This window comes from Fructilactobacillus sp. X2R1C1 (genome assembly GCF_059901435.1).
On record NZ_JBWXUV010000004.1, the window covers coordinates 1 to 115,343 of the forward strand.

General features: G+C 38.6%; 114 protein-coding genes, 3 tRNA genes, 2 other RNA genes, 2 pseudogenes and 2 other annotated features (1 of these 123 running past the window's edge). Of the genes and pseudogenes, 21 read left to right on the forward strand and 100 right to left on the reverse strand.

Going from position 1 to position 115,343, the window contains the following annotated elements; all coding sequences use genetic code 11:
* Positions 1-66 precede the first annotated feature (66 nt).
* Positions 67-140, reverse strand: a tRNA-Glu gene (locus AC6UDG_RS05690).
* 117 nt (positions 141-257) lie between these two features.
* Between AC6UDG_RS05690 and AC6UDG_RS05695 the strand changes: the two genes are divergently transcribed.
* Positions 258-330, forward strand: a tRNA-Gln gene (locus AC6UDG_RS05695).
* Positions 331-442: 112 nt separating this feature from the next.
* The gene (locus tag AC6UDG_RS05700; protein ID WP_500696050.1) at positions 443-1,114 is read left to right on the forward strand and encodes a hypothetical protein; all 672 of its coding nucleotides are present in this window, start codon (positions 443-445) and stop codon (positions 1,112-1,114) included.
* A 59-nt stretch (positions 1,115-1,173) separates the two neighbouring features.
* On the opposite strand, the gene AC6UDG_RS05705 is transcribed toward AC6UDG_RS05700, so the two are convergent.
* The 4 genes from AC6UDG_RS05705 to AC6UDG_RS05720 all read right to left on the reverse strand — a co-directional run bounded on the left by AC6UDG_RS05705 (position 1,174) and on the right by AC6UDG_RS05720 (position 2,902).
* Positions 1,174-1,641 (reverse strand): DUF2798 domain-containing protein, encoded by a 468-nt coding sequence (locus AC6UDG_RS05705; protein ID WP_500696049.1) that lies wholly within the window; start codon positions 1,639-1,641, stop codon positions 1,174-1,176.
* 133 nt (positions 1,642-1,774) lie between these two features.
* Positions 1,775-2,269 carry a DnaJ domain-containing protein gene (locus tag AC6UDG_RS05710; RefSeq protein ID WP_500696048.1) on the reverse strand — a complete coding sequence of 165 codons (495 nt, stop codon included), beginning with the start codon at positions 2,267-2,269 and terminating at the stop codon, positions 1,775-1,777.
* A 96-nt stretch (positions 2,270-2,365) separates the two neighbouring features.
* A complete protein-coding gene (locus AC6UDG_RS05715; protein ID WP_500706824.1) occupies positions 2,366-2,578 on the reverse strand; it encodes a TipAS antibiotic-recognition domain-containing protein in 213 nt (70 codons plus the stop codon).
* A gap of 114 nt (positions 2,579-2,692) precedes the next feature.
* Positions 2,693-2,902, reverse strand: coding sequence for a MerR family transcriptional regulator (locus tag AC6UDG_RS05720; protein ID WP_500696047.1), 210 nt, complete (start codon positions 2,900-2,902; stop codon positions 2,693-2,695).
* A 318-nt stretch (positions 2,903-3,220) separates the two neighbouring features.
* Here AC6UDG_RS05720 and AC6UDG_RS05725 point away from each other — a divergent pair, with 318 nt between their 5' ends.
* On the forward strand, positions 3,221-5,281 hold the full coding sequence (locus AC6UDG_RS05725; protein WP_500706775.1) for an NlpC/P60 family protein: 2,061 nt from the start codon (positions 3,221-3,223) through the stop codon (positions 5,279-5,281).
* Positions 5,282-5,396: 115 nt separating this feature from the next.
* Positions 5,397-5,711 (forward strand): hypothetical protein, encoded by a 315-nt coding sequence (locus AC6UDG_RS05730; RefSeq protein WP_500706776.1) that lies wholly within the window; start codon positions 5,397-5,399, stop codon positions 5,709-5,711.
* Between the two features lie 72 nt (positions 5,712-5,783).
* On the opposite strand, the gene AC6UDG_RS05735 is transcribed toward AC6UDG_RS05730, so the two are convergent.
* Both AC6UDG_RS05735 and AC6UDG_RS05740 read right to left on the reverse strand, forming a co-directional pair.
* A complete protein-coding gene (locus AC6UDG_RS05735; RefSeq protein WP_500694335.1) occupies positions 5,784-7,148 on the reverse strand; it encodes a glucose-6-phosphate isomerase in 1,365 nt (454 codons plus the stop codon).
* Between the two features lie 97 nt (positions 7,149-7,245).
* Positions 7,246-8,415 carry a class I SAM-dependent methyltransferase gene (locus tag AC6UDG_RS05740; protein ID WP_500706777.1) on the reverse strand — a complete coding sequence of 390 codons (1,170 nt, stop codon included), beginning with the start codon at positions 8,413-8,415 and terminating at the stop codon, positions 7,246-7,248.
* 117 nt (positions 8,416-8,532) lie between these two features.
* On the opposite strand from AC6UDG_RS05740, the gene AC6UDG_RS05745 reads away from it, so the two are divergent.
* Together AC6UDG_RS05745 and ssrA are read left to right on the forward strand one after the other, a co-directional pair.
* Positions 8,533-9,306, forward strand: coding sequence for a Cof-type HAD-IIB family hydrolase (locus AC6UDG_RS05745; protein ID WP_500706778.1), 774 nt, complete (start codon positions 8,533-8,535; stop codon positions 9,304-9,306).
* Positions 9,307-9,355: 49 nt separating this feature from the next.
* Positions 9,356-9,722: a transfer-messenger RNA gene (gene ssrA / locus AC6UDG_RS05750) on the forward strand.
* Between the two features lie 467 nt (positions 9,723-10,189).
* Here ssrA and AC6UDG_RS05755 read toward each other — a convergent pair.
* From AC6UDG_RS05755 to AC6UDG_RS05800, 10 genes are all read right to left on the reverse strand, one after another.
* Entirely contained in the window at positions 10,190-10,810 is a 621-nt protein-coding gene (locus AC6UDG_RS05755; RefSeq protein ID WP_500706779.1) for a hypothetical protein, read from the reverse strand.
* Positions 10,811-10,814: 4 nt separating this feature from the next.
* The gene (locus AC6UDG_RS05760) at positions 10,815-10,976 is read right to left on the reverse strand and encodes a hypothetical protein (RefSeq protein WP_500706780.1); all 162 of its coding nucleotides are present in this window, start codon (positions 10,974-10,976) and stop codon (positions 10,815-10,817) included.
* A 113-nt stretch (positions 10,977-11,089) separates the two neighbouring features.
* On the reverse strand, positions 11,090-11,674 hold the full coding sequence (locus AC6UDG_RS05765; protein ID WP_500694330.1) for a YdeI/OmpD-associated family protein: 585 nt from the start codon (positions 11,672-11,674) through the stop codon (positions 11,090-11,092).
* Between the two features lie 95 nt (positions 11,675-11,769).
* Positions 11,770-12,255, reverse strand: a complete 486-nt coding sequence (locus tag AC6UDG_RS05770) for a C40 family peptidase (RefSeq protein WP_500696040.1) — start codon at positions 12,253-12,255, stop codon at positions 11,770-11,772.
* A gap of 207 nt (positions 12,256-12,462) precedes the next feature.
* Positions 12,463-13,863: a DHA2 family efflux MFS transporter permease subunit gene (locus AC6UDG_RS05775; protein ID WP_500694328.1), complete on the reverse strand. Its 1,401-nt coding sequence runs from the start codon at positions 13,861-13,863 to the stop codon at positions 12,463-12,465.
* Between the two features lie 120 nt (positions 13,864-13,983).
* Positions 13,984-15,381: an asparagine--tRNA ligase gene (gene asnS, locus AC6UDG_RS05780; RefSeq protein ID WP_500706781.1), complete on the reverse strand. Its 1,398-nt coding sequence runs from the start codon at positions 15,379-15,381 to the stop codon at positions 13,984-13,986.
* A 43-nt stretch (positions 15,382-15,424) separates the two neighbouring features.
* Positions 15,425-15,634, reverse strand: a binding site (T-box leader).
* Between the two features lie 46 nt (positions 15,635-15,680).
* The gene (locus AC6UDG_RS05785) at positions 15,681-16,430 is read right to left on the reverse strand and encodes a sulfite exporter TauE/SafE family protein (RefSeq protein ID WP_500706782.1); all 750 of its coding nucleotides are present in this window, start codon (positions 16,428-16,430) and stop codon (positions 15,681-15,683) included.
* A gap of 23 nt (positions 16,431-16,453) precedes the next feature.
* A complete protein-coding gene (locus tag AC6UDG_RS05790; RefSeq protein ID WP_500696847.1) occupies positions 16,454-17,200 on the reverse strand; it encodes a sulfite exporter TauE/SafE family protein in 747 nt (248 codons plus the stop codon).
* A gap of 25 nt (positions 17,201-17,225) precedes the next feature.
* Positions 17,226-17,981 (reverse strand): sulfite exporter TauE/SafE family protein, encoded by a 756-nt coding sequence (locus AC6UDG_RS05795; protein ID WP_500699786.1) that lies wholly within the window; start codon positions 17,979-17,981, stop codon positions 17,226-17,228.
* Positions 17,982-18,016: 35 nt separating this feature from the next.
* Positions 18,017-18,544 (reverse strand): GNAT family N-acetyltransferase, encoded by a 528-nt coding sequence (locus AC6UDG_RS05800; RefSeq protein ID WP_500706825.1) that lies wholly within the window; start codon positions 18,542-18,544, stop codon positions 18,017-18,019.
* A gap of 157 nt (positions 18,545-18,701) precedes the next feature.
* Between AC6UDG_RS05800 and AC6UDG_RS05805 the strand changes: the two genes are divergently transcribed.
* Positions 18,702-19,583 carry a 3-hydroxyacyl-CoA dehydrogenase gene (locus AC6UDG_RS05805; RefSeq protein WP_500706783.1) on the forward strand — a complete coding sequence of 294 codons (882 nt, stop codon included), beginning with the start codon at positions 18,702-18,704 and terminating at the stop codon, positions 19,581-19,583.
* 59 nt (positions 19,584-19,642) lie between these two features.
* On the opposite strand, the gene AC6UDG_RS05810 is transcribed toward AC6UDG_RS05805, so the two are convergent.
* The 12 genes from AC6UDG_RS05810 to cdaA form a co-directional block, all read right to left on the reverse strand.
* Positions 19,643-20,983, reverse strand: coding sequence for a dihydrolipoyl dehydrogenase family protein (locus AC6UDG_RS05810; RefSeq protein WP_500706784.1), 1,341 nt, complete (start codon positions 20,981-20,983; stop codon positions 19,643-19,645).
* Positions 20,984-21,064: 81 nt separating this feature from the next.
* Positions 21,065-21,667 (reverse strand): cation efflux transmembrane domain-containing protein, encoded by a 603-nt coding sequence (locus tag AC6UDG_RS05815; RefSeq protein ID WP_500706785.1) that lies wholly within the window; start codon positions 21,665-21,667, stop codon positions 21,065-21,067.
* A complete protein-coding gene (locus AC6UDG_RS05820) occupies positions 21,657-21,977 on the reverse strand; it encodes an ArsR/SmtB family transcription factor (protein WP_500694320.1) in 321 nt (106 codons plus the stop codon). The genes AC6UDG_RS05815 and AC6UDG_RS05820 overlap by 11 nt, the downstream gene beginning before the upstream one ends.
* Positions 21,978-22,064: 87 nt before the next feature.
* The gene (locus AC6UDG_RS05825) at positions 22,065-22,313 is read right to left on the reverse strand and encodes a hypothetical protein (RefSeq protein WP_500706786.1); all 249 of its coding nucleotides are present in this window, start codon (positions 22,311-22,313) and stop codon (positions 22,065-22,067) included.
* 50 nt (positions 22,314-22,363) lie between these two features.
* On the reverse strand, positions 22,364-23,191 hold the full coding sequence (locus AC6UDG_RS05830; RefSeq protein ID WP_500706787.1) for an HAD-IIB family hydrolase: 828 nt from the start codon (positions 23,189-23,191) through the stop codon (positions 22,364-22,366).
* Positions 23,192-23,286: 95 nt separating this feature from the next.
* Complete coding sequence (locus AC6UDG_RS05835; RefSeq protein ID WP_500706788.1) at positions 23,287-24,330, reverse strand: lactonase family protein; 1,044 nt, start codon at positions 24,328-24,330, stop codon at positions 23,287-23,289.
* 102 nt (positions 24,331-24,432) lie between these two features.
* On the reverse strand, positions 24,433-24,747 hold the full coding sequence (locus tag AC6UDG_RS05840; protein ID WP_500696028.1) for a hypothetical protein: 315 nt from the start codon (positions 24,745-24,747) through the stop codon (positions 24,433-24,435).
* 57 nt (positions 24,748-24,804) lie between these two features.
* Positions 24,805-25,950 (reverse strand): ABC transporter ATP-binding protein, encoded by a 1,146-nt coding sequence (locus AC6UDG_RS05845; protein WP_500696841.1) that lies wholly within the window; start codon positions 25,948-25,950, stop codon positions 24,805-24,807.
* 145 nt (positions 25,951-26,095) lie between these two features.
* The gene (gene glmS, locus AC6UDG_RS05850) at positions 26,096-27,913 is read right to left on the reverse strand and encodes a glutamine--fructose-6-phosphate transaminase (isomerizing) (RefSeq protein ID WP_500694314.1); all 1,818 of its coding nucleotides are present in this window, start codon (positions 27,911-27,913) and stop codon (positions 26,096-26,098) included.
* Between the two features lie 201 nt (positions 27,914-28,114).
* On the reverse strand, positions 28,115-29,467 hold the full coding sequence (glmM, locus tag AC6UDG_RS05855; protein WP_500694313.1) for a phosphoglucosamine mutase: 1,353 nt from the start codon (positions 29,465-29,467) through the stop codon (positions 28,115-28,117).
* 17 nt (positions 29,468-29,484) lie between these two features.
* The gene (locus tag AC6UDG_RS05860) at positions 29,485-30,456 is read right to left on the reverse strand and encodes a CdaR family protein (RefSeq protein WP_500694312.1); all 972 of its coding nucleotides are present in this window, start codon (positions 30,454-30,456) and stop codon (positions 29,485-29,487) included.
* A gap of 2 nt (positions 30,457-30,458) precedes the next feature.
* Complete coding sequence (gene cdaA, locus AC6UDG_RS05865; RefSeq protein WP_500694311.1) at positions 30,459-31,307, reverse strand: diadenylate cyclase CdaA; 849 nt, start codon at positions 31,305-31,307, stop codon at positions 30,459-30,461.
* Between the two features lie 167 nt (positions 31,308-31,474).
* Between cdaA and AC6UDG_RS05870 the strand changes: the two genes are divergently transcribed.
* A complete protein-coding gene (locus AC6UDG_RS05870; RefSeq protein WP_500694310.1) occupies positions 31,475-32,125 on the forward strand; it encodes a DUF1361 domain-containing protein in 651 nt (216 codons plus the stop codon).
* A 37-nt stretch (positions 32,126-32,162) separates the two neighbouring features.
* On the opposite strand, the gene AC6UDG_RS05875 is transcribed toward AC6UDG_RS05870, so the two are convergent.
* Together AC6UDG_RS05875 and murB are read right to left on the reverse strand one after the other, a co-directional pair.
* The gene (locus AC6UDG_RS05875; protein WP_500706789.1) at positions 32,163-34,274 is read right to left on the reverse strand and encodes a cation:proton antiporter; all 2,112 of its coding nucleotides are present in this window, start codon (positions 34,272-34,274) and stop codon (positions 32,163-32,165) included.
* A gap of 15 nt (positions 34,275-34,289) precedes the next feature.
* Positions 34,290-35,189 (reverse strand): UDP-N-acetylmuramate dehydrogenase, encoded by a 900-nt coding sequence (murB, locus tag AC6UDG_RS05880; RefSeq protein WP_500706790.1) that lies wholly within the window; start codon positions 35,187-35,189, stop codon positions 34,290-34,292.
* A 100-nt stretch (positions 35,190-35,289) separates the two neighbouring features.
* On the opposite strand from murB, the gene AC6UDG_RS05885 reads away from it, so the two are divergent.
* Positions 35,290-36,060, forward strand: coding sequence for an exodeoxyribonuclease III (locus AC6UDG_RS05885; protein WP_500694307.1), 771 nt, complete (start codon positions 35,290-35,292; stop codon positions 36,058-36,060).
* A gap of 14 nt (positions 36,061-36,074) precedes the next feature.
* On the forward strand, positions 36,075-36,608 hold the full coding sequence (locus tag AC6UDG_RS05890) for a 3'-5' exonuclease (protein WP_500694306.1): 534 nt from the start codon (positions 36,075-36,077) through the stop codon (positions 36,606-36,608).
* 18 nt (positions 36,609-36,626) lie between these two features.
* On the opposite strand, the gene AC6UDG_RS05895 is transcribed toward AC6UDG_RS05890, so the two are convergent.
* From AC6UDG_RS05895 to gap, 12 genes are all read right to left on the reverse strand, one after another.
* Positions 36,627-37,115 carry a GNAT family N-acetyltransferase gene (locus tag AC6UDG_RS05895; protein ID WP_500706791.1) on the reverse strand — a complete coding sequence of 163 codons (489 nt, stop codon included), beginning with the start codon at positions 37,113-37,115 and terminating at the stop codon, positions 36,627-36,629.
* A complete protein-coding gene (tsaE, locus tag AC6UDG_RS05900; protein WP_500706792.1) occupies positions 37,105-37,581 on the reverse strand; it encodes a tRNA (adenosine(37)-N6)-threonylcarbamoyltransferase complex ATPase subunit type 1 TsaE in 477 nt (158 codons plus the stop codon). The genes AC6UDG_RS05895 and tsaE overlap by 11 nt, the downstream gene beginning before the upstream one ends.
* Before the next feature lie 15 nt (positions 37,582-37,596).
* Positions 37,597-38,571: a phosphate acetyltransferase gene (gene pta, locus AC6UDG_RS05905; protein WP_500706793.1), complete on the reverse strand. Its 975-nt coding sequence runs from the start codon at positions 38,569-38,571 to the stop codon at positions 37,597-37,599.
* A 2-nt stretch (positions 38,572-38,573) separates the two neighbouring features.
* Positions 38,574-39,275, reverse strand: a complete 702-nt coding sequence (locus tag AC6UDG_RS05910; RefSeq protein ID WP_500694302.1) for a uracil-DNA glycosylase — start codon at positions 39,273-39,275, stop codon at positions 38,574-38,576.
* A gap of 82 nt (positions 39,276-39,357) precedes the next feature.
* Positions 39,358-39,831: an SsrA-binding protein SmpB gene (smpB, locus tag AC6UDG_RS05915; protein ID WP_500694301.1), complete on the reverse strand. Its 474-nt coding sequence runs from the start codon at positions 39,829-39,831 to the stop codon at positions 39,358-39,360.
* Between the two features lie 11 nt (positions 39,832-39,842).
* Positions 39,843-42,182: a ribonuclease R gene (gene rnr, locus AC6UDG_RS05920; RefSeq protein WP_500694300.1), complete on the reverse strand. Its 2,340-nt coding sequence runs from the start codon at positions 42,180-42,182 to the stop codon at positions 39,843-39,845.
* Between the two features lie 116 nt (positions 42,183-42,298).
* Positions 42,299-42,535: a preprotein translocase subunit SecG gene (gene secG, locus AC6UDG_RS05925; protein ID WP_500694299.1), complete on the reverse strand. Its 237-nt coding sequence runs from the start codon at positions 42,533-42,535 to the stop codon at positions 42,299-42,301.
* Between the two features lie 86 nt (positions 42,536-42,621).
* A complete protein-coding gene (locus tag AC6UDG_RS05930) occupies positions 42,622-43,575 on the reverse strand; it encodes an LPXTG cell wall anchor domain-containing protein (protein WP_500696830.1) in 954 nt (317 codons plus the stop codon).
* 101 nt (positions 43,576-43,676) lie between these two features.
* Positions 43,677-44,996, reverse strand: coding sequence for a phosphopyruvate hydratase (gene eno / locus AC6UDG_RS05935; RefSeq protein WP_500694297.1), 1,320 nt, complete (start codon positions 44,994-44,996; stop codon positions 43,677-43,679).
* Positions 44,997-45,082: 86 nt separating this feature from the next.
* On the reverse strand, positions 45,083-45,850 hold the full coding sequence (gene tpiA / locus AC6UDG_RS05940; RefSeq protein WP_500694419.1) for a triose-phosphate isomerase: 768 nt from the start codon (positions 45,848-45,850) through the stop codon (positions 45,083-45,085).
* Between the two features lie 113 nt (positions 45,851-45,963).
* Positions 45,964-47,181, reverse strand: a complete 1,218-nt coding sequence (locus AC6UDG_RS05945; RefSeq protein WP_500694296.1) for a phosphoglycerate kinase — start codon at positions 47,179-47,181, stop codon at positions 45,964-45,966.
* An 89-nt stretch (positions 47,182-47,270) separates the two neighbouring features.
* Entirely contained in the window at positions 47,271-48,275 is a 1,005-nt protein-coding gene (gene gap, locus AC6UDG_RS05950; protein ID WP_500696018.1) for a type I glyceraldehyde-3-phosphate dehydrogenase, read from the reverse strand.
* A gap of 236 nt (positions 48,276-48,511) precedes the next feature.
* Here gap and AC6UDG_RS05955 point away from each other — a divergent pair.
* The 4 genes from AC6UDG_RS05955 (at position 48,512) to clpP (ending at position 52,146) form a co-directional block, all read left to right on the forward strand.
* Positions 48,512-48,583 (forward strand) — tRNA-Arg (locus AC6UDG_RS05955).
* 96 nt (positions 48,584-48,679) lie between these two features.
* Positions 48,680-49,336 carry a helix-turn-helix domain-containing protein gene (locus AC6UDG_RS05960; RefSeq protein ID WP_500706794.1) on the forward strand — a complete coding sequence of 219 codons (657 nt, stop codon included), beginning with the start codon at positions 48,680-48,682 and terminating at the stop codon, positions 49,334-49,336.
* Between the two features lie 201 nt (positions 49,337-49,537).
* Complete coding sequence (gene asnB, locus AC6UDG_RS05965; RefSeq protein ID WP_500706795.1) at positions 49,538-51,454, forward strand: asparagine synthase (glutamine-hydrolyzing); 1,917 nt, start codon at positions 49,538-49,540, stop codon at positions 51,452-51,454.
* A gap of 98 nt (positions 51,455-51,552) precedes the next feature.
* A complete protein-coding gene (clpP, locus tag AC6UDG_RS05970) occupies positions 51,553-52,146 on the forward strand; it encodes an ATP-dependent Clp endopeptidase proteolytic subunit ClpP (protein ID WP_500694292.1) in 594 nt (197 codons plus the stop codon).
* A 67-nt stretch (positions 52,147-52,213) separates the two neighbouring features.
* On the opposite strand, the gene whiA is transcribed toward clpP, so the two are convergent.
* The 4 genes from whiA to AC6UDG_RS05990 form a co-directional block, all read right to left on the reverse strand.
* Positions 52,214-53,149 (reverse strand): DNA-binding protein WhiA, encoded by a 936-nt coding sequence (whiA, locus tag AC6UDG_RS05975; RefSeq protein ID WP_500694291.1) that lies wholly within the window; start codon positions 53,147-53,149, stop codon positions 52,214-52,216.
* 11 nt (positions 53,150-53,160) lie between these two features.
* On the reverse strand, positions 53,161-54,168 hold the full coding sequence (mgfK, locus tag AC6UDG_RS05980) for a gluconeogenesis morphogenetic factor MgfK (protein WP_500706796.1): 1,008 nt from the start codon (positions 54,166-54,168) through the stop codon (positions 53,161-53,163).
* A complete protein-coding gene (gene rapZ, locus AC6UDG_RS05985; protein WP_500706797.1) occupies positions 54,169-55,050 on the reverse strand; it encodes an RNase adapter RapZ in 882 nt (293 codons plus the stop codon).
* A 94-nt stretch (positions 55,051-55,144) separates the two neighbouring features.
* A complete protein-coding gene (locus AC6UDG_RS05990; RefSeq protein WP_500706798.1) occupies positions 55,145-56,488 on the reverse strand; it encodes a glutamate--cysteine ligase in 1,344 nt (447 codons plus the stop codon).
* A 240-nt stretch (positions 56,489-56,728) separates the two neighbouring features.
* On the opposite strand from AC6UDG_RS05990, the gene AC6UDG_RS05995 reads away from it, so the two are divergent.
* Entirely contained in the window at positions 56,729-57,781 is a 1,053-nt protein-coding gene (locus AC6UDG_RS05995; protein WP_500694287.1) for a lactonase family protein, read from the forward strand.
* A gap of 285 nt (positions 57,782-58,066) precedes the next feature.
* Here the strand turns inward: AC6UDG_RS05995 and AC6UDG_RS06000 are convergent, their stop codons facing one another.
* The 20 genes and pseudogenes from AC6UDG_RS06000 to AC6UDG_RS06095 all read right to left on the reverse strand — a co-directional run bounded on the left by AC6UDG_RS06000 (position 58,067) and on the right by AC6UDG_RS06095 (position 83,391).
* The gene (locus AC6UDG_RS06000; RefSeq protein ID WP_500706799.1) at positions 58,067-60,124 is read right to left on the reverse strand and encodes a mucin-binding protein; all 2,058 of its coding nucleotides are present in this window, start codon (positions 60,122-60,124) and stop codon (positions 58,067-58,069) included.
* 108 nt (positions 60,125-60,232) lie between these two features.
* Positions 60,233-60,421, reverse strand: a pseudogene (locus AC6UDG_RS06005) (mucin-binding protein); the annotation flags it as partial.
* A gap of 72 nt (positions 60,422-60,493) precedes the next feature.
* Positions 60,494-63,466 carry a mucin-binding protein gene (locus AC6UDG_RS06010; protein WP_500706826.1) on the reverse strand — a complete coding sequence of 991 codons (2,973 nt, stop codon included), beginning with the start codon at positions 63,464-63,466 and terminating at the stop codon, positions 60,494-60,496.
* A 15-nt stretch (positions 63,467-63,481) separates the two neighbouring features.
* Positions 63,482-63,580, reverse strand: a pseudogene (locus tag AC6UDG_RS06015) (KxYKxGKxW signal peptide domain-containing protein); the annotation flags it as partial.
* Positions 63,581-64,353: 773 nt separating this feature from the next.
* Positions 64,354-64,623: a CsbD family protein gene (locus tag AC6UDG_RS06020; protein WP_500694432.1), complete on the reverse strand. Its 270-nt coding sequence runs from the start codon at positions 64,621-64,623 to the stop codon at positions 64,354-64,356.
* Positions 64,624-64,771: 148 nt separating this feature from the next.
* Complete coding sequence (locus AC6UDG_RS06025; RefSeq protein WP_500696117.1) at positions 64,772-65,311, reverse strand: HdeD family acid-resistance protein; 540 nt, start codon at positions 65,309-65,311, stop codon at positions 64,772-64,774.
* 44 nt (positions 65,312-65,355) lie between these two features.
* Complete coding sequence (uvrA, locus tag AC6UDG_RS06030) at positions 65,356-68,223, reverse strand: excinuclease ABC subunit UvrA (protein ID WP_500706800.1); 2,868 nt, start codon at positions 68,221-68,223, stop codon at positions 65,356-65,358.
* A 9-nt stretch (positions 68,224-68,232) separates the two neighbouring features.
* Positions 68,233-70,248 carry an excinuclease ABC subunit UvrB gene (uvrB, locus tag AC6UDG_RS06035; RefSeq protein ID WP_500694435.1) on the reverse strand — a complete coding sequence of 672 codons (2,016 nt, stop codon included), beginning with the start codon at positions 70,246-70,248 and terminating at the stop codon, positions 68,233-68,235.
* A gap of 153 nt (positions 70,249-70,401) precedes the next feature.
* Positions 70,402-71,334, reverse strand: a complete 933-nt coding sequence (trxB, locus tag AC6UDG_RS06040; protein ID WP_500699851.1) for a thioredoxin-disulfide reductase — start codon at positions 71,332-71,334, stop codon at positions 70,402-70,404.
* 16 nt (positions 71,335-71,350) lie between these two features.
* Complete coding sequence (locus AC6UDG_RS06045) at positions 71,351-71,860, reverse strand: thiol peroxidase (RefSeq protein WP_500694437.1); 510 nt, start codon at positions 71,858-71,860, stop codon at positions 71,351-71,353.
* A 118-nt stretch (positions 71,861-71,978) separates the two neighbouring features.
* Complete coding sequence (gene galU, locus AC6UDG_RS06050) at positions 71,979-72,878, reverse strand: UTP--glucose-1-phosphate uridylyltransferase GalU (RefSeq protein WP_500694438.1); 900 nt, start codon at positions 72,876-72,878, stop codon at positions 71,979-71,981.
* 23 nt (positions 72,879-72,901) lie between these two features.
* Complete coding sequence (locus AC6UDG_RS06055; RefSeq protein ID WP_500706801.1) at positions 72,902-73,918, reverse strand: NAD(P)H-dependent glycerol-3-phosphate dehydrogenase; 1,017 nt, start codon at positions 73,916-73,918, stop codon at positions 72,902-72,904.
* A gap of 26 nt (positions 73,919-73,944) precedes the next feature.
* Positions 73,945-74,766 carry a prolipoprotein diacylglyceryl transferase gene (gene lgt / locus AC6UDG_RS06060; protein WP_500706802.1) on the reverse strand — a complete coding sequence of 274 codons (822 nt, stop codon included), beginning with the start codon at positions 74,764-74,766 and terminating at the stop codon, positions 73,945-73,947.
* A 2-nt stretch (positions 74,767-74,768) separates the two neighbouring features.
* Positions 74,769-75,785, reverse strand: coding sequence for an HPr(Ser) kinase/phosphatase (hprK, locus tag AC6UDG_RS06065; RefSeq protein ID WP_500694441.1), 1,017 nt, complete (start codon positions 75,783-75,785; stop codon positions 74,769-74,771).
* A 116-nt stretch (positions 75,786-75,901) separates the two neighbouring features.
* Positions 75,902-77,059, reverse strand: coding sequence for a PDZ domain-containing protein (locus AC6UDG_RS06070; protein ID WP_500706803.1), 1,158 nt, complete (start codon positions 77,057-77,059; stop codon positions 75,902-75,904).
* Between the two features lie 18 nt (positions 77,060-77,077).
* Positions 77,078-78,194 (reverse strand): peptide chain release factor 2 gene (gene prfB, locus AC6UDG_RS06075; RefSeq protein WP_500696122.1). Its coding sequence is split into 2 segments (ribosomal slippage): positions 77,078-78,121 and positions 78,123-78,194, totalling 1,116 coding nucleotides; the frame shifts between segments, so codons are not numbered across the junction.
* Between the two features lie 52 nt (positions 78,195-78,246).
* On the reverse strand, positions 78,247-80,613 hold the full coding sequence (gene secA, locus AC6UDG_RS06080; RefSeq protein ID WP_500694444.1) for a preprotein translocase subunit SecA: 2,367 nt from the start codon (positions 80,611-80,613) through the stop codon (positions 78,247-78,249).
* 133 nt (positions 80,614-80,746) lie between these two features.
* Entirely contained in the window at positions 80,747-81,280 is a 534-nt protein-coding gene (gene hpf / locus AC6UDG_RS06085) for a ribosome hibernation-promoting factor, HPF/YfiA family (protein WP_500694445.1), read from the reverse strand.
* A gap of 88 nt (positions 81,281-81,368) precedes the next feature.
* Positions 81,369-81,791, reverse strand: coding sequence for a ComF family protein (locus AC6UDG_RS06090; RefSeq protein ID WP_500706804.1), 423 nt, complete (start codon positions 81,789-81,791; stop codon positions 81,369-81,371).
* Between the two features lie 259 nt (positions 81,792-82,050).
* Positions 82,051-83,391 (reverse strand): ATP-dependent helicase ComFA, encoded by a 1,341-nt coding sequence (locus tag AC6UDG_RS06095; RefSeq protein ID WP_500706805.1) that lies wholly within the window; start codon positions 83,389-83,391, stop codon positions 82,051-82,053.
* A 46-nt stretch (positions 83,392-83,437) separates the two neighbouring features.
* Between AC6UDG_RS06095 and AC6UDG_RS06100 the strand changes: the two genes are divergently transcribed.
* A complete protein-coding gene (locus AC6UDG_RS06100; RefSeq protein WP_500694448.1) occupies positions 83,438-84,070 on the forward strand; it encodes a YigZ family protein in 633 nt (210 codons plus the stop codon).
* A 29-nt stretch (positions 84,071-84,099) separates the two neighbouring features.
* Here AC6UDG_RS06100 and AC6UDG_RS06105 read toward each other — a convergent pair whose 3' ends face one another.
* A complete protein-coding gene (locus AC6UDG_RS06105; RefSeq protein WP_500706806.1) occupies positions 84,100-85,251 on the reverse strand; it encodes a glycosyltransferase family 4 protein in 1,152 nt (383 codons plus the stop codon).
* Between the two features lie 203 nt (positions 85,252-85,454).
* On the opposite strand from AC6UDG_RS06105, the gene AC6UDG_RS06110 reads away from it, so the two are divergent.
* Both AC6UDG_RS06110 and lrgB read left to right on the forward strand, forming a co-directional pair.
* Positions 85,455-85,877 (forward strand): CidA/LrgA family protein, encoded by a 423-nt coding sequence (locus AC6UDG_RS06110; protein WP_500696812.1) that lies wholly within the window; start codon positions 85,455-85,457, stop codon positions 85,875-85,877.
* A gap of 6 nt (positions 85,878-85,883) precedes the next feature.
* Positions 85,884-86,621 (forward strand): antiholin-like protein LrgB, encoded by a 738-nt coding sequence (gene lrgB, locus AC6UDG_RS06115; RefSeq protein WP_500701503.1) that lies wholly within the window; start codon positions 85,884-85,886, stop codon positions 86,619-86,621.
* Positions 86,622-86,674: 53 nt separating this feature from the next.
* On the opposite strand, the gene kimA is transcribed toward lrgB, so the two are convergent.
* The 20 genes from kimA to AC6UDG_RS06215 all read right to left on the reverse strand — a co-directional run bounded on the left by kimA (position 86,675) and on the right by AC6UDG_RS06215 (position 102,369).
* The gene (gene kimA / locus AC6UDG_RS06120; RefSeq protein ID WP_500696129.1) at positions 86,675-88,510 is read right to left on the reverse strand and encodes a potassium transporter KimA; all 1,836 of its coding nucleotides are present in this window, start codon (positions 88,508-88,510) and stop codon (positions 86,675-86,677) included.
* 149 nt (positions 88,511-88,659) lie between these two features.
* Positions 88,660-90,285 carry a chaperonin GroEL gene (gene groL / locus AC6UDG_RS06125; RefSeq protein WP_500694453.1) on the reverse strand — a complete coding sequence of 542 codons (1,626 nt, stop codon included), beginning with the start codon at positions 90,283-90,285 and terminating at the stop codon, positions 88,660-88,662.
* Positions 90,286-90,318: 33 nt separating this feature from the next.
* Complete coding sequence (gene groES, locus AC6UDG_RS06130; RefSeq protein WP_500694454.1) at positions 90,319-90,603, reverse strand: co-chaperone GroES; 285 nt, start codon at positions 90,601-90,603, stop codon at positions 90,319-90,321.
* A gap of 144 nt (positions 90,604-90,747) precedes the next feature.
* Positions 90,748-91,383, reverse strand: a complete 636-nt coding sequence (locus AC6UDG_RS06135; protein WP_010021811.1) for a redox-sensing transcriptional repressor Rex — start codon at positions 91,381-91,383, stop codon at positions 90,748-90,750.
* 151 nt (positions 91,384-91,534) lie between these two features.
* On the reverse strand, positions 91,535-92,563 hold the full coding sequence (tsaD, locus tag AC6UDG_RS06140; RefSeq protein ID WP_500699859.1) for a tRNA (adenosine(37)-N6)-threonylcarbamoyltransferase complex transferase subunit TsaD: 1,029 nt from the start codon (positions 92,561-92,563) through the stop codon (positions 91,535-91,537).
* Positions 92,564-92,583: 20 nt separating this feature from the next.
* Entirely contained in the window at positions 92,584-93,180 is a 597-nt protein-coding gene (gene rimI, locus AC6UDG_RS06145; RefSeq protein WP_500696132.1) for a ribosomal protein S18-alanine N-acetyltransferase, read from the reverse strand.
* Positions 93,164-93,889: a tRNA (adenosine(37)-N6)-threonylcarbamoyltransferase complex dimerization subunit type 1 TsaB gene (tsaB, locus tag AC6UDG_RS06150; RefSeq protein ID WP_500706807.1), complete on the reverse strand. Its 726-nt coding sequence runs from the start codon at positions 93,887-93,889 to the stop codon at positions 93,164-93,166. The genes rimI and tsaB overlap by 17 nt, the downstream gene beginning before the upstream one ends.
* Before the next feature lies 1 nt (position 93,890).
* Positions 93,891-94,658, reverse strand: coding sequence for an acyl-[acyl-carrier-protein] thioesterase (locus tag AC6UDG_RS06155; RefSeq protein WP_500706808.1), 768 nt, complete (start codon positions 94,656-94,658; stop codon positions 93,891-93,893).
* A gap of 16 nt (positions 94,659-94,674) precedes the next feature.
* Positions 94,675-95,556: a 16S rRNA (cytidine(1402)-2'-O)-methyltransferase gene (gene rsmI / locus AC6UDG_RS06160; RefSeq protein WP_500696135.1), complete on the reverse strand. Its 882-nt coding sequence runs from the start codon at positions 95,554-95,556 to the stop codon at positions 94,675-94,677.
* A 5-nt stretch (positions 95,557-95,561) separates the two neighbouring features.
* The gene (locus tag AC6UDG_RS06165) at positions 95,562-95,888 is read right to left on the reverse strand and encodes a DNA replication initiation control protein YabA (RefSeq protein WP_500694460.1); all 327 of its coding nucleotides are present in this window, start codon (positions 95,886-95,888) and stop codon (positions 95,562-95,564) included.
* Positions 95,885-96,925, reverse strand: coding sequence for a DNA polymerase III subunit delta' (gene holB, locus AC6UDG_RS06170; protein ID WP_500706809.1), 1,041 nt, complete (start codon positions 96,923-96,925; stop codon positions 95,885-95,887). The genes AC6UDG_RS06165 and holB overlap by 4 nt, the downstream gene beginning before the upstream one ends.
* Before the next feature lie 12 nt (positions 96,926-96,937).
* The gene (gene darA / locus AC6UDG_RS06175) at positions 96,938-97,264 is read right to left on the reverse strand and encodes a cyclic di-AMP receptor DarA (protein ID WP_500696137.1); all 327 of its coding nucleotides are present in this window, start codon (positions 97,262-97,264) and stop codon (positions 96,938-96,940) included.
* A gap of 11 nt (positions 97,265-97,275) precedes the next feature.
* Positions 97,276-97,926, reverse strand: a complete 651-nt coding sequence (gene tmk, locus AC6UDG_RS06180; protein ID WP_500696138.1) for a dTMP kinase — start codon at positions 97,924-97,926, stop codon at positions 97,276-97,278.
* Between the two features lie 97 nt (positions 97,927-98,023).
* Complete coding sequence (locus tag AC6UDG_RS06185; RefSeq protein ID WP_500696139.1) at positions 98,024-98,269, reverse strand: YaaL family protein; 246 nt, start codon at positions 98,267-98,269, stop codon at positions 98,024-98,026.
* Positions 98,270-98,279: 10 nt separating this feature from the next.
* Positions 98,280-98,879, reverse strand: a complete 600-nt coding sequence (gene recR / locus AC6UDG_RS06190; RefSeq protein ID WP_500694465.1) for a recombination mediator RecR — start codon at positions 98,877-98,879, stop codon at positions 98,280-98,282.
* A gap of 14 nt (positions 98,880-98,893) precedes the next feature.
* Entirely contained in the window at positions 98,894-99,211 is a 318-nt protein-coding gene (locus AC6UDG_RS06195) for a YbaB/EbfC family nucleoid-associated protein (RefSeq protein WP_500696169.1), read from the reverse strand.
* Between the two features lie 14 nt (positions 99,212-99,225).
* Positions 99,226-101,031, reverse strand: a complete 1,806-nt coding sequence (gene dnaX, locus AC6UDG_RS06200) for a DNA polymerase III subunit gamma/tau (RefSeq protein ID WP_500706810.1) — start codon at positions 101,029-101,031, stop codon at positions 99,226-99,228.
* A 132-nt stretch (positions 101,032-101,163) separates the two neighbouring features.
* Positions 101,164-101,250: signal recognition particle sRNA small type (gene ffs / locus AC6UDG_RS06205), an RNA gene on the reverse strand.
* A gap of 56 nt (positions 101,251-101,306) precedes the next feature.
* On the reverse strand, positions 101,307-101,762 hold the full coding sequence (locus AC6UDG_RS06210; RefSeq protein WP_500706811.1) for a nucleoside deaminase: 456 nt from the start codon (positions 101,760-101,762) through the stop codon (positions 101,307-101,309).
* Positions 101,755-102,369 (reverse strand): class I SAM-dependent methyltransferase, encoded by a 615-nt coding sequence (locus AC6UDG_RS06215; protein ID WP_500699867.1) that lies wholly within the window; start codon positions 102,367-102,369, stop codon positions 101,755-101,757. The genes AC6UDG_RS06210 and AC6UDG_RS06215 overlap by 8 nt, the downstream gene beginning before the upstream one ends.
* 159 nt (positions 102,370-102,528) lie before the next feature.
* Here AC6UDG_RS06215 and nrdH point away from each other — a divergent pair, with 159 nt between their 5' ends.
* From nrdH to nrdF, 3 genes are all read left to right on the forward strand, one after another.
* On the forward strand, positions 102,529-102,759 hold the full coding sequence (gene nrdH / locus AC6UDG_RS06220; protein ID WP_500699868.1) for a glutaredoxin-like protein NrdH: 231 nt from the start codon (positions 102,529-102,531) through the stop codon (positions 102,757-102,759).
* A gap of 79 nt (positions 102,760-102,838) precedes the next feature.
* Positions 102,839-105,004: a class 1b ribonucleoside-diphosphate reductase subunit alpha gene (gene nrdE, locus AC6UDG_RS06225; protein ID WP_500706812.1), complete on the forward strand. Its 2,166-nt coding sequence runs from the start codon at positions 102,839-102,841 to the stop codon at positions 105,002-105,004.
* Positions 105,005-105,021: 17 nt separating this feature from the next.
* Positions 105,022-106,029 carry a class 1b ribonucleoside-diphosphate reductase subunit beta gene (nrdF, locus tag AC6UDG_RS06230; RefSeq protein WP_500699870.1) on the forward strand — a complete coding sequence of 336 codons (1,008 nt, stop codon included), beginning with the start codon at positions 105,022-105,024 and terminating at the stop codon, positions 106,027-106,029.
* Between the two features lie 47 nt (positions 106,030-106,076).
* Here nrdF and mprF read toward each other — a convergent pair whose 3' ends face one another.
* The 12 genes from mprF to cysS form a co-directional block, all read right to left on the reverse strand.
* On the reverse strand, positions 106,077-108,662 hold the full coding sequence (gene mprF / locus AC6UDG_RS06235; RefSeq protein ID WP_500706813.1) for a bifunctional lysylphosphatidylglycerol flippase/synthetase MprF: 2,586 nt from the start codon (positions 108,660-108,662) through the stop codon (positions 106,077-106,079).
* 123 nt (positions 108,663-108,785) lie between these two features.
* The gene (rplL, locus tag AC6UDG_RS06240) at positions 108,786-109,151 is read right to left on the reverse strand and encodes a 50S ribosomal protein L7/L12 (RefSeq protein ID WP_500694473.1); all 366 of its coding nucleotides are present in this window, start codon (positions 109,149-109,151) and stop codon (positions 108,786-108,788) included.
* Positions 109,152-109,189: 38 nt separating this feature from the next.
* On the reverse strand, positions 109,190-109,708 hold the full coding sequence (gene rplJ / locus AC6UDG_RS06245; protein ID WP_500706814.1) for a 50S ribosomal protein L10: 519 nt from the start codon (positions 109,706-109,708) through the stop codon (positions 109,190-109,192).
* Between the two features lie 26 nt (positions 109,709-109,734).
* Positions 109,735-109,851: a sequence feature (ribosomal protein L10 leader region), on the reverse strand.
* 56 nt (positions 109,852-109,907) lie between these two features.
* Positions 109,908-110,600 carry a 50S ribosomal protein L1 gene (gene rplA, locus AC6UDG_RS06250; protein ID WP_500696148.1) on the reverse strand — a complete coding sequence of 231 codons (693 nt, stop codon included), beginning with the start codon at positions 110,598-110,600 and terminating at the stop codon, positions 109,908-109,910.
* A gap of 91 nt (positions 110,601-110,691) precedes the next feature.
* A complete protein-coding gene (gene rplK / locus AC6UDG_RS06255) occupies positions 110,692-111,117 on the reverse strand; it encodes a 50S ribosomal protein L11 (protein WP_010021774.1) in 426 nt (141 codons plus the stop codon).
* 124 nt (positions 111,118-111,241) lie between these two features.
* Positions 111,242-111,802, reverse strand: a complete 561-nt coding sequence (gene nusG, locus AC6UDG_RS06260; protein ID WP_500696800.1) for a transcription termination/antitermination protein NusG — start codon at positions 111,800-111,802, stop codon at positions 111,242-111,244.
* Positions 111,803-111,904: 102 nt separating this feature from the next.
* Positions 111,905-112,084, reverse strand: a complete 180-nt coding sequence (secE, locus tag AC6UDG_RS06265; protein ID WP_500694477.1) for a preprotein translocase subunit SecE — start codon at positions 112,082-112,084, stop codon at positions 111,905-111,907.
* Between the two features lie 14 nt (positions 112,085-112,098).
* Positions 112,099-112,248, reverse strand: a complete 150-nt coding sequence (gene rpmG / locus AC6UDG_RS06270) for a 50S ribosomal protein L33 (RefSeq protein WP_500694478.1) — start codon at positions 112,246-112,248, stop codon at positions 112,099-112,101.
* A 48-nt stretch (positions 112,249-112,296) separates the two neighbouring features.
* A complete protein-coding gene (locus tag AC6UDG_RS06275; RefSeq protein ID WP_500696150.1) occupies positions 112,297-112,878 on the reverse strand; it encodes a sigma-70 family RNA polymerase sigma factor in 582 nt (193 codons plus the stop codon).
* 192 nt (positions 112,879-113,070) lie between these two features.
* The gene (gene rlmB / locus AC6UDG_RS06280; protein ID WP_500706815.1) at positions 113,071-113,823 is read right to left on the reverse strand and encodes a 23S rRNA (guanosine(2251)-2'-O)-methyltransferase RlmB; all 753 of its coding nucleotides are present in this window, start codon (positions 113,821-113,823) and stop codon (positions 113,071-113,073) included.
* On the reverse strand, positions 113,813-114,238 hold the full coding sequence (locus AC6UDG_RS06285) for a Mini-ribonuclease 3 (RefSeq protein ID WP_500699876.1): 426 nt from the start codon (positions 114,236-114,238) through the stop codon (positions 113,813-113,815). Before AC6UDG_RS06285 ends, rlmB begins: the two co-directional genes overlap by 11 nt.
* Positions 114,239-114,242: 4 nt before the next feature.
* Positions 114,243-115,343 carry the 3' portion of a cysteine--tRNA ligase gene (cysS, locus tag AC6UDG_RS06290; RefSeq protein ID WP_500706816.1) on the reverse strand. 309 nt of this gene lie beyond the right edge of the window, so 1,101 of the gene's 1,410 nt are visible here — the last part of the coding sequence; the start codon falls outside the window, past its right edge; the stop codon is at positions 114,243-114,245.

Below are 115,343 nucleotides of genomic sequence, written 5' to 3' on the forward strand. Positions count from 1 at the left end.
AGAGACCAAATGGAGACCAATACAAAATAAAAAGCCTCTAAACCAATGTTTAGAAGCTTATATCAATTACCCGTATGAGACTTGAACTCATAGCTCCGCCTTGAGAGGGCGACGTCTTAAACCAGTTTGACCAACGGGCAATAAACTGAACAATTACATAGTTTACCCAATTTAAACCGGTCTGTCAACAAAGTAATGCAAAATTTTCTGTTGACAACTGTCCATAAAGAATTGTAGTATATTAGTTGTTCAAATATTGAGTATTCGCCAAATTGGTAAGGCAGCGGACTCTGAATCCGCAATTTACTGGTTCGAGCCCAGTATACTCAACTAATAAAGTGCTATTAAATCCACAATATGTGGATTTAATAGCACTTTTGTTTAATAATCGATTAGTTAATTATATTTCACAAATTATATAGATATATTGGAGAACTTCCAAATGAAAAAACAAGAATCCTGGCTTAGTAAACATCTTTTAGACATTTTTACTCTAGTAATTGCTGTCATATCCCTTATGCTGACTATATGGTTTTACATCAATTCAAATACAAACAACGAACATGCTAATGCTCTTTCTAAACATTCTAATTTAATCGCTAAAGATTCAAAATCTACTGCTATACAAGCTTTAAATTTTCAAGAACTGCAAGCAAAACAATCAACAGCATCAAACATTGGCATATGGGATCAAAATCGAAAGTACAACAATAACAACAGTAATGGAATCATCATTAAAAACGATTCTGGAATGCCGATTTATGACGTATCAATCTTTATCAAAGAAACCAGTAATTCAAATGAAACAAATAATATAAATAATCTAAAAATTAATAATAAATACTATAAATACGCGGAAATAATTCCACCTACTACATATACCACAACTTTAAAACGTAATAATAAAAACGAAAAATCGGGTCAACATGACACCGTTGGTGCTTTCTTTAAATCACGTGGAAACTCTTGGTATATAGATCCAAATGGCGGGTATCACCTTGTAACACAAAAAGAAATCAACAGCGTTTTCGGGAGATCTCATATTACAACCAATTCAACCAATAGAGCATCAACGTATACACTAGCAAATGAAAATTTAACTTTACCTTATTAATTAATAAACCCTCAACACTTAGTGTTGAGGGTTTATTTTTTCAGTCGCACCTAAATACTTTAATTCCTGATTTCTTGAACCTTACCCAAAACCATTCTAGCAATTGGTCCAACGATCAGAAGTTGTAATGGCAGAGCCAAAATCAAGTTTCTAATCCATGTCATCTCAAACGTTGCTAGATTAAGACTAGAAAATCCGCCTTCAACTACAATTCCGAAAATTGACATGCAAGTTACCATTCCTAAAACCATCAAAATTGAAATTCCTAAAGAAATCAAAAGTGGCTTCTCTTCCATTTTTTCAGTAAAAATAAATTTGAAAAAGATTCCTTTTGCAAGTGGTCCCACAAAAAGTAAGTCACAAACAGCCGCAATAACTAACGCAAATGGATAACCCATTAACACACTTTTAACAAAAGTGGAATCAACCCCACTCCCGAGTGCAATGTTATAGGCTTCCATCACGATCACCATCATACCTGCCATTAATCCAGTAAACAATAATTCTTCCTTAAAATCCTTTGGCATACTTAACCTCCTAATTTTTCAGCAATGATTAATCTACCACAAAGAATTTTTTCATGTAAGTTTTTATTACAATAAAAACTTAATTAATAAAAAATAAAGACCAGGCATTACAATGCTCGATCTTTATAATTAATCACTTTTTCTGATAGAAGTAATACAAAATTCCACACACAATCAAAACCGCATAAGTAATACTAAGAGGTAAGACCTTAATGACAATCACTACCGTCGCAATCGAAATTGCGATTGCAATCCAGAAAATTACCTTACCAATGTCAGCTTCAGTGAAATGATGAGGTTCATGATTTTGATTTTGTTGCTGGTAATTAGAATAATTATAATTAGTGTTTTGCTGATAAGAATCATTGTTAGCGTTAGACTCATTAGAATGTGATTCATAACTAGACTGACTTGATCCTGCATATGATCCAGAACTATAATTATTTTCTTTAATAATTTCATACGCACTGGTAATTTCTTTGAACTTGGAGGCAGCATCAGGAGAATGATTAACATCAGGATGATACTTCTTAGCCAATTTGCGATAAGCTCGATCAACTTCTTGTTTGTCTGCTGTTGTGGGTAATCCTAATATTGCATAATAATAGTCTAAGTTTCCATATGCCATCATAATCCCCCTCTTAAATGTATTACACTAATTCTACCAAACCTTGAACAATTCGGTTAATCAATGCTTAATAAAACATCTTTGGGGTTAGGGTCATTACTTTGCATATTTTTGAATTGATTGAGCCAAAATTTCTGTGGCACCAGTTCCCGCTTTATTATCGTAATATTTTTGAAACCGGCCATCATTTAAATAAATTTTAGACAGTCCTTGATGAGCTTCTATAGAATAATTTGGCCATGTATATTGCAAACACTTTTTGTGTAATTTGTAAATTTTTCTTCCATTATAATCAGTTATAATCAGTATTTTTTATAATCAGTATTTTTATTCCTTAATGATTGTTTTAATAAACCAATCATTCGATTTTCCATTTATTGTATATTTTGAAAATCAACGGCAAATAAGTTTAAATGCTTTTGATTAATCGGGTAAGGTGCCGGCCCTGTTCAGATAAAATCTTTCTTGAATCAGTACTGCATTGTGAAAACTAAAGGCTGGATCACTCATAATTTTTTTAATTTCTTTTAAGTCAAAACCAAAACTTTTGTAAAATAAAATCACCTGTAATTTCAAAATATCGTTAGAATTATAATTTCGATAACCAGAATCAATATCTCTTCTGAGAACCAATAAATATATTCAATCATAGTATTGAAGGGAACGAGCTATAACGCCCGCCATATCGGCTCATTCTTTTATTTTAAGCATGCATGATACCTCTCTATAAATCATTGTTAACCGTTACGTAACGTCGTGGTCAAGCCGTTTAGTCACATTTTATAAGTAGCACAGTTATATTACACCAATGTTACTGAAACATTACTAGTTTAACAAACCATTTCCTGAATGTTTCGCACTATATCATTATAGTTACGCTTGAGTTTAACTCTTTTTTTCACATAGTTTTGATGTTATTGTTTATATATTCCAAAGGAGGAAATTAAATATATGAATAATGATAAATTACACTATAAAATGTACAAAGCTGGTAAGAGATGGATGTTTGCTGCCCTTGCAACTACGATGGTTGCCGGTGGCCTTCTAACTACCAGTAGCGTTGTTAACGCTGACGCCTTAGGAAATAACGCACAAGCTACTCAAAGTGCCAAGAAAGATAACGGCACTATTAAAAATGACTCATCTAAGAGCGCAGCCAAAGTTAACACTAACGTTGATAATCAAACAAACGATGCTAATGCTACTAAAGATGCCACTACTCAAACTAATGTTGCTTCAAACAATGATGTAAACAACACTACTAATGATGCAACAAAAGCTACAACTACTAACGATCAATCAGCAACTACTGATAATAATCAAGTAGCTGAAAACAACCAAAACAATCAAAATGATGCTAACAATGATGCCGTTAAAAACGATAACCAAACATCAACTGTTACACCAAACAAGATTGAAAACAAGGTTGCAGAAGCTGTTACTCCTGCACAATCAGCTAAAACTGATGTTAACGTTAATAATTTAGACAACGCTGTTTCTGCTAAAGCAGATAACAAGCAAAACAACAACGCTGACCAAAAGACTACTAACAACGATTCAGTTAAAGCCGAAGCTACTACACAAGCACAATCAGTAAATACTGAAAAAGCTGAAAATAATGTAACCCCAGCTACTAAATCTAAAACTACTCAACAAACACCTGCTAAGCAAGCACCAGTTTCAAACGATGATGCAAAACAAGCTGATGCTAAAACTACTACTCCCGCACAATCAGCTAAGACTGAAACTGTTAAGACTAACACTCAAACCAACAATGTTACCCCAGCCGCTCATTCTTACTCAAACGTTCAATTGAGTGCCGCTCGTGCAGCCGCAACTAACTTTAGAGTTCAAAATGTCAGCTTTAGAGCTCAAAACACTAATGCCGATCAAGTAGTTAACATTGGTAGACAATATGTTGGAACTCCGTACGTTTGGGGTGGCAGTACACCAGCTGGATTTGATTGCTCTGGATTCGTTCAATACGTATTTGGCAAGGCTGGATACAGTCTTCCAAGAACTACTTACAGTCAATACCCTGCTACACAACACATTTCACGTAGTCAAGCTCAAAAGGGTGACTTAGTATTCTTCTCTCAAGGTGGCGATCTTTACCACGTTGGAATCTACTTAGGTAACGGTTTAATGCTTGATGCTCAAAACCGTGGTGTTATTTACAACGATTCACTTAGTTATTTCCCTGGTGCCGTATTATTCGGACGTGTTAACGGATTTAACGGTGGAAGCGCAAGTACTTACGCACCAAGTCAAAACACTAACAACAATTCATATACTCCAAGAGTTAACTACGTTCAACAAAACGTAAGTACTCCAGCTGCAAGACCTGCTAATAACAGAGCATACACTTACAACTTAAGAGCTAATGTCCCTACTACTCAATTGAACACTGTTAATAGATCAGCTAGTGTTACACCAACTTCAACTGCTTCAAATGGCAAACAACAAACTACTAGTGTTGTATCACAAAATAACACTAAGACTGTTAACTTGAATGTTCAACCAACAAAGGCATCATCAAATACTAGTGCCAACACTAACGAGACTGTTCAAACTTCAAAGACGACTCCTAACGTTCAACAAAATGTTCAACAAACTCCAGCAGCACCTAAAGAACAAGTAAGTAACTTGTCAAATGACACTACTGCTAAGAAGAACACGATTGATTTGAACGCTTCAAAGAAGTCAACTGACCAAAAGGCAGCTCTTAACAAGAAGACTTCTGCTAAGGTTGTTTCAAACAAAGAAGTTTCTGACAAGAATGCTTCAAACAAAGAAACTGCCGCTAAGGTAAACAATGATGATAAGACAACTTCACACATTGCTACTAAGGATAACGGTCAAGCTTCTGCAGTTAAAAACAATGACCAAAAGAATGGTCACATCTTGCCACAAACTGGTCAAGCAAGTACACTACTTATGAGTGCCATTGGTTCTATCATGGTTGCTCTTGCCGCAGTACTTGGTTTCAGACGTAAAGATACTGACAAATAATATCTAAACTAATAAATGGTCTTCCGATTAATCGGAAGACCATTTTTATTTATAAAATTAGATTGCTATTGAAACAGCATTAGTGCTATTCTTTTTATATTGGAGGTATGACAATATGGACGCACACTCAAAAGAAAAAGAACTCAAAAAATTAATCAAGGATCAAGAAAAGTTTCAAAAAGAAAACTCAGATAAATTCAACGCTGATTTATTATCTAATTACAACGAACGAATGGACGTTGTGAAAGAGTTAATTGAAAATGAAAATCAGACCAATAACTTACGTGATACTAAGGTTGCTAAGCCCGCTCGAGATGATAAACGTGGGATGGACAAAAACCGTCACGTTGATGATCAAATGAATGATCTTGAAAGAGCACAACAACGCTTAATTAAGAAGCTACGTACTCTTGAAGGAAAATGGGAATAACCCTCTTATTACAATCAAATCATTAACCATATAAAAAGAACGGATTCAACTGAATCCGTTCTTTTTGTCTATTTAGTTATTGTTTTCCTTTTTTAATTCTGCATCCAGTTTCTTGGTTAATTCTTCGTAGCCAGGTTTACCTAATAGTGCGTACATATTGTTCTTGTAAGCTTCAACTCCTGGTTGGTTGAATGGATTAATACCATTTAAGTAACCAGAAATAGCAACCGCAACTTCAAAGAAGTAAATCAAGTAACCGAGTGAATATTCTGATTGATCAGGAATATGAACGGTCATAACTGGAACCCCACCATCGGTATGAGCTAAAACAACCCCTTCATAGGCTTTGGTATTAACTTCGTTAACCGTGTCATCTTGAAGGTATTTAAGACCATCAAGGTTTGACTCTTCCTTGGGAATCGCAATATCGTCATCAGGCTTGTCTAATTTAACAACCGTTTCAATCAGATCACGTAACCCCTCTTGAATGTATTGACCTAATGAATGAAGATCAGTTGTAAAGTTAGCTGATGATGGATAAATTCCCTTTTGGTCTTTTCCTTCTGACTCACCCATTAACTGCTTCCACCATTCTGAGAACATTCTCATGTTTGGTTCGTAGTTTTCGAGTAATTCAGTGGTATAACCCTTTCTGTAAAGGATATTTCTCAACGCAGCGTAACGATAGGCATCGTTTTTATTAACATCTGGATTGGTGTATTCCTTAGAAGAATCAAGTGCACCCTTCATTAATTGACTAATGTCAGCACCAGTTGCAGCAATTGGTAATAAACCAACTGGGGTAAGAACTGAGTATCGTCCACCAACACCATCTGGAATTACGAAGGTTTCGTAGCCGTTAGCGTCGGCTTCTTGTTTCAAAGCACCACGATGAGCATCAGTAGTAGCATAGATTCGTTTGTTAGCTTCATCTTCACCATACTTTTTAACTAACTTTTCCTTGAAAATTCGGAAAGCAATTGCTGGCTCAGTGGTTGTTCCAGACTTAGAAATGATGTTAATTGAAAAGTCATCGTCACCAATGTAGTTCAACAAATCATGAATGTATGGGGCACTAAGTGAATTACCCGCAAAGACAACTTTGACACCACGACGCTTGTCGTCAGGTTCAGAGTTGTAAAACGTACCATTTAGAAAATCAACGGCCATCTTAGCACCTAAGTATGAACCACCAATTCCAATCACAACTAAAACCTTTGAATCAGACTTGATTTTGTCAGCCGCTTTTTGAATTCTTGCGAACTCATCTTTGTCATAATTTTCTGGAAGATCTAACCAATCCCGGAAATCATTTCCAGCACCAGTGCCATCCCTTAACTCTTTATCCGCTGCAGTCACCATCGCTTGAATCTCAGGCAACTCATCCGGATGTACAAACTTGCTTAACTTAGAATCATCAAATTTCAAATAAGCCATTACACTATCCCCACTTTCTATAATATCGCTTACATTATACAACAAAAATTAATTACATAATGATGTTTTTGCTCTGTTAATTTTATTATATTAGTTCTTATTTAATCCGCACATTGATCCCTTTAAACGATCCCTCACGTTCATAATCAGGGTCAATCGGAAAATCATTTGGGTTAGAGTAAGTTTTTCCAAAATTAACGTTAACACCGTTTGCAGCAAATGCATCCGAGATTTCAGACCGAAACCTTTTCGAATTCATTTTATTGGTATCTGTGGTAAAGAAGACAGACGCATCCTTACTAGCAACTTGACTTACCGCACTAACGAGAGCTTGTAAGTCACGCTTAATCTCAAACCGATTCTTTTTATCTCTAACAAAGACAGGCACGTTAACGGTGATTAAGTCAAACTTCAAATCATGTTTTTGCGCATAATCTAAGTACCCAAAGACACTCATTTTTCTGACCTCTTGGGCACCGATCATGTATCCATTAGCATCAATTTCATTAATCAATTGAGATTTAGCACGATTACTATCGTCAACGTTAACGGTCTTAACGCTACCACCACCAATCATGGCACTAGCAACTCCGGTTCCCTCATAAAATAAATTTAGACCAACTTTATCTTGTGATTGATCAAAAACGTCCTGTCTTACATCGCGATAAATGATGTCTAATCCTGTCGTTTTGGCGTTCTGTAAACTAATTGGATACGTTACTTCACCCTCCAAGACATTGGCCGAGCCTACAGGATCGGGACTAGCGTTTTCAACTGACTTAACTTCAGAACCATGTTCAAACTGCTGATACTCGTATAAATTCTGGTAACTCCCCAATTGATTAACAATGATTGGAATCAACTGATTTCGCAATTGGTAAATTCCAGCATTTTCCCAAGTAATCACGTCTTGACCATCGTAGCTGTCAACCGTAATTCCGGCCAAACCGTCTCCCTGTCCGTTAAACAGGCGATGAATATCAATACCTTCATCTTGAAGTAAAATGCGTTTACTGAAAGCCTGACTAAATAAATGACCAAAGAAACGATCGTCAATAGATTGATTTTCCCTGCGATCCAAAATCCAACCGATTCCCCCAGCTTGTTTGCCAAAGTAAGCACTGGCAACGAAATGATCTCCCTTAATTAAAGCCACGACCTCGCCGTTGTTAAAATCCGCTTCGCTAACTAAATCTTTTTCACTAATTTGTGGATAACCGCCCTCAAATTTTTTGACGGCTTTACCGGTTATTTCAACTTTTTTCATATTATTTTATTCTCCTCTAAAAATCGCTTCCTATCTCATTGTACATGTAATCACGATTAATTAGTAGGATTGCAAAGTAGGTCATATGTTAAAATGATAAGCAAAGGAGATTCGATTATGTATAAATATTTAGTATTTTTTGACTTAGATAGGACCTTGTTCGATGAACATTCAAAGGTGAACGATGAAGTTGCAAACGCAATGGATAAAATCAGAAAACATGGTGGCCTTCCAGTAATCTCAACCGGAAGGAATCTTTTTGAAATCAGAGATACGTTAGAGAAAACCAAGATTGATTCCGTGGTAGCTGCAAACGGTGATTTTGGAATGTTAAGAAACCAAGAAGTCTTTTCTAATACAATCAACCCCAAAATCATTGATCGTTTGTACAACTTTGTTGAAAAACACGATAATACATTAGTTTTACTGAACCAAAAACGTGGTGCCATTACCAATCACGATGAATTGGCAGTTAAAGCCTTTGAACACGTCCATGCTCCACTTCCAACTATTGTCACAAAAAAGTATTGGCACGAAAATCCTATTAACATGATGGTGGTTACCAACACTGATCTGGATACTGACTACGTAGAAAACTTTGGAGATGTCCTAACCTTTTACCGTAATTCGCCCTATTCAATTGATGTGGTCGTTCATGACGTTTCTAAGGCTACTGGAATCAAGCAATTAATAAACACTGCTGGACTAACTGGAATCCCAACATACGCGTTTGGAGACGGTAATAACGACATCCCAATGTTAGACTACGTTGATCATCCGGTCGTAATGGGTAATGGACTTCCAAACGTCAAACCACATGGTGAATTCATTACCACCAAAAATACCGACCACGGAATTGTTAACGGACTGAAGCATTTTAACCTGATCTAAATTACTGTAAATTAGGCAGATATCATGGTATAGTAGTATCGTGTCTGTCGGGGGCGTTATGGATTCGACGGGTATAGTTTGAGCCTGAATTGCATTCCGTACGACGATGCGTCAAATCGCTCAGTTTAATTATAACTGCAAAAAATAATAACAATTCTTACGCCGTAGCTGCCTAATAAGCGCTTGACGTAGATCTAGCTGATTTTTCCTATGGATCAGTCCTAGGTCCTACCTTTAATAGGATACGCTTACTGCTCCCATCTGAAGTAGTATGAAGAGATTAATCAGATTAGCTGTGCATGCTAGCATTGACTAATTGCGGATTGTACAGTGAACTTCAAATGATTAGCCTACGAATGTAGACGTTCAGGAGGCAATATGCTCGGACGCGGGTTCAAATCCCGCCGCCTCCATTTTAAATAGTTTTATATTGTTGTTTTTTCCATGTTTTAAACAGATGAGCATGATGTAAAACTAATAATATGTGTACAAAACACAAAAGCGACTATCAATAATTGATAGTCGCTTTTATTATTATCTTAAATCATCTTTTCTACTGTATTTAAGTTTAAATTATTTTACAGATCATTTATTCTTAGTTTAATTAATTCTGCTAACTCGTTTAAATCGTCAGACGTTGCTTCATTCTTTATGAAATTTCTAACAACTACTCTCCACTATACTCTTACTTTTAAAATATTCTAATCATATCAATAACAGAAATAATTAATGCCAAGATTGCAATTATAAATGTTACCCATCCCATTATTTTATTACTCAATTTCTCACCTGCTTTACTTACGTTAATGCATAATGAACTCTGTTATACGAAAAACAAAAGAGCCAATTCACGATAGAGTTGGCTCTTATTTATAAGGCAAACTTATATTCTCATAAATAAAGAAATTAAATCATTATAATTTGTATTTTCATTATAAAATTTTTCTTTATTTATTCTTTTAAAGCCCTGTTTTTCATAAAATAACTTATACATTTTTTCGTGACATTCAAGTAAAACTAATCTTCCACCGATAAATGATTTAGTCTTTTTGAAAATTGTTAAGCACTCATCAAGAATCGTATGACCGCTTAAATTACTGCTTGTATAAAGAATTGATCTGCCAAGTTGACCTATTAGGTAACATGGGACTGATTTTCGTTTACTTCCACCGGGTATCCAACTTACTAATCTTTTCTTATTTTTATTACTTATTTTATCACTTGGTATTAACAAACTTGTAAATCCTAAAGCAACAACAGCCATGACTACTATTTTACCATCATTATCAAATTTATCCTTATCAACAAATAAATATGTTTTACTAATATCTTCTAAATCATATCTAATTGCATCATTCTTACAAAAATCTTCTAACTCAGGTTCTTTAGAACAAATAAAATCATTTAAAATTTTCTGTAAAAAATCTTCATTACTTAATTCGTCATTTTCATTGAAGGAAAATAATTCATGTAAAGGAACAAAAATATAATTCTTTTTATTCATTCACTCATTTTTTGGCAAGTGCTCTAAGAGAATCAATTTGTTCTTTAGTAGCTAGCTTACTTTTAAAATTATTAATTTTTGGCGAATTCTTTTCTAATTCTTTATAGACATTTTTACTATCTTTTTTTGATACATAAAAGTTTTTAAAGAAGCTCGTACTTGCCATAATATCCCTCCTGTTAATTATATTGTATACAAAATCCTTACATTTAGTATAGCAAAACAGTTAAAGAAAGTTAAATCTAAATAATGTTTAGAAAAATTGAACCAGATACAAACTTAATAATGCAACAATCTTCCATCATCACACCAACCACCATACATCTCATTGACTCTCGTCTTCTTTACTAGCTTACGTAACCGATGTTTATATGATTGGGGTTTACTAAATTTCAAGCGGGACTGAACACCATCAACGCGAACTCGTTGGTACAAATCGGGAAAATGGTTAAAGTTATCCCATACTTTCGGATCACGTTTTAAGGCACGTTTAACGGGCTGAATAATCTTAAACGATTTAGGAGACAAATCTGGTAACACTCGTTTGCCTTCTTCAGTCATTAAACCTAGTTTAATTAGTCTTCGAGCCCGCTCCTTGTTGAGCTCGGTCCAGTTACTGTTTTCCTTTCGAGGAGTCAATCGTTGTGCTAGTCCCGTTTCATCCGAACTTTTATGCAAACCATCGACCCAGCCAAAACACAGTGCCTCTTCGACGATATCCAAATAAAACATCTTTTCTTCACTGGTTTTACTCATGCTGACTGGAACCCACAGACAATCTTCTCTCTTGCAATTTTCAGCAAACCAGTCACGAAGTTCCTTTCTTGATGTAATTGGTAAAAATGGCTCGTCTTTTCTTAGCACTTGAAATGCACTCCCTTCAACATTTGCTTACATAGTAATCAGCAAAGTTGGAGAAGTCAAAAAAGCCGTCAGGCTCATTAAAACCTAACGGGACTTTAAACTGTTTTCTTAGTAAATGAAACTGGACGCGAAACCCCCACTAAATGCCACCACGGGGCGTGGATTGGCTCAATCACCACTCCACGATTTTGCGCATCAATCATTTGATGTTTGTTTAAAGCAATCCCAACGTGGTAAATGTCACTTTTACTTGAACCAAAGAAGACTAAGTCACCTTTTTTGATTTTACTCTTTCTAACATGCTTATAAGCATCGTATTGAGCCTGTGCGGTTCTTACAATATTACGATTAGCACCATTTTCCATGACATACTGAGTAAAGCCAGAGCAATCAAAACTGTTAGGTCCGACTGCACCGTACGAATATGATTTACCAAGCTCACTAGTAGCAACCCGCTTAACGTTTGAAAAATGGACTTTATTTGCGGATACTCGATTTTGGTTAGTGGCGATGTTTACAACACCAAATAAACCTAACGACGCAATCGCTACTGTTACACCTCTGATTAATCCTTTGAACATCTTACCAGCTCCTTTATTAATTTATTGTGCATTATTTTACAATCATCATACACTTTCTATGATAGATTAGGATTAATACCAAATGATTACATCACGATTGCAAATCCATTAATTTCAGTAGTTTTGGCATTATATTGTGAAATTAATTTATAATTAACCAAAAAAAGATGGAAATCATTTGATTTCCATCTAAAATACGTTTTTAATTTATTTTTGATCTTTTTTTGGCGTTCTAATCATAACCGCAAACAATAATCCGATGACCGCAATTACCAAGAAGACCCAGTAAACCATGTGGAATCCATTAACCTGAGCTGGCATTGCCGGCATACTGAGTTTGAAGAATCCAGTTGCTCTAACCAATACAATCGTTGCAACCGCAACTCCAGTTGACCCAAGTACCTGTCTGACCGTCGTAATTAAAGCCGTTCCATAAGAAATCAAATCTTCTGGCAGTGAATCGGCCCCAAGCGTAACCGCAGGCATCATGACAAAGGCATTTCCACCCTCAATTAGCATTGCCAAGATCATCATGCCCCAGATATTGTAAATTGGGAAAAAGGCTAAAATGGCCCAGCCCAGCACAATCATCAACATTCCTGTTAACATAACTGGCTTAAATCCAATTTTATCAACAATCGTACCCGTGATTGGGTTCAAGATACTTAAGAAAACAGCTCCAGGAACTAGTGCCATCCCGGAAATGAATGGTGATACTCCCAATACCTGTTGATAATACAACGGGAAGATAATGGTAACTACAATCAATGAAATGTACGAGAATCCGGTTAAGAGTACCGCCAAATCATAGTTAAACGTCTTTAAAACGTTCAGGTTCAATAGTGGATTGCTAATTCTAAACTGACGGAAAACAAACAACGCAATCAAAACGATACTAATAATCAGGATGAGTAAAAGCATTCCATAGTTATTGTTTGGTTTAGCAATTTCACTAATTACATACAAGATCCCAATCAAACCAAATGAATAGATGATTGAAAGCCAATCTAACTTTGATTTAATTCGTGGCATAACGTCTTTCATCACAAAGAATGAAATCAGGAATACAGCAGTGATAATCACAATGAAGACATCAAACAAACCACGCCAAGTGGTAAACTTCAAAACGATTCCCGAAATGATTGGTCCACACGCCAGAGCTGAACCCATAACCAGTCCGGCAACTCCCATGATTGTTCCTCGATCATCTTCCGGTGTGATATTTAGTAAAACAGTTTGATACGATGGAAACAAAATTCCAACGGCAATTGCTTCTAATGCTCTTCCAATCAGCACCCACGTAAAACTATTACTAATTAAAATGATTAACGTCCCTAGATCAAACATCAGTAAAACTCCCATAAAGAGTTTCTTAAAACTCATGTTGTTCAAAAGCCAAGGACTAATCGGCATCATGATACACATGATGATCATAAAGCCAGTTGTTAACCATTGAACGGTTGATGCTGAAATATCAAAGTACTTCATCAATGTGGGATAAGCCGTCGATAGTGATGACTGACTAATCGACATGGTGAAAGTACCGATTAACATGATGGTAATAAACCAAAATCTTTCTAATCTACTAAGTCCATTACTTTTTGCCATATAAAGCGCTCCTTTTCGATTTGTACTAATTTAATAGCTATTTATAGACTATCATTTTTTCATTTGAATTGTTACAAAAGATAACAAAAAGCTCATGATTTCTCATGGGCTCATTTTAGTCTAAAATTTAATACTACCTTGGGTTCTTGGATAAGGGATAACATCACGAATATTATCCATCCCAGTGACATACATCAGTAATCGTTCGAAGCCAATTCCAAAGCCAGAGTGCTTAGTGCCACCGTATTTACGTAATTCGAGGTACCACTCGTACTCATCCTTTGATAAATGAAATTCATCCATTTTGTCAGCCAATTCTTGCTCACGCTCTTCTCGTTGGCTTCCTCCAACTAGTTCACCAATTCTTGGAACCAGAAGGTCTGAAGCAGCAACGGTCTTGCCATCATCGTTATCACGCATATAGAAGGCTTTGATATTGCGTGGATAATCGGTGACAAACACGGGTTTGCTAAACACTTTTTCGGATAGATAACGTTCGTGTTCAGCCTTTAAATCAATCCCCCACTTAACTGGGTACTTAAATTCAACGTCGGCTTTTTCAAGCAAGTCAATGGCTTCAGTATACGTGATCCGCGCAAACTTCTCGTTCACAGTAGTTTGAAGCAACTTAAGTAAGTTGCCGTCGACGTTATCATTTAAGAACTGGAGGTCCTCTGCAGCATTTTCAAGTAGATAATTGATGACATACTTTAACATGTCCTCAGACGTCTTAATAATGTCATCAAGATCAGCAAAGGCCATCTCTGGTTCAATCATCCAAAATTCGGCAGCGTGGCGTTTAGTATGCGAATTTTCAGCTCTAAAAGTTGGGCCAAAGGTATATACGTTTCTAAATGCCAAAGCAAAGGCCTCGACTGGTAATTGTCCACTAACGGTTAAGTTCGTCTCTTGACCAAAGAAATCCTTTGAGTAATCGACTTTACCATTCTCATCCTTTGGCAGGTCATTTTGATCTAAACTAGTGATCTGAAACATCTCACCAGCACCCTCAGTGTCACTACTAGTAACAATCGGAGTGTTTACATAGACAAAGCCGTGTTTTTGCATGTATTCATGAATCGCAAAGGCTGCCATCGAACGAATCTTGAAAACAGCGTAAAAAGTATTGGTTCGAGGACGTAAATGTGCAATAGAACGAAGGTACTCGAGTGATTGCTTCTTCTTTTGCAGTGGATAGTCTAGATCAGAAACACCCTCAATCTTAACTTGCTCCGCATGAATTTCAAATGGCTGTGGGGCGTCCGGAGTGTCCACGAATTTTCCAATTACTTTCAGAGTTGAACTAATCGGCAGTTTGATGATGTCATCAAAGTTATCTAGATCACTCTTGACAATTACCTGAACATTCTTAATGTATGAACCGTCGTTGATTTCGATAAAGGCAATTTTTTTAGAATTACGAATGGTTCGAATCCATCCTTCTAGAACTACTGATTCATTACCAAAATCGTGTTTCTTAGTGTACAAATCTTTTGCTAAAACGTTTTGTTCTTTCATACTTAACAACTCCTTTTTAGACAATAAAAAAGACCTCATCTCAAAAAGGGACGAGGTCATCGCGGTACCACCCATATTGTTTATGTAACATAAACCAACTCACACAATGATAACGGATTGCCACCGTTAAGCCCTACTTCGTTCAAGCTTTAAAACTCAAGGTGTTTTTCCCATTAACTCTTTATCGAACTCTCACCAACTTCGACTCGCTATAAAAGAAATTAATGGTACTCGTCCTCTTTATTGTCATATCTTATTTGATTTAAAAATACCATAATCATAGGCTGGTTGCAATAGAATTAGTAAGTTTTAATTCCTAAATAAATGGCCAATAAAATTGCCAAGATTCCGACCCCGTACTTCATGATATTGGATGGGATGAGACGTACGATGGCTGGACCAATGTATCCGCCAATAACCAATCCAATCGTTAGCGTAATCAGAACTGGCCAGTTAATCTGAATTGTAAAAATAAAGATCAAAGCCGAGATCCAATTCATAACTAGTGACATCACATTTCGAATGGCATTATCCACGGCATATGACTCATTTAAGGCTCGCATTAAAATCGCCATGATCAAAATTCCACCACCAGCACCAAAATAACCTAAGTACATTCCAACCAACGTCAGTGCAATGGCGGTAATGGTCTTACCCCATAATCCCAAATGGGTTTTCATTAACTGCTTTTGACTCTTCGGTAGCATGATCAAAACCCCAGACAACATGATGACAACTGGTGCGATATCCGCAAAACTTTTGTTGGAACTATGAAGAATAATCAGGGAACCGAGTGCAGACCCAATTCCAGCAAAAATAACCACTTTTAAAATGGTCTTACCTTGACCCTTTAATTCTCTTTGAGATGAGGCCACTGCGCTCATGTTACTAAACGCAAAACCAACGATGTTAGTCACACTGGAAACGATTGGTGATAGTCCGGAAGCCAACATTGCTGGATATGAAACAACGCTAGCAAGTCCCACAGCGGTTCCCATAATTCCGCTTAAAATCCCAGCAAAAATCAATAAGAAATACTTTAAAATCAAACTTCCACTTTCTCCTTGTTTTATTAATAAGTCTTAATTCCCAAACAAATCGCTAATACAATGGCACCGATCCCAACCCCATACTTCATAACATTGGATGGAATATGACGTACGACTGACGGCCCAATATATCCACCTACTAGTAACCCAACTGTGATGGCAATCAAAGCCACCCAATTGATTGGCATTGTAAACATAAATATGATGGCCGAAATCCAGTTCAAAATTAACGAAACAAAATTTCGGATTGCATTACAAACAGCATAGGGTTGGTTCACCGCTCGAAGTAAAATTGCAATTAACATGACTCCTCCGCCAGCACCAAAGTAACCTAAATACATCCCAACAAAAAGAAGTGCAATGGCGGTAATTATCTTTCCCCATACGGTCATATGCGTCTCAGATAATTGTTTTTGACTCTTTGGTAGCAACATCAAAACTCCCGAAATCATAATGATGATTGGGGCAACATTTTCAAAACTTTTATTCGAACTGTTAAGTAAAATTAAAGAACCAATAATGGTCCCAATTCCAGCACAGATGGTGACTTTAAAGATGACTTTACTTTGTCCCTTAAGTTCTTTTTGGGACGCTAAAATGGCACTTGAATCACTAAAGGCAAAGCCAACCGTGTTGGTGACGTTTGCAACGATCGGTGCAAATCCTGCCAGAAGCATCGCTGGATAAGCAACTAAACTGGCCAGTCCAACCGTACTTTCAAGCACCCCGCTAACAACTCCTGCCACTACTAAAAAAATTAAATTCCACATAATATTTTCCCTACATTCATCTTTTTTAAAAATATGCCTGATATGCTAAGAAAGCAGCCAGGATAATCGCACCGATCGCAACCGTGTATTTCATTACAGCTGATGGAATCACTCTGACAATAATGGGACCAATGTACCCACCAATAAACAGCCCAATGGCAAGCACCACTAAAGCACTCCAACTAATTGGTGTCGTAAAAATAAAGATGACAGCCGATACTGCGTTCATGGTTAAAGTCGTCACGTTTCGGACCGCATTACAAATAGCGTATGGTGCATCGATAATTCGAATCAAGATGGCAGCCATTAGCACTCCGCCGCCGGCACCGAAGTAGCCAACGTAAATCCCAACAATCACAATGGCAATCGCGGCAATTGCACTCGCTGTTTTTGAAATACTTTCAGAAGCAAACGTTGACTGCCGCTTTGGAATTAACATTAATACCCCAGACAGTAGGATGACAAAGGGAGCTACATCTTGAAAGCTCTTATTGGAACTATGTAACAGGATAATTGATCCAATAACCGCACCAATGACCGCAAATAGCATAACGTGGAGAGTGACTGAACCCTGTCCCTTAAGTTCTCGTCTCGATGACAAGACCGCACTTGTTCCGCTAAAAATAATTCCCACCGTAATCGTGACGTTTGCCATAATTGGTGGTAATCCAACAAACAAAAGTGCCGGATAAAGAATCACACTTGCCATGCCAACGACACTACTCAACGTTCCGGCAATGATGCTAGCAATTAAAAGAAAAATGCCATTAAATAACAACAAAAGAACCAACTTTCCCAATTAAGATTATTAACTACTTACTTAATGTTACCACTAATTGGCTTCTCCATTATCAAATCACGCTGAGCACTCTCGCCAAGTTGAAATACATGATCCCCAACTTGCTTAAATCCCATTTTTTGATAAAACTTCAGTCCAGCATTATTATGTTCCCACACACCAAGCCAAACCTTTCCTTTCCCTTTTTTCTGCGCCTCATTAACAGCCAAATCAATCAATTCGGTTCCTAGACCGTGACGTTTAAATTCTTTTTTCAAATAAATTCGTTCTACTTCTAAGAGATGCGGACCCATTTCTTCAGATTGAGCATCATCAACGTTTAACTTTAGATAACCAGCTAACTTTCCATCAACGTAGGCAAAATAAAATTGAGAATTAGGATCAGAAATTTCATTCTTTAATTTTTCCGGATCGTAAGCATTATCCAAGTATTGATTTAAATTTTCAGGTTTATTTTCGGTTCCAAACGTCTCGGCAAACGTTTCCCGACTAATGGCTCGTAAAGCACTAATATCATCAATCGTTACCCTTCTAATCTCACTCATCATTTTGAACCTCCATTAACAATTTAGTTAATATTTTAACTAATTTACTCTGGCTTGCAACCATTGTCATTTATAACAGATAAAGAAGGTTGCTTAAGCGCTTTCACTAGCATAAAATAGAAGTGGATAATAAGTAAATATATAGGAGGAAATCACCATGACATTCAATAACGTTGTCATTGTCGGTGGAGGCACCTTAGGCTCACAAATTGCTTTCATGTCGGCTTTTCACGGAAAAAACACTACTATTTGGGGCCGTTCAGACGGCTCACTCGATCGTGCTAAGGCGCGAGTAGCTCGTTGGGAAAAAGCAGTAAAAAAAGACATTGGAGCTACCGATGAACAGGTCAAGAACGCAGAGGAACATCTCCATTACACCACTGATTTAAAGGCCGCTCTTAAGGGTGCTGACTTAGTTATCGAGGCTCTTTCTGAGGATCCAGATGTTAAAAATGACTTTTACAAGAAATTCAGTGAACTGGCAGATCCAGATACCACCATCGTTACTAATACTTCGACGCTACTTCCATCACAATTTGCTGATGCAACTGGTCGTCCAGATAAGTACCTTGGCTATCACTTTGCCAATTCAATCTGGAAAAACAATACTGCTGAAATCATGTCACAATCTAAAACAAATAAGGATCTTCCAAAAGCGATGGAACAGTTTTCACGTGAAATTGGAATGGTTCCAATCCTAGTTAACAAGGAACAACCGGGTTACCTATTGAACTCACTGTTAGTACCATTTCTATCAGATGCTTTAGTTCTCTGGAACAATGGCGTTTCTGATCCTGAAACGATCGATAAGGCATGGATGATTGGAACTGGTGCACCACTTGGGCCTTTCGCTATTATGGACATTATTGGGATGAAAACCATGTATGATATCACTAAGATGTCAACTAACCCAGAAGTTAAAAAGGCTTCCGAAAAATTCAAGGATATGATTGACCAAGGTAACATTGGTCTTGAATCCGGTAAGGGCTTTTACACCTATCCAGATCCTGATTTCAGAAAACCGGAATTTCTTAAATAGAATTAGATACAAAAAAAGTTCGCCAAATGGCGAACTTTTTATTTTATAGATTTTTAATTTTATAGATGATTCAAAGTCTCAGAACCAAGTGTTGGGAACAATGGGATCAATTCGCTCATCTTTTCTGGTGAGATGTGATACTCAACAAATGGTGCCAAAGTACTAATAACGTTATCAGCTTCAGAACTGATTTCAGTAGCACCTACTAGGTAACCTTGTTTGTCGGTGATTGAAATGGTCTTACCTTTGTTCTCTTGCATTGCAAATCTGAACCAATCAGTGGCAAGGTCTGATTCTTTAACATCATACTTATCAGGGTTGGCCTTAGCTTCGTCAACACTAACACCGATCTCAGCAATTCGTGGTGATGAGAAAACTGCACTTGGAACAGCTGGATACTTAATTGGATCAGTAGTAGCACCAGTAAATAACTTAGTAAGGTACATTGACTCAAAAATAGCGGTTGGAGTTAACTTACCAACTTGTTTGTCAAGAACATCGCCAGCAGCGTAAATGCTGTCAACTGAAGTTTGAAGATGATCATCAACTTTGATTCCATTCTTATCGTAATCAACGCCAACTTCTTTAAGACCGAATCCTTCAACGTTTGGATCACGGCCAGTTGCGTCAAGAACCCAATCAGAGTCAATGTCGTCTTTGTTAGTCTTGACTACAAAACCATCACCTGATTTTTCGATTGATTCAGGATCAACGTTTCGAATGATTTGAACTCCTTGAGATTCAAGATCTTTAAGTAATGACTCAACAAATGGTTGATAAAACTTTCTTAAAGCCTTGTCATGGTGCAATAGGATGGTTACCTTAGTTCCAGCATTTGCTGCGATTGTAGCAAATTCAATGGCAATGTATCCACCACCGATAACGGTCATGTGCTCTGGTTGTTTTTCTAAGTTCAAGAAATCAGTTCCATCGTATGCCAAGTCAGCACCCGGAATATCAATCTTGTGATAATGAGCTCCAGTTGCTACAACAAGTTTATCAGCGGTGTACTTGGTACCGTCAACGTCAATGGTGTGCGCATCAACGATCTTTCCATACCCATGGATCACATCGATGCCAACACTCTTTAGACCTTGTTCGATTCCACCAGGTAATTGACTGATAACTTCTTTTTCATGCTTAACGTTATCGGCCCAATTGATCTTAGTAGTTCCATCTAAGCCGTGTCCTTGGAAGTTATCAACGTCTTTTTTCATCTTAACTGGGAAGTCTAAAGCAATCTTAGCGTTACATCCACGGTTAGGACAAGTTCCACCAATCTTGCCAACTTCAATAATGCCAGCTTTTTTACCCTTTAGGGCCAATGGAATAGCACCGTTAAAAGCACCATGTCCACTTCCTAAATACAATACATCAAATTGATAATTGTTTTCACTCATACTTAACACCTCACCTTTTAGTTTTGTACAACTAAACTTTATACAATTATTATTATAGTTCTATAATTGCACTTGTCAAGATTAGCTCTCCACAAGACATTCTAATGCCTCCTTACCAATAAGGAAAACAATTAGAATTGCTGCTGCTGAATCGATCCACCAAATATGGAAAAAATAATTAAGCAAAACTCCGATAAGCACCGTCCCAGCAAGATAAGCACAAGTAACACTACACATGGCATCCTGAATTAAAGCGTTAGAACCAATTACTTTCCCAATCCAATACTTAGCATAGGCGATCATTGGCATGATAATAAGAGACAAAATAGAAATGATGATCCCCATCAGACTGCCATCAGCACCTTCATGCTGAAACAAATTATATCCAGAAGTAACTAGAATATAGACACACAGAAGGAGCAAAATGATGCTAACGATCTTCGTGGCAACCTTATCCACTCGATTAATGTCAATTTTTGAACTCCCTTTAAACTCAATTTCCAAACGAAATAGTAAAACAAATCCAGCAATAATCTCCATCAAACTATCAAGACCAAACGCAATTAATACAATTGAGTGGGCATCGATCCCGGCCTTTAAGCCAACCGAAAATTCTACTATCATCCAAGCAATCGCAACCATCTCAATTATCATTCCATATCCAACCACGTTTTTAGTTTCCATGTTTGACACCCCTTACCACGTGATCCGAATGAGCTAGTCCTTCATTTACAATGTCCATAATATGAGGATCATCCAGGCGATAATAATTTGACTTGCCCTTCCGTTCGCTACTTACCAATTGATGCTTTTTAAGCATTGCCAATTGATGAGAAGTAGCTGATTGTTCAAGTCCAAGTTCCTCACTAATCTCACCAACGTTGAGTAAGTGATTTTCTAACAACACTAACATTTGAATCCGAACCGGATTACTCAAAATTTTAAATAACTCATGAGCTTCTTCTAATTTTTTGGGATTAATCTTAGAATCCATGATTTTCTCCTTATATATGTAATTTATTTCATATGAATATATTATCATGTGTGTCCTAATAAAAAAAGCCACAACGGCTAATTCATTTTAATCCTTGATTCCATGACTTTTAAAAACAATATGATTAATAGCGTGATCAATGTCACCAAAGTCAGAAAAAGCCTGGTTAATTGCATCATTAATCGTAACTTCATCTGAAATCTTAGCTAAGGCATCTTTTACGATTGAACGTTTCAACTCAATCTTATACATCTCAACATCAGGAGTACTTGGATATTTTTCAAAGTACTTATCCAAACGTCCTTCAACAATGTTATTTAATTCTTCATTATTCATTTTTAATCGCCTCACGTATATTTGTACTGTCATTACCTTACTAAATGAAACTACTGATTATCTAAAATGGTATCAATTGTCCTTAGAACCCCATCATCGTTATTATCAAACTCGGTAACGTGACCAGCGGCGTCCTTTGCCTCCCGAATGCCATTCTTCATAGCATAACTATTCGGGGTTAAATCCAACATTCCTAAATCATTCTCATTATCCCCAAATGTGACAACCTCTTCAGGATTGGCATCATATTTTTTCATCAAATAGCGCACGCCAGTTGCTTTGTCAACCCCCTTTACCCCAATTAGGTCGGTATTAAAGCCGGAGTTTAAACTCTCAAGATTATCTGGAAGCATCTGTCGCATTTCATGAACTTTTCGCATCACGTTTGCACCTTGCTTAAACGTCACACCAACTTTTACTAATTGATCATCAGTGTTCTCACTTGTGATGTTAGCCAAATCATTCAAACGGACCGTATTACTGTAGTATTGTTTCATCAGCTGATACATTTTTTCGGGTAGCCTTTTATCTACATAAGTATGCTTAAGCCCAGATACGTTAACCCCGACAATGTCAGGGCCAAAATCATCATAAAGCATCTTTAAAGTCTGTTTAATCTGATCATCATTCAGCGATTCGGCATGGACTAAATCATTCCCACGATAAATTACTGAACCATTTTGAGAAATAAAATCCATTTGGTCCCGATAATCAATAAACAGGCTTTGTAATTTATCATTCGGTCCGCCACTAGCGACGGCAAAATTAACGTTTTGGTGTTTCATTTTTTGAAACATTTTTAAAAACTTAATCTCATCATATCGATTAGCTTCATTTAAAAAGGTTTTGTTCATATCTGTCACAATTAATTTAATCAAAATCTCCACCCCACCTGTTTAAATTAATTATATCAATTTGTTAAGGGAATGAAAAAAGTTAACGCTATAAAAGCATTAACTTTTAATTAAATTAACTATTTTCGAGGAGCAACACAGGTTCCCTCTGGTACCGCAAAATCCTTTTGAATGACAGACAACTTACCATTCTCATGATTTCGCTCGTACAAGGTTGCGTTATTAGTGTTTTGATTTACAGCAATTAGGAAGGATTGATCTGAATTAAAGTTAAAATCACGCGGGAATTCCCCTTCAGTTGAAATTACTTGAATTCGCTCTAAGTCACCATCATCTAGGACCTTAAAAACAGCAATCGAATCATTGCCACGATTAGAAACATACACAAACTTCTCATCGTCAGTTATTCGAATTGCAGCTCCACCATTGGCATCTTTGTAGTCATTAGGAATAGTTTTAACAACTTGTTGGACGGTAAAGATGCCAGCTTCTTCATTATAATCAAGAACTGCAATCTTACTACTTAGTTCACCAATTAAGTAAGCCTTTCCCGTCGATTCAGCAAAAGCAATGTGTCTTGGACCAAATCCAGGTGACAACTGAATCTCACTAACAGGAGTAATCTCACCCGCGTCAGAAACATCATACAAATAAACTCGATCCAATCCCAGGTCACAAATCACTAAGCGATCATCAGGAGTTAGATCGGCATAGTGTGGATGAGGACCACTTTGTTGTTCTGGTAGTGGACCGGTCATTCCATCGTCATGGATTCGCTGTGATTCTTTGACAGTCCCGTCACTTTCAATGTGATACGCAATGACATTACCAGTATGATAATTTGCTGTATAGACCATCTGGCGTCCTTCGTCTACAGTAATGTAGGCTGGTGAGGGACCCACTTCAATGTCTTCTTGCATTAATTTAGCTGGCATGGTGCTGCTATCAAAAACAGCAATCCCACCACGTGTTTCCGATTCATCTTGATTACGATCAATCGCATAAATTTTATGGTCATCAGACTCAACAACATAGGTTGGACAGCTAATTTGCGCAATTAGCTGAGCATTTTCCAGCTGTTTTTTGTCTTTGTTTAATTCAATTTGATAAACGCCCTTACTAGTTTTTTGGGTATAAGTTCCAATTAAAAATTTTTCAGTCATCATCAACACCTCCAAATATTATTCATACTCATTATGCCATATTTGGTGGTTGGTGATAACAAATATTAATGATTTAATTCACAAAAAGATTAGCCAATTGATTTAACCAATATGGTTCTCTTTTAAAATCATCTGGACTTCATGATCCATTGCTGGGGTTCGTTTCCACTCCTCAAAGTGGTCAAAGTTTTCCTTTGGCATCACATAATTCTGGTTAACATAGTTCTCGTAATTAATGACATGAACGGAGTGAGGAATGTTTAGTTGAAGGATTCGAACCTGTTTAATCATTTTTCGTTCTGCAGCAAGCTCAGCTCGTCCGTTCTGCACCATGTTGCTGATTTCAAGGTACTTAGAACCATCTAATCGCGTAATTTCCTCAATCAATGTAAATGTTTCATGACTCTTCATTGCCATCTAAATCTTCCTCCTAAACAAAAATGCTATTATTCACTTTGAATAATAGCAAAATTTTTATCGTTGTCCCCAGGCATGTTTCTCAAGTTGTTTGTATTCATGCTTAGTGACCATTACTGATTTACCATTTTTCTTCTGGTACCTCATCTTCTTACTTGGGTGAATGATATAACTTGGATGTCTAACAACCGCCATCGTTGGATGACCAGATACATTTACCAAGCAAAAGAAAATCATGGCAAAGAAAACCGCCCACGTCATAATCTTAGTGGTCAACGGCATCTTTTCTTGAATAACTTCACTATAGAACCGCTTATGGATGGTTCGTGCTGGATTAGGATCATTCGGGTGATCCTCAGCATACTCATTAGTAATTTCCTTTTGATACTTATCAATATCAAAATTCTTCTGAATGGTCTTTTCTTTTTTCTGGAACTGTTTTTTCTCTTTTTTGCTTAACGATTTAAACCACTTTATGAACTTCTGATATTCGGAGACGACTTCTTCCATCGGACCAATTTTCCGTAGCTTCCCGTAGTTAATCCAAGCAACTCGGTCACACAACAAACGCACCTGCTTTAGTGAATGAGATACAAAGATGATGGTCTTACCTTCTTCTTTAAATTCATCAATCTTATCAACACATTTTTGGTAGAAGGTATCGTCACCAACGGACAAGGCTTCATCAATAATCAAAATGTCTGGCTTAATGTGAACGGCAATGGCAAAGCCAAGTCGGGACCTCATACCACTAGAATAGTCTTTTACTGGTTGATCAACAAAATCACCAATATCAGCAAAGGCAATGATATCATCCATCATGTCATCAATTTGGTGGTTTGTAAGTCCCTGCATCAATGACTTCATTCGGATGTTTTCACGGCCAGTTAAATTCTTTCTCAATCCAGCGTTAATCGCAACAATCGAAGTATCTCCGCGCACGTCAACTTGGCCGGTCGTTTGCGGAATAATGCCAGAAATAATGTTAGAAATGGTTGACTTTCCTGAACCATTTACACCAATGATTCCCAATGCTTCACCAGGCTGAACGGTAAATGAAATTCCCATCAAAGACCAAAAATGTGGGGTTTTATTTTTCCTTGATAATGAGAAAAACGACTTTAACTTGTCAGATTGAGTCTTGAACATGTCATACTCTTTGGTGACATCTTGTACTTTAATTTTATAATTTTTTTCAGTCATGGTTTACTTCCTAAATTCAAAATTACAACTGACACGATAATAAAATAATACGAGAAAATTACTAAAATGTAAAGAAAGTTCAGTACTCAACGATGCTTCAACAACATAATAAAAGAGCTACCAAGAATGGTAGCTCTTAAAAACATTATTCAACTGTAACACTTTTAGCAAGGTTTCTTGGACGATCAACGTTCAATCCCTTGTTCAAACTAGTGTAATAAGCAATTAGTTGAGCTGGAATGACACTAAGCAGCGGTGTTAACAACTCATCAACGTCCGGGATCACAAACGTATCACCATCTTGAGCTAGACTTTGTCGCACGATCGTCAAAGCACTGGCACCACGAGCTGCAGTTTCTTCCAGATTACTACGAGTTAATCCAGCGGTCTTCTTCTGGGTGATAATACCAATCACTGGAGTGCCCTTTTCAATCAATGCAATCGTTCCGTGCTTAAGTTCACCAGAAGCAAAGCCTTCCGCATGGACATAAGAAATTTCTTTTAACTTCAATGCTGCTTCAAGGGAAACAGTGTAATCAACCCCACGGCCGATGTAAAAGGCCTGTTTAGCATCAACGAAATATTTCTTAGCAATTTCATCAATCTTATCTTTTTCTTCAACAATTGACTGCATCCCAGTCGCAACCAAACCCAATTGTCGTGCTAAATCAAAATCTTTTGCGACCTGACGATTACCCCGCATACCAACGGCCTTTGCCAAAATGGCTTGGATTGCAATTTGAGCAGTATATGCTTTAGTTGAAGCAACTGAAATTTCTGGACCAGCATTAAGCAACATCGTGTAAGTTGCTTCGCGTGACAATGTCGAATTAGCAACATTAGTAATGGTTAAACTAGGAAAATGATGCTTGTTAACGTTCACTAAAACTTCCCGACTGTCAGCGGTCTCCCCACTTTGAGTCAAAAAGATAAAGAATGGTTTCTTAGAAAGCAATGGATCTTCGTAAGCAAACTCGGATGAGACGTGCACTTCAGTTGGAATTCCAGTGTACTTCTCCATCAAATCTTTACCGACTAATCCAGCATGATAACTGGTACCAGCACCCACGATATAGATTCGATCTGAATCAAGGATGGTATCCATTACGCCACAACCAACGTTCATGTTTCCGTCTGCATCAAAGTACTCTTTAACTAATTTTCTCATGACATTGGGTTGTTCATCAATCTCTTTAAGCATGTAGTAAGGATAAGTCCCCTTATCAGACGCACTTGGATCAATGGTTACCTTGAACTGATGACGCTCTACTGGCTTACGGTTTTCATCAAGGATGGTTACCTTATCAGGCTTTACAATCGCAACGTCACCATCAACCACCTCAAGAAAAGTATCAGTAACGTCTAACATAGCAATTGAATCAGAACATACTACGTTGAAACCGTCACATAATCCAATCAACATGGGGCTTTTGTTTTTGGCTGCATATAAAGTATCTGGATCTTCTTTATCCATTAAAATGAAAGCATATGAAGAATTCTTAAGGAGTGAAAGCATCTTAATGAAGGCATCCTTTGTACTCATTTTGTCTTCAGTCACAAACTTATCAACCAATTGAACCGCCACTTCGGTATCAGTTTGACTATGAAACTTAACGTCTGATAAGTATTCTTTCTTCAGTTGTTCATAGTTTTCGATCACACCATTGTGAACCAGATAGAACCGGTTGTCATCTGAGAATTGTGGATGAGCATTCTCAATGTTTACCCCACCGTGAGTAGCCCAACGAGTGTGTCCAATTCCGGCAGTTCCCTGTACTTCTGGCCCAATTTTTTTCTTTAAATCGTCGATACTTCCAGTCGTTTTCACTAAATAATCTTTGTGGTCTTTTCCTTCCACAAAGATTCCGGCTGAATCATATCCTCGATATTGTAATTTTTCTAATCCATTAACTAAAATGGATGTCGCATTCTTATTGCCTGTAACTCCAACGATTCCGCACATGGGAATGACCTCTCTTTAAAATTGGTATAGATGTATTTAAATTTTATTTATATACTTAACATCTTTGATAATAAAGGTTTCACAAGTGTTTGTCAAATATAAGTTAGAATTGGTATAGCACTGATGAACGAAATTTAATAAAAATTTAAGCATAATAAAAGAGTTAACAAACGTTAACTCTTTTATTAATTCGTGATTGCTTTATTCAATTCCCATATCGTCTCTAACAACGTCGGCAATTTTGTTTGCATACTTATCACTTTCTTTTTGAGTCGGAGCTTCCACCATGACTCTTAACAGCGGCTCAGTCCCACTTGGTCGAACCAAGACACGACCATTACCATTCATTTCATCTTCAACATCATCAATGGCCTTTTTAACATTATCATGATCCATCGCGTGCTTTTTGTCAGAAACCTTCACGTTAACAAGACTTTGAGGATATTTTTTCACTTCGTCTGCTAATTCGGAAAGCGGTTTACCGGTTTCTTTCATAATATGCATTAATTGCAGACTGGTTAGCATCCCATCTCCAGTGGTATTAAAATCCAAAAACACAATGTGACCGGACTGTTCGCCACCTAGATTGTAACCATTGGCTTTCATTGATTCAACCACGTATCGGTCCCCAACTTTAGTTTTCACACTATTTAAGCCGTTGGCTTCCATGGCTTTGTACATTCCGAGGTTACTCATCACTGTCGTAACAATGGTGTCATGCTTTAATCGACCATTAGCATCCATATACTTACCACAGATGTACATAATCTTATCACCATCAACGATGTTTCCCTTTTCATCGACAGCAATGCACCGATCACCATCACCATCAAAGGCAATCCCTAACTGGGAACCATTTTCAACAACCATTTTTTGCAACTGTTCTGGGTGAGTGGAACCGACGTTATCATTAATGTTTAGTCCATTAGGTGAGGTCGCCATTGTTTTAAAGTCAAGGCCAAGGTCAGCGTAAAGGCGGGGAACCAAGTTGCTGGTAGCCCCATTTGCGGCATCAACTGACACCTTAATCCCACTTAATTCATCTGGAATCGTTTGGGACAGAAAGTGAAGATACTTTTGCGATGCTTCGGTGTACTCTGCTGAAGTGCCTAATCCCTTTGCTGAGGGACGTGGTAAGTCATCAGTATCACTTTCAAGAATCTTCTCGATGTCAGCCTCGATGTCATCGGACAATTTATATCCGTCACCGCCAAAGAATTTAATTCCATTGAACTCAGCGGGATTATGTGAAGCCGTAATCATAACTCCGGCATCAGCACTTTGATCTCTAACCAAGTATGCTACTCCGGGGGTAGTGACAACTCCGAGTTGAACCACCTCAATTCCAACGGACAACATTCCAGCTACCAAAGCATCTTCCAACATTTGTCCAGAAATTCGTGTATCTCTTGATACCAAGACACGTGGCTGATGATCTTGAACACTGTGCTTAGTCAGAGCATAACCACCTGCACGACCAGCCCGAAAAGCCAATTCTGGGGTTAAGTCTTTATTCGCAACTCCTCTAATTCCATCTGTTCCAAAATATTTCATATATAGTCCTCACTTTATTACTTATTCTTTGCGTTAATCTGTACTTTAACCGTTTCCGGATCCAAGCCACTTACTTTGGAGTTACCCGCATCAAGTGAAACCGTCTTAGTATTATCACCGGACATGTTTTCGACATCAACGTCGGCATTAACCGAATTAATCCCATCAATCGTGTCTTTATCACCTAACAATAACACATCAGATGGATCACACTTAACGTCATAGGTCTTACTAGCCTGCTTATTAACTAAATTAACCTTGACTGGTACCCTCTTATTATCACCTGCTGAAACCGGTAAATCAACCGAACTTGTTGATGGGGTAATAATAACGTTGATGGTCTTTCCTTTTTTGTCTAAAGCCTCAATCACCGCATCCTGTTTTATATCACGCTTGGTGTTAGGCTTCAAGTTAGTTTTAGCAACTACTGAATCAATTCGATTAATTTGATCACTCGGTCCAGTCACTTTTGCAGAACTGACGTCTAACGACGGCTTTCCGGCCTTATAACCAGAAGCAATGTTTTTCTTGTCGTAGACAGCTTTTACGGGGAACTTAACGGTCCGACGTGGTTGAATGTTAACTTTAATGCGAGCAGGTTTAATCTTACTCTTAATGTCAGAATTTAGACCCTGCTGTTGTAATTTAACGATGTGTTCTCCGGGCCCCAAATTACTAAGGTTAGCATACACCTTAAAGTTCTGGGTATTAGCGGTTGTAGTGACTAACGCCGACGGCCCTGACAACTGGACGTTAACTTTTTCTGGATAGCCAATTACAAAATACTTGTCTGAGTTTACGTTGAGCTGTAATGGAACTGACAGTGTCTTGGTTTTATTAGCTGCCATCTGGGTGCTTTTAGTCGAATTACTGGTACTGTTAGTGAGACCCATATCATTTTTGCCATCATGAACATAGAAAAACAGTGCAATTGTAAAGACTAGTGCCAAGATAGCATAGAATAATTTACTCCGAAAAGATTTTTTCATGGCTACTTGTCACCTCCGAAATGCTTCTGAAAGAAACTAATCGCACGAGTCACAATCGTTGGATGTTGCTCCTGTCGATCACGAGGAATCAACTGACTTCTCAGGTATTTCAGGTAATCCTCCTGAGTCATCCCACGAAGAAGCTCATTGTTTCTAGTGATTGAAACTTCTCCCGTTTCTTCTGAGATAACAATCGTTAAAGCATCGGAAACTTCCGAGATTCCAACGGCAGCACGATGACGAGTTCCCAATTCCTTAGGGATCAAATTACTCTGCGATAACGGTAAGTAGGCAGCCGCTGCAGCAATCTTATCATCCTTAATGATGACCGCTCCGTCATGAAGAGGCGTATTGGGAATAAAAATGTTAATTAATAACTGACTTGAAATGTCAGCATCAAGCTTAATCCCGGTCTCAATGTATTCTTCTAGCCCGGTATGCATTTGAATGGTGATTAACGCTCCAATTCGACGCTTAGACATGTATTGAATTGCTCCATCTAAAGCATTAATCATTTTTTTGGCTTTTTCATCCTGATTCTGGGTTGCTCTAAAGAGTGAGCCGCGTCCTAATTTTTCAAGTCCGCGTCTAATTTCAGGTTGGAAGATGATAATGCATCCAATAACTCCCCAATTGATAATTTGATCCAGAATCCAAGATACCATCGTCAGTCCTAAATACCAACTGGCAATTTTAGCGATAATAATTACAATAATGCCGCGAAAAAGTTGCACTGCCCGAGTGCCACGAAGAAGCATGATTAACTCGTATATCACGAGCCAGACAACCAATATATCAATTAAGTTGCTTAGGTTATGTAATGTAAATAAGCTACTCCAATCAATCCCCATAGAACGACCTCCAATTTGTATATTATTATATCACTGAATTATTGCTGAAATAAAGGCAGTTAACTAATTCCAAATATTAAAAAAATTAAATTCTATGGTTAAATTTCTAGTTTTTTTTTCTAATTTGGGGTTTAATTTATATATAGAAGAAAAGGGGTCAAATTATAATGTCACAAAATAAAAGATGGCAAGTTAGAATATTTTTCATCGGGTGGATCGTGCTTTTATTCATGTTTCTACGTGATACACGCTTCGGTTTTTTAGCGCTCAACACCCTTTTAGGATACATCCCAATTGAACTTAGTTTCCACATCGGTAACAAACCACACCAAAATAGTTTCGTGTTCTGGATCCTATCACTTCTGTGGTTATTGTTCTATCCCAATTCACCCTACATTCTGACCGACCTACTTCATCTCGCTTGGCTACATCCTGATGAAGCCAATGGGTTACTTCGACTTGATCCGCACGTCTGGTTTTTATACACATGCCTGATGATCAGTGCATTAAGCTGTGCCTTTATCGGTTTCTGGAGTTTAGTCCACGTTGCTAAGGCCATTGACGTTAAAATTCATTTATCCGGTAATTTTTCTAACTTCGTTACAATTGTGATTCTAACGGTTGCAAGTTCCATCGGACTATTCATTGGACGGTTTATGCGAGTCCACACAATTTACCTCATCCTTTCACCGAGGATGTACATTCGACCATTTTTAAACATGTGGAATATGCACATGGTCGTATTCGTATTTTTGATGACCGTTCTACAGTTAATGATCTACTGGATTTATTCCATTATCAGTAATAATAAGGAATAATATAAAATCCCCCACTTATCAATAAGTGGAGGATTTTTTAGTTATCATTCAACATTAGCGTTTCCTTATAATTAATGTCCTGACGCAAGTGAAGCCCCATCGCGTGACTAACTTTTTTATTATTAATCAATTGTTCCACAGCGCGACGTTCTGCTTCCAGTGCGACCGACCGTAATCTTAGCAATTGATACTCAAACACTTCATCATCTTCGTCGGGATCGTCGTATGAATTGGCCCGCTCAATCTGACTCTGATAGAAAGTGACAATAAAGTGAACAATTTGTGAGTCAAAGTCCTGACCATTAATGTCGCTTCGACTTAAAAAGTCTGAAATAGCATCAATGGCGGCTTGATCACCAACAATCGTAACAAGGCGTAATTCACTCTTGGTCTTTTTACTTTCTGATTCACTTACCTGCCAGGTTTTAATGGAATGAAGAATCGATGAAAACCATCCCGGATAGTACCAGTGATTTTTTCGATAGCCGTCGTAACCATTTGCAAACATTCGACGTTCCTCACGATTAATCCTTCGATTTGCAATCCAGTAAGTATCTTTTGAGATTTGTTGTTCACGATACAAATCTTTAACCGCGTCACGTTTTCCTTTTAAAGCAACTCGTCTCAAACTAAGTTCTTCATTGAGAGACGTACTTTCTGCACTATCGTCTCTCGTCTTTCTTAAAAGTTTTCGTAACTCAACCTGATAATCCAAAACAATATCATATACCGCTCGTTCATTATCATTGGTCTTATTATTTTCAAGACTGACAATGGCACTCTTTATGATGTAAATCCGAGCAGCATCTTCCGAAATATAGCCCTCCTGCTCATCTTCTTCATCTTCCGTCTCATCATCATCTTCATCCTTATCAATCAATGAGGCTCGGGTCTGAAGTGAACTAGCATCTGGGGAAATGATTGGCAAGATAATGGTAGCCGCAACTAAACTGATCACGATAACCATTGCGGCAATAAAAAGCATCAAAGAACGGTCGGGAAACTCCTTTCCATTCGATAAAAATGCGGGAACCGAAAGAATTCCTGCCATGGTAATGGCACCACGAACCCCGGAAATTCCAGCCAATAGCGCAACCGACAAACTGGGCTTCTTATTGGACCGTTTAGTAATGTAGTACGAAAAGAATTCGTATCCTAAAATCCAGACCACTCGAATTACCAAAAGAGCCACCCAAACGGCAAAAGCAATCCCAAACGAAGCTAAAGTTCGATATTCCGATCCATTGATGACCACCCTAGTAGCAACCGGTAATTCAATACCTAAGATTAAAAACACAATCCCGTTTAAACAGTAAACAATGACATCCCAAGTACGATTGGTCAACAAGTTGACTTCTGGTGACTTGGTATTGGTAACGTTAGTCTGTAAGTGATCAATAATCCCAGCGGCAACCACCGCAATAACTCCCGAAGCATGAAGAAGATCTTCAGCAATTACATAAATAATAAACGGTGTCAAGATGTGCAGGACGACGTTAAAAATCACGTCATTGAAGTGTACCTTTAATAACAAATTACGAAGAACAATAATTAAAGACATTCCAACAATTCCAATGATCAAACCCACTAGTGCGGTATAAACAAAATCAACCGCAGCGTGTTCCAAAGAAAAGTAACCGGTGACAACTGCAGCAATCGCATATTTAAACGCAATTAGTCCACTAGCATCGTTAATCAAGCTCTCACCTGATACTAGATGCAAAATATTACTTGGAAGATGAACACGCTTTGAGATGGACTGAACGGCAATTGGATCGGTTGGAGACAAAATCGCAATTAGAGCAAAACAGGCTGCCAGTGGCATTGATGGTACCAGCAAATTAACGAAATAACCGCCAATAATGGTTGTAATGAACACCAACCAGATGGCATTTTCAAAAATGGGACCACGTAATTCCCAAAGTTCTCGTTTTGGAAAGTCACGACCATCATTAAATAGCAATGGTGCGATGAACAGCAATAAAAACCAGTCCGTGTTTAAATCAATTTTGAATTTAAAGAATAATGCTAATCCTAAACCAAGCAAAATTTGAATCAAACTAACTGGAATCTTAGTGACATAGTGAGAGATAATGCTAGAAAGCAGGACTAAAACTATTAATGTGATGACTGCTTCAACTATTACCATAAGCTATGTTTCCTCCTATTTTGGCTCACCAATAATTCGAACCTCAGTCTCAAGGTGAACCCCATTATCTTTATACACAGTTTCCTGAACGTGCTTAATCACATTCAAATAATCAGTAGCGGTGGCACCACCAACGTTAATGATAAATCCGGCGTGTTTTTTGGACACTTCAGCTCCGCCAGAGCGATATCCCTGTAGTCCAGCATCGTGGATCAACTTTCCAGCAAAGTATCCTTTAGGACGCTTGAAAACACTCCCACATGAAGGCCATTCTAAAGGTTGCTTTGACCTTCTCAGGTAGTTCAAATGATCCATCTCGTTTTGAATCTCACGTTTATTCCCAGGTTCAAGTCTAAAGGTCGCTTCCAAAACAACGTCCCCATAGTCTTGAATACTACTATGACGATAACCAAAGTCTAACTGGTCGTTGTTTAAAACAATAATCTCACCCTTACGCGTCAAAACCGTGGCTGATTCAAGTGCATACTGGGTCTCTCCCCCATAAGCACCGGCATTCATAAACACTCCGCCACCGACACTGCCAGGAATCCCAGCAGCAAATTCTAATCCAGTCAAACCGGCTTTTTGAGCAGCCTTAGTTGCATCAATGTAAGCAGCCCCAGCCTCGGCAATTACCCGATGGTCTTCAGTTCTAATGTTATTCATTTGGGTCAAAATCATGGTTAACCCACGAATTCCACCATCTCGTACGATTAGATTACTGGCATTTCCCAGCACAGTGAGCGGCATTTTAATTTCATTTGTATAATTTAATAATTCTTCGGTTTCTTTAAATGATGAAGGAAATGCAAGAAAATCAGCTTTCCCACCAGTTTTAGTCCAAGAATACTTGGAAAGTGGTTCATCTTTTAAAATTTTAATATCCTTGAATTTTTTTGTTAAGTCTTCAGTCATTCGTCATTTTCCTTTCTAATTATCCATATTACATTCTAGCACGTTATCATTATTTAAACACTTCTGATCGTGCTATACTGGCATTAAAGGAGGGGATACAATGAATTTTATCTCATGGAACGTAAATGGTTTACGTTCAGCAGTTAAAAAGAATTTTTACGAATTTTTTAATGAAACTGATGCTGACTTTTTTAATGTTCAAGAAACTCGAGTTCACGAAAATGATATTGCTTTAGAAGTACCAGGTGACTATTACCAGTACTGGGACTCAGCGGAACGCCCCGGCTACTCAGGCGTAACTACTTTCACAAAGCATAAAGCTGATAACGTGTTTTATGGTGTTGATGGAAGCGACACTGACACCGAGGGCCGTTGTTTGACACTCGAATATCCTGACTTTTATTTAATTAATACCTACGTACCCAATTCAGGCGAAGAGCTGCAAAGACTCGACTACCGTCTTGATTGGGACCAAAAATTTATTACCTTTGTAAGTAAACTTGCTGAAAGAAAGCCGGTCGTGATCGGCGGCGATATGAGCGTTGCTTATCAACCAATTGACATTGATGACCCAGAAGAAGATCACCACAAGGCTGGATACACCCAACAGGAACGTGACGATTTTGGTCGATTATTAGCTTCTGGATTTGTAGATACCTTTAGAGCACTTCACCCTTACCAAAGTGGTGCCTATACTTGGTGGAGTTACCGTTACGACGAGCGAGCCCAAAATCGTGGTTGGAGAATGGATTATTTCTTGGTTTCTAACTCAATTCAAGATGACGTTGCCGAGTCAAACATTCTTGGTGAGGTAACCGGCTCAGATCATGCTCCGATCCAATTAATTACTGATGGACTTAAGATTGATTAGAGGAGAATTGTTAAATGAATTTTGCGGCAATTGACTTTGAAACTGCTGCAGGCCAACGGGCTAGCGCTTGTTCGGTCGCATTAACGGTAGTAAGAAATAACGAAGTCGTTGATGAGTTTTACTCATTAATTAACCCCGAATGTGAGTTTAACTGGCGCAATATCAATGTTCATGGTATTCATGAAAAAGATGTAATTGACTCACCAACCTTTCCAGAGGTGTGGGATCAAATTAGCCCCCTCTTTGATAGAAATAAGCTGGTGATTGCCCACAACAATAATTTTGATAATAGTGTATTAAAAAAGAGTCTGGAAAGGTATGGTTTATCAAAACCACACTATCAGACTCTTGATACCGTTAAGACTTCCAAAAAGTTTTACCCTGGATTTGTTAACCATAAGTTGAACACGGTTAGTGAGAACTTAGGGATCGAATTAAAACACCATCATAATGCATTAGATGACAGCTTAGCGTGTGCTAACATCTTAATTTATGAATACCAGCAGTTTGGCAAAAACGCTGTTAAACCGTTCGTTAAGTTAATATAAAAAGACTGAGATATTTTCTCAGCCTTTTTTTACGTTCATTTTCATTTCAATAACATGATCGTTTTGATCACTGGTGATAAATCCTAATTTTTTGTACAATCGAAAAGCCCCTACATTGGACTTTAAGACCGTCAATCGCAATTCATTAAGGTGACTAAAAGTGCCCACCCAGTCAATGGCTTCCTGAATCAGATGGGTTCCAAGTCCAATGTCCTGATAATCAGCTAAAACGGCGACACCAAGTTCCCCGGCAGTATTGGCAACCTGACTAATGCTCAAAACGCCAATCAATTTCGTACCATCGACTGCCACTAAGATGATGTTAGTACCAGTGGCATTCACGGCGTCAATGGCCTTCGCTTCGGTCTCAGCAGTCAATTGATCGATCTGAACATCCGTTGTAAAGTTGCTGGATTCTTGACTTAATTGTTTCATTAATTCGATTAACGCTTCCGCATCATCTGAAGTAGCAGCACGAATCGTAATTTCTTCATTATCACTTGCCAAGCACTAAGTCTCCTGACTTTAAAATCGAATCAAAATGCTGTCCCTTAGCAGTCATTTCAATTGTCCGATCGTTATCCCCCAGATCATCATTTCTAGTAAATCTGATTCTCAAATACTGGTCGGGAAGTTCATCCTCCGCAAATTTGGACCATTCAACGACGCTGACTCCATCACCGTTAAAATATTCATTCAGACCTAATTCGTCGGATCCTCCCTCTTCAAGACGATAAACGTCCATGTGATAAAGGGGCAACCGTCCATTTTTGTATTCCCGAATAATGGTAAAAGTCGGACTTTTGATGTTTCGCTTAATTCCGAGACCTTTTCCAAGTCCTTTTGTGAAGGTGGTTTTTCCCGCGCCAAGGTCGCCATCGAGTAAAATAACGTCTCCAGCTTTTAAATCCGGGGCGAGTTCTTCGCCTAATTTTTCGGTTTGATCGGGATTATCAACCTTAAATTTAATCAATTCAATCGCCTCAAATTAAAGTGCTTGAGTAGCCGTGATAATGGCTACCTTGTAAACATCCTCAGCATTGCATCCCCTCGATAAATCAGAAACTGGTTGATTCAATCCCTGAAGAATTGGCCCAATGGCTTCAAATCTACCTAAACGCTGGGCAATCTTGTAACCAATGTTTCCTGACTGAAGCTCTGGAAAGACAAAAACGGTTGCCTGACCAGCAACGTTTGAACCAGGTGCCTTACTCTTTGCAACCGCGGGAACAACCGCAGCATCAAATTGGAGTTCCCCATCAATTGGAGTATCTGGATCTAACTTTTGGGCAATCTTGGTTGCACTTTGAACTTTATCGACTTCTGGTCCCTTAGCTGAACCCTTGGTTGAAAAACTAAGTAAGGCAACTTTGGGATCGATATCAAACAACCGGGCTGTATGTGCACTTTCAACGGCAACTTCACCAAGTTGTTGATCATCAAGTTCAATGTTAATGGCACAATCTGCAAACAAGTAACGTGTGTCACCCTTTTGCATGACAAAAGCACCACTAATCAACTTCACACCTGGTTTAGTTTTAATAATCTGAAGTGCTGGACGAACCGTATCACCAGTTGGGTGAGCTGCACCGGACACCATTCCATCAACGGTTCCCATGTATACCATCATCGTGCCAAAATAATTCGGATCTTTCAACCATTGCTGAGCTGTTTTTTCCTCCGTTTTGCCATTACGCCGTGCAACAAGTGATCTAACCATCTCGTTGAACGTGTCAGAATCAACGTTTTGGATATCAATGATGGTAATTCCGTCTAAATCATTTCCATTTTCTTTAGCAACTTGTTTGATTTTGTGGGGATCACCCAATAACGTTGGTTCAACCAAATTATCTTTTTTAAGCCGACTAGTTGCTTCAATAATTCTTGGATCTTCCCCTTCAGGAAATACTAACTTAATGTTTTTATCGTTAATCTTTGCTTTCAAACTATCAAAAAGGTCCATAATTAACTCTCCTTATTAGTGGCAGTGACGTGTTCCGGTAATTTCCAGTTAATCGGCGTCTCACCCATGGCTTTTAGTGCTTCATTCGTCTTTGAAAACGGTTTTGAGCCAAAAAAGCCTCGATTCGCAGAAAGGGGACTTGGATGAGCCGACTGAATCACAATATTAGCGTCAGTATTAATCAACTTAATCTTATCCCTAGCAGCCCTTCCCCATAAGATAAAGACAACCGGTTCAGGACGCTTTGACAATTGTTCAATAGCATAATCAGTGAGTCTTTCCCATCCTTTGCCACGATGAGAAAAAGCCACTCCATCTTGAACGGTCAAAACGGAGTTTAATAACAATACCCCTTGTTCAGCCCAACTCTTTAGATAACCGTGATTAACTGGTTTAATGCCCAAATCACTTTGTAATTCCTTATAAATATTCTTTAGAGATGGTGGAACAGCTACGCCTGGCATTACCGAAAAGCTAAGACCATTGGCTTGATTAGGACCATGATATGGATCTTGTCCCAGAATAACGACTTTCACCTTACTAAATGGGGTCCATTCAAATGCCTGAAAAATATGGTGCATTTCTGGATAAATCGTCTTGTTATTATACTCTTCAACCAAAAAACGCCTTAACTTTTGATAATATGGTTTCTCAAATTCTGGCTCCAGAATCGGCCACCAGTCGTTATGAATAAACGGTTTCACTATTAACACCTCCAACTTATTCTACCATAAAATGTGAATTTTTAGGCAAGCAAAAAGAGAGTGCAATAGCACTCTCTTTTAATTAATAATGTTTCATAACGCGATCAATTTGCCGTTGAGTATCACGTTGCTTTATGGTTTCACGTTTATCATATTCACGCTTCCCTTTAGCAACCCCAATCAGCACCTTAGCGTAGCCATGTTTTAAATAAACTTTTAAGGGAACAATGGTAATTCCCTTAGTCAAAGTCGCTTCACCAAGTTTTTTGATCTCTTTTTTATGCAACAACAACTTTCGATTACGCAATGGATCATGATTAAACTGGTTTCCTTGCGCATACTCACTGATGTGGACATTCATCAAATAAGCTTGTCCGTTTCTCACCTGCACGAATCCGTCCTTTAGATTCATACGGCGTTCTCTAACTGATTTAATCTCAGTTCCCGTTAGTGAGATGCCAGCTTCATAAGTATCAGAAATAAAGTAATCATGTCGGGCCTTTCGGTTAGTTGCCATTACGTTCTTTTCAGTTGGTTGATGCTTTTTTCTAGCCATGTTCCCATCCCCTATTTTTTGCGACTATTAGATGGTTTGGTTCTGATTTTAAACGAATGACCTTTTTTACCGTTCTTTCTACGATCTTGATTCTTATAACTCTGACGACGATTTTTTCCATCAGAATGTTTGCCACTGTGATGGTGCTTATCATTTTTATGTTCCTGTTTTGGGAGAAGTTCACTCAATGGAGCATCTTCTGGTTTAACGATCTCAAAGTCAACGGTCATCTGATCAACGTCGGCCGCAACACATTTAACCCGTAACGTTTGTCCAATCTTATAAGTTCTTCTGGTATTTCTACCAACAAGCGCCAAGTACTTTTCAACGTACTCATAGTAATCATCATTCATCTTGCTGATATGAATAAGACCTTCAACGGTGTTTGGAAGTTCAACGAACATTCCGAACTTCATCACTGAAGATACAACGGCATCGTATTCCTCACCAATATGTTGAGTCATGTACTCAGCCTTCATCATCGAATCAACGTCTCTTTCGGTGTCAACACCGCGACGCTCAGTTTCTGAACAGTGAACCGCAACTTCTCCAACCTGGTCAGCATAAGTTTGTTTGGTAACATCATTAATCCCATTATCTTCATAATAATGAACTAAACGATGAACAAATAAATCAGGATAACGTCGAATTGGTGAAGTGAAATGGGTGTAGTATTTGGCACCTAATCCAAAGTGTCCAACACATTTATCACTATATTTGGCCTGTTGTAAACTTCTAAGCATCATTACTGATACCATTGTTTCTTCAGGAAGTCCGTGTACTTTACTTAAAATGTTCTGTAAAGTCTTGGGAGTTAAGTGATCTGGATCAGCCTTTACTTCAATTCCAAAGGCAGTTAGGAATTCAAAGAAGTCCTTAACTCGCGTTGGATCTGGCGTCTCATGGACACGATAAATGAACGGAACTTTAAGCCGATAGTAAGTTTCAGCAACAGTTTCGTTTGCAGCCAACATGAATGATTCAATCATTCGTTCAGCTAAACCTCTCGTTCTAAGTTTAATATCAACGGGTTTACCTTCTTTGTTCATGATGATTTCTGCTTCATCATCATCAAAGTCGATCGCCCCACGACGCTTTCTTTGCTTATATAAAATTCGGTGTAACTCAGCCATGGTTTCAAACATTGGTACTAAATCATGGTATTCTTCTCTCGTTTTCTTATCATGTGATTCAAGAATATTATTAACAGCTGTATATGTCATTCGAGCTTTCGACTTCATAACACTCGGATGAATCCGCTTTTTGACAACTTTCCCTTGGGGATTAATTTCCATATCACAGCTTAAACATAACCGTAACTGTCCCTCGTTTAACGAACAAATCCCGTTTGATAGACGGCGAGGCAGCATTGGAATAACTCGGTCGGTCAAATAAACTGAAGTTCCACGTTTATACGCCTCACGATCAAGTAGTGTTCCTTGTTTAACGTAGTGACTAACGTCAGCGATGTGAACCCCTAAATGATAATTGCCATTTGGTAATTTCCATGCCGTGACGGCATCATCCAAATCTTTGGATGATTCTCCATCAATGGTAACTAACGTCTGATCGGTAATATCTTCTCGTCCTTTGGTTTCCTCAGGCAAAACATGGTCCGGAATAGCATCTGCTTCTTCTAGAACATCTTCTGGAAATTGAGAAGGAACATCATGAGCATAGACAACCTGTAAAATATCAATTCCAGGGTCATCAACACTTCCAATTACTTGTTTCACAATTCCAACCATGTAATCCGGATGCTCGTTACTTGGATATTCCGTAATATCAGCAGTAACCACTTCTCCTGGAGTAGGATGAAGACCAGCATCTACCACGTAGAACTTGAATCCTGCTAATTTTTTGTCTTTTAAAACAACCTGACCAAGATAACCATGATCATCATCAGTCTTACGAAATTCACCAACCACATGAGTGTAATGATGTTCTAAAATACTAACCACTTTAGCTTGTGGACCCCGATCAGAATCTTTTTCACCTGGCTTAGTAATCTGAATCTCAACCTTATCCAGGTTCATTGCATGCATCGTTTCATCAGGTGCGATAAAAGCATCAGGTAATTCATCGTCATATCTAACAAAGCCAAATCCCTTTGGATTAGAGTGGAAAATCCCCTCTAGCTTCAACTCACTTGGATTAACCTTAAAATCACCGTTTTCAGTAACCACAACGGCACGGTCTCGTTCCAGTGAAGCGAGCTCTGAAACGATTAATTTGAAAGCTGATGATCCATGATAATTCAAATCATCAGCTAATTTTTCGACACTATAACTTTGATCAGGATGTGATTGTAACTCCTGCTCAATTTCATTTTTTAATTTATTATCTTGCAATATATTTTCCTCTACAATCCAATTGACTTATACGTCAATTATAAATCTCATTCTTTAATAAACGCTAGTAATCCGCTTTAAATGCAAAAACCCCCTGTTTAACAGGAGGTTTTTTATTAATGTGATGAAATCCACATTAGAATTAATGCGATACCAAAGAAAAAGATTCCTAGTACCACAGTCACTTTTTGCATAAATGCCTCAAAGCCCCTCGGCTTGGACTCAGAGGAAGAATCGTTTGCACCACCAGAGAGTGATGACATTGCATCATTATTTTTAGAAGGTTGCATTAAAACTGCACCAATAATGAGAATACTAACGATCCATAATAATATCATCAAAAGATTATTCAAAAAAATGCCTCCTACCCATCAGCTAAACAGGCTTATCAATACTTTAATTAGTTTAGCATAAACTAGGAGTTATTTCCAGTCCATCATTATTTCTCAGTTCGATTGGTCCTAATATACAAAATCGAACTGAACAGCAAAATTACCATTCCAATCAGTGAAAGAAGTTTGCTGGTGCGTTCCCCGGTTTGAGGTAACCTTTTAGCAGGTTGGCGATTCGTATGGGTTCTGTTTACCCCATGTTTACTTCTTCTCACGTGAACCGTTGCCATTGGATCGTGGTTCGCATCTAGATACGGAGCGTGATGAGTGAAATTACGTCGATTATACTTGCTAATTCCGTTTTCATTTGGCATTTGAACAGGACGACGCCCAGATCTTTTTTTACCACGTAACAACACTGGATTCATCCCATTTTCAAGTACCTTCTTCGTGGGTTCATGCTGATCTTTCTGCTTCTTACTACTCTGACTGATACGTTTTGCCATTGGCTCACTGTGATTCCCAGCTATCTTTTTATCTGGGGCGATTCTACCTGATTCATGAGGTTGTTTATCTGGCAGATCTTGAGAATGAGCGGTTTTTTTGGTCGGTTCAGCTGGTACGATTGGTTTACGATTATCAGCCGGTTCAACTGGACGATCGTGCTTATGATCATTGGATGGAACTGTTCCACCAGTATCTGGATGATCGTTACTTGGAATTGGTTTAATCGGAATGTGAGGTGACGGAATCGGCAAATCTTCGTCTTTGTTGTAGTTAAAAACGACCACGTCGCTTCCCACATAGATTGGCGGAATACTTTTATCTAAATGAAACCCAGGAATTAGTGGCGCCTTGATATCAGCTCGATTTTTGACGTTCACTCTGGCAATGTCAAAGGCATACGATGAATCCTTTTCTCCGTCCTTATTTACCCAATGTTTATGAGCAGTAATGGTGTATTCGCTTGCCCTCACATTTGGAGTGAAAATCTTCAGTGATAATCCAACTGTAATTGCAATTAATGCTAAAAATAATGAAAATTGTTTTGTAATATTCATGTTTCTCCTCCTCTTTCTGTGATTAAATACGAGGAAGGTTTACGAACTCACGAAATTTATGTAAAAAAAACACCTTCATAACGAAGGTGTTTTTAAATCAATTATTTTTTGATGATTGCTTCTTTTGCTTCTGGACTCAAGTTGTAGAATGAGTTAATTCCCTTGTACACAGCAACTGATCCTAATTGATCTTCAATTCTCATCAATTGATTGTACTTAGCAATTCTTTCACCACGACTCATTGAACCAGTCTTGATTTGACCAGTGTTTAAAGCAACAACTAAGTCTGAAATAGTGGTATCTTCAGTTTCACCAGAACGGTGAGAAATAATTGCAGTGTAACTAGCTTCCTTAGCCATATTAACGGCATTAACAGTTTCAGTTAAAGTACCGATTTGGTTAAGCTTAATCAAGATTGAGTTAGCAACGTTCATCTTAATACCCTTTGATAGGTACTCAGTGTTAGTAACGAACAAATCATCACCAACGATTTGAACTTTCTTACCTAAGCGCTTAGTTGCCATTTGCCAATCTTCCCATTCGTTTTCATCTAATGGGTCTTCGATTGAAATGATTGGGTATTTTTCAACGATGCTGTCAAGCAAAGTGATGAATTCATCAGCATTGTATGATTTACCGTCACCAACCAAGTTGTACTTCTTAGTGTCGGCATTGTAGAATTCTGAAGCGGCACAGTCAAAGGCAATTGAAATGTCCTTACCTGGCTTGTATCCAGCACGCTTGATTGCTTCAACTAAGATTTCAAATGGCTCTTCGTTATTCTTCAAATCAGGTGCAAATCCACCTTCATCACCAACAGCAGTTGAGTATCCACGTTCTGCTAAGATTGCTTTCAAGTTATGGAATGTTTCTGATCCCATTCGAACAGCTTCTCTAAATGATTTTGCACCAATTGGCATAATCATGAATTCTTGGAAATCAACCTTGTTGTTAGCATGCTTACCACCATTGATAACGTTCATCATTGGAGTTGGAAGAACATGTGCATCGAAACCACCTAAGTAGTTATATAATGGAACGCCAAGTTCGTCAGCTGCAGCTCTAGCAGCAGCAATTGAAACGGCTAAGATTGCGTTAGCACCTAACTTAGCCTTATTTGGAGTGCCATCAAGTTTGATCATAGCTTGGTCAATACCTAATTGATCAGTTACATCGAAACCAACGATTTGTTTGGCAATAATGTTATTAACGTTGCTAACAGCTTTAGTAACACCCTTACCCATATATCTATTTTTGTCTCCGTCACGAAGTTCTACGGCTTCGTGTTCACCAGTTGAGGCACCAGATGGGACGATTCCACGGCCCATTGCACCGTCTTCTGTGTAAACTTCAGCTTCAACAGTTGGATTTCCACGTGAATCCAATACTTCGCGAGCATAAATATCAGAAATAATTGACATGTTATCTCTCCTTAGTGAATTTGTTACCTATATTTAAAGGTCAACTTAATTCTATTAGTTTAGGCTTTAACTTGCAATCATAATAACTAATTATTTTGCAAATCTTGGTAATTCGCAAGCTCCAAAAATTCCTTTGGTTCAAGACTACTTTTACCGGCTAAAATCCCGTCAATATCAATTTGTTTCATAAGCGAGATGATGTTATTTGGGTCCACACTTCCACCATATAAGATTCGAATCTGGTTAGCAATATCATCCGAGTAAATGTCAGCTAAAGTTTGTCTAATTAGGTAACATCCCTCTTCCGCTTCGGTAGTTGAAGCACTATGACCGGTCCCGATTGCCCAACTTGGTTCATAGGCAATAACGACCTTTAAAGCGTCTTTTTCGGAAACACCCTTTAAACCAGCGGTAACCTGGTTAACTACCCAGTGGATTCGATCACCAGTCTCAAGTCGTCCCATCGTTTCATCACAACATAATATCGGCTTCATATTGTTATTTAAAACCGCATGAACCTTCTTATTAATGATGTCATTAGTCTCGTTAAAGTAACGACGTCTTTCAGAATGACCAACGATCACGTACGGGATTCCCATCTGACTGAGAGCTTTAGGACTAACTTCCCCAGTATAAGCACCCTCATTTTTGTAAAAGCAATTTTCAGCTGTTACGTGCAATGGACTCGATCCGTTGGCTTTAAGCATTGATTCAAGAAACAACGGTGAAGCTGCAAGAGCTGTTTCAACGTTTTTAGGATCTGGTATTTTATCTTTGATATCAATCACAAATTGAACTGCTTCATCTAAAGACAAGTTCATTTTCCAGTTCCCACCAATAAAGGGAATACGCATGATACTTCTCCTCTCATAATTCATCTTTACCTACATTTTAGCCGAAAGAGAAGCAATAAGCTAGAAAATTGATACAAACAAAAAAGTCACCGATTAAATCGGTGACTTTTAAATTACTTTTTATCAGAAATTGATGCAATCCCTGGAAGAGTCTTACCTTCAAGATATTCAAGCGAAGCTCCCCCACCAGTTGAGATATGGGTAAGCTTATCAGCTACACCCAATTCCTTAACAGCAGCAGTTGAATCTCCACCACCAACGATGGTAGTAGCATCAGTTAATGTACCCAAGAATTTACCAATTGCCAAGGTTCCCTTAGCAAACTTAGGAAATTCAAAGACACCCATTGGTCCGTTCCAAACAACGGTCTTGGCGTCCTTTAAAACGTCTTCGAATAATTTAATACTCTTAGGACCAATGTCAAGACCCATCATGCCGTCTGGAATTCCACCATCAACGACTTCAGCCTTTGCATCATTTGAAAACTTGTCGGCTACCACTGAGTCAACAGGTAAGACGATCTTGTCTCCACCTTTTTTGAGGATATCTTTAGCAACATCAATCTTATCTTTTTCAACAAGTGAATTACCAACTGGGATTCCCTTAGCGGCATAGAATGTATAGGTCATTCCACCACCGATAATAATCTTATCAGCCTTGTCCAACAAGTGATCGATCACACCAATTTTGTCGGAAACTTTAGCACCACCAAGAATTGCTATAAATGGATGCTTTGGATTATCAACAGCGTTACCTAAAAACTTAATTTCTTTTTCCATCAAGTATCCGGCAGCAACTGGCTTACCAGCTTTTTCCATTGCTTTAGCGATCCCAACGTTTGAAGCGTGTTCTCTATGAGCAGTTCCAAACGCATCATTAATGAATTCATCACCAAGTGAAGCCCAGTATTCCCCTAACTTAGGGTCATTACCAGATTCACGTTTAACATTCTTACCATTAACAACATCTTCATAACGAGTATTTTGTACCAAAAGGACTTGGCCGTCAGACATGTTGTCAATTGCCTCTTCAAGCTGTGGACCTTCAGTAACAGGAACAAATGTAACTGGTTTGCCAAGCAATTCAGCTAATTTTTCTGCAACTGGGCGAAGTGATAAACCAGGTTTATCATCTTCTGTTTTAATTCTGCCTAAATGAGAGAATAAGATTGCTTTACCACCATGATCAATTACGTACTTGATTGTTGGAAGAGCAGCAACGATTCTGTTGTCATCACCAATTTTACCGTCCTTAATTGGAACGTTAAAATCAACACGCATCAGAACTTTTTTACCTTGAACATCTAAATCATCAACGATTACTTTTGCCATCGTGATTGCCTCCAGTGTTAGTTATATTTTATAAAGGAAAAGACGGAAGAGATTTCCCTCCTCCGCCTTTTCAAAGTTGCAATCTAAAATTATAGAGTAGCAAATTTCAACAAGGTACGAACCATGTTGCAAGTGAAGCCCCATTCGTTATCGTACCAAGCAACAGTTTTAACTAATTGAGTGTCACCACTTTGGGTGATTTCAGTTTGACCTGGATCAAATACTGATCCGTGTGAGTCATCGATAACGTCGGTTGAAACCATGTAGTCATCAGCGTAACCAAAGGCATCGTTTGCATGACTCTTCATAGCATCGTTAACTTCTTCAGCAGTAACGTTCTTGTCTAAGACAGCTACTAATTCAGTTAATGAACCATCAGCTACGGCAACACGTTGTGCGTGACCTTTAAGGACACCATCAAGTTCTGGAATAACCAAACCGATAGCTTTAGCAGCACCACTTGAGTGAGGTACAGTGTTAATAGCTGCGGCACGGTTGTTTTGTAACTTAGCGCTACGTGGACCATCTTGAAGTGCTTGTGAAGCAGTGTAAGCATGGACAGTAGTCATAGTACCTAACTTAACGCCAAAGTCTTTGTTCAACCAGTAAGCCATAGGTGCTAAACAACTAGTGGTACATGAACCAGCAGAAACGATCTTGTCTTCTGAAGTCAAATCATCCATGTTAACACCAGGAACAACAGTAGTCATTTGACCAGCAGGTGCTGAAATCAAGACACGCTTTGCACCAGCGTCAAGGTGAGCTTGTGCTTTTTCTTTTGATGTGTAGAAACCGGTACATTCAAGTACGAAGTCAACACCATCATTTTTAACCCAAGGAATGTTCTTTGCGTCACGTTCTGCATAAACTGGGATACGAGTACCATTAACGATAATTGCATCTTCAGTAGCTGAAACGTCACCGTCAAAGCGACCATGAACTGAGTCATATTTTAGTAGGTAAGCTAACATTGAAGGGGTAGTTAAATCATTAATTGCTACAACTTCGATATCACTTGAATTCAATTCAAGGATACGTCTGAATGCTAGACGACCAATTCTTCCGAAACCATTAAGACCAATTTTTGTAGTCATAATATGCTTCCTCCTTTTGGAATAATCAAATTTTAATACATTCACATCTTAACACTTTTGCCAAATCATGTCAGTGATTAAAAACACCAAATGACAAGCCACAAGCGATAAAATTGTGACAATGAATTCGAAATTCATTACCAGAAATAGTATAGCAAAAACAAACCCCATTTGTAATTAAAAACCATTATTATCTTGAGTTTTTTCCTCTAATCTACTATATTTAATATTGTGTTGCGCGTGTAGTGTAATGGATAGCACGTAAGATTCCGGTTCTTGAGATGACGGTTCGATTCCGTCCATGCGCATAAAGCAGTGAGAGAGTCTCGCTCACTGCTTTTAATTTCTTTCAATTGACCATTACCGTTATAATAGAGGTTAAGTCGAACTGTAGGAACTTATATATGAAATTAAACGCAAACCTTAAAAAGTATCGAAAACAAAATCAATTAACTCAAGCAGAAGTTGCCAATAAAATTAACGTTTCAAGAAAAACCATTTCAGCGTGGGAAAATGGTAGAAGTAAGCCTGATCAAAATGCGATAAGCAACCTTGCTACCCTTTATCAAGTTCCAGTCAGTAGCCTGACCGGTAACAAACCTGAAAATAGCCACAAACCAAAATTAAGTTTTAGACAAAAGATGATCCGTATAAAACGGTATGGTTATATCTCAAAGTATGCTTACTTTTTTGAGCTGGTCTTACTCGTAATTGGGATAATATTATTTATTTTGCCCTTTAATTTACGTGACCTTTGGTTAATCCCTCTCTTCGTGATTGACATGTGCATCATTATTCTCTATGAGAAGAACTGGAAAACCATTATACAAGACAAACCTTTAATGAAAAAGGTCGAGATTTTATCTCCGATATTATCGGTAGTAATCTTTATAATTGGTTGTGTTATCAATCTTGATGCCATGCTTAGTCATGATTTAATGATGAAAGTCGGAACCATTATTGGTATAATTATGTTTTCATTTACATTAAGTATTGGCTTGATTCTTGGAATCTTGTTTCCGTTAAAGCGGATGACGGTTAAGCGTTCGTCTAAAAATTAATTAGACAGTTCCGGCTAACAAGGGCTGTTCCGTAAGCAATGTAACCCATAATGTAACCGTTAAATAGACAAATTTATTAATATTTTATTGAGACTAGCCATACATAGCTAGCCTTTTGTGTGCGAACAACTTAAGATAGTTAATGGAGTTTGGTTAGCAGAAATAATCAATTTAATAAGCAATTGAAAAGGAGAGGATACTATGTGTGGATTTACTGGTTATATTAACCAAAATAATATCCCGAAGGATACTATCAAAAGCATGGCTAAAAGAATTAAACACCGTGGACCAGATGATGATGGTTTCTTCCAAAATGATGAAATCTCAATGGGTTTTCGTCGTTTATCAATCATTGACTTAGCCAATGGTCATCAACCAATGTTTGGTGATAATGATACCGACGTTTTAACCTTTAATGGTGAGATTTATAATTATAAAGATTTACAAAAAGAATTAATTGCAGTAGGTCAAAAATTTGATACTGACTGTGATTCAGAAGTTTTAATTCGCGGATACGAAGCATGGGGTCCGAAAAAATTACTTTCAAAGCTTCGCGGAATGTTTGCATTTACAATCTACGATTCAAAGAAACACCAAGTCTTCGGAGCTCGAGACCACTTTGGTATCAAACCACTCTATTACTATGATGATGGAACAAACTTCATGTGGGGATCCGAAATCAAAGCCTTTTTGGCAAACCCTAATTTTAAAAAAGAACTGAATACCAAATTATTACCAGTTCACTTAAGTTTCGAATTCATCCCATCATCAGAAACAATGTTTAAAAACGTTTATAAGGTGATGCCAGGACAGTATTTCATCTATAAAGATGGTAAAACTACCACTGACACATACTACAAGTACAACTACGATCACATTGATAATTCGCAAACCATTGATGGGGACGCTAAAAAGATCGAAGGATTAGTTGATGACAGTGTTAAGGCACACATGGCGTCTGACGTTCCTTTGGGTAGTTTTCTATCAAGTGGTGTCGATTCCAGCTATGTGCTAAATGAAGCCGCTAAGATTAAACCCATGCAATCATTTTCACTTGGGTTTAACGGTTCTAAGTACAGTGAATTAAAATGGTCAACTAAGTTTGCAAAAGAAATTGGACAAAAGAACACGGCCACCACAATTGATGGTGAGGACTACTTCGATTTCCTTCCTACTATGATGTACTACATGGACGAACCACTGTCTAATCCTTCTGCTCCACAACTTTACTACCTGTCACATAGTGCTAGAAAAGACCTAATTGTTTCATTATCAGGTGAAGGTGCTGATGAATTTTTTGGCGGATACAATACGTACCTTGAAGCTTTCACCTTTGAGAAGTACCAAAAGATGGTACCAAAGTTTGTTAGAACCGCTCTCGGTAAAATTGCCTCATCACTCCCACGTTTTCACGGTCGTCGTTTCTTAATCCGTGGTGCACAACCGTTGTATGAACGATACTATCGGGTTAACTACGTGTTTGACGAACACGATCGTGAGCGCGTCTTAAAAGATAAATCACTTAACTTTGATACTGGTCAATACACCAAACACATTTTTGATGAAGTGGCTGGTAAGGACGAAGTAACGCAGGAACAGTACTTTGACATTAACACCTGGTTACCTTTCGATATCCTGCAAAAGGCTGACCGGATGAGCATGGCTAACAGTCTTGAAGTTCGAACTCCACTAGTTGACAAAGACGTAGCAGAATTCGCCAAAACGATGCCAACTAAGACCCGAATTTCATTTGATAAAGACGGCAATCCAATCACTAAAGTGGCCTTTCGAAAAGCGGCTTCCTCGCAAGTACCAAAGGTTGTTGCCGACAAAGAAAAACTAGGTTTCCCATCCCCAATCGCACAATGGATCAAAGAACCCAAATACCATGATAAAATCAAAACAGCATTTCATTCCGATATTGCCCAAAAGTTCTTTAATGTGGACGAATTAGACCGCATCCTGAAAGAACACATGGAAGGTAAATCCAGCATGCAAAAAATCTTTACCATCTACACTTTCATTCTTTGGTATGGTGTTTACTTCCCAGAAGACACTAAGATGAACTACAATAAAGAAGTTGATTTACACAAATACTCACGTGAATCAATCGCATAATTATCATCAAGCAAAGTTTTTGACCTTTGTTGACCTTTAATGTAGAATGACTTTTATAACTTGATATAATTTGAAATTATCAAAGGAGGAGTATGGATATGAATTTAGTTCCAACTGTCATCGAAAACTCACCACAAGGTGAACGTGCATATGACATTTACTCACGTCTTCTAAAAGACCGAATCATTATGTTATCCGGTGAAATCCAGGATGATATGGCTAACGCAATTATTGCTCAACTATTGTTCTTGGATGCTCAAGACTCTGACAAAGATATCTACTTGTACATCAACTCACCAGGTGGTGTTATCACTTCTGGAATGGCAATCTACGATACGATGAACTTCATCCACGCCGATGTTCAAACCATCGTAATGGGGATGGCAGCATCAATGGCCAGTGTCTTGGCTTCATCTGGTGCCAAAGGAAAGCGCTTTGCATTGCCACATGCTCAAATCATGATTCACCAACCATCTGGTGGTGCTCAAGGTCAACAAACTGAAATTGAAATCGCCGCAAAAGAAATTTTGCGTGCTCGTAAGATGATTAATGAATTACTTGCTGAAAATTCCGGTCAACCCCTTGAAAGAGTTAACCGTGATACTGAACGAGACAATTATCTTACCGCTGACGAAGCAGTCGATTACGGTTTGATTGATGGTATCATGAAAAACAGTTCTGACAAAAAATAATTAGTTTCTGTTTATAACAAAAGCAGCAATTAGAATTATTCTAATTGCTGCTTTTTTGTTCGTTTCATTAGGCATTATCGGAACGTAATTGAGTTGCAAATTCATTAATTTTACGTAACCGATGATTGACTCCAGACTTAGAAATCGGTCCTCCTGGAACCAAATCACCTAACTCCTTTAAACTCACTTCTTGATGCTTCATGCGAACCTCGGCAACGTCTCGAAGCTTTGGTGGCAACTTTTTCAGCCCCACGGTTTCCTTTATAAACTGAATGTTTTCAATTTGCCTAGTTGATGCATTGGCTACCTTGTTCATATTGGCATTTTCACAGTTTACAAGTCGGTTAACGGAATTCCGCATGTCTCTAACAATTCGAATGTCCTCGAATTTTAACATAGAATTAGTGGCCCCAATTAGTTGCAGAAAATCCGCAATCTTTTCAGCTTCTTTCAGATACGCAATACACCCGCTTCGTCTCGTAGTAGTTTTAGCGCCCAAATGATAACGATTCATCATCTCCGCAATCATTTCGTTATGATTCTCATACGTTGAATAAATTTCAAGGTGATACCGAGATGTTTCTGGATTATTAACGGATCCCCCCGCTAGGAATGCACCACGTAAGTAAGAACGAACCTGCCCATCATCTTTAAGTAACTCTAATGGCACCCGTTCAATAATCTTGTTTCCATCCAAAATGCCCAAATCATCCAAGATTGCTCTTACATGATGATTCAAACGCACCACGTATAGATTGTTCTTTTTTAGTTTCATCTTTTTTCGAACCAGAACTTCTCCTTCAACGTGATAAAACTGAAGTAAAAGTTGATACAGTCGTCTAGCAATTGCTGGATTTTCGGACTGAACATCTAACACCAGGTGTTTTTCGGATATTTTAAGTGTTCCATTCATTCGAATCAATGCCATCAGTTCTGCTTTTGCGTTAGCTCGATGGACTTCTAGGTTAGTTAATTCTTTTTTGACGTCACTAGCATATGACATCTAATCATCCCCTAATGGCGAATTTTAGGTTGCCCTAATAAACGAATCAGTTCGTCGGACACTAGTAGTCCATTATGAAAAGCCCCGTGGTCTCTTAGTTCAAGAAAATCAGAAGAAATCACCCGACAACCCTGTTTCTTTAGTCCCTTAAAATCAGATTTAACTGGTTGAGCTTCATCGCCCCAGCGTTGGTGATCAATGTAACTCGCTGGAACCTTTTTATTATTAACCAAAACGGTATCGATAAAATTAGTTTTCAAATGACGATTTAAAACCCGGACATGATCAGCATCAGTGAAATTATCGGTTTCACCCTTCTGAGTCATGATATTACAAATATAAACAACTTCCGCGTCGGTCTCAGTAACCGCTTTGCCAACATTATCAACCATCAGGTTGGGTAAGATACTGGTAAACAAGCTTCCCGGTCCCAAAACAATTTGGTCAGCGTTCATGATCGCATTGATCACACTTGGAACTGCCTCTGGCTTCTTATTGCCATCAGTAGATTCAACCCACACTTTTTTAATCATTTTGTCAGAATTGGTAATTTCAGATTCTCCAGACATGGTCGTCCCGTCGGCAAACTCAGCATGTAGTTCTAAACTTTCATCACACACCGGATACACATGCCCGTCGACCTTCATAATGTCGGTCAACTTTTGGATGGCATCAAAAAAGCCGCCACTCATTTCAGAAAGCGCCGCAATTACTAAATTGCCAATGGCATGGCCAGCGAGAAACTTGTCGGAAGACTCAAAGCGATACTGAAAGATATCCAGATCAATCTGAGGCAACGTTGAAAGAGCCACTAGAACGTTGCGTATATCTCCCGGTGGCAAAACATTAATATAGTTTCTAAGAATTCCTGATGATCCCCCATCATCAGCCACCGTAACAACGGCAGTAATATCAACATCACGCTTTTTTAAACTTTTTAAAATTACAGGTAAACCGGTTCCTCCGCCAATTACAACCATTTTAGGACGTCCGATTCTTTTACCTACTTTATCGATCATTTATTTAACCCCTTTGTGACGGTTAATGTCCCTGTGAGTGACATTAACTGGATATCCAAGTTGATCCTTGATATCCTTAGCCAATCGTTCAACCATTGCAACTGAACGATGTTGGCCGCCCGTACAACCGATTGCCATGGTGACAGTCGATTTTCCTTCTTTCTTAAATTTAGGTAACGTAAATTTAACGAGGTCAAAGACTTTTTCATAAAATTCATTAGCTTCATCTTGGTTCATAACGTAGTCATAAACATCTTGATCTTTCCCAGTCTTACTTCTTAGTTTGACTTCATAAAATGGATTCTTTAAAAAACGCACATCCAAAATAATGTCAGCATCGATTGGAAGCCCATATTTAAATCCAAATGACATTAATTCAACGTGAAATGGCTCTGAATGAGAGAGCTTAAACTTATGAATGATTTCCTCACGTAATTCCTGTGGGGTCAAATCACTTGTATTAATAACAAGATCAGCAGAGTCTTTGACCCTTTTCATTAATTTTCGTTCTTTTTCAATTCCATCAACTACCCGCCCTTTTCGTGCTAAGGGATGGGTTCTCCGGCTTTCTTTATATCGAGACACTAATTTTTCGTCAGAGGCATCGAGAAAAATCACCTGATCCTCAGTGTCTTTGTCGTTAGACATATTAACCAAGGTATCAACAATTTCGCGGTATGAGGCTGGAGCCCTTAAATCAATTACTAAAGCAACCTTCTTAATTTCACTAGAAGTGTGAACCAATTCCATGAACTTCGGAATTAAAGAAGGTGGGATATTATCAACGCAAAAGTATCCTAAATCTTCACATGTTTGCATGGCCAGTGTCTTACCTGCTCCACTCATGCCCGTAATAATCACAAATTGTTCATTATCTGCCATTTTGATGCCTCCAAACTCTTATAAGTATAACATACCGGGTGTGTCATTTATATAGTCTCAGGATGATTCAAAAAAGAGAGTTAATGAATACTCATTAAACTCCCTTTTGTTTCTCAATGTATTGATTAACTGTATCTGGTTGAACCCCTGGAAAAGCATCCTCAAGGCTCTGATTTTCATACTCTTTTTTTAGTTGCTCACCGCGCTGAATTCCAAAATTCATTAATGAGCGATTCTCAGCATATTTCATTATTTTTGCGGATGGTGTCAAGTTTGGATTATCAACTTTATTTCTAGCGGCCTCATTAGCTTGAGCTAGCTCTGGTTTTAAATCATTAGGAGCATGTTCAATTAATTCATCAAGCTGATCCAAGACCCGATAAGTCTTACTCTGTAAAGATGGTGGTAACGGAGCAGATGGATGTTGTAAAGCGACCCGATTATTTTGATCTTTTGCTTCATTTAAACTTTCGTCAGTCCATTTCTGAGGATTAACGATCCCCTCAACTATTATAAGATGGATGAAATTTAAAGTTTTTAAATTAATCTCTAAAAAGTCAAATGGATCAAGATCAAGGGTCCGAAGTTCAAGATAGTCGAATCCCTCTTCATTAACAGAATTAATCCCATCTTTAGCCTTCAAGCGCACCGGACCATAAAACTCACTCTCGGAAAATAATTTGTGGGAATTAACCTCATGCTGCAAGTTGTTTACGTATTGACTCAAACTAGCGTAAGAAACATGGATATTATCCAAGTTTTCGTATCCGTATTGACTGGAACGTAAAGAACGGACTGGGACAATCTTTTTTTCAGCACCGAATAAGTGATCTTCTGGATTTTCTGATAGCGGGCTGGCCCCAAAAAGGTACGTTAAAAGCCAACGATATCCTACCAATTGTTGAGCAATTTGAAACAACAGCTCTGACTGTGCCCCTTTCTGACTATCAATAGAATAATTTCGTTGAAAAATCTCAATAATTTGAGCACTGGGTGAATAGTTAAAATGAATGCCACACATGATTTGACGAAAAATTCCGTAGCGTCTCACGAGCCATTTGCGATAATCATCCATCCAAAAACGCTTAAACGTCTTTCTTACAAAATTAACATCATCTTCATCAAGTTTGGGTGGCATCGACATCGGCCAAATAATCTCACTTGGTTCTAGTGTTCCATGAAGAATAGACTGAAGTGATCGCATTTGTAGGAGCACTCCTTTGGTGGTCGTGTGTTTATCCGTAACTAATTCTTCCATACACTCAGCAAAGTCAGTCTGAAAGTGTGTTTTCCCTCGTCGATCACCTAGTTCACGTCTGTGAGCATAGCGAGAGAGACTGTCACGATTCAGATCAATCCGTTCCTCCTCGATCTCGATGCCAAACGAACCAGCAAAAAGTTCGTTTGGTGAGTTAACAAATTTTGCTTTGCTTCCCATTTTCATCCCTCCAAACCTGTTGATAATTTCACGAGTAGTTGATAGGTGAAATTTCCAATAGTTTACACCGCTCACGTGACACGTCAATAGGATTTACTAAACTAATTTCATTTCCGTCACGATTACTACTTTTGCCATCCATAAAATTTGAAACTTGAATAAATAAAAATACATTTCGACTGCAAAAGGATCACTTTTGTGGCAAAATGAAACTGTATATATTAGGAGGGAATTGAGATCATGATTGAAAAATATTTAATTGGAACTTACACCATTAATGCTAGCCAGGGGATCTACCAAATCGAGTTAGATACCGACAAAAAAAGATTACAAAATACTCAATTAGTAGCCGAGATTGGGAGTCCTACATATCTTGCCGAGTCAAAAGCCCACAAGATCTACGCCGTTGATCGTAATATGGACGAACCAGAACTCCGTGGTGGAGTAGCAACTTTCGATGGTAAAACCATCCCAGCTAAAGAAATGCAGGAATGCATCGAAAAAGGTACTTCAGCCGCCTTTGTTTCCATTGACGAAAGACGCCAATTTGTCTTTACCGCCAACTACCACATGGGACACGCCAGCGTTTACAAAATCCAAGAAGATGGCACTTTAAAGCTTACCGATCGTGCCCAAGATAATGGAATTCCTGGGCCACTTCCTGAGCAGGCCGACGGACCACACCCTCATTATGCCAATCTAACTCCTGATAATCGACTGGTAGTGTGTGACCTTGGTCTTGACCGCGTCTACCTCTATGATGTTTCTGATCAAGGTAAATTAAACTTAGTCAGCGAAGTCAACGCTCACCCTGGCTTTGGACCACGAAACATTACTTTTGTTCCAGGAACTGGCAAGGGTTACCTTGTTGGTGAACTAAGCAGTAAAGTTGCTGTGATTGACTACAACGAAGAGGCTGGATTATTCACGATTCAACAAATTGTTTCAACCATTCCTGACGATTGGGAAAGTCACAACGGTGCTGCTGGAATCAAAGTTTCAAAGGACAACCGCTTTGTCTATGTCTCAAACCGTGGTAACGATTCAATTGCGGTCTTTAAGATTAAACCAAATGGTGATTTAAAACGAATTCAATTGATTTCAAGTGAAGGTGAATTCCCTCGCGACTTTAACTTTAGTGCCGATGAATCAATGTTTATCGTTGCTAACCAAAACAGTGACAATGCTACTCTTTACTCACGAGACGCCGATACCGGAAAATTAACTTTGATTCAAAAAGATTTCGAAGTCCCTGAAGGTACCTGTGTGGTTCGACGTGAAAACGTTGACTAATAATTTGTCATTAAAAAACATTTTATTAATTTATGAAGTGCTCTGTAATTGTTAGACATTAATAAGCTCCAAAATGGTTAGGTAAAAACTAACTGATTTGGAGCTTTTTATTATGACTAAATATTCTTTTAACATTAAAGCAAACATTTCAGGTAAGAAAAAAAGACTCACACAGATTAAATATCGGTATGAATCCTTGAAAGTATGGATTTATAAAAAGGCTAACACCCAAAATGGATGTTAGCCTTTAAACTTATTAATCTAGCATATTTTTAAATCACAAACTTACTTGGTTTCTTTTCGGTCTTTAAACCATTTTCCTAAGCCAAAGAAGCTGAGAAGTGACAGAAGCATGGTTCCGATCAGGCTTAAGAAGCTATCAGAACTTTGACCAGTTTGTGGTAACGTCGTCTTCTTTTCAGACTTTTTAGCTGGCTTAGCTGCTGGAACTTGCTTTGCTTGTGGTTTAGCTGGTTGAGCCGGTGCTTTAGCAGGAGTTTGTGGGGCCTGCTTAGCCTTCGGAGCTTCCGGTTGTGCGGCCGGAACTTCCTTTGGTGCACTTGGCTTAGTTGGTTCTGGTTGTTCCGGTTGTGCTGAAGGTTTCTCTGGTTTGTTTGGAGTTACCGGAGTTTCTGGTTCAGCATTCTTCACATAATGAATTGGGGTATCTTTCCCTAAATCATTGTGATCGATCGGATATGGTGTGCCAGGGACCAACTTGTTCCCGTTCTTATCAACCGGAGTATATCCAGGAATGTCAGGGATAAGTGGGTTACCGGCATCACTTGGGTTGTTGGGATCATTTGGATAAACGATTGGGTTACTGCCCGGAACATCAGGAACTAAGTGACCTAAGGCATAGTAGACAACGGTTACTTCAGAGTCGTTGGAATCAGCGTTAACCGTTGCTTGTCCAACTGAAGCAGTGTTGGTGTAGTAACCATTGATAACTGGCGAGTTAACCCCACTCAAGACGTCACTCTTAGTCGTCCATGCACTGTAAGTTACCTGACCAGTAACTTGATCAAACGTTGCCGTTCTAGTAAAGGTAGTTGATTGAACCACATCATCAGCTAACTTGTTACCATTCTTATCAACGTAGTGAATGGTTCTAGTAACGTTCTTAGTGAGATCAGTCTTACTAGTTCCGTCAGGATACTTTGGTCCAGTTGGGTTGTTTGGATCAACTGGTTGACCTGGAGTTCCTGGATTGTCTGGCGTAACTTCCTTAGTCTTGTGTTTGAGCACAACCGTAAAGGTTGGACCATCAGTGTTGAAGGTAAAGCCATCACTTGGGTAACCGTCGGATACTAATTCATATCCTTGCGCTTCTAACTTAGCAATTTCATCTTTCGTACTGTAATCGGCCTTGCTACCAAACTTACCATTAACAGTATCACTAGTGATAAGGGCATTGCCTTTATCCTGATCCACGTAGTTAATGTGAACGACTTCATCGTTAGCGTTGTAGGTAACCGTGACACTTGAATCTGGTGTGTCAGCCGTTGCAGTTTCAGAACCAACACTTGTCTTATCTGGAGTGTATCCCGTAATGGTTGGGGAAACAATTGAACCGAAGACGGCGTTCGTTGAAGTCCAGTTACTGTAAGTTACTTTACCAGTAACTTCATCAAAGGTGGCCGTTCTGTTGAACGTAACCGTTTCAATGCGGTCTTCTGAAGCTTTACTACCATCAGCGTAAACGTAGTGCACCGTTCTCGTAATGGTCTTGGTCAAGTCATTCTTGCTAGTACCATCTGGATACTTTGGTCCAGTTGGGTTGTTTGGATCAACTGGTTGTCCTGGGTTTCCTGGATTGTCAGGGGTAACCGTCTTCATCTTGTGTTTCAAGACAACCTTGAAAGTTGGATTATCGGTATTAAATTCATACCCATTTGGATAGCCGTCAGTGACTAATTCGTAACCTTGGGCCTCTAAGCTGGCAATTTCGTTCTTTGTACTGTAATCAGACTTAGAACCGAACTTACCGTTTAAATTGTCAGTTTTAATAACCCGGTTACCATCATCTTGGTCAATGTACTGAACATGAGCCTGTTCATCGTTAGCAGTGTAGGTAACCGTATCAGTCGAGTCGGTTGAGTCGGCAGTAGTAGTTAGAGCACCAACGGTTGCCTTGTCAGGAGTGTATCCTGTAATTTCGGGCGAATCGATTGAATCGAAGACCGCGTTCTTAGTAGTCCAGTCGCCATAACTGATGATCTTGCCGGTAACCTGGTCAAAGGTTGCGGTCCGAGTGTAAGTAACCGTTTCAGTACGATCATCGGAGGCTTTACTACCGTCAGCGTAGACGTAGTGCACCGTTCTCGTAATGTTCTTAGTCAAGTCATTTACACCAGTTCCATCTGGGTACTTTGGTCCAGTTGGGTTATTTGGATCAACTGGTTGTCCCGGGTTATCTGGCGTAACCGTCTTGGTTTTGTGCTTAAAAACAACTTTGAAAGTTGGGTTGTCGGTATTAAATTCATAACCATTTGGATAGCCATCAGTGACTAATTCGTAACCTTGGGCCTCTAAGCTGGCAATTTCGTTCTTTGTACTGTAATCAGACTTAGAACCAAACTTACCAGTTAGATTGTCAGTTGTAATAACTCGGTTGTTGTCATCTTGGTCAATGTACTGAACGTGAGCTTGCTCATCGTTAGTAGTGTATGTGACTTTAACGTCTGAATTTTTCGTATCAGCAGTGGCAGTTTAAGAACCAACAGTTGCTTGATCAGGGGTATAACCGGTAATGGCTGGTGAATCAACCGAACTAAAGACATCATTGTCAGATGTCCAAGCACCGTAAGTTATCTCACCAGTTACTTCATCAAAGGTGGCCGTTCTGTTAAACGTAACCGTTTCTACTTTGTCATCTGCGGCTTTACTGCCATCGGCGTAAACGTAGTGGATGGTTCTCGTAATGGACTTAGTCAAGTTGTCCTTGCTAGTGCCATCAGGATACTTCGGTCCCGTTGGGTTGTTAGGATCCACTGGTTGACCTGGGTTTCCTGGGTTATCTGGCGTAACTTCCTTGGTCTTGTGCTTTAAGACAACTTGGAAGGTGGGATTATTGTCACCAAATTTGTAACCACTTGGGTATCCGTCGGATACCAACTCGTAGCCTTGTGCTTCGTAACCGGCAATCCGATCCGCAGTACTGTAATCAGATTGACTACCGAACTTCCCGTTTAAGTTATCAGTTACTAGAACTTTATTGCCATTATCTTGGTCAATGTATTCAACGTGAGCCTGTTCTTCATTGGCAGTGTAGACAACGGTATGAACATCGTCTTTTCCTTCAGCAGCATCACCCGTTACACTAGCTTGACTTGGTGTGTAACCAGTAATTTTGGGAGAATTAATGACTGGGTTAGCGTTATCGGCTGGCTTCCAGTCACCCCAAGTAATTGAACCAGTCTTTTCATTATTAGTCCCCGTTCTAGTAAATGGAACGGTAACAACCTGGTCTTTTGCCATGGTCTTGCCGTTAGCATCAACATAGTGAACGGTCACGGTTCCTTTACCACTGTCATCAGTAACTGTACTCATGGTGTCACTGTAGATCACGGTATGAACATCATCCTTACCTTCAGTGGCATTTCCAGTAACCGTTGGCTGATCAGGAGTCATATTGGTAACGGTTGGTGAAGTGATTACTGGATGAGCATCTCCTGCTGGCTCCCAATCGCCCCAAGTAATGTTACCAGTCTCGTTATCTCTAGTCCCTGTTCTCGTAAACGGCACGGTCATCGTCTTATCTGGTGAAACGGTGTTGCCGTTAGCGTCCTTGTAGTGAACGGTAATGGTACCTTGACCACTATTATCAGTTACTTGACTGGTAGCGGGGCCATAAGGGACCTTGGTATCTGAACCTGGATCCGTAATTGGGTATGGATAAGTCCCATCTGGACCTGGTTTTAATGGTTGACTTGGATCATGGGGGTCCATTGGAATCATGCCAGGAATATTGGGTAATTGAGGTTGTTGTGCTTTAGTAGGATCGTCTGGTTGCGTTTCGTATGGAACATCGTGGGATCCATTGTCAATCGGATTGCCATTGGAATCAACTGGAACTAATTTTCCCAGTTGAGCAACTCCAAAGTCAATTTTCCGTGATTGTGGCACATAAATTGACAAAAGGATAATTCTACCGTATCCATCAATACTCCAAGAATACTGCTTGTTAGCAGGATCATACATATAATTTGCATCAATGTAATAAGTATCTTGACCATCACTACCTTGAATTAAATTACCATCTTTATCAAAGAGTTGAACTTTCATACCACCATGATCATCAGTCTCAGTATAAACAAGACGATAACCCTCTCTATAATATTCAGTCCACACAGTACCAGGAACACCAAAGTTTGAAACAGAGCCGGACGCGTTAGTAGGTTGTGTAGAAATATAATAAGTGGTTGGGATTTCTGGTGGTAATCCACTTATCGTATAATGTTGACCAGCAATTCCCTTGTAAGTTTTAGTAACCATTACTTGCCCGGTATCACGGTTAGTCCATGTAACTACTTGATCAACAACCTCTGGAGTTATAATTGACATCTGACCAAGTGGAACAGCACTATCACTAGAATTGTTATAGAACCACTCTTTAATAAGTGAGTAACCATCTGGTTGGTCGGCATTGAAACCAACTCCAGTATTATGATCATCCCACTTGTAGTAATGCAATCCATCAACGTTAGTGGAAGACAAAGTTGTACCATTATCCTTTAATAGATAAGTTCCAATTACATTACCATCAGCATCAATTTCGTTTACATAAACAGTTCCATCACCATTACGATCAGTTGACCAAACTAACCACTTAACTTTGGTTGTGCCTTCTGGGGCATTAACACTTACATATCCGTAAGTATAGTGCTCTTCATCAGGATCGACCCAAGGAACTCCTAGTGCCTTATAATCTGGATCTTGCATGTCAACGTTGAATGGTTGTCTTTCGGCAAAATTGGTAGTTGCAACTTTAGCTTGACCATCATCGGTGGCTAAAGCTGCCGCCGTTTGCTTCATGGTTGCTGCTTGATCATCAGTCTTTTGGTTAGCAGCTACCGCAGCGTCTTGTTTATTTGCTGTGTTATCACTTGTAGTTGCTTTCTGATCGGAATTTTGATTTGCTGATTGATCTTTTAATGCATTGGCTACTTTATTAGTCGTGTCATCATTCTTAGTTGCGTCTTGCTTAGTGGCATCAGAGTCAGCTTTTTTATCAGAAGACTGGTCCTGTGATGCATCATTCTTCTGACTTGAAGCATCGTCACTATTATTGGCGTCTTGGTCAGTTGCTTGGTCTTTTGCTGAATCGGCCTTTTGATTGGTAGTGTTGTCATTTTTAGTGGCATCAGCGTCAGCTTGCTTATCTGATGTGGTGTCATTATTTTTGGCTATGTTTTGATCAGAAGACTTATTTTGTGATGAGTCGGTCTGCTTAGCTGAAGCGTCATCATTCTTGGTAACATTTTGATCAGTTGTGTCGTTTTGTGATGAATTAGCCTGTGTATTTGCTGCCTCATCACTATTGGTGACGTTCTGTTCAGTTGCCGGATCATTGGTAGTCTGATTTTGCGGTACTACAACTTGCTTATCAGACGAATCACTATTTTGTGAATTCATCTGAGTGTTATTAGTAACGTCCGCTTTCACATTATGTTGATTAGACATAAGGATTCCGCCTGAAATCCCGGCTGAAAACATGGTGACTGTAATGGCACTGAACAGCCATCGTTTACCAGCTTTATACATCTTATAATGTGTTTTGCTATCACGATTAAACATATAAATAAAAACCTGCCCTTCTAATTTCAAATTAATCTATACTTACCGGCCTACTTAGCCTTAAGTAATTATTGCACAATCTGAAATTAAATTGAACACAATCGTATTTTATACAACATGAGTAAAACAAAGGCATACATGGCAGTGTTTTCCACGATTAACCAATGCATGGAGGTAATTGTTTCTCATTGTGTGTAAATAAAACGAAAAATCGTAATGGTTTTGTAACATTAGCTGCGTGAGTCCAATGATAGCAACGTAATTCTAACTTTTTCCTAATAATAATTTTAAATGTTAATTAATGATTGTACATAATGAAAATGACAGCCAAATTCAACGCCAAGTATAGCAACAAGATACTCCGCAAGCCCCGTTTACTCGCACTATGTGAGAATTACCGTGAAAATTAATTTGCTAATAAATCATTAGCAAAACATAAAATCATTTCTTGTGATGTTTGCCAACATTGGTTCTTAGTGGGTTACATGGTCGCTTGTGAATAAAATTATAAAAGAAATCACATTATATTAATTATAATTAAATTCACATTCATTATTCTCTTAATGTGTAAAAAGCCTTAATTACCCGAAAGAGTTAGAACAATTCTCGCTAGTGAATAACTCTCTTCAAACGGTTTGATGATAAACGAATTTCTAAAAAAAAGGATTCATACCAATTTAAATCGGTATGAATCCTTAGAAGTATAAATTTATATAAAAAGTCTAAATATTATATGACGCTTTATTATTGAAAATTGCTTTTTTCCCATCTAATTATTCGTTATCAAGGTCACTGTCGATGTCATCTTTAACATCTTGAGCTTTGTTCATAAAGTTCCCCTTACTGCTTTGTAGGTCACCTTTGATCTTATCCATGGTGTCACCAGAGATAGCACCCTTAATTTGCTGTGCCTTACCTTGGGCAACGTCACTCAAGTTATCGATGCGATCAGCAATATCGTCTAAATCATAACGATCTTCAAGTACTAAGTAACCTAACACGATGTTTGCACCCAAACTAAAACCTAAAAGTAAATTCTTCATAATGACCCTCCTAATATTGATTAATAATTCAATATAATAGTATCATGCCTGTAAAATAATAACTAGTAAAGACTTCCCCCCATTAAGATATTAATTAAGAATTAATCCAAAAAAGACACCTCATTAATTTAAGGTGTCTTAATTAATTTTATAGTTTGTGAGCAAATGCCAGCATAATCATGTTAATTCCTGCCACTAACAGGACAATTCCCACAATTATAGCTAAAACCTTAGCAGCTAGACTTGGGTCTAACAGTAAGAAAATTCCTAAAAATAGTGTAATAAGATCAAAAACAAGTGATGTCCAGAAGACCCCACCGTTAAACTTACGAATGTGATCAACTACAATCAACTGACAGATTGAGTAAACCAGAATCCAAACTGCAAATAGGATCCCTAGGGTAAAGGTCCCAGCGTGAACGTTAAACAGGAACAATAGTGCTAACAAGATTTCAATCGCACCACCAATTAACATCGTAAAACTTCGATAGCCAATTTCTTGACTTAACTTTCGATAGACCCAAATTGATTTTACTCCGGCAACTAATGCAACGACGGCGAATATGATTGCCAAAACAGCAGCACTTGTAGTTGGGTGGAAGAACATCAAAACAGCGGCTAATAATAAGACAACGCCAAATAGACATTCAAACCAATCAAATCCCCATTTTTTATCTTCGTACATCATAAATATGACCTCCAATTGTTTGTTTCAACCATATTTTACCACATCTACTTTTGCTGATGCTGTTGAGCTTCAATGGTTCGCTTGGTGTCACGCTCTAGGACGGGTTTTAAATATTCACCAGTATAACTATTTTTCAGTTTGACAATCTGTTCGGGTGTTCCAGTTCCAACTACGTATCCACCAGCTGCTCCACCTTCTGGACCTAAGTCGATCACGTGGTCAGCCTCTTTAATAACGTTTAAATTGTGTTCAATGATCAGAACGGTATTTCCCTTATCAACAAGTTTAGAAAGGACCCCAATTAATCGCTTAATGTCGTCAGTATGAAGTCCCGTAGTGGGTTCGTCAAGAATATAAAAGTTATTTCCAGTTGAACGCTTATGGAGTTCAGAAGCTAACTTCATTCGTTGTGCTTCTCCACCTGACAAGGTATTAGCTGGTTGACCTAATTTCACGTAACCAAGTCCCACGTCAGAAATGGTCTGCAACTTTCGCGTAATCTTTGGGATGGCTTTGAAAAACTCTAACGACTCATTCACGGTCATGTCAAGAACTTCAGCGATATTTTTTCCCTTGTATTGAATCTCAAGCGTTTCAGAATTATACCGTTTTCCATGACAAACTTCACACGGAACGTAAACATCAGGGAGAAAGTTCATCTCAATCTTCAAGATTCCATCACCATGACAAGTCTCACAACGACCACCCTTGATGTTAAAACTAAACCGTCCCTTTTTATACCCGCGAAGTTTGGCCTCGTTAGTTTGGGCAAACAAGCCCCGAATATCATCAAAGACTCCAGTGTATGTAGCTGGATTACTTCGAGGGGTTCGGCCAATCGGACTTTGATCAATACTTACTAGTTTTTCAATGTTCTTCCATCCAGTGATTGATTTATACTTGCCTGGTTTTTCCGAATTATGATTCAGCTTCTGGGCCAAGGCTCGTTTTAAGATATCATTAACCAACGTAGACTTTCCGGAACCAGAAACTCCCGTCACCACGTCAAACTTACCAAGTGGAAATTTAACGGTAATGTCTTTGAGATTATTTTCTAAAGCACCCTTTAAGGTGACGTTTTTGCCGTTCCCCTTTCGTCGTTTTAAGGGAACGGGAATAAACTTCTTTCCAGAAAGATATTGACCAGTTAATGATTTCGGATTTTGAGCCACTTGTTCTGGAGTCCCGGTGGCAACAATCTTACCACCCTTCTCTCCTGCTCCTGGACCAACATCGATTAAATAATCGGCCGAACGCATCGTATCTGAATCATGTTCAACAATGACCAATGTATTACCTAAATCACGCATTTTTTTCAGGGACTTAATTAACCGATCATTATCACGCTGATGAAGACCAATGGATGGTTCATCAAGTACATACAAAATTCCTGAGAGATTTGAACCAATCTGGGTTGCAAGTCGAATTCTCTGTGCTTCACCACCAGAAAGCGTTCGGGCCGATCTGGAAAGGGTCAAATAGTTCAATCCAACGTTTTCCAAAAATTCCAGTCGATCACAGATTTCCTTAATAATTGGATGAGCAACTACCGTATCTTGTTCACCAAAAGTGAGTTTACTAAAGAATTGGCGTTCATCGGCAATATTCATATCAGAAACTTCTCCAATGTGTTTGCCATTAATCTTAACTGCCAAAGCCTTTTCGTTTAATCGGTACCCATGACAAGTCTGACAAGTTAATTCTGTCATGTACTTTTCCATTTGTTCTCGAGTGAAATTACTGTTGGTTTCATGATAACGACGTTTAACGTTGTTAAGGACCCCTTCAAAGGGAGCGTCGACATCACGAACTCCACCAAAATCACTCTTGTAGTGAAAATGGAACGTTTTCCCCTTGGAACCATTCATCAATAGATCACGCTGTTTCTTTGGTAATTTACGGTATGGAGTATCCATATCAATATTAAAGGCTTTACAAGCCTGCTCTAACATTGCTGGATAGTATTTTGAGCTAATTGGATTCCATGGTTCAATTGCTCCCTCATTAAGCGTCTTATCTTGATCTGGGACCACTAAATCGTTATCGACTTCCAACTTAACTCCTAATCCATCACACTCAGGACATGCTCCATATGGGGCATTAAATGAGAAAAGACGCGGTTCAAGTTTTCCAACCGTAAAACCACAAATCGGACAAGAGTAATGTTCCGAAAACACCATCGGCTCTCGCTTACCAAGAAAGTCAGCAATGGCGTATCCATCACTTAGACGTAAAGCTGTCTCAAGTGAATCTGACAATCGTGAATTAATCCCGTCTCTAACGACAATTCGGTCAACTACCACGTCAATGTTATGACGCTTATTTTTATCTAAATCAAAATCTTCGGTCGCATCATGGATTTCACCATCTACTCGGACTCTTACAAAGCCTTCCCGCTTAATCTTTTCAAAAACTTTTTTGTGTTGCCCCTTTTTGTCACGGACAACTGGTGACATAATCTGCAATTTAGTTCGTTCAGGGAGGGCCATGATTTCGTCAATCATTTGATCGACGGATTGACTAGTAATGACCGTTCCATCATTTGGACAAATTGGCGTCCCAACTCTTGCCCACAATAAACGTAAATAATCATTAATCTCAGTGACAGTTCCAACGGTTGAACGAGGATTTTTTGAAGTTGTTTTCTGATCAATTGAAATGGCTGGACTAAGTCCCTCAATCGAATCAACGTCAGGTTTATCCATTTGACCCAAAAATTGTCTAGCATAAGAGGAAAGACTCTGGACATAACGACGTTGACCTTCAGCATACAGAGTATCAAAAGCTAAAGAACTCTTACCTGAACCAGATAAACCGGTCATTACCACCATTTTATTCTTGGGGACATCAACATTTACGTCTTTTAGATTATGTTCACGGGCGCCTTTAATTTTAATGACGTCATTTGCCATCTAACCACCTCACTTTTTCTTTTTCTCACCCTTAAGCTGCATCACGGTATCCCTTAAGTTAGCAGCTTGCTCAAAATCAAGTTTTTTGGCTGCAGCTCTCATTTCGTCCTCTAAATTATCAATCATTTCCTTTTGATCCTTAGCACTCATTTGGTCAAAATCGGATTCAACAAAGCTTCCATTAGTATTATCATCGTTGTTTTTCTCGCCCTGTTTATACGCAGAAATGGCCTTAGGAATTGGTTTGATAATGGTCTTAGGGGTAATGTTGTGTTCCTGATTGTACTTCATCTGAATGGAACGACGACGGGCAGTTTCATCCATCGCGTACTTCATCGAATCGGTAACGTTGTCCGCGTACATAATAACATGTCCGTGTGAATTACGAGCTGCTCTTCCAATTGTTTGTACAAGGGAACGTTTGTCACGCAAAAAGCCTTCCTTATCAGCATCCAAGATTGCAATCAATGATGTTTCGGGAACGTCAATCCCTTCACGCAACAGGTTAATTCCAACTAAAACATCAAACTTACCCAAACGCAAATCACGTAAAATTTGGGTTCTTTCGAGGGTTTTAATATCACTGTGCAAGTATTTTACTTTAATTCCCAAATCTTTTAGATAATCGGTTAAATCTTCTGCCATCTTCTTGGTTAAGGTCGTAACGAAGGTACGTTCGTTATTTTGAACTCGTTTATTGATTTCACCAACCAAATCATCCATTTGATCTTTCGTGGGACGAACTTCAACGGTTGGATCAAGTAGTCCAGTTGGACGAATAATTTGTTGGACAACGTGATTAGTCTTGTCCTCTTCATATGGACCCGGAGTGGCTGACATATAAACTACTTGATTAACCCGTTTTTCAAACTCAGGTAACTTTAATGGTCGATTATCAAGCGCGCTGGGAAGTCTAAATCCATAATCAATTAATTGCTGCTTTCTAGCCTTATCACCGTTAAACATTCCACCGATTTGCGGAACCGTTCGATGTGATTCATCAATGAACATCAAATAATCTTTGGGGAAAAAGTCCAATAATGTGTATGGAGCTTCGCCAGGTTTTCTGCGGTCCATATAACGAGAATAATTCTCAATCCCAGTTGTATATCCCATTTCACGCATCATTTCAATGTCATAGGTGGTCCGTTGCTTCAATCTTTGAGCTTCAAGTAGTTTGCCCTTTTTCTCAAAGTTAGCAACCTGTTTTACCATTTCATCCTTGATTTCAGGTAAAGCCACATCCATCGTTTCCTTGTTAGTCAAGAAGTGAGTGGCAGGAAAAATTGTAATCTGTTTTCGTTCACCGATAACTTCACCAGTCAACGTGTCAACTTCAGTAATTCGGTCAATCTCGTCACCGAAAAATTCGATCCGGTAGGCATGTTCATTTCTAGAAGCCGGAAAGACTTCTACTACATCACCATGTACACGAAAGCGACCACGTTGAAAATCAATGTCGTTTCGATCGAATTGAATGTTAACCAACTGACGCAAAAAGACATCGCGCTCTAGTTGTTGTCCAACGTGCAACGAAACCGTATGGTCCTGATATTCTTTTGGACTTCCTAAACCAAAGATTGAGGAAACTGAAGCCACAACGATAACATCGTTTCGTTCTAGTAGAGCACTCGTTGCTGCGTGGCGGAGTTGATCAATCTCGTCATTAATCGAAGCATCCTTTTCAATATAGGTATCACTGGAAGGAACATAGGCCTCAGGCTGATAAAAATCATAATAACTCACAAAATATTCGACCGCATTATTAGGAAACAACTGCTTGAGCTCACTATAAAGTTGCCCAGCTAAAGTTTTATTGTGCGATAAAACCAGCGTTGGCTTGTTAATGTTCTTAATGACATTTGCCATGGTGTAGGTTTTACCAGTTCCAGTAGCACCCAAAAGGACCTGATCACGATCTCCATTTTTGATTCCTTGAGTCAATTCCTTAATGGCTTCCGGCTGATCACCAGTTGGAGTAAATTTCGAAACTAGGTCAAAATTATTATTCGTTTTTTTAATCATATTGGCACCTCTTCTTAAACTCGGAAAAAAAGGAGAAAGTATTAACTTTCTCCCATTACTTATAATAATTCTAGCATACGAACATACTTTCGCAAAGCAATTAGACCAAAGCTTCCATACAAAAAGAGCAGATCGACTCTGCTCTTTTTTCGTTTAATCTTTAGTTTTAAGCTCTTCAACGTAATTGAAAACACCTTGACCTGCAGTTCCGCCATCGCCGACTGCAGTCGTAATTTGACGTAAGTGTTTCTTTCGCACGTCACCAACCGCAAATACACCAGGTATCTTAGTTTTCATTTCATCATCCGTGTCGATCCAACCTTGTTCATCTGTGATGCCAAGGTTTTTGAAGGCAGCTGTCATTGGTAAAATACCAACGTAAATAAACACACCAGAAGCTTTAATATTAGTGGTTTCACCAGTCTGGTTGTTTTTAACCGCAACCCCGGTTACTTTTTGACCGTCACCTTCAATATCAGTAACGTTACTGTTCCAGACAAAATCGATATTGTCCTTATCGAAGGCCCGCTTCTGCAGAATCTTCTGGGCCCGAAGTTGATCACGTCTGTGAATGACCGTAACGTGCTTTACGATATTGGATAGATAAGTAGCTTCCTCAATCGCAGAGTCACCGCCACCAACGACAACAACGTCTTCGCCTTTAAAGAAGGCGCCATCACAAACCGCACAGTAAGAAACACCTTTCCCACTGTAGTCTTGCTCACCGGGAACTCCGAGTTTCTTGTACTCAGAACCAGCACCAATAATTACAGAAGGAGCCTCATAGTCACCGTCTTCAGTCTTAACAATCCGCTTATCGCCATCAATGTCAATGCCCGTAACGGTTCCGTAGCCATACTCAGCACCAAATTGAGTACTCCCATCGTACATTTTTTTAGATAGATCTGGTCCTAAGACTGATTTAAATCCGGGATAATTCTCAATTTCGGCGGTGTTGTTCATCTGTCCACCATAGATCCCACGATCAAGCATTAATACAGATAGTTCGGCTCGTGATGCATACAATGCTGCCGTCATTCCTGCTGGACCAGCACCGATTACAATTACATCATACTTTTTTGCCATTATATCGCCTCAATCATTATTTATTGTTTGTTACTTTCTTTAACTCGTCAAGAACTGGTTCGTAGTTTGGTTGATGAGTAATTTCTGGAACTGCTTGGCAATACAAAATTTTGCCTTCAGCATTTACCAAGTAAACCACCCGAGCTAAGTGACCAAAAGCCGGGATGTATAAGTGCATGGCTTTTCCAAATGAACCATTAAAATCAGAAAGAATTTCCATGTTGTTAACACCGTGAGCGGCACACCAATTTTTTTGGTATTCAATTGGGTTATTTGAAATGGTAACAAATTTAATTCCCTTAAACTTTGATGCTTCTTGGTTAAAACGAGCAGTTTCTAAACTACATACCTTTGTCTTTAAGTTAGGAACCACACTAATCAACGTTGTCTGACCCTTTAAATCATCAGTCGTAACATCTTTCCCTTCAGCATTTTTTACGGTAAATTTTGGTAGATAATCGCCAACCTTTGGTTGATCATCACCCATTAACCATGATACTGGTAGTCCACCTAATTTAATTTTCATAACCAAAAACCTCCTTGACTAATATCAATTGTACAAAATTATATTATCATAAACTGAATTAAATGTTTAATCATTATACTTCAAAATAAAAAATGCCGGCAAAAGTCGGCATTTTAATCTAATTTTTCTGTTGTTCGTCTTCCTTAGTCAGCTTTTGACCAAGGTTCTTAATGTATTCACGTAATTCTTGCTCAATTTCAGGGTGTTTTAAACCAAAGGTAATGTTAGTCTCAAGCCAGCTAAGCTTATTGCCGGTATCGTAACGATCACCCTTAAACTCATGAGCAAACACTCTTTGAGTTTGATTTAAGGTATTGATGGCATCGGTTAGCTGAACTTCATTCCCCTTACCTGGCTTAGTGTGTTCCAAAACGTCAAAGATCTGTGGAGTTAACAAGTAACGTCCAATAATTGCTAAATCACTAGGAGCGTCCTTAGGATCTGGCTTTTCAACGAAGTTTCTCACATTATAAAGTCCCTTTGAAACCTCGCTAACTGGTTCAATTACTCCGTATTTAGAAGTCTCTTTATGAGGGACTTTCATAACGGCAAGGGTTGAAGCTCCCGTCTTTTCGTAACTATTCATCAATTGTTTGGTGAGCGGAGTCGTATCTTCCATCAAGTCGTCTCCAAGCATAACCACAAATGGATCATTTCCAATGAAACTTTTGGCCGTTAAAACAGCGTCGCCAAGTCCACGTGGATAAGATTGTCTAATAAAGTAAATGTTCATATCATTAGTCTTCTGAATTGACTTGAGCATCTTTTCTTTACCCTTTTTTTCAAGGTTTTCTTCAAGCATTACGTTTGAATCAAAATGATCTTCAATGGCACGCTTGCCCTTACCAATCACAATGACAATGTCTTTGATTCCAGAAGCCTTAGCTTCTTCAACAATGTATTGAATGGTTGGAATATCAACAATTGGTAACATTTCCTTTGGAAGTGCTTTCGTTTCAGGTAAAAATCTTGTTCCTAAACCAGCGGCAGGAATAACAGCTTTAGTTACTTTTTTCATCTTCTTATATACCCCTTTTATAATTAACCTTGTTCTGAACGTCCCTCTCTAGACATTAAATTAGAAATCGCGTCAGAAACGGTTTCTTCATTATTAATTACTGCATGAATTGCGGATGTAATGGGCATTTCTACCCCACGTTGTTTTGATAATTCAAATGCAGCTTGATTGGTGTCGATTCCCTCGATCACCATGCCCATGTCTTTAACAACGTCATCCAATTTCTTACCCTTGCCGAGCTGATAACCAGCCCGCCAATTGCGAGAATCAGAACTAGTTGCGGTGACAATCACGTCACCTACACCAGACAATCCGCTAAAAGTTAATGGGTCCGCACCAAATGATACACCTAAACGTGATATTTCCGCAATACCACGGGTCATGAGGGCTGCTTTTGCATTATCACCGTAACCCAAACCTACCAAGGCTCCAGCTCCTAATGCAATAATATTTTTTAAAGCCCCACCAAGTTCAACTCCAATAATGTCGTTATTAGTATAAATTCTGAAATAATCATTCATGAATAATTTTTGAAAATGCTCAGCAGATGGCATATCATCGCTCGCAACCGTAACTAAGGTAATATCACGTCTAGCAACATCTTCAGCTTGACTAGGTCCAGAAAGGGCTGAAATCGACTTACGATTTTGAGGATCAATTTCTTCTTGCAATACCTGAGACATTCGATCATAGGTACCCTTTTCAATGCCCTTACTTCCATGGATGATATATGGTTTCATTTCTAACTTGCCCAAAATTTTGTTAGCTTGATTTGCAACCGAACGAGTTGCCTGTGATGGAACAATGAATAAAACATCATCGGCTCCTTTAAGTGCCTCTTCCATGTCAGCATAAGCTTTCATCTCTTTTGGAAAGGTAAAGTTCTTGATGTAATGGGAATTAGTGTGCTGATTATTTAACTCATCCACCTGTTCCTTGCTTTTCGACCAAATTTTAACTTCATGCCCATTTTCAACTAAAATATCGGCGAGCATGCTGCCCCATGATCCTGCACCGAGTACTGCGATTTTTTCTGTCATTATTTAAATTATCTCCTACAAATCACTTAACTACCGTAGTACCAGACTAACTGGTCGTTTCGTCTACGATAAATTAAAACAAATAGTGCTACTACGAATAATAAAATGGAAAGCAACTGTGATACCCGGATTACCCCGAATAACATTAAACTATCGGTCCGCATGCCCTCGGTGAAAAAACGTCCAAACGAATACCACATCACGTAACTTAAAAAAACTTCCCCACGCTTAAAGAACTGCGGGGCATGTCTCATAATCATCAAGACAGCAAATCCTGCTAAATCCCAAAGTGACTCATATAAAAACGTTGGTTGGCGGTACGCCCCGCTAATAAACATTTGATTGATGATAACGTCAGGTAAATGTAAATGCTGTAAAAATTGAAGTGATGTTACCGCTCCAAATGCTTCCTGATTCATGAAATTACCCCAACGACCAATTCCTTGAGCCATAATGACGGTTGGAGCGGCAATATCTAAAATCTGCCAGACTGACAAATGATGTTTAAAACAAAACCACCAAATAAATAATCCAGCCCCGACTAAAGCTCCATAAATGGCAATTCCACCATCCCAAATTTGAATAATCTCATCTAGATGATGGCGATAATAACCCCATTGAAAAACCACATAATAGATTCGAGCCGAAACAATCGCAATTGGAATCGCCCACAAAATCAAATCATATAAGACATCTTCATTTAAGTGTTGTCGCTTAGCTTCTTTCATTGAAAGGTAAACGGCAATCAAGACAGCGGCAGCGATAAAAATACCATACCAGTGGACCGCAATTGGTCCGAGATGAATTGCAACCGGATTTAATGCCAATATGCTAAACACAACTTCCACTCCTATTCAGGATCCTTATTAGCATCTTGGCTAATATCTTTCTTATTTTGTTCAACTGCTTGTTCTTCGTGTTTTTGCTCCTGGTTGTTTTTAGAAGCATTTTCTTTGATTAATTCATTTAAATTGTTATCAAAGACCTTAGTCGCATCGTATCCCATTGAACGAGCCCTAAAGTTCATCGCAGCGGTTTCAATGATAATGGCTAAGTTTCGACCGGGTTTTACCGGAATCGTCAATTTCTTCAAATCAACGTCAAAGATTCGAGTTGTTTCACGGTCGGTCCCAAGCCGATCATACTTAGTATCCTTGTTCCACTGGTCCAAATGAACGATTAAGTCCACTTTTGATTGAGAACGAACGGCACCGGCACCAAACAGGTTCATTACATCAATAATTCCAATCCCACGAATTTCTAGTAAGTGATTAAGAATCTTGGGAGCTTGACCAATCAAGGTTTGCTCATCTTGTTGATAAACCTCAACTCGATCATCAGCAATTAAACGATGACCACGCTTAACAAGTTCTAGCGCCGTTTCACTCTTACCAATTCCAGAATCACCGGTAATTAAAACACCAAGTCCATAAACTTCAACCAAAACACCATGAATGGACTTTCTTTCGGCTAACTTAGCTTCAAGATACGTCGTCATATTACTTAGAATTCTAGAGGTGGTTAACTTTGAACCTAAGATTGGAATGTGAGCCTTTTTGGCGGCTGCCACTAACTGCTCAGGTGGTTCTAGTTGAGTAGAAATAACAAATGCAGGCGTTTCTGGTTGACACATTTTGGTCATTACTTCTTTTAATTTTTCATCACTCATTCCCTTTGCAAATGAGGTTTCAGTTATCCCAAAGATCTGAATTCGCTTGGCTGGGTAGTAGTTAAAATATCCAGTCAATTCCAGTCCCGGACGTGAAATGTCACTAGTGGTAATGGGACGGTCTAAATATTCACGACCCCAAAAGACACTAAGATGAGTGTTCTTTACTAAATCAGCTACCGTTACACTCTGAGCCATTGGACCTACCTCCAAATAAAATTAATTTACTTAATTCTAACACAATCAGACCTAATTTAGGCGGTTCTTAATTTTATGCAAAATAAAAGAAGCGCCCATTAACTGGGTGCTTCTAACTAATTATTTTGAAACATTTCAATTCCAATCTCATGCGGTGAACCATCGTAAATTGCCGTTTCTTTAATCTCTAATTGATTCTTACGATTTTTAACCTTCATGTGAACAAAGGTCGGATCATCTTGTAAAGCAGAATACAATTGACTTTCCGAATTTACCGGAACATTGTTAACTTCAACAATTAAGTCACCCGTTTTAAGTCCCATCTTATCGGCTGGAGTGCGGGGTTTAATCCCAATGATTCGGATTCCATCAACCGCTTGACTAATCTGATTCCCAGTCTTTCGGTCAACGCGATGGAAGTGATACATGATGATTACATAAACCACTGCCAATAAAGCAATCGCGATGATAACGTAGTAACTATTTCTCATAAAGTAAGCACCCGCCGTTAGTAAAATGGCTAACAATGCGAGTTCTCCAATCGCGTTTGAAATCCGTGGCATTAATTCATTTGGCAAATGGTTAACAAACTTGAAGCGAAAACCAATCAAAAACGGAACAACCAAGAAGGTTACATGTGCACCAAAAATATTAAAAACTGGCCACATTGGTACGATCGTTTCGATTAATTTACCAGGAATCATCAGTACCAGCGGAATCACAGCTAACTCATTGTATCCATAAGATGCCACTCGGTTTCCGCGCCGATTCTTTGAAACCTGAGGAGAGTTAATTGTCCTACCATTCATCTTCAAAAAGATAAACATTAGAACCAGCATGATTGTGATTAAGGCTAAGTAATTGGCCGATCTTGATGCGTTCATATTCACGGCACCAATAAAGTCGCCACCCTTAATCATCGGGATTGAATAATCATTGAAGAAGACCCCAACAAAAACTGATCCAAATAAGATCAATGTCGGCACTAAGATTCCTGGGATCAGTAAACTAATGGCGATCAATAATTCATATAATAAAATCCAATTTAAGGACACTTCAATCCCAACCAAAGCAGTTAAAATTGATCCAACAATTCCCAGCACAATTAATGATTTAAAAAAGACCCATCCTTCGTGAAATTTAGGGTTAACAGCACTTTCAAATAAGCGTCGTTCTCGATTTACTCTTCGATTGTAAACGAAGAAAACGCGAATAAGTGCAAACCAAAAAGCTGGCATAAAGACAAAAAACAAAATATTAGTCGCAACTGACATAATGAACTTCCTTTTTCGTTATTTTGGGTTCTTCTGTTTTAAATTCCACTGCAAATACGCGTTAATGAATGGATTCAAATCACCATCCATCACTGCTTGACCATTACCAGTCTCATAATTGGTCCGATGATCCTTAACCATTGTATAGGGATGAAAAACATAAGAACGAATTTGTGAACCCCAACCAATATCAAGCTGCTTACCCTCAATCTTGGCTTTCTCTTCTTCTTTTTTCTCTTGTTCACGTTCGTACAACTTTGATTTTAACATATTCATCGCTGTAACTCTATTCTGTAATTGTGAACGTTGGGCCTGACTTGAGGTGACAATTCCAGTTGGTAAGTGGGTAATTCGAACCGCTGAAGAGGTTTTGTTAATATGCTGTCCACCAGCACCGCTTGATCGAAAAACATCAATCCGGAGATCTTCTGGGTTAATGTCAACGTTCACGGTTTCATCAAGCTCTGGCATAACATCAACGGAGGCAAACGACGTATGACGCCGCCCTGCTGAATCGAAGGGTGAGATCCGCACTAACCGGTGAACGCCTTTTTCTGATTTCAGGTAACCATAGGCGTTGGTTCCAGATACTAAAAATGTCACACTGTTGATCCCAGCAACGTCACCTGGTTGATAGTCTTCGACTGAAACCGAAAAGCCGTTTTGTTCGGCCCATCGTTGATACATCCGAAATAACATGGACCCCCAGTCTTGTGATTCAGTTCCACCAGCTCCAGGATGGATCTCAACAATTGCATTATTTTCATCGTATTTCCCATTCAAAAGTAAACTCAGCTGATAACTACTAAGTTCCTTTTGGGTCTTGGCTAATTCGTCATCGAACTCTTTCTTTAAATCATCATCACTAACTTCTTCAAGGAGTTCGAGGTTAACCTTTAAATCTTCCACCTTTTTAGCCAGTGAATTAAAATTATCATATTTTAATTTTAATCGATTGTTCTCATCAATTAATTTCTGGGCTTTTCTTTGGTCATCCCAAAATCCCGGTTCAGCCATTTTAGCCTCATTAACCGAAATATTTTCACTTAGTTGATCCAGGTCAAAGTGACCCCCTAAAGCCAGCTACGGCTTTTTTAATCTTTTCGACCTGTCCACGTGCTTCACTTAATTCCATTTCATACTCCTGAAGATGAAAAAACGGAGACCAAAAGTCCTCCGTTCTTAAACTATCTTTCCATATTTTGTCTGATCTCAGCTTTCATAAACAACCTAGTGACATCGTAGTCAATATCAGAGACCATTTCTTCAAACATTCTAAATCCTTCACGTTGATACTCAACTAACGGGTTTAATTGACCATAACCACGAAGACCGATTGACTCTCGTAATTGGTCCATTGAATCGATGTGGTCAGTCCAGTGTGAATCAACCACCCTAAGCACAACCACTTTTTCAAATTCAAGCATCTGTTCTGGATCCTGGAGCTCTTTTTCTTTCTTATCATACTCAGTATCAACGAGTCCCATCAAGTATGCCTTAATTTCATCACTTGATTTTCCCTTCAAGTCATCAATGCTAATTTGATCGGGACTAACTAATGAATTAATCGCAAAATCAAGGATGGTTTGGAGATCCCATTTCTTTTGATCTCCCTGAGTGTGCAAGTTGACAATTCGATTAACCGTTCGTTTGATCATTGGCATAATAACCCACTTAAGTGACTTATTTTCGTCAATCACCTTACTACGCTCGCCATAGATTACATCACGTTGTTGACGCATCACATCATCGTACTTTAACACGTTTTTACGTGAATCATAGTTATTACCTTCAACTCGTTTTTGAGCCGATTCGACCTGCTTCGTGATCATGTGACTCCGGATAACCGCATCATCGCCCTCAACTTTCATCGAATCGAGAATGCTTTTAACCTTATCTGATCCGAAACGACGCATCAAATCATCTTCAAGTGAAAGATAGAATTGGGAATAACCAGGATCACCTTGTCTTCCAGAACGTCCACGTAATTGATTATCAATTCTTCGTGACTCGTGTCGTTCGGTCCCGATAACCGCTAATCCACCTAATTTGACCACTCCAGGTCCAAGCTTAATATCAGTTCCACGACCGGCCATGTTGGTTGCAATGGTAACAGCTCCTTTTTGACCGGCGTTAGCAACAATGTCAGCTTCTTTGGCATGATTTTTTGCATTCAAAACTACGTGAGGAATTTTTTCTTCATCAAGTCGCTCTGAAAGATATTCAGAAGTTTCAACCGCAACCGTACCAATCAGGATTGGTTGTCCCCGTTTGTGTAAATCTTTAATTTTGGCAATAACAGCGTCAAATTTTGATTCCAAACTTGGATACAAAACATCTGGCTCATCAATTCTAACAACCGGTTTATTGGTTGGAACCGCAATGACATCCATGTTGTAAATTTCTCGAAACTCATCCTGTTCTGTCTTAGCGGTACCAGTCATTCCAGCTAATTTACTGTACTGTCTAAATAGGTTTTGATAGGTGATGTTAGCCATCGTCTTGCTTTCTTCTTGGATGGTAACACCCTCTTTAGCCTCAAGTGCTTGGTGAAGCCCATCTGAAAAACGACGACCTTCCATGATTCTTCCGGTAAAGGAATCAACGATTAAAACCTCGTCTTTTGAGACAACATAGTCTTTATCCTTTTCCATCACGTAATTGGCACGTAAAGCCTGATCCAAATGGTGGGTTAAAGCAGTGTTTTCCGTATCGTAAAGGTTATTTAAATTGAAGTACTTTTCAGCTTTTTCAATTCCAACATCCTTCAAAGAGACCGTTTTAGTCTCTAAATCAACTTTAAAATCCGTTTTAGGATTTAGTGTCTTGGCAAATTTATCTGCCTGCATGTAAAGCTTGTTTGACCCACGAGCTTCACCAGAAATGATCAATGGGGTCCTGGCTTCATCGATTAAGATCGAATCAACTTCGTCTACGATGGCAAAATTAAGTGGGCGTTGAACCCGATCTTCTTTATAAACCACCATGTTATCCCTTAAATAATCAAATCCAATCTCGCTATTAGTTGAATAAGTGATGTCGCTATCATAGGCAGCTCGTTTTTCTTCCGGATTCTTATCAGCCGAGTTCACCCCGACCGTTAAGCCTAGCCAATTGTATAACTGTCCCATTTGAGTGGCATCACGTTGTGATAGGTATTCATTAACCGTAACGACATGAACACCTTTCCCTGATAAAGCATTCAGGTAGACGGGCATTGTAGCCGTTAACGTTTTCCCTTCACCAGTCTTCATCTCAGCAATATTACCCTCATGAAGGACAATTCCACCCATAATCTGGACTCGAAATGGATTTAGTCCGAGCACTCGTCTGGCACCTTCACGGGCAACCGCAAAAGCCTCAGGTAACATGTCATCTAAGCTTTCACCATTTTGATAACGCTTTTGAAATTCTGGAGTTTTAGCTTGTAATTCCTTATCACTTAATTTTCGATATTGTTCTGAGTATGAGCTGACCTTATCGGCGAGCTTTCCTAATCGTTTCAGTTCGCTTTTGTCGCTTTCAACCCATTTCTTTAAAAGGTTTGTTGCCATTGATTGATTTCTCCTCTAGTGTCTAAACCGTTTTTGTTTCTCGAATTCTCAGTCTATTTTCTTATTCTAACATTTTATCAAATCAATTAAAAATTCATCACAAAAAAACAGAAATATGATATTTCTGTTTTTTCTAACGATCGGTTTTAATTAACCCATAGTCCCCATCATGTCTTCGATAAACAATATCAGTGGTGCCATCGGTGACATCAACATAGACAAAAAAATCATGCCCAATCAAATTCATCTGAATAATGGCATCTTCCGAAGTCATCTTCTGTAAAGGAATCCGCTTTTTCCTAACGATCTTAGATTCAGCTAATCGTTTATCGGGATCATTAAAAACGTGGGATAACTTATGCTCAGTTAATTCTTCATTTACCTTTGAGCCATATTTATCGATCTGTTGCTGGATATCGTGAATCGCGATATCAATGCTTTTGTGAATGTCATCAGAGTTGCCCTCACCTCGCAGTAAGAAGTTCGGTAGGATAATAGTGATTTCAGCTTTGATTCGTTCGTTAGAATAGTTCATAAGATCAACATGAGCAGTCCCTTTCACGTTTACATCAAAACGTTTATCAATTGTTTTGACGTGATGATTAATGTAATCACGGAGATCACTGGTGATTTCAACATCATCACCTCTTAATTTAGTTTCAAGCATTTTAATCTCTCCTATGCTTAGTATCATTGTCTTCAAACGAATCTCTTATAACTATTATAAATTCTAATCGATTAAATAACAATCAATACTAACGTGCAAGGGTAATACTTGAGACTTTCTTAACCCCATACGAATATAACAGTTTAGCTGCTAAGTGCAGGGTGGTTCCAGTCGTATACACATCATCAATCAAACAAACCTTTCTCCCACGTAGGTTGTTAGTCGACCACTCCGGCTCAACGTAAAATGGTTGTTTTAAATGCATCCTATCAAATTTATCTTTTTTGGACTGGGGTAAGCCCTTTTTTGACACCGCTCCTAAGACCTTTTGATATTTCACACCAGCTAACCACCCCTCAACCTGATTAAACTTTCGCACCTCAAACGTTTTCTTACTAATCGGGATGGGAACAATCATACCGCCGTCGTTATGGTCAAATATAAAAGACTGAAACTGACTCTGAAATAGTCGCCTTAACCGATAATCACCCTGAAACTTGTACCGAGCCATATAATCACTCACTTCATCATATGGAAACAACGCATGATTAATTAATTTGGGACCAGATTGATCTTCCCAAATTTTACAATCATCACACAACTCTAATTTCACTTGCTGCTTGCCACAATCTGGACACGCCGTTTTTAAATCAATGGGACAAAAAATTTTTTGACATTCATCACACATAATTGGCGGGACAAAGGAACGAAAACTTAAAATAAAGGAAATCCTCATATCACTTCTAATAATTTGATTACACCATAAACATTTATTCATTATTTTTTAATTTCATCCCTCTGCGATTCATAGCCCTAATCTCATTTTGGGCGCTAGTAATTCGTCTTGAAAAACTGCCCACAAAAAAATCAACGTTACCGGTCGGTCTGGTCCTTTTTCGACCCACTCTTCCTGCCATCTGAACTAATGACGACGTAGAAAAGACCTCATCGTCGGCTCCCAGTACCATTACATCAATATCCGGAAAAGTCACTCCTCGTTCTAAGATGGTCGTAGTAACCAAAAATAACACTTGCTGGTCACGCATGGCTTGAACCTTTTCCATTCGTTTCTTGTCAGCAGAATAAACACATTCCCATACCTTTGGACCACGGATTTGTTTGCTTAAAATCCGATCAACCACCGGTAAATCTTTAATCTTAGGAACAAACAATAAAAATCTTCTTCTAATTGCAACGTTACGCTGACACATTTTAATTAATTGATGGGGTAACCTTCCCTTTGATAATTGCATCCGCCATTTTCTTGACAAGTGAACTTTAATCACGGGCAATAAATGACCATGAAACCTGATCGGCAAATAACTCATATCTCCATTTCCACGCGTGATTTGGGTTCTCAGTCGTTTACTTGGAGTGGCACTTAACATGATTCTTTGTCCCGTAGTCTTTAAGGCATGCTTTACGGCAAACTCCAGGTTAACGTTGTTAACGAATGGAAACGCATCAACTTCATCAATAATCAATAAATCAAAAGCATGAAAGAAACGCATGAGTTGGTGGGTCGTACAGACAGTTAGTTGACAATATCGGTAATCATCCTTACTTTTACCATGTAATAAAACCATATCAAGGTTAGAAAAAGCCGCTTTAAGACGCGGATAAAGTTCCGAACACACGTCAACTCTGGGAGAAGCAATGGCAATTCGAAATTTACGTTCAATCGCCCATGTTAATACCGGAAAAAGCATCTCGGTCTTACCCGCTCCAGTAACCGCCCACAGTAGATGATCACGGTGATGTTTTACTGATTCAATCATCCTTAACGCACAGTCTTTTTGATTTACAGTTAGCGTCCCATCCCAAGTCAAAACATTACTTGGAACCACAACACGATTTGTTTCTAGGACACTAACCAGTTTCATCGAAGAATCAATTCGCCCCATTTCGATGCAATTGGGGCAGTAAAAAATATGATTGGGAAGTTCACATTTTGATTTTTCACAATTGAATCCACATCGGTTACAATGAATAGTAGTTTGATTAACCGTTACCGCTAATTCAAAATTAAGAAGTGGATCACTTAAAAGCATCGGATCAATCAAAGTGCTTGGCGTAAGTCTTCCCATTAGTTCTTTTTGATCTTTGATCATTAACTATCCGCCTCCATTTTTAAATACGAAGAACAGGAATAATTTAATGCAAAATTCTTTTTTAACCATTAAACAAGCTGGTCAAAATGAAATTATTATCAAAAAATCAAAGTTTATTGCTTCTGTATCTCGTGTCACGGACGAAGCGAGTGCTCAAGCATTCATCGCCAGTATCAAAAACCAAAATAAAAAGGCTAACCACAATTGTTTTGCCTATGTCATTGGCCCAAATGATGATGTCCAGCGAGAAAGTGACAACGGCGAACCCAGTGGGACTGCCGGGATTCCAATCCTGGATGCCATTAAAAACATGGAGCTTCACGACACAGTAATCGTAGTAACAAGGTACTTTGGTGGCATCAAACTAGGTGCTGGTGGCCTAATTCGAGCATATAGTAACTCGGCATCGGATGTGATTGAAAGGGTTGGAATTAGTAAAATGACGCTTAAAACTGCACTTACTATTTCAGTATCCTATAAGTTAAATGATAAACTCCAATATTTTCTTAAACAAAATAATCTACCAATTACTAACGTTGAATATGACACCAGTGTTCGGGTAAGCACCGCCATTTCAAATCATGTGATTGATGACTTCAAAACAAAAATCAACAATTTGCTTGCAGGAGACGTTCAATTCAAGATTGGTAAGGAAGCTTATTTTGAGAGTCCAGTTTAGTCTAAAAAGAGTAGTTCACCTTCAATGAACTACTCTTTTTTGTTTGATTTGGTTTTATGCTTTGCCTTGGTTTTAGTGATTTCGTTTTCGTGATTAGCCTTACTGGTTGTTCCAGTCACAACGCGTTTAATCAAATTAAGCAAGGGTTGCCGGTTCTTTCCGACTAATCCAATGGCTTCCACAAAAAGCTCAATCCCAATCAAAGTGGCAACCGTCAACAACACTGATCCCCAGAAACTGGACAATGGATAGAGTAAAGAGATGAAAGCGAAAATTAACGCAATTCCGTAAATCACCAAAACCGTTTGTCGGTGGGTCAAACCAATCTGCATCAACCGATGATGTAAATGGTGCTTATCAGCGTGAGAGATGGGCTGTTTGTTCAAAATCCGCCGTAAAATTGCATAAGCGGTGTCCGAGATTGGGACTCCCAAAATCACAACGGGAATAATGACCGATATGAAGGTGGCGTTTTTAAGACCTTGTAAAGAAAAGACCGAGATCATAAAGCCAATTAATAAGGATCCCGTATCCCCTAGGTAGATTCGAGCTGGGAAAAAATTATACGGTAAAAAGCCCAAACAGGAAGCGGCAAAAGTAAAAATCATGATTGACACGTAAACGTTACCGACGTTTAAAAAGAATAAGCCGATGATTCCCATCGTAGTCAGAGCAATAATGGCAATCCCCGTCGCTAGTCCATCCAGTCCATCGATTAAATTAATTGAGTTCGTAATCCCGAGAATCCATATCCAGGTAATTGGTAGACTTAACCATCCCAGACTAACATCATCAAAGAATGGGAGCGTAATGGAGCTCATCTGAATGCCCGCAAAAATGTACACCCATAGTGCTGCTAGTGAGATCCCAATCACCTTTTGTCGTGGCTTCAATTCAAAAATATCATCAATGACCCCCGTCATAATGATAATAATTTCTCCGCCCAGAATTCCCCACAACTTACTAGATGGAATTTGGTTTCGCAAAAAAACGCAAGTCGTAATGGTATAAGCAATAAAAATTGCCAGACCACCCAACGTTGGCATTGGAATTTTATTTACACGTCTTTTATTCGGTTTATCAATGGCGCCAATTTTGAATGCTAAAATTCTGATAAAAGGGGTTAAAACCGCCGACATTATCATCGTTGCAAACAAATAGACGAATATTTCAAATTTCAATTAAGTATGGCCTTCCACGATTAAGTTTATATTCAATTATACAAACGGAAAATAACAAACACAAGCTTCCCTTTATTTAATTTAATGATAATTAAATCTAATGATAACAATTAAAATTTTGGTTTGTTTTTTAGTTCATTTCATATATTATATTAAATATAGAAATAGCTAAATCAATCACATACTTTTGAAAGGAGTCAAACATGCAAAATAAAGAAGAAAAATCTCAAAAAGATGCTCCATTGTTAACTCAACTCGGTATCTTTGGGGTCATTTTATTCGTCTCAAGTCTAATCTCAGCACTCTTTCCAGCCAACTTTCCAGTTCCAACCCCAGTAATTGGGTTGGTGATATTATATTTGTTATTGACCTTTAAAGTCATTAAACCAGAACAGGTCGAAAAGGTCGGATCATTTTTTATTGGAATCCTAGGATTCCTTTTCGTCCCTTCTGGAATTCAATTAGCGGCCTCCCTCGACATTATGAAACATTCTGGCGTCAAACTAGTGATTATGATCATTATTTCGACAGTCGTCATGTTGGTGTCGGTGGCTTTAGTTGCTACTTTTTTGATATGGGCCCGCAATAAAATTTTTGGCAAAAAACAAGACATTGATAAGGAGTAACCAAATATGCAAACGGAACTATTAAAATTTTTAGGCAATCCAATGTTTGGAATTGCTTTATCATTGGTGGTCTATCTGATTGGATCATTTCTATTTAAAAAATTTAACGGTTTTTTTCTTTTTCAACCATTATTTGTTGGGATGGTGCTCGGGATCTTTGTTCTCTGGTTAATGAGCAAAGCAACGGGGATTAACATTACCTGGATTTACACTCATCTGTATAAGCCAGGTGGTGATATTATTTTTTGGTTCCTCTTCCCTACCACGATTGCTTTCGCAGTCCCACTCTTCAAGCGAAACGACATCGTGAAAAAGTACTGGTTTGAAATTTTGTTATCACTAATAATCGGTTTAACCATTTCGGTAATCATCATGTACTTTGTCTCCAAGTTAATTGGATTAAACAAGTCGGAAATTGCTTCCATGCTTCCGCAAGCTGCCACTACCGCAGTTGCAATGCCAATCGCCCAAGGCATTAACGGTGTGCCAGCAATTACCGCTATGGCATGTATTTTAAACGCTGTTATTATTTACGCACTTGGCGACTGGATCATTAAAATATTCAGATTGAAGAACCCCATCGGAATTGGATTGGGGCTTGGAACGGCAGGACACACCCTTGGATCAGCTAAAGCCCTTGAACTTGGTGAAGTTCAGGGCTCCATGGCTGCGATTGCGGTGGTCATTATTTCGGTGGTCGTTGATATCATCGTCCCACTATTTGCTCATATTGTGCACCTTTAAATCCAAATCAAAAAAGCTAGGCTATGTTTAACATAGCCTAGCTTTTTGTTCTATTATTCACTTAAATGATAGTTATACGTCGATACAATGATGTCCTGACGTGAATTCAAGGCACTTCTTAATCGAACAGCAGTCTGATTATGAAGGACTTGTTGCCAGTAGTGTTTTGGTACAAACTGAGGAACCAAAACCGTCGTAGTATAATTGCGATCCTCATCCTGTTTTGCAATAACATCACAGAAACGAAGCACTGGATCGACAACCGAACGATACGAAGTATGAATATCGACAAATCGAATGTCTGGATACTCTTCCTTAAACTTCGTTGAAATTTTCTCTTCTTTTTGCGGATTATCGGCAAACGAAACGTGCATGGCAATGACATTGTCACCAATCGATCTCGCATAGTTAATTGCTTGTCTAGTAACTTGGGTAACATTTCCCACTAACACGATTACCGTTGAACCAGCATAGGTATGATTCTCATAATTAGGATCAGTTGAAATACGCAGCTGCTCAGCAATTCGCTGATAGTGAAGATGAATTTTGTAAAACATCAAAAGGAGCAACGGCATGATAATGAGATATGGCCAAACGTTTGCAAAATGAAGTGCAAACAGGAAGAAGACTAACATCACTGAGATGAACGCTCCAATAAAATTAATGACAGCCTTCACCGGCCACAAGCCATCTTTATTTCTGAACCAGTGAACAATCATTCCAGATTGAGACAACGTAAATGGAACAAACACACCAACAGCATAGAGTGGAATTAAGAGATTAGTTTTACCTTTAAAGAGGACAATTAAAACAATCGCACCTAAAGCTAACGAAATAATTCCATTTGAATAACCTAGTCGGTCACCCTTATCCAGGTAGGCATGTGGCAAATATTTATCTTTAGCCATGTTGTAGGCCAAAATTGGAAAGGCAGAGAAACCAGTGTTAGCAGCAACAGCTAAAATCAAGGCAGTTGCAAGCTGAAGTAAGTAGTACATGATTCCGTGACCAAAGACATTGGTACCAATCTGTGATAAGACGGTATCCTTAGCGTTAGGAATAACTCCCATGTAGTAACTTAGAAAGGTAATCCCAGCAAAGAAGATTCCTAAAATAATGGCCATGATACCTAATGTATTGGCAGCGTTCTTTCGTTTTGGTTGTTTAAAGTTTGGAACCGCATTACTAATGGCTTCAACTCCAGTTAACGATGCTGAACCAGATGAGAATGCCTTAAAGAATAATACCAAGGTCATTCCCTTAACTGAGGTATTCAGTGGAGCATACGCATGATAAGTAATTTTATTAGTTAAAATATTATAAGCACCAACAATGATTAAAATGATAATCATCACAATAAATAGGTACACTGGAATAACCAGGAATGAAGCTGAATCATGCATTCCACGAAGATTCAAAATCATGATAAATATTACAATTAAGATTGCAATCGGAACCTGATAATTATATAGCGCAGGGATGGCAGAAGTAATCGCTTCAGTCCCAGAAGTCGTTGAAACGGCAACCGTTAACATATAATCAACTAATAGGGACCCACCGGCAACTAAACCAGCAGTGTCACCCCAATTGGTTCGGGCAACAACGTAGGCACCTCCACCAGATGGATAAGCATAAATAATCTGTCGATAAGATAATGTGATTGCGGCTAACAGAACCAACACTAGCAGTGCGACCCACATTTGATACATTAATGCCGCGGTCGATAAGGTAATCAAAACGGCAGTAATCTGTTCAGTACCATAAGCAACTGATGATAAGGCATCAGATGACAGCAATGCTAAACCTTTGAACTTAGTGAGAGATTGACCAGAGCCTTCCGTTGTCTTAAGCGGACGTCCAATAATTAATCTTTTTAAATACCGCCACATTTAATCCATACTCCTTTAATATGTCATATTTAACCTAGTAAAACCGTAATTTTAAAGTCAAATGCAATTGTACTACATTAAACTAGATAATTCATCATAATTGGAAATAAAAAAGAGTCCATTCGGACTCTTTTTTATTAAAACTTAAATTACATCATTCCACCCATTCCAGGTTGTTGTGGAGCAGCTGGTTGATCATTATCATTTTTTGGTTGTTCGGCAACAACGGCTTCAGTAGTTAATAGAAGAGCTGAAACAGATGCAGCGTTTTGAAGTGCTGAACGGCTTACCTTAGTTGGGTCAACGACACCAGCTTTGATCATATCTTCGTACTTGCCAGTCAATGCATTGTAACCAATGCCTGGTTTTTCGTCTTTCAAATGATCAACAATAACTGAACCGTCAATCCCAGCATTTTCAGCAATTTGTCTTACTGGTGCTTCTAGGGCTTTAACAACAATGTTAACTCCAGTTGCTTCATCACCTTCAGCAGGGATTTTATCAACGTCATTCAAGATGTTGATAAAGGCTGTACCACCGCCGGGAACAAATCCCTCTTCAACAGCGGCTCTAGTAGCATTCAAAGCATCTTCAATTCGGTACTTACGTTCTTTAAGTTCAGTTTCAGTGGCTGCACCAACTTTGATAACAGCAACTCCACCAGCCAACTTAGCTAAACGTTCCTTCAACTTATCACGGTCAAAGTCAGAATCAGTGGCATCAATTTGTTGTTTGATTTCATCAATTCGTTTGTCGATAGCTTCTTTGCTACCCTTACCTTCAACGATAGTTGTGCTGTCTTTAGTAACGTTAACCTTATTAGCTTGACCTAACTGATCAATGGTAGTGTCTTTTAGATCTAATCCAAGATCAGAAGTAATTACAGTACCACCAGTCAAAGTAGCAATGTCTTGGAGTTGTTCTTTACGACGATCACCAAAGCCAGGAGCCTTAACAGCTACAACATTAAAGGTTCCACGCATCTTGTTCAAAACTAAGGTTGGAAGAGCTTCTCCACCAATATCATCAGCAATGATCAAGAGTGAACGACCTTGTTGTACGACTGATTGAAGTAATGGCAAAATGTCTTGGATATTAGTGATTTTCTTGTCAGTAATTAAAATGTAGGGATTATCTAGGTTAGCTTCCATTTTTTCTTGGTCGGTAACCATGTATTGTGACATGTATCCACGATCAAATTCCATACCCTCAACAACGTCTAAACTAGTGTCAACACCACGTGATTCTTCAATCGTAATAACACCATCATTACCAACTTTTTCCATTGCATCGGCAATCAAATTACCAACCTTTTCGTTAGCTGATGAGATTGAAGCAATTTGAGCGATATCTTCCTTGCTAGTTACTTGGTGACTCATCTTGTGAAGACTATCAACGGCTGTTCTAGTAGCTTTTTCAATTCCTTGACGAACTCCAACGGGATTAGCACCGGCAGTAACGTTCTTCATACCCTCTTTAACAATTGCTTGGGCAAGAACAGTAGCGGTAGTAGTACCATCACCGGCAACGTCATTCGTTTTAGAAGCAACTTCAGATACTAACTTAGCACCCATATTTTCAAAGTGATCTGGAAGATCAATTGCTTTAGCAATGGTAACACCATCATTTGTGATTGTTGGATCTCCAGCTTTTTCTTCTAGAACAACGTTACGTCCCTTTGGACCCATAGTTGTTTTTACAGTGTCAGCTAACTTGTCAACACCATTTAACATCGAATTTCTAGCATTTTCAGAAAACTTAATTTCTTTAGCCATTATTATCACCTCATATTAATTAATTTATTTTTATTATTTAACGATTGCAAGTAAATCTTTTTCGTGCATTACAAGGTATGGAGTACCATCATATTCAACCTTTGTCCCTGCATACTTATCAAACATGACCATGTCGTCTTCTTTAACAGAAGGGGCAACTTTTTGTCCGTTATCAAGAACTCGACCCTCGCCTACAGCGACAACTTTACCCATCTGTGGTTTTTCTTTAGCGTTATTTGCTAAAACAATTCCACCGACGTTTTTTTCTTCTGGTTCTTGCACTTCGACAATTACGCGATCTCCTAATGGTTCTAACACGTTAATCCCTCCAATAAATATCTTTATTAAATTTTAGCACTTGCACTTATCAAGTGCTAACTTACATTCTTAATATATTATTTTTTCACAACTAATGCAAGAACTTTGCCCGATAAAAATAAAAAAGCATCCAAAATTGGATGCTTAATCTTTATCATAATGATCAATAAAATAGATCAATGTTTGCAGTTCATTAGTCAAATCAACATTATGAACTCTAATTTCCTTTGGAACCGATAATCGGACTGATGTGAAGTTTAAAATTCCTTTTACACCCGCTTTGGCAACTTGATCAGCAACTTGTTGAGCAACTTTACCAGGAACTGTGAGAATCACAACACTGATTTGTTGATCTTTAAGCTGTTTTACCAATTGATCCATTGGGTAAATTGGAACCCCACCTTGAATGGTATTAACATTTTTAGGATTAACGTCAAAAGCAGCGGAAATTCTAATATTACTATCCATGTGGAAGTTAAAATTCAAAAGGGCATGACCCAAGTTACCAACACCAATCAATGCTACATTGGTTAATTGATCTTGGTTCAAGATCTTCTTGAAAAATTCTAGTAAACTGTCTACGTCATATCCATAACCTCGCTTACCAAGGGCACCAAAATATGAAAAGTCACGACGAATTGTAGCAGAATCCACTTGAATTGCGTCGGCCAATTCATTTGATGATATTCGTTTCTTTCCACCGTCATGTAAAATATTTAAATAACGATAGTAAAGCGGCAATCGTTTCGCGGTTGCACGTGGAATTTTTGTCTCAGCCATTTTCAAATCTCCTATTATTATTGTCGAGATTAATAAGTCACAAAATTAATTCTAACATAAAGAAATTGTTTGTGAAATAATATAAAAATGAAATCAGCTGAAAAGCCCCACAGGGCAGGATAAATTAATTTAATAATTTGTTGTTAACGATTTATTTTTCATTTTGAGCCCACTCAAATTCTAATCCTGGATCAGCATTTAGTGAAGCTTTTCCTTTTTCCTGATGGTGCTGCATTGCCGCTGCAGCAGCTCCTATCATAGCTGCATTATCTCCACACAACTTAAGCGGAGCCTTGACAAATTCCACATTTTCCTTACTGGCAATCGCATCTAGTCGATTTCTAATGCCCTTATTCGCGGCAACTCCGCCAGCTAAAATAAACTCTTTTACAGGATAATTTTCAAGCGCACTTTGTGATTTTTTTGCCAAAACGTCCACTACGGCAGCTTCAAAACTAGCAGCTAAATCGTTCTTATTTAGAGTCTTTCCAATCTGATCGGCATGGTGAACGGTATTGATAAAAGCACTTTTAAGTCCACTAAAACTAAAATCATAATTACCATCTGATTCCATCGCGCGTGGAAAATTAAAAGTATCCCTTCCCTTTTGAGCCATTTTGTCAACAGTTGGACCAGCTGGATAATTAATTCCTAAAACTCTCCCAATTTTGTCAAACGCTTCACCTGCGGCATCGTCTCTAGTCTCACCGATGATTTCAAACCTACCTTCTGCAGGCATAAAAACAAGCTCCGTATGACCACCAGATACCACAAGTGCCATTGCCGGAAACTCAATTGGCTTAATAAAGTTAGTAGCATAAATATGTCCTGCAATGTGATTAATTGGAATGAGGGGTAGATGATGAGCCCAAGCTACCACTTTGGCAGCGGTGACTCCAATCAAAAGTGCCCCAACCAATCCTGGGCCATAGGTCACAGCTACCGCCGTTAAATCATCGTATGTGACGTTTGCACGTTTCAAAGCATCATTTATACAAATGGTAATCTCTTCAATATGATGACGACTAGCCACTTCTGGTACCACACCACCAAATCGCTGATGACTTTTAATCTGAGTTGCAACGACGTTTGATAAAATTTCTTTACCATCCTTGATAACAGCAACACTTGTTTCATCACAACTACTCTCAAACGCCAAGATCACACTATTATCTTGCATTAATCCTCACCCGTCTCTAACTATCTTCCAAAATTATTTGGTGCCACTTTTTGCTTGGATAAATCCAGTTTCATTACCACAGCATCTTCACCATCATTATAGTAATCTGGATCAATTCCAACCTGAACAAACCCAAGATCCCGATTCAAATCTTGAGCTTTAATATTTCCCAATCGAATTTCGATTGAAACACTTTTAAGTCTCATCAGTCGTGCTCTTCTGATAACCATGGTAAGCAAAAAATATCCCAATCCGCGATTTTGGAATTTGGGTAACACCGCAATATTTTCAACGTGACAATTCTTACTATCACGAGAAATCGAACAACCGACAAAAGCAATCAATTCGTCGGCTTTCCTAATTACCAAGTATAAACTGTTTTTGTGCTTTTTTAGATCATTTAGGAAACGTTCTCGATCCCAAGCTGCCTTTTTGTCGTAAACCTCTTCTTCAACATTCACAATGTCAGGGATGTCAGTAATAGAACCCTTGCCAAAATAGTAATCGACTCCATTCACATCAACAATGTGATTTTTAATCTGAAGTCCACGCTGAATCTTGGCTTCTTCCTTTTTTTTAACGTTCTTTTTTAACCATGCCTCAATTTTCTTCAACATAAGACTCGTTTTCCCTCCCCGGGTTTAACTTTTGCCAGTCTGCTTGTGCTTTGGTTAAACGAAGATAATTGGGATTAAAATTGTTAACATCAGCAATTGGTTCTTGCTTTTCCCCATAGATACCAATTTTAGCTGCCTGTGGCAGGTTATCAATTCCAGTCATATATTTGAAATTTTTCCCAAAATGTTGTTTTAAGCGCTCGGAAAAATGAGCAACATCACTTCCAACGAATACGATGGGCTCATCAAACTTGTCCAGTTCAGTCATCCACTTATCAAAATTAACGTGTTGATCTTTAATTACCGAATCGGGACCACGATCGGAAGTCCGGTACAGACCAGTAAACAAATTATCGTTTCTACCATCAAATAATGGCACTACCAACTGGTCGTGTTTTTGCACGTTTAAAACAAGCGCCATGAGACTTGAAATGCCAACCAAATCAATATTCAATGTATCGGCCAAAACTTTTCCAACCGTGGTGGCAATTCTAATCCCAGTGTATGAACCAGGACCATTACTTACGACGACCCGATCCAGATCTTGTGGAGTTAAATTGGCATACTTAACCAACTCTTCAACCACCGGCATTAAGTATTCAGCATGTTTTCTATGCGTTGTCATCGTGGTTGTTGCTAGCACCTGTTCGTCTTTTAAAACTGCCACAGTTAATGGTTGATTAGAGGTATCAACTGCTAAAACGTGCATATTATTTACTTCCTTCTTTATTCAGCTTCTTCCATTTAATTTCGGCAATCGATTTAATATCATCGTTGACCGAAATATCGTGGATCGATTGAATTTGATCACCGGTCTTAATGAGTTTGCTTCGACTTACGACCGGATCACCATATGTAACTTCATCTTCATACTTAATACTTACTTGCTTTGGAACGTGAGTTGCCAAAAAATCATAGGATAAATCATCAACCATCCATCCAATGTATTTGGCATTATTGACATGAGAATTCCAATCAATGTCAGTAAAACGAACGTGATACTCAGTCTTCATAAGATTTTGTTCATCATGAATTTGAGGAATCTTTCTTAACCGTTGAATTCTTCTTACTCGATCACAGTGATAAGGAGTAATCATATCTTCCTCTAATCGAACCATTTTCCTAGATTTAATGTCCATCATGACCCACAAACTGCCAACATGAACTAATTCATTGCCGTCAACGTCTCTAACCCAGAATTCACGGTACGCAAAGTACTTAGTGTATGAAGTTCCCCTCGTTTGAACCTGAATTTTTTCATGAACCTTAGGAAGACGCGTAATATCCATGTCGGTTTGAACAACAACCCAAGTTACGCCATGTTCAATCACATGTCTGGTACTTACACCGAGTGCTTTTGCTTGGTCCTGTGAAATCATAATGATCACGTCAATTAACATTGAAAGAGTAATGTTACCCAGTAAATTGGTTTCATAGTACTCAACTACATGGTCTTCAGAAAAAATATCTCCAGTCATCTTAATTCCTCTTATCTTATTCTATGTGGTGGTATTGATTATAAACATCCTGACGGACTAACCCATTTTGCTTAGCGACTTGCTTAATCGCGCCATTTGGCTTTTCACCGTTACTAATTAATTGATCAACCTGCTCGTAAACCGACAATTGAGCTCCATTTTGCTTCTCTTCATGAAGTTTAAACCCGGCTGGATTCCCAGAAACTAGAATGACAAACTCTCCTCTAATCTCATTTTGTTTGGACCATTCCACTAAATCGTCAAGACCACCACGAACGTATTCTTCAAACTTTTTAGTGAGCTCTCTTGCAAGCACTGCCTGCCGATTGCCAAAAACCTTTTGCATGTTTAAGAGCGTCTTTTTAAGTCGATGAGGCGCTTCATAAAAAATCAAGGTCGGATATTCTTGTGCTAAAATCTTTAGTTCATCAACCTGCTCTTTGGGTTTCCGTTTTAAAAATCCATAAAACAAAAACGGTTGAGGTTTAAGTCCTGAAGCAATTAAACTAGTAAGGCCAGCGTTTGGTCCCGGAATGCTTATCACGGAAATATCATGTTCAATGCACTGCTTTACTAATTCACGTCCAGGATCACTAATTGAAGGCATTCCTGCATCACTGACTTGTGCAATTGAAATCCCATTGATTAATTTTTCAACTAATTCAGGTGCTCGTTGTTCAGTATTATGCTCATGAAAACTAATTTGTTTGGTCGTAATATCAAAATGATTTAAAAGTTTCTGGGTATTCCTCGTATCTTCAGCGGCAATCAAATCAACATCTTTTAAAATATTGATGGCTCTAATCGTCATATCATCAAGATTACCAATTGGTGTAGGAACCAGATATAAACTGCCCTTATTATGATCTGCAAAACTTTTTTGAACTGATAAATCCAATGGAATTACCTTTCTCCGTAAATGATATCGGTACAAAACATACAACTACTATTACTGTTACGCCGTTTTCCATAAAACTGTGTGCAAACATGAAATCCTTCGTTATACAACTTTTCCAAATTCTTCTTAGACATCGAAAGTTGCTGTTTCTTTTTGTTTTTCCCATCTTTTCCCGAAATTAACTCTCGAAGATGTTCATTTTCAATCTTCAGTTCTGAATTTTCCTCGATGACTTTATCAATTTCATCCCGAAGATCACCAATTTTTTCACTCATTAATTCCGATTGTGATTCCAAATTATTAAATTCTTCGTTAACATCTGATTCTTTCAATCGACTTTTGCTCCTCCTTCAATGACTGCTAAACATTTCAGGGTAATAACCTCCAAAATATTTTGGAAGCTAACGTTTAGATCTTGTTTTTTGGCACTGTTCAAGACCGTTGTGATGATTTCAATTAATTGATCATCTGATAACTGGTTAGCCATCTGTTTCAAAAGGGAATACTGATCACCAAACCCTAAACTATCAGGCTTTAATTCCCTAAACTTGACATCAAAGACATCCTTAAAAATTTGATAAATCATTTTTAAAGTCATCTGTTGTTCAAACTGACCCGTTATATTAGGTATAAAGCTAATTTGAACGCTCGTAAAAGCGCGATAATCATCATTAACTAATTCATTAAACCAGTGCTCAACTATCTCTTTAACCTTGTTAAACCAACCGTCTTCAAGCATTTTATCAATTGAAGATAAGTCCTCAGTTAATTCTAAAATAAGATTACTAGACGTTTTCGATAACCCTCTATCAGTTACGTACTTAATCAAGTTATCTTCGTTAATTTTTGGAAATTCTACTAACTGCGTTCTAGATATGATGGTTGGTAATATCTTTCGATAGTCATTGGTAAGTAAAAAGGAATTAACTTGCCCATCTGGCTCTTCAATAAACTTCAAAAGACTATTAGCAGCACTAGTAGTCATCGTATCGGCCCCGTCAATAATGAAAACCTTCTTGTTTCCTTCAACCGCACTTTTAGAAAATTCATGTTTTAAATGTCGAATTGAATCAACTTTGATACTTCTGCCATCGGGTTTGATCATCACCACATCAGGATGTTCGTCTTCTGCGATCCGGACACACTCATTACAGATGCCACATGGCATGCCATTTTGAACGTTATTACAAAACAAACGCATTGCAATCGTCTTTGCAACCGCTAATTTTCCCAAACCATCCGAACCCGAAAAAAGATACGAGTGACTGAGATCTTGAGCCGAAATAACGCCCATAAAGTGTTGTGTTAAAGTAGCTTGTTTTTGGGTAGCCTGTTTAATTATGGTCTGAGCTAAAGTTTCTTCTACCATTATATTAACTAACTAGAAGCGATTTAATGATTCCATTGGCAAAATCATAACCGTTGCTCCTCCAACCTGAACTTCAACCGGATAAGACGTCTCACTAATGCTTCCAGCTAAACTAACCGGTGGCGTCATGTATTGTTTTCTAGTTTCACAGGTTGTTTTAATGATATCCAAAATCTCGTCGACCTTATCATCTTTAGCTCCAATCAAATAAGTGACGTTTTTAGCCTTCAAGAATCCACCCTTAGTGGATAATTGGGTTGCCTGGATCTTATGTTTGATGAATTCAGATTGTAATTTGGCTGCATCCTTATCTTGGATAATTGCAATAATTAACTTCATAACTGATCCTCCTATTTACTTTCATTAAAATATCTAGCTGCTCTCTTATACAACACGGAAATGACCTGATCTACTACTTGTTCAATTGGCTTAGTAGCATCAACCTTAATAACCCGCTTGGGGTTCTGTTTGGCAATTTCATCATAAGCTTCATGAACCCGAACGTAAAAATCGTGTTCTTGAAGATCCAAACGATTAACTTCCCCACTCCGATGTTCAGCAATGCGGTCTAATCCAACGTCGACTGGGACGTCAAAATAAATGGTGGTATCAGGCATTAAACCCTCAGTAGCAAACTGATTCATTGATAAAACGGCGTTTTCACCAAGTTCTCGTCCCGCTCCTTGATACGCAATTGAACTGTCAAGATAGCGGTCGCACAAAACTAATTGACCGGCCTTTAAAGCTGGCAAAATGGTCTTAACTAAATGCTCTCTTCTGGCCGCCGCAAACAAAAGCGCCTCACAACGGTCATCCATATCTGACTCGTTTTTATTCAAAATTATCTGACGAATTTGCTCGGAGACTTGGTTTCCCCCTGGCTCACGAGTAGTTAGCAATTGGTCTTTAAGCATTGGTTTAATTTTATCAACCACCTGATTTAAAACGGTGGTTTTTCCAGCACCATCGGTGCCTTCAAATGTAATAAATTGTCCAGTCATATTAGATTCAGTCCCAGCATTTTTGCTATTTTCATTGTACTTTAAGTTATATTTATTGTCTATTTAAAAAGCCAGCTAGAATCTAGCTGGCTTACGTTTAGTTTTCATATACTGACGGTTGAATCCGATCATTTTTAATGTTTCGTTTTCGTGCTTGCCGATACATAAACATGTATTTTTGCTTTGTAAGCATCGTTTGTGCAAATAAGTGACTGTCCGTTTCGGAAACAGCTTGTTCAGTTTGCACAGCCTGATCCCAATCATTTTTTAAAAAATTGATGGTATCAAGCAATTGGTCATCATAATTTTGCTTCATAGAACTATATCTAAATAACGAAAACATCGTTCATCCCTCACATTTCGGTGCGTCCAGAAACTGCCTTTGAAAGGGTCATCTCATCTGCATATTCAATATCACTTCCGACTGACAGTCCATGAGACAATCTGGTAACTTTAATGCCTGCTGGCTTAATTAACTTTGCCAAATACATTGCCGTTGCTTCTCCCTCGGGAGTGGCATTAGTAGCAATGATGACTTCTTTAACTTCTTCGTTTTTTTGCAGTCGTTTGATTAAAGAGCTGATATTGATGTCTTCAGGACCCTTCCCCTCAATTGGGGAAAGCACTCCGTGTAAAACGTGATAAAGACCATTATAATCCTTCATTTTTTCCATCGTCATCACATCTTTAGACTGTTCCACTACCATAATCTTACTTTGATCACGACTTTCATCGGTACAGATCTCACAGGGATCGGTCTCGGTGATATTGCCGCAAATTGAACAAAAACGCAAATCATTCTTAGTTGAAGTTAAGGCATCCGCAAAGTTTTTTACATCGGTTTTATTCATATCAACCGTATAAAATGCCAATCTAGTGGCGGTCTTTCTGCCAATTCCTGGCAAATGCATGTAACTATCGATTAGCTTAGCAATTGGTTCTGGGTATTGCATTTAAATCCCTTCTTCTACATACCTGGAATATTCATTCCCTTGGTATACTTTCCCATCTTATCTTGAGTGGTCTTTTCAATCTGTGAAAGTGCATCGTTAACCGCACTGATCACTAGATCTGAGAGCATGTCTGGATCATCTGGATCAATGGCCTCTGGTTTGACGTTCATGTCTTTCATCTTGCGATCACCAGTAAAGGTAACGGTCACCATATCTTCTGGAGCTTTTCCAGTGAATTCACTCTTCTCAATTTCTTCTTGTTCATTTTGCATTTGTTGTTGCATCTTACGAGCTTTTTGCATCATCTTTCCCATGTTCATTCCGTTCATAATTATTCTCCTTTTAATTAATCATCTTTAACATCAATTATATCATCACCAAACATCTGCTTGGCAGTATTAACCGAATCATTGTTATCTTTGGTCGTCTCAGTTTGTTCTTGTTTTTCGTAAGCTTTATTCGTATTAGAAGCCGCTTTTTCTGACTTGGGGGTTGACTTAGTCTTTTCATTATGAGACCGGTGATTTTTAAGATAGTTACTTCTAAGTTGTGGCCATTCATCATTTGGTACAAACACAACCGTTGGAACAAATCCTAAAATACGATCAAGGCCATTTTGAAGTGCATCCATCAAATCACCATCGGTTCCAGCCTTCTGATACAAAAAGCCATAATCAAAGGCAACAACAACTCCCTTATCACTCGCAGCAACGGGGTTTGAGACATGCATCACGGCTCGTTGCGTGACCGACAACGACTGAAGTAATTCCTGCCAGATATCCTGATAGGTAGTCAGATCTTTTCTAGTGGCCTTTTCTAGGATATCGTAAACTTTCGTCAAATTAACTCGGACCTGTTTGGTGGAATCATAATGAGGGGAATCAGCGATTGGTTTAGATTTAGTTGATTTAGGTTGCTTATCATCATCAGTTAACTGTTTTAAAGGCGAATCATTTCCCAGTTCCGACTTTAACTCACTAACTTGATTTTGCAGCTCAGACAGTTGCTTTTTTAAAACTTTCGTATCCTTATTATCATCACTTTTTGATTCGTTATCTGGGTCACTTTCTTTTTGATTTGCCAGTTTAACCGTTAAAATATCCAAATAAACATCGGGATGAGACGAATAACGCATCTGATTCTGAACGTCACTCATAATTTCAACGTAATGATATATTAGATTACTATCCACCTTATCAGCAATCGTTTTAAAATTGTCGCCTAAAAGTCCAAGTTCGCTCTTTTGGACCATTTCTGGATCCTGATGATATAACAAAATATTCTGACAATAATCAATTAAGTCCTCAATAAACTGATTAGCGTCTTTGCCGTCATCAAGAATTTCTTGAACCATTTTTAAACCCGTCGAAACGTCTGAATTAAAAACGGCCTCAAAGTACGACTGAATTCGATCCCTGGTGACACTGCCAGTGACTGACAAGGCACTTTCATATGTCACCTTATCACTACTGTAGGAAAGAGCTTGGTCAAGGATACTAAGTGCATCACGCATCCCACCCTCAGCACTTTTAGCGATTACCCTTAGCGCCTTGTCATCGTACTCAATGCCCTTTTTTGAAAGGATGTATTCCATTCGTTGCAGGATATCACTAGCCTTGATTCGCTTAAAATCAAAACGTTGTGTTCGCGAAATGATGGTGGCCGGAATCTTTTGGGGTTCAGTGGTAGCCAATATGAAAATGACGTGCTCCGGCGGCTCTTCTAGTGTTTTAAGCAAGGCATTAAAGGCCCCCGTCGACAACATATGCACTTCATCAATGATATAAACTTTATATTTACCTTCCGTTGGGGAATACTTCGCCTTATCGCGAATATTTCTGATCTCTTCGACCCCATTATTAGAAGCAGCATCAATTTCAATGACATCATTAAACGCACCTTTATTAATTGCTAAGCACGTTTCACACTCATTACAGGGTTCTCCATCCTTTAAATTAGGACAGTTAACTGCCTTGGCCAAAATTTTAGCGGCGGAAGTCTTTCCCGTTCCACGCGGACCCGTAAATAAATACGCATGACTAATTTGGTTAGTTATCAATGCGTTTTTTAAAGTCTTAGTAATGACTGGCTGCCCAACAATTTCATCAAATCTTTGTGGACGCCAGGTCCGATATAGTGCTTGATAACTCATGAAATGCTTCCTTTCACTGAAAATTGATACCATTAATTATTATATCTTGAAAATTGACGAAATGCTAATAACTTTAAACAACATTTTGTCCAAAAAAAATCTCCCAGTCAAACGACTAGGAGTTTAATTTCTAAAAACGAGAAGCACAAGGCAAAAGATACTTAGTGCTGCTTCCTTCCGGACCTGACACGGTTCGTAAGTCTGCCCTTGCTTCAGGGCCTTACGGCATTAATTATCATAACCGAAAAATCCACAAATGTCTAGGAATATTCACGTTATTTGCGTTTATCTTTAAAGAATTTCTTCATCATATTACCAGATTGGCTGGCTTTCAATCCACTTGTCACTTTAACCTGATGGTTTTGTCTTGAATCATTTAGGGTGTGGTAAAGACTTTCAACGGCTCCAGCTTTTTCATTTTTTGCTCCATATACTAATCTTTTAATCCTGGTATTAATAATCGCACCAGCACACATTAAACAAGGCTCAACCGTCACGTACATCTCACAATCATTTAAACGCCAACTCTTTAAATTGATACACGCTTCTTCAATCGCAACGATTTCAGCATGCTCGGTTCCAATCTCCGTGTGTTCACGCAGATTATGTCCCTTCCCAACAATTTGACCGTCCTTAACGATTAATGCTCCAATCGGTACTTCACCAATGACGTAAGCATGGTTAGCTTCATTTAAAGCTTGGTCCATAAAATACGCATCATTTTCATTCATTTATGACTTCCTTTCTACTCTTTAAAATGTAATATCCCTTATCACGTTTAACGATTTGTACGTTACCAAAAACCTTATTCATTAATTTTTTAGCCGAGGGTGCTCCCTGCTTCTTTTGTAAAACCACCGTCAACGTTCCATCATTAACCAGGTGGTCATAAGAACCCGTAATCATTTCATCGACAACTTTTTTCCCGGCACGAACGGGCGGGTTAGTTATAATGCCCGCATACTTTTGGGAAATATTATGGTACCCATCAGAAGCAAAGATATCTACGTTATCAATCTGATTGAGATCCGCATTCTGTTTAGCCAGTTTTAACGCTAAATTATTGACGTCTACCATAGTAAAATGCCGTTCTGGATTTGTCTTGGCCAAAAACAGACCAATCGGGCCGTAACCACATCCCATGTCTAAGATTGCTCCCTGAGGCATTTCATTAACATCGACATTATTAATCAAAACCCGCGAACCATAATCCACGGTATTTTTAGAAAACACACCGTTGTCTGTCACAAAACTTAGCGTGGTTTTAAGTAAAGAAAAGTTCCAATGTTTTTCCTCATGTTTAACATCAGGATTTGCGGTATAATAAAAGTCGTTCAAAATTAATCACATCCTAAAAAAATAATATTTAAACCATAAACACTATATATAGCGTCTAATTCTTATCAATTTCACTATATATGGTGTTTTTTTCTGTTGAAAATTTCACTTTTTGAGAGTAAACTCATCAAGTGAAAGATATCAAGGAGATGAAACAAAATGAAAAAAATCACTGTATTTACCAAGAACAATTGTATCCAATGCAAGATGACAAAACGTTTCCTTAGCGAACACAACGTTGACTTCGTTGAAAAAAACACATCCGAAAATCCGGAATACGTCGATTACCTAAAGGGTGAAGGCTTTCAAGCTGTTCCAGTTGTTGAGAGTCAAGCACTTGAAGCATTTAGTGGGTTTCAACCTGACCAATTAAAGAAACTAGTTGGTTAAATTTTTCATATTTATAGTATAGTACAAAACCAACGTTTCAGATATTTCGTATGACACGATTAAGGGAGAGCAATCCAATATGTCTTTAAAAGATTTGCACGATGTTACGTATTACGAACTAAATAATGAAATTAATATCCCTGTCGATGGCAGAATCCAATTGGAAAAAGATCAGGAGGCTTTAAAAGCCTTTTTCAAAGAAAACGTTAATCCAAATACCGTTAAGTTTGATTCTTTAAAAGATCGTTTTGATTATCTAATTAAGCATAATTACATTGAAGAGGATTTTGTAAATAAATATCCTTTTTCATTCATTGAAAAATTATACAAGTATTTGGAAAAACAAGATTTTCACTTCAAATCATTTATGGCTGCATACAAGTTTTATGCTCAATACGCCATGAAAACTGATGACAATTCCATGTACTTAGAAAGCTACATAGACAGAACCGCAATGAACGCCTTGTTTCTTGCTGATGGCGATCAAAAGCTTGCCATGGATCTTGCTGATGAATTAATTCATCAACGCTTTCAACCAGCCACTCCAACTTTTTTAAATGCTGGAAAGAAACGCAGGGGTGAGTTGATTTCGTGTTTTCTACTTCAAACCACCGATAACATGAATACCATCGGTCGTACCATTAATTCGGCCCTTCAATTATCCAAAATTGGTGGTGGAGTTGGGATCAACCTTTCTAACCTTAGAGCGGCCGGCGACCCCATTAAACACATTCAAGGAGCAGCTAGCGGCGTTCTTCCAGTAATGAAGTTACTAGAGGATAGTTTTACCTATTCTAATCAATTAGGCCAAAGAAACGGTGCTGGGGTTGTTTATTTAAGTGTCTTCCATCCCGACATCATCGAGTTCTTAGGGGTTAAAAAGGAAAATGCCGACGAAAAAATTCGGGTTAACACTCTTTCCCTGGGTGTAGTTGTCCCAGATAAATTCTATGAACTAGCTAAAAACAATGAAGATATGTACTTATTTAGTCCGTACGACGTTGAACGTGAGTATGGCGTTCCCTTTTCTTACGTCGATATCACTAAAGAATACGACAACATGGTCAACAACAAGAATATTCGCAAAAAGAAGATCAGGGCCCGTGAACTAGAAACAGAAATTGGTAAGTTACAACAAGAGTCCGGCTACCCATACATTATCAATATCGACACCGCCAATCGCGACAATCCAGTTGATGGCAAAATCGTCATGAGTAACTTATGTACTGAAATTATGCAAGTCCAAACCCCATCAATTGTTGATGATGAACAAAATTACGAACAGCTTGGAACCGATGTTTCTTGTAATTTAGGGTCAACGAACGTTGTCAATTTGATGGCTTCTCCTGATTTCGGTAAATCAGTCGAAGCCATGGTCAAAGCTCTAACTTTTGTGACCGATCATTCATCAATTAACGTTGTTCCATCAGTCAGACGTGGCAATGAATTAAGTCACTCAATTGGTTTAGGAGCTATGGGTCTTCACTCTTATTTTGCTAAAAATCATATGTATTATGGTTCAAAAGAATCCATTGAATTTACCAGCACCTATTTCATGTTATTAAATTACTGGACCTTAAAGGCCTCAAATCAAATGGCCAAGGATCGCGGTAAGGTCTTTCATAACTTCGACAAGAGTAAGTACGCTGACGGTTCTTATTTTAATCAATACGTAAATAAAAGTTGGGAGCCAACTTCCAAAAAAGTCAAATCATTGTTTGATGGCGTCTTTATTCCAACTGAAAAAGATTGGGAAGATTTAAAGAAGTCAATCATGGAATATGGTTTGTACCATCAAAACCGAATGGCAGTTGCTCCAAACGGTTCCACTGCTTACATCGGTGATGCTACCGCTAGTCTGCATCCGATTGTTCAAAAAATTGAAGCCAGACAAGAGTCCAAAATCGGGACAATTTACTATCCGGCCCCCTACCTTTCTAATGACACCATTCCTTACTACGAGTCAGCTTACGACACGGACATGCGAAATGTGATTGACGTTTACGCCGCCGCTCAAAAACACGTCGATCAGGGAATGAGTTTGACTCTCTTCATGCGCTCAACCATTCCTGAAGGGCTATACGAATGGAAAGACGGTCGAAGTAATAAAATGTCCACCAGAGATTTAACGATCCTTCGTAATTACGCCTACAAAAAGGGAATTAAATCGCTCTATTATGTTCGGACATTTACCGACGACAACACTGAAGTTGGTGCTAACGAGTGTGAAAGCTGTGTAATTTAATCTTTAGGAGGGAATTTATGGACATTAATAAAGTTTTAACCGGAAAGTTACAGGGAAACTACAAGGCCATTAATTGGAATTCCATTGGCGACGAGATTGATAAAGCCACCTGGGAAAAACTAACCGAACAGTTCTGGCTTGATACCAGAATTCCTTTGTCAAATGATTTAAAGGATTGGCGTTCGCTTGACGATGATCATAAATGGATTGTTGGTCACGTTTTTGGTGGCTTAACTTTACTGGATACCTTACAGTCTCAAGACGGAATGGCCGCCCTTAGAAATGATGCTATTACCCAACATGAAATTGCGGTTTTAAATAACATTCAATTTATGGAATCCGTTCACGCCAAAAGCTATTCATCCATTTTTTCAACTTTAAACACCCCTGATGAAATTGATGAAATCTTTCATTGGAGTGATACAGAAGAATTCCTCCAAAACAAAACGAAAAAGATCTATTCGTTATACCATGACGATGGTCATCCATTAAAAAAGAAAATTTCTAGCGTGTTCCTTGAAACTTTTCTTTTTTACTCTGGATTCTATACTCCCATCTGGTACCTCGGTCATAACGAGCTTCCAAACGTTGCTGAAATCATTAAATTAATTATTCGTGACGAATCGGTCCACGGAACATACATTGGCTATAAATTCCAAGTTCAGTTCAACCAATTAGGTGAAAATGAACAAAATGATTTAAAGGATTGGATGTATAACTTCTTGTACGACCTTTATCAAAACGAGGAAAAGTATACCCATTTGCTTTACGACCAAGTGGGATGGTCTGAAGATGTTTTAACTTTCATTAGATATAACGCCAATAAGGCCCTCATGAATCTAGGACAAGATCCAATGTTCCCTGATACTGAAGCAGACGTTAACCCAATCGTTATGAACGGAATCTCCACTGCTACGGTCAATCATGACTTCTTCTCCCAAGTCGGTAACGGTTATCGACTTGGTAACGTTGAAGCAATGAGCGATTCCGACTACGATATTGGTAATAAAAAGAACCCAAAATAATTGTTCAACTAAAAAGAGGTTTCAGAATTAATTCTGAAACCTCTTTTTTATGGCATATTTTCTTCAACATTTTCAATCGTGGGACGTTCACTAACCACCGATAAGAGCTGTAGCATCGTGAATACCAATGAATTATCCTTACGGTATACGAAGTACTTAGACACCCAGTTATCGACGTATTTCTGCTTATAAGACCGCAATCCTTGAAAGCTATAGAACGCATCACCATACTGATAAATTAAGTGAGCAATTTTTTCGTTAATAAAACTAAATTTTGATTCACCCACATTAGCTAGGGGTGCCATTCCTAAGTTAAACCACTTGTAACCCTCATCCTTTGAATACCTGAAGAGATGAATGAAGATTCCATCCATAATTCCAGACGGAGCATCATTTCCCGACCGCATTAAGTCAACCGAAGTCATCACTCGATCACCCGTTGGCATGATGTTAGCAAAAGCTACAATCGCATCATTTTTATCGCGAATGACCGCAATTGGAGCCTGGTTTAAGTAATATGGATCAAAGAAGCCCAGAGAGAAGCCCTTTTCATCACGTCCATTGAGCCACTCATCAGAAATTCGTTTAAATTCACCCATCTGTTCTTTAGAAAATGGTGGATCTAAAACCTCAAAACGATAGCCTTCCCGATCGAACTTGTGCATTAACGCCCGTTCACCTCGATGTCGCTTACCGGTAAGCGAAAAATCCGTTAAATCAACGTGACCTTCCTCTCCAGCCTTAATAAAGTCAAAGCCTTTTTCGTGAAGTAACATTGTTAGTGATTCTCCAACTTCGTAAAATACCAGTGAGAAATCAGCTTTGTCAGCATCACTCATGAACTGGTCAATCGCTGGATCTAATTTATCCTGATTTCCAATTGGTTCACCCATCACAATTAACTTATTTGCCTTCTGTTTATACATGAAAATGACTTCGTCTTCACTATCTTCAGCATAGAAGTAAACCTTTTTATCACGCAAGAAGACTAAGTGACTAACTTCGTTTCCACCAAATTTGCGAATAACATTGCGAATTCTAACTTCATCAAAGGGTTGATTCAACCATGGGATGCGAGCGTACGTTAAGTACTTGTACAACATAAACAGGATAATAAATGCAATGATAATGCCCACAAATCCGGTTAACCAGACCTGTTCAGATGGCAAAAGATACACATTCATCATTTTGATGGGAGCGTGTCTACTAGACAAGTTATGATTACTCATGTAGATTCCGATGATGGAATACATTAAGAAAGTTCCAATAAAAATGATGCCGTCAAAAATTGCATTTCCCCACGAGTACGTGAGTTTTTGCCGGTACATGCCCTTTCTTGATAACCACAAACAAATAATGATAAATCCTAGTAGTAACGTTAATTTTAGTGGAAAGTCCTCTTTCCACAGGGTGTTAGCAATGGCAAACAACAAAATGATAACGGTCGGCCAGAAAGCTTTGTGGACTCTTGATCCTACCCCACGTGCTAATCCAATTAGTAAAATCCCAATAATCACGTTCGACAACTGTCCTAAAAAGAACAGCGTGTATGGCGCCAGTGATAAATAGAGTGGATTAACAAGAGCCAAATTAGGAATAGTCGCATACAAAATCATCATGATTCCCGAAAAGTACATAAAAATCGTAATGACCAGCTGGGCCGACCTATGAACAATCGTTTTCGGAATATCATCCAGAAAATTGTTAATTCGTGCTCCCATTTCGTGGAAAAAGAGAAAGGCCCCCACGAAAAACGGGAGAAAATAGTAGAAAATTCGGTACAATAGCACCCATACGGCAGCAATTGTCGGTGACACCCCAAGTAAACTCAGGCTACCAATCATCATCGTATCAAATGACCCAAGACCACCTGGCAGCATTGAGACAACCCCAATTACGTTGGCAATAATAAAAATGGGAAAAACGTCCCAAAGATTAACATTAATCTTCATGAAGTATCCAATAATTAAAAACAACATGGCACAGCTCCCCCATTCGAGGCAGGAACCGAGGATCAGTTGAAACTCACGTTTTAGGGTTAAATCACTAAAGAACTCAGAATTACTGAATCTAGTAAATAGGAAAATCACTGGAAAATAAACTCCTCCACCTACTAACCAAATCCAATCCTTTGCATACTGAGATCCAATGCCAAATCCAAAGATCAAAACTAACGAAACCAAACAATAGGTGGAAAGTCCTGCCAGTAAGAACAAGGCAATCTTAGAAATGGCATATAATACCTGTTTCTTACTAGCATTTTTACTGTAAAACATCGCTCTCAAACTAGCACCAAGAAAGCCACCAAACCCAGCAATATTAGTAAATGTGTTAACGATCCACCCGCTCTTGACGATGTAGGACGGTTTAAACTTGCCAGGCAGAAACTCCGTAATGGTAAAATCATATATTAACATTGGTAACACAGCCACAAATCCTAAAATCGTTAAAATAATTAACGTTGTTGGTGACTGTGACGCAAGGCTCGCTCGCATTTCCTTTCCATTAATCTCAGAAAGCACGTGGGTCGCCTCGTAAACAACAAACACAAGGACCAGGGTGACAAAAATCCCCTTAATCCAAGCAGAATATTTGTTATAGAAATCCATAACTTTATTAAATGCTTTTTTCAATTGTTAACCCCCAAAAAATCGGCTAACTTCATTCTCTCAATTTTTATGACATAAAACAACTTTATTTAAACAATATTAAGGCAAAAAAAAAACGTGCTTTTGCACGTTCTTTTTAGTCATCGACTACTTAAGAGTTACAGTAGCACCAACGGCTTCAAGCTTGTCCTTGATGTCGTTAGCATCTGATTCTGAAGCGCCTTCTTTAATAGCTTTAGGAGCGCCATCAACTAAGTCCTTAGCGTCTTTCAAACCAAGACCAGTGATATCTCTAACTGCCTTGATAACCTTAATCTTTTCTTGACCTGCTTCAGTAAGTTCAACGTCGTATGAATCCTTAGCAGCACCTTCACCACCAGCAGCACCTGCAGCTGCAACTGGAGCAGCAGCAGAAACATCAAATTCATCTTCGATTGACTTAACCAAGTCGTTTAAATCAGTGATTGAAGCTTCTTTTAATTGAGCAATAATATTATCTTTATCAAAAGCCATTTTAATTTCCTCCTATTAGGACATTTAATCTATTTTTATTAAGCTGCATCACTATCGTCACCATTGTCATCTTTATCAATAACGGCATTAACAGCATAAGCAACCTTACGGATAGGATCTTTCAAGATGTTAGCAAGAGTTGAAAGCAATTCTTCACGGCTTGGTAGAGCAGCAAATTCATTGATTTCATCAAGTGAAGCGATCTTCCCTTCGATAATTCCACCCTTGATTTCAAGTTCAGGATTATCATCAGCGAAGTTCTTCAAAATCTTGGCTGGAGCAACTGGGTCTTCATCAGAAAATGCAATAGCAGTAGGTCCAACAAAAGTATCTTTCAAATCCTTAACGTCTGCTTTATCAGCAGCACGCTCTAAAATTTTATTTTTAATAACACTCATTGAGACATCATTATCACGCAATTGTTTACGTAAATCAGTATCTTGAGCAACACTTAAGCCTCGGTAATCAACAACAATTGCTGATACAGCTTTTTGAAATTGGTCAGCAACTTCATCAACCTTTTTGGCTTTAGTATCAATAACTTCTTTTTTTGGCATATTATTTCACCTCCCAATGTATTTTGGGACTTAATAAAAAATCCCTATGTTCGCCAAAACATAGAGAAAGAGTGTATTACTCCTCGGCAGGCATCATTAAGGTCAAAAACCACCTGAGTCTTAGGCGAATCATATTCAACTAATAATCTATCATAATGATAAAAATTAGTCAATTAGGGATTATTTAATTAGTCAGTAACTAAAATGATTCAGGATCAACTGAGACACCAGGTCCCATTGTTGATGAAACTGAAATGTTACTAATGTAAGTTCCACGAACAGATGCTGGACGATTCTTAACAATCACATCGTTGATGGTGTTAAGGTTTTCGGCCAACTTGTCTGCGTCAAATGAATCTTTACCGATTGAAACTGCGACATTTCCATCACGATCAGTTCTGTAAGTAACCTTACCGGCCTTAGCATCAGAAACCGCTTTTGAAACATCCATGGTAACAGTTCCAGTCTTAGGGTTTGGCATTAATCCCTTAGGTCCAAGAACACGACCTAAACGACCAACTTGAGCCATCATGTCAGGAGTAGCAATTGCGACATCAAAGTCGAGCCATCCGTCTTGAATTTTTTGAGCTAAGTCGTCATCACCGACAAAATCGGCACCTGCGTTCTTAGCATCTTGAGCCTTTTCACCCTTGGCAAATACTACAACTGTTTGATCTTTACCAGTACCATTAGGTAAAACCACGGCACCACGTAATTGTTGATCAGCTTGTTTAGTATCAACGTTTAATTTATAAACAACTCTGATAGTATCATCAAAGTTTACTGAATCTAATTTTTGAACTAATTCTACAGCATCTTGAGCAGCGTATTTTTTACTCTTGTCAATTTGCTTTGAAGCATCTTCGTACTTCTTACCTCTCTTACGAGCCATTGTGTCTTCCTCCTTGCAATTGTGGTTATAACGGAATTTCCTCCCACTAGCACATTATCTTTCGACATTGTGCTGTCCGGGCATAGTGAAATTAACCTTCAACAGTGAATCCCATACTACGTGCCGTACCTTCAACCATGCGCATAGCTGCTTCTACATCAGCTGCGTTTAGATCTTGCATTTTAGTTTCGGCAATTTGCTTAACTTGGTCTTTGGTAACTTTTGCGACCTTGTTAGTGTTAGGTTCACCGGAACCGTGTTCAACACCAGCGGCTTTCTTTAATAGGACAGCAGCTGGAGGGGTCTTGGTTACAAAGTCAAATGAACGATCTTCGTAAACAGTAATCACAACTGGAATCAGCATTCCTGCTTGATCAGCAGTACGTGCATTAAATTCCTTAGTGAATCCCATAATATTAATTCCAGCTTGACCTAAAGCAGGTCCAACTGGAGGAGCGGGTGTTGCTTTACCCGCAGGTATTTGTAGTTTAACTACATTAGCTACTTTTTTAGCCACGAGACATACCTCCTTAAGTCCGTGTGTGGTAAATGAAGATCAAAATTTCTTCTCCCACGTTAATTTATGCAATACGCATACTAGTTAAATATACCACGTTTATTGAAACGTGACAATGAATATTTTACTCAGAATCGGCTTCTAGGGGCTTAACTTGGTCAAATTCCAGTTCAGTACTAGTCTCTCTACCAAACATGTCAATATTAACCTTGAGTTTACCCTTAGTGTTGTCAATCTCAGTGATCTTACCAGAAAGTCCCTTAAAGGCCCCTTCAACGATGGTGACCGTATCACCAACGCGGCTATCCAATGGCTTAACTCGCTTCTTTACCCCAATCGTTGACATAACATTTTCAACCTCTTCGGGCAACAACGGGTTCGGTTTTGAACCTTGACCGTGAGAACCAATAAATCCGGTCACTCCGGGAGTATTTCTAACGACGTACCAAGCTCTATCGGTCATTACCATTTGAACCAGCACATATCCTGGGAAGGTCTTGTTCATAACCACTTTTTCTTTACCGTTTTTAACTTCGTGTTCTTCAGTTTCTGGAACAACGATGTCAAAAATATAGTCTTCCATTCCCATGGATTCTTTTCTAGATTCAAGATTCATTTTAACTTTGTTTTCATAGCCAGAGTACGTATGTAATACATACCATTGCTTTTCTGCAGTCTCTACCACAATGATTATCTCCTTTAACTTAAAGCAAAATAAAAAAACCTCGCGTAAACGAAGTTCTTATCATCAAGTTAACTATAACAGAAATTATCACACTAATCTAGTTTAGGCTAGTAACTTCAAAATGGTTTGAATTGCCCAATCAATCACACCAAGAAAGATTGCAAAAAAGATGGTAGTCCAGATAACGATTGAAGTATCGGTTCTCGTTTGCTTAGCGTTCGGCCAAACAACTACCTTCATCTCTGCAATAACACTCTTAAAAAAGTTCCATAATCGTTTCATGTAAAATTCCCCTCTTAACGAGTTTCTCGGTGCAACGTATATTTTCCACAATGCTTACAAAATTTTTTTACTTCCAATCGTTTGACGCGATTCGGATTGCTGGAAATGGTGTAGTTTCTTGAACCACATACAGAACAAGCTAATGCTACCTTTTTCTGTGCCATAAGCTGCACCTCCTTAATAACTAACTAATCGTATCATCAATTTCAACGTTAGTCAATTTTATTAAATCTATAGTACTTCTGCCGACAACGTGCGATCGCATTTTTCAACTTCACAACATTCATATCAGAAACCTGGGCCATTTTTTCAAACGAATAATTCTCAAGCGAACGAATAATCACCATTCTCTCAACTACCGAACTCCTTTTCATTAAGCCTTGTAAATTCTCATACATTGAAAGAACTCGTTCTGGACTGGCAGCATGAATATCGGCAATGGTATCAGAATAAAATTGAAAATACGCACTAAGAGAAGCTTTTTTAGAATCGGGCACGCGCTTTTGAGCTCGCTTTTTTCTTAAAATATCATATAAGCGGTTTTTTAAGTTAACTTTATAGTAACTGCCAAAGGTAACCTTACGACTGGCATCATACCTAATAATTGTTCGACTAAGCACAATGGCCGCTTCCTGTTTCCAATCTGAGAGTTCCATACCTGATAAGTAGAAATCGTTCCACAACTTTAGATAAATTGGCGCATATTTTTTAAACAATTTGATGAAACCGACGTCGTTCTTTTTTGCATCCTCAACCATTTCTAATTCTTTAGCCCGTTTCTCTTCTTTATTCATCAATTGGCCCTCCTCTTAATCAATTAATTAACACTTAGTATCGTATCGAAACGAGTTGAGCTCAAACAAGCGAACAAACGTTCGATATGTGATATTATCTGCTAACCAATTTTTAATATCGAATTTACGATATTAAACGGCCCAATAAAAAAGAACAATGTGCTGGCATTGTTCTTTAGTTCAGTCATTTCATTATAAAGGATGGCGCGAGTTAAAACCTTGATACATAACTAATCCGGCAGCAACCGACGCATTCAAGCTCTGAATATCCCCCACCATTGGAATGGTAAGTGTTTCATCAACCTGTTTTTTAAGTAAAGGCGAAATCCCCTTGCCTTCACTGCCAACGATAAGAGCACTCGGACTTTTAGCATCCCAGCGCCGATAATCAGTTCCTTTCATATCAGTACCAAAGACCCACAACCCACGTTCTTTTAATTCTTTAACGGTGTTAACCAAGTTAGTTACTCTAGCGACCGGAACACGTTCAATTGCCCCCGCAGAAGTTTTCGCTACCGTTGATGTTAATCCAACAGCCCGACGCTTGGGAATGATCACCCCATGAACGCCAGCAGCATCTGCGGTTCTAATAATTGACCCCAAATTATGAGGATCGGCAATGTTATCCAGAACAATGAAGTATGGTGGTTCACCCTTTGCTTCAGCATTTTTAAATAAATCATCAATCGATGCATAATTAAAGGATGCAATTGATAACATGACTCCCTGATGATTCTGGTGGTCTGACATCAAGTCTAACTTTTGCTTTGGCACCTTAGAAATTACTAAATGACGACCCTTGGCCAAACGAATAACCGCCTTAATGGTGTCATCTTCTTGACTGACTCCATTTTGTAAAAACACCTTGTTAATTTCTTGATTTTCATTGCGCAGTGCTGAGACTGCCGGGTGTCTCCCAATAATAAAATCTTCATTATCTCTCATACTCAACCCTCCCAGAATCAACTTGATCAATGCACCACTGCGCCAGTTCATCGAGTCTTTTATCTTGGCCACTAAGGGAAAGGAAACCAAAGAGGGCTTCAAAGCCAGTGGAAATCCGATAGGTAACAACACTCGTATTCTTGGCGTGAGTATAGCTCTTGGCGTTACGTCCCCGTTTAAAAAAGTACTCTTCTTCATCACTTAAGATTGCATCCTGACTCATCAAAGCGATCAATCCAGCCTGAGCCTTGGCTGACACATATTTAGTAGCAAAATGCTGCAATTGATTTGGCCTAGCGATGCCCTCGTCAATCAAATGCCGTCTCACGTATACCTCATAAACCGCATCACCTAAATAAGCTAGTACAATACCATTTAACTGTCGATATTGAATATTATCGTCCGCTTCACTCATTAAACTAATTTTCCCTTCTGAATCGGGTCCCCTGTGGTGTGTCTTCTAAAATAATACCCTTATTTTTTAATTCATCCCGAATTTCATCACTTCTAGCAAACTGCTTGTTAGCTCGCGCATCGTTTCTTTGCTTAATTAATTTCTTAACTTTGTCGTCATCTAACTCACTACTTTGTAGTTTAATCCCAAAGATAGCGGACAACTGTTCTAACCGTTTCATCAGCAACTTAATCGAATCCTTAAAAACCACTGGTCGTTCCGCATAAACGTTTCCAAGCTTAGCCAACTCATAGACCTTGGCAATCCCATTTTGAACGTTAAAGTCATCATCCATGGCATCTTGAAAATCAGCCTGAATTTGACGAATCTCTTGATCTAATTTCGGATCGTTATAAGGATCAGCGTCTTTTAACCGATAGTTCAAATTATCGTAAGCCGTCTGTATTTTTTGCAGATTGGTGGCAGCTTCATCAACTCCCTGCTGGCTAAAACGAATTGGACGGCGATACTGAGTGGTCGAAATGAGAAAACGCAGGGCTTGAGGATTATCTTTCTTAAGCAAATCATGAACCGTAACAAAGTTCCCTTTAGATTTGCTCATCTTCTCGTCCTCATCACCAACGGTCACAAAACCATTGTGAAGCCAGTAATTAACAAACTTTTGTCCCGTTTTGGCCTCGCTCTGTGCCCGTTCATTTTCATGATGAGGGAACTCTAAATCAATCCCGCCACCGTGAATGTCAAAGGTGTTACCAAGGTACTTAGTTGACATTACCGAGCACTCAATGTGCCAACCGGGACGGCCTTTTCCCCACGGAGAATCCCAGGAAACTTCGTCTGGTTTAGCTTTTTTCCAAAGTGCAAAATCAATCGGGTCTTCTTTTTGGGCTAATTCTTCACTTGAAACGTGCTCACTTGCACCACTCTCAAGGTCATCGATGTTTTCGTGTCCTAGTAAACCATAAGATTTAAACTTACGAGCCCGATAGTAAACCGTCCCGTCAACGTTATAAGCATATCCCTTTTTAATTAAGTCAGAAACAAAGGTAATAATGTCCTTAATATTATCCGTGGCACGCGGATTCACGGTTGCAGGTTGCACGTT

Excerpts from the sequence above, each read along its gene's own strand:
- AC6UDG_RS05700 (WP_500696050.1), top strand. The coding sequence starts at position 443 with ATGAAAAAACAAGAATCCTGGCTTAGTAAACATCTTTTAGACATTTTT.
- AC6UDG_RS05705 (WP_500696049.1), bottom strand. The coding sequence starts at position 1,641 with ATGCCAAAGGATTTTAAGGAAGAATTATTGTTTACTGGATTAATGGCA.
- AC6UDG_RS05710 (WP_500696048.1), bottom strand. The coding sequence starts at position 2,269 with ATGGCATATGGAAACTTAGACTATTATTATGCAATATTAGGATTACCC.
- AC6UDG_RS05725 (WP_500706775.1), top strand. The coding sequence starts at position 3,221 with ATGAATAATGATAAATTACACTATAAAATGTACAAAGCTGGTAAGAGA.
- AC6UDG_RS05730 (WP_500706776.1), top strand. The coding sequence starts at position 5,397 with ATGGACGCACACTCAAAAGAAAAAGAACTCAAAAAATTAATCAAGGAT.
- AC6UDG_RS05735 (WP_500694335.1), bottom strand. The coding sequence starts at position 7,148 with ATGGCTTATTTGAAATTTGATGATTCTAAGTTAAGCAAGTTTGTACAT.
- AC6UDG_RS05740 (WP_500706777.1), bottom strand. The coding sequence starts at position 8,415 with ATGAAAAAAGTTGAAATAACCGGTAAAGCCGTCAAAAAATTTGAGGGC.
- AC6UDG_RS05745 (WP_500706778.1), top strand. The coding sequence starts at position 8,533 with ATGTATAAATATTTAGTATTTTTTGACTTAGATAGGACCTTGTTCGAT.
- AC6UDG_RS05755 (WP_500706779.1), bottom strand. The coding sequence starts at position 10,810 with ATGAATAAAAAGAATTATATTTTTGTTCCTTTACATGAATTATTTTCC.
- AC6UDG_RS05760 (WP_500706780.1), bottom strand. The coding sequence starts at position 10,976 with ATGGCAAGTACGAGCTTCTTTAAAAACTTTTATGTATCAAAAAAAGAT.
- AC6UDG_RS05770 (WP_500696040.1), bottom strand. The coding sequence starts at position 12,255 with ATGTTCAAAGGATTAATCAGAGGTGTAACAGTAGCGATTGCGTCGTTA.
- AC6UDG_RS05775 (WP_500694328.1), bottom strand. The coding sequence starts at position 13,863 with ATGGCAAAAAGTAATGGACTTAGTAGATTAGAAAGATTTTGGTTTATT.
- asnS (WP_500706781.1), bottom strand. The coding sequence starts at position 15,381 with ATGAAAGAACAAAACGTTTTAGCAAAAGATTTGTACACTAAGAAACAC.
- AC6UDG_RS05790 (WP_500696847.1), bottom strand. The coding sequence starts at position 17,200 with ATGTGGAATTTAATTTTTTTAGTAGTGGCAGGAGTTGTTAGCGGGGTG.
- AC6UDG_RS05800 (WP_500706825.1), bottom strand. The coding sequence starts at position 18,544 with ATGAGTGAGATTAGAAGGGTAACGATTGATGATATTAGTGCTTTACGA.
- AC6UDG_RS05805 (WP_500706783.1), top strand. The coding sequence starts at position 18,702 with ATGACATTCAATAACGTTGTCATTGTCGGTGGAGGCACCTTAGGCTCA.
- AC6UDG_RS05810 (WP_500706784.1), bottom strand. The coding sequence starts at position 20,983 with ATGAGTGAAAACAATTATCAATTTGATGTATTGTATTTAGGAAGTGGA.
- AC6UDG_RS05815 (WP_500706785.1), bottom strand. The coding sequence starts at position 21,667 with ATGGAAACTAAAAACGTGGTTGGATATGGAATGATAATTGAGATGGTT.
- AC6UDG_RS05820 (WP_500694320.1), bottom strand. The coding sequence starts at position 21,977 with ATGGATTCTAAGATTAATCCCAAAAAATTAGAAGAAGCTCATGAGTTA.
- AC6UDG_RS05825 (WP_500706786.1), bottom strand. The coding sequence starts at position 22,313 with ATGAATAATGAAGAATTAAATAACATTGTTGAAGGACGTTTGGATAAG.
- AC6UDG_RS05835 (WP_500706788.1), bottom strand. The coding sequence starts at position 24,330 with ATGACTGAAAAATTTTTAATTGGAACTTATACCCAAAAAACTAGTAAG.
- AC6UDG_RS05840 (WP_500696028.1), bottom strand. The coding sequence starts at position 24,747 with ATGGCAATGAAGAGTCATGAAACATTTACATTGATTGAGGAAATTACG.
- AC6UDG_RS05845 (WP_500696841.1), bottom strand. The coding sequence starts at position 25,950 with ATGACTGAAAAAAATTATAAAATTAAAGTACAAGATGTCACCAAAGAG.
- glmS (WP_500694314.1), bottom strand. The coding sequence starts at position 27,913 with ATGTGCGGAATCGTTGGAGTTACAGGCAATAAGAATGCGACATCCATT.
- glmM (WP_500694313.1), bottom strand. The coding sequence starts at position 29,467 with ATGAAATATTTTGGAACAGATGGAATTAGAGGAGTTGCGAATAAAGAC.
- AC6UDG_RS05860 (WP_500694312.1), bottom strand. The coding sequence starts at position 30,456 with ATGAAAAAATCTTTTCGGAGTAAATTATTCTATGCTATCTTGGCACTA.
- cdaA (WP_500694311.1), bottom strand. The coding sequence starts at position 31,307 with ATGGGGATTGATTGGAGTAGCTTATTTACATTACATAACCTAAGCAAC.
- AC6UDG_RS05870 (WP_500694310.1), top strand. The coding sequence starts at position 31,475 with ATGTCACAAAATAAAAGATGGCAAGTTAGAATATTTTTCATCGGGTGG.
- AC6UDG_RS05875 (WP_500706789.1), bottom strand. The coding sequence starts at position 34,274 with ATGGTAATAGTTGAAGCAGTCATCACATTAATAGTTTTAGTCCTGCTT.
- murB (WP_500706790.1), bottom strand. The coding sequence starts at position 35,189 with ATGACTGAAGACTTAACAAAAAAATTCAAGGATATTAAAATTTTAAAA.
- AC6UDG_RS05885 (WP_500694307.1), top strand. The coding sequence starts at position 35,290 with ATGAATTTTATCTCATGGAACGTAAATGGTTTACGTTCAGCAGTTAAA.
- AC6UDG_RS05890 (WP_500694306.1), top strand. The coding sequence starts at position 36,075 with ATGAATTTTGCGGCAATTGACTTTGAAACTGCTGCAGGCCAACGGGCT.
- pta (WP_500706793.1), bottom strand. The coding sequence starts at position 38,571 with ATGGACCTTTTTGATAGTTTGAAAGCAAAGATTAACGATAAAAACATT.
- smpB (WP_500694301.1), bottom strand. The coding sequence starts at position 39,831 with ATGGCTAGAAAAAAGCATCAACCAACTGAAAAGAACGTAATGGCAACT.
- AC6UDG_RS05930 (WP_500696830.1), bottom strand. The coding sequence starts at position 43,575 with ATGAATATTACAAAACAATTTTCATTATTTTTAGCATTAATTGCAATT.
- eno (WP_500694297.1), bottom strand. The coding sequence starts at position 44,996 with ATGTCAATTATTTCTGATATTTATGCTCGCGAAGTATTGGATTCACGT.
- tpiA (WP_500694419.1), bottom strand. The coding sequence starts at position 45,850 with ATGCGTATTCCCTTTATTGGTGGGAACTGGAAAATGAACTTGTCTTTA.
- AC6UDG_RS05945 (WP_500694296.1), bottom strand. The coding sequence starts at position 47,181 with ATGGCAAAAGTAATCGTTGATGATTTAGATGTTCAAGGTAAAAAAGTT.
- gap (WP_500696018.1), bottom strand. The coding sequence starts at position 48,275 with ATGACTACAAAAATTGGTCTTAATGGTTTCGGAAGAATTGGTCGTCTA.
- AC6UDG_RS05960 (WP_500706794.1), top strand. The coding sequence starts at position 48,680 with ATGAAATTAAACGCAAACCTTAAAAAGTATCGAAAACAAAATCAATTA.
- asnB (WP_500706795.1), top strand. The coding sequence starts at position 49,538 with ATGTGTGGATTTACTGGTTATATTAACCAAAATAATATCCCGAAGGAT.
- clpP (WP_500694292.1), top strand. The coding sequence starts at position 51,553 with ATGAATTTAGTTCCAACTGTCATCGAAAACTCACCACAAGGTGAACGT.
- whiA (WP_500694291.1), bottom strand. The coding sequence starts at position 53,149 with ATGTCATATGCTAGTGACGTCAAAAAAGAATTAACTAACCTAGAAGTC.
- mgfK (WP_500706796.1), bottom strand. The coding sequence starts at position 54,168 with ATGATCGATAAAGTAGGTAAAAGAATCGGACGTCCTAAAATGGTTGTA.
- rapZ (WP_500706797.1), bottom strand. The coding sequence starts at position 55,050 with ATGGCAGATAATGAACAATTTGTGATTATTACGGGCATGAGTGGAGCA.
- AC6UDG_RS05990 (WP_500706798.1), bottom strand. The coding sequence starts at position 56,488 with ATGGGAAGCAAAGCAAAATTTGTTAACTCACCAAACGAACTTTTTGCT.
- AC6UDG_RS05995 (WP_500694287.1), top strand. The coding sequence starts at position 56,729 with ATGATTGAAAAATATTTAATTGGAACTTACACCATTAATGCTAGCCAG.
- AC6UDG_RS06010 (WP_500706826.1), bottom strand. The coding sequence starts at position 63,466 with ATGTCTAATCAACATAATGTGAAAGCGGACGTTACTAATAACACTCAG.
- AC6UDG_RS06020 (WP_500694432.1), bottom strand. The coding sequence starts at position 64,623 with ATGAAGAATTTACTTTTAGGTTTTAGTTTGGGTGCAAACATCGTGTTA.
- AC6UDG_RS06025 (WP_500696117.1), bottom strand. The coding sequence starts at position 65,311 with ATGATGTACGAAGATAAAAAATGGGGATTTGATTGGTTTGAATGTCTA.
- uvrA (WP_500706800.1), bottom strand. The coding sequence starts at position 68,223 with ATGGCAAATGACGTCATTAAAATTAAAGGCGCCCGTGAACATAATCTA.
- uvrB (WP_500694435.1), bottom strand. The coding sequence starts at position 70,248 with ATGATTAAAAAAACGAATAATAATTTTGACCTAGTTTCGAAATTTACT.
- trxB (WP_500699851.1), bottom strand. The coding sequence starts at position 71,334 with ATGGCAAAAAAGTATGATGTAATTGTAATCGGTGCTGGTCCAGCAGGA.
- AC6UDG_RS06045 (WP_500694437.1), bottom strand. The coding sequence starts at position 71,860 with ATGAAAATTAAATTAGGTGGACTACCAGTATCATGGTTAATGGGTGAT.
- galU (WP_500694438.1), bottom strand. The coding sequence starts at position 72,878 with ATGAAAAAAGTAACTAAAGCTGTTATTCCTGCCGCTGGTTTAGGAACA.
- AC6UDG_RS06055 (WP_500706801.1), bottom strand. The coding sequence starts at position 73,918 with ATGACAGAAAAAATCGCAGTACTCGGTGCAGGATCATGGGGCAGCATG.
- hprK (WP_500694441.1), bottom strand. The coding sequence starts at position 75,785 with ATGGCTCAGAGTGTAACGGTAGCTGATTTAGTAAAGAACACTCATCTT.
- AC6UDG_RS06070 (WP_500706803.1), bottom strand. The coding sequence starts at position 77,059 with ATGTCAGTTGCGACTAATATTTTGTTTTTTGTCTTTATGCCAGCTTTT.
- secA (WP_500694444.1), bottom strand. The coding sequence starts at position 80,613 with ATGGCAACAAACCTTTTAAAGAAATGGGTTGAAAGCGACAAAAGCGAA.
- hpf (WP_500694445.1), bottom strand. The coding sequence starts at position 81,280 with ATGCTTGAAACTAAATTAAGAGGTGATGATGTTGAAATCACCAGTGAT.
- AC6UDG_RS06090 (WP_500706804.1), bottom strand. The coding sequence starts at position 81,791 with ATGGCTCGGTACAAGTTTCAGGGTGATTATCGGTTAAGGCGACTATTT.
- AC6UDG_RS06095 (WP_500706805.1), bottom strand. The coding sequence starts at position 83,391 with ATGATCAAAGATCAAAAAGAACTAATGGGAAGACTTACGCCAAGCACT.
- AC6UDG_RS06100 (WP_500694448.1), top strand. The coding sequence starts at position 83,438 with ATGCAAAATTCTTTTTTAACCATTAAACAAGCTGGTCAAAATGAAATT.
- AC6UDG_RS06110 (WP_500696812.1), top strand. The coding sequence starts at position 85,455 with ATGCAAAATAAAGAAGAAAAATCTCAAAAAGATGCTCCATTGTTAACT.
- lrgB (WP_500701503.1), top strand. The coding sequence starts at position 85,884 with ATGCAAACGGAACTATTAAAATTTTTAGGCAATCCAATGTTTGGAATT.
- kimA (WP_500696129.1), bottom strand. The coding sequence starts at position 88,510 with ATGTGGCGGTATTTAAAAAGATTAATTATTGGACGTCCGCTTAAGACA.
- groL (WP_500694453.1), bottom strand. The coding sequence starts at position 90,285 with ATGGCTAAAGAAATTAAGTTTTCTGAAAATGCTAGAAATTCGATGTTA.
- AC6UDG_RS06135 (WP_010021811.1), bottom strand. The coding sequence starts at position 91,383 with ATGGCTGAGACAAAAATTCCACGTGCAACCGCGAAACGATTGCCGCTT.
- tsaD (WP_500699859.1), bottom strand. The coding sequence starts at position 92,563 with ATGCAAGATAATAGTGTGATCTTGGCGTTTGAGAGTAGTTGTGATGAA.
- rimI (WP_500696132.1), bottom strand. The coding sequence starts at position 93,180 with ATGTTGAAGAAAATTGAGGCATGGTTAAAAAAGAACGTTAAAAAAAAG.
- tsaB (WP_500706807.1), bottom strand. The coding sequence starts at position 93,889 with ATGCACGTTTTAGCAGTTGATACCTCTAATCAACCATTAACTGTGGCA.
- AC6UDG_RS06155 (WP_500706808.1), bottom strand. The coding sequence starts at position 94,658 with ATGACTGGAGATATTTTTTCTGAAGACCATGTAGTTGAGTACTATGAA.
- holB (WP_500706809.1), bottom strand. The coding sequence starts at position 96,925 with ATGGTAGAAGAAACTTTAGCTCAGACCATAATTAAACAGGCTACCCAA.
- darA (WP_500696137.1), bottom strand. The coding sequence starts at position 97,264 with ATGAAGTTAATTATTGCAATTATCCAAGATAAGGATGCAGCCAAATTA.
- tmk (WP_500696138.1), bottom strand. The coding sequence starts at position 97,926 with ATGACTGGACAATTTATTACATTTGAAGGCACCGATGGTGCTGGAAAA.
- AC6UDG_RS06185 (WP_500696139.1), bottom strand. The coding sequence starts at position 98,269 with ATGTTTTCGTTATTTAGATATAGTTCTATGAAGCAAAATTATGATGAC.
- recR (WP_500694465.1), bottom strand. The coding sequence starts at position 98,879 with ATGCAATACCCAGAACCAATTGCTAAGCTAATCGATAGTTACATGCAT.
- dnaX (WP_500706810.1), bottom strand. The coding sequence starts at position 101,031 with ATGAGTTATCAAGCACTATATCGGACCTGGCGTCCACAAAGATTTGAT.
- AC6UDG_RS06210 (WP_500706811.1), bottom strand. The coding sequence starts at position 101,762 with ATGAATGAAAATGATGCGTATTTTATGGACCAAGCTTTAAATGAAGCT.
- nrdH (WP_500699868.1), top strand. The coding sequence starts at position 102,529 with ATGAAAAAAATCACTGTATTTACCAAGAACAATTGTATCCAATGCAAG.
- nrdE (WP_500706812.1), top strand. The coding sequence starts at position 102,839 with ATGTCTTTAAAAGATTTGCACGATGTTACGTATTACGAACTAAATAAT.
- nrdF (WP_500699870.1), top strand. The coding sequence starts at position 105,022 with ATGGACATTAATAAAGTTTTAACCGGAAAGTTACAGGGAAACTACAAG.
- rplL (WP_500694473.1), bottom strand. The coding sequence starts at position 109,151 with ATGGCTTTTGATAAAGATAATATTATTGCTCAATTAAAAGAAGCTTCA.
- rplJ (WP_500706814.1), bottom strand. The coding sequence starts at position 109,708 with ATGCCAAAAAAAGAAGTTATTGATACTAAAGCCAAAAAGGTTGATGAA.
- rplA (WP_500696148.1), bottom strand. The coding sequence starts at position 110,600 with ATGGCTCGTAAGAGAGGTAAGAAGTACGAAGATGCTTCAAAGCAAATT.
- secE (WP_500694477.1), bottom strand. The coding sequence starts at position 112,084 with ATGAAACGATTATGGAACTTTTTTAAGAGTGTTATTGCAGAGATGAAG.
- rpmG (WP_500694478.1), bottom strand. The coding sequence starts at position 112,248 with ATGGCACAGAAAAAGGTAGCATTAGCTTGTTCTGTATGTGGTTCAAGA.
- AC6UDG_RS06275 (WP_500696150.1), bottom strand. The coding sequence starts at position 112,878 with ATGAATAAAGAAGAGAAACGGGCTAAAGAATTAGAAATGGTTGAGGAT.
- rlmB (WP_500706815.1), bottom strand. The coding sequence starts at position 113,823 with ATGAGAGATAATGAAGATTTTATTATTGGGAGACACCCGGCAGTCTCA.
- AC6UDG_RS06285 (WP_500699876.1), bottom strand. The coding sequence starts at position 114,238 with ATGAGTGAAGCGGACGATAATATTCAATATCGACAGTTAAATGGTATT.